Source organism: Streptomyces sp. NPDC029292 (genome assembly GCF_055569295.1).
On record NZ_JBVHXR010000013.1, the window covers coordinates 55,124 to 138,743 of the forward strand.

Below are 83,620 nucleotides of genomic sequence, written 5' to 3' on the forward strand. Positions count from 1 at the left end.
TTGTCGAAGATCGTCTTGGCCATGTCGATGGCCGGCTGCTTCCAGGCCGTCTGCCAGTTCAGGTCGACGTTGCCCGTGGAGGCGTTCCAGGAGAACTGGGCGCGGTTCGGGTTCTTGGTGATCGACAGATAGAACGAGGCGTAGGTCTCGATTCCGGTGGGCAGCGGCGCGACCTCGGCGAACGCGCCACCGGCGGCCCAGTTGTCGATGCCACCGCAGGGGATGCTGGACTGGAGTGCGCCGGTCGGGTCCCACAGGTGGTTGGCGCGACCGCACATGACGTTGCCGTTGTCGCCCCAGCTCTGGCCGATCTCGCTGTTCAGGTTGGGCAGCGCGCCGGTGGCCTTCAGCTTGACCAGCAGCTTGCTGGTGCCGACGCTGCCGGCCGCGAAGAACACCCGGTCCGCGGTCACGGTCTTGGTGGCCGTGGTGTCACCGTTGGTGTTGATCTGGTCGATGAGGACCGTGTAGCCGCCGCCGGTCGCCGGGGAGACCGAAGTGACCTTGTGCAGGGGGGAGATGGTGACCTTGCCGGTGGCCGCGGCCTGGGCCAGGTAGGTCTTCTGGAGTGATTTCTTGCCGTAGTTGTTGCCGTAGAGGATCTCGCCCGCCAGCGCGGACTTGGGCACGGTTCCGGCGGCCTCCCGCTTCATGTAGTCCCAGTCGTAGACGTCGGGGACGAAGACGAAGGGGAAGCCGGAACGCTGGGCCTGCTTGCGGCCGACCCGCGCGTACTGGTAGTAGTCGGTGGTCTCGAACCAGGTCGGGTCGACGGTGGCGACCCCGAGCCCGGCGTTGGCGCGCGGGTAGTAAGTCCCGTACATCTCATCGGCGTTCACCGACGGCAGGATGGCGCCGAAGTTCTCGCGCTTGGGTGTGACCGCCATGCCGCCGTTGACCAGCGAGCCGCCACCGACGCCGCGGCCCTGGTACACGATGATGCCGCCCATCTCCTCGGCGTCCAGGATCCCGGTGTAGCGGGGGACGTCCTTGTCGATCGGGAAGCCGAGGAAGTTGCTGAGGGGCTGCTTGGTCCTGGTACGCAGCCAGTAGGACCGGTAGTCCGGACTGGTCGTGTTGGCGAAGATCTTGCCGTCCGAGCCGGGGGTGTCCCAGGCCATCCCCATTTCGATCATCTGTACGTCGATACCGGCCTGGGCGAGGCGCAGCGCGGCGACGGAACCCCCGTACCCCGTGCCGATCACCAGGACGGGGACGTGCACTCCGGAAGGGATCGACGCGGCCGCGGCAGCGATCGGCGCCTCGGCCGCGGCGGCGTGTCCCGCCAGGGTCACGGCACCAAGAATAGAACCAGTTCCAGCGATGAATCTTCGACGCGAAACACCCCTGGAGGCCTTGTATTGCTGGGTAGTGTCACTCATGTGACGCTCCTCACTCTCGATGAGTGGGAACACGTTCTACTGTTGCTTGCTTGTTAAGTCACTACATACCTCTAGGTAACTTGTGTCCGATCTTGGGGTGGTGTGGAGGGGTGGTGCGCTCGCCTCTTGACTTCACAAGACCCCCGCGCCACATTTCCTGACGCCGCATCAGAAAAGGCACGGCGGGCGCCTGTTGGTACCCGAAGCCAGAGCACGCACCTCCCATTCCTTCGCCCCGCTGGAGCGCCCTGCCATGTCCCCGAGCGCGGACCCCGCCAGACGTACCGAATCTTCGTCGGCCCACGGGCCGTCACGGCGCCATGTGCTGGGAGCCGCGACGGGAGCGGGGTTCGCCCTCGCGGCGGGTCTCCCGGGCATCGCCGGGGCGGCCGACCTGCCGCTGCTCGGCACGTACGACGTCGTGGTGATCGGATCCGGAGCGGCGGGGATGACCGCCGCGCTGACCGCGGCGAAACAGGGCCTGAGCTGCGTCGTCGTGGAGAAGGCGCCGACCTTCGGCGGCTCGGCGGCACGCTCCGGGGCGGGCATCTGGATACCGAACAATCCGGTGATCCTCGCCGCGGGCGTCCCCGACACCCCGGCGAAGGCCGCCACCTATCTCGCGGCCGTGGTCGGCCCCGACGTCTCCGCCGAACGGCAGCAGGCCTTCCTCGGCCACGGACCCGCCATGATCTCCTTCGTCATGGCGAACAGTCCGCTGCGCTTCCGCTGGATGGAGGGATACAGCGACTACTACCCGGAGCTTGCCGGTGGACTGCCCGGCGGCCGCTCCATGGAACCCGACCAGCTCGACGGGAACATCCTGGGCACCGAACTCGCGCATCTGAACCCCTCGTACATGACGGTCCCGAGCGGCATGGTCGTCTTCAGCGCCGACTACAAATGGCTCACCCTCTCCGCGGTCAGCACGAAGGGCGCCGCCATCGCCACCGAATGCCTGGCGCGCGGCACCAAGGCGGCGCTGCTCGGCCAGAAGCCGCTGACCATGGGGCAGTCGCTGGCGGCAGGCCTGCGCGCGGGGCTGCTGGCGGCCCAGGTGCCGGTGTGGCTGAACACTCCGCTGTCCGACCTGTACGTGGAGAACGGAGCCGCCGCGGGGGCCGTGGTGACCCGCGACGGCACGCCGGGCCTCATCAGGGCCCGGCGCGGAGTGATCGTCGGCTCCGGCGGCTTCGAGCACAACGCGGCGATGCGCGCCCAGTACCAGCGGCAACCCATCGGCACCGCCTGGACGGTGGGCGCGAAGGAGAACACCGGCGACGGCATCCAGGCCGGTCAGCGGGCGGGCGCCGCGCTCGACCTGATGGACGACGCCTGGTGGGGCCCGGCGATCCCGCTGCCCGACCAGCCCTACTTCTGCCTGGCCGAACGCACCCTGCCCGGAGGCCTGTTGGTCAACGAGGCGGGAGCGCGTTTCGTCAATGAGGCGGCCCCCTACAGCGATGTCGTGCACATCATGTACGACCGTGACGCGGCCGCGCCGGACATCCCCGCCTGGCTGATCGTCGACCAGAACTACCGCAACCGCTACCTCTTCAAGGATGTCGCGCCGACGTTCACGTTCCCCGACGCGTGGTACACCTCAGGCGCCGCCCACAAGGCCTGGACCCTCGACGCCCTCGCCGGCCAGATCGGCGTACCCGCGGCAGCCCTGCGTGCCACCGTCGCCCGCTTCAACGGCCTGGCCCAGTCCGGCAAGGACAGCGACTTCCACCGCGGCGACAGCGCCTACGACCACTACTACACCGACCCCGCGATCCTCCCGAACTCCTGCCTCGCCCCCCTGTGGCTCGCCCCGTTCTACGCCTTCAAGATCGTCCCCGGCGACCTGGGCACCAAGGGCGGCCTGCGCACCGACGCCCGGGCACGCGTACTGCGTCCGGACGGCTCCGTGATCCCTGGCCTGTACGCGGCGGGCAACGCGAGCGCGGCGGTCATGGGACACAGCTACGCGGGCGCCGGTTCGACGATCGGTCCCGCGATGACCTTCGGCTACATCGCGGCCCTGGACATCGCGGCCGGGACGGCTGCCTGAAACCGTGGGACGGGGACAACGTCCTACCAGGGGACCGGGCCGGCGGCGTCGAAGTAACCCCCGGTGGGTCCGTCCGGTCCGACCTGCGCCATGCGGACGATGATCTCGGCACCCTCCTCGACGGTCTGCGTACCCGTGTTGCCGTTCAGGTCGGTTGCGGTGTAGCCCGGCTCGACGCAGTTGATCCGCATGCCCGGGAACGCCTTCGCGTACTGCGCGGTGATCATGTTGACCGTGGTCTTCGACGCCGGGTAGGCGACGCCCGGGTAGCCGTACGTCGGGGTGTCGGGGGAGGTGACGAGGGCCATCGAGCCCAGGCTGCTGCTCACGTTCACCACGACCGGGGCGGCGGACCGTTGCAGCAGCGGCAGGAAGGCGTGGGTGACGCGCACCACGCCGAAAACGTTTGTCTCGAACAGATGCCGCATCATGTCCGCGGTCACGTCCGCGGCGCCGATCACGCCTCCGTCCGGCGCCCGCCCCTCGATGCCCGCGTTGTTGATCAGCACATCCAGTCCGCCGTCGGCCTCGACGGTCTTCGCCGCGGCCGCCACGGACGCGTCGTCGGTGACGTCGATGACGAGCGTCCGCGCCCCCAGCTGTTCGGCGGCCCGTCGCCCGCGCTCCGGGTCCCGGCTGCCGATGTACACGGTGTGGCCCGCCGCGACGAGCCGACGGGCGGTCTCGAAGCCGAGACCCTTGTTCGCTCCGGTGATCAGTGTCGTAGTCATGCCTCCAGGTTCCGCCCGGGCGGTGCGATCAGCCAGGAGTCCCGTCTTCCTGGGACTGCCAGTACCAGGCAGGTCCGCGCGGGGCGGTGCACAGTGGAGGCATGGCGAGGACGGAGTTCGGGCAGACGGTGCGGCGCTGGCGCGACCGAGTCCCCCCGGAGGCGGCCGGGCTGCCCGCCGGAGGCCACCGGCGCGCGGCGGGACTGCGCCGCGAGGAGCTGGCCCTGCTGGCCGGGATCTCGGTCGACTATGTCACGCGCCTCGAACAGGGCCGGGCGGCCAACCCGTCGGAGCAAGTCGTCGAAGCTCTGGGCCGCGCGCTACGGCTGTCCGGAGCCGAGCGCGAACACCTGTTCAATGTCGCCGGACTCGTGCCGCCGGGTCGCGGCACGGTGCCCGCCTACATCACGCCGAGCGTTCAGCGGCTGCTGGACAGGCTGACCGGGACGCCCGTCGCGGTCTACGACGCGGCGTGGACTCTGCTGCTGGCCAACCCGCTGTACGCCGCGTTGATGGGTGATCCGACCGGGTGGCGCGGCCACGAGCGCAACGGGGTGTGGCGCAACTTCCTCGGCCCGGGCACCCGCGTCCGCCACACCCCCGAGGCCCGGCGCGCTTTCGAGACCGCGCTGGTCGCCGACCTGCGCACGACCGCGAGCCGCTATCCGGCGGACCAGCGACTGCGGCGCCTGGTCGCGGAGCTGCGCGCGAACAGCGACCGGTTCGCCGAGCTGTGGGACTCCGGAGCCGTGGGCCGCAACGAGGCGTCGCGCAAAACCGTCGATCACCCGCAGCTGGGCCCGCTGACGCTGGACTGCGACGTCCTCAGCGTCGCCGGCAGCGACCTGCGCATCATGATCTACACGGCCGAGCCCGACACGGAGGACGCCGAACGGATCGCGCTCCTCGCCGTGCTCGGCACCCAGACACTCACGGAACAGCCGGACACGCAGGGCACCTCGACGTGACCGAGCAGGACCGGCTGCGCACCTACCGCGGCAAACGCGACTTCGGCCGGACCCAGGAACCCCGCGGCCGCGAGGCATCGACCGAGGAAGAGCCCCGCTTCGTGGTCCAGATCCACGATGCGCGCAGGATGCACTTCGACTTCCGTCTCCAGGTCGGTGACGTGCTGAAGTCCTGGTCGGTACCCAAGGGCCCGTCCACGGACCCGCGCGACAAGCGGCTCGCCGTGCCCACCGAGGACCATCCGCTGGAGTACGAGGAGTTCGAGGGCGTGATCCCCAAGGGGGAGTACGGCGGCGGAACCGTCATCGTCTGGGACCACGGCACCTACCGGCCCCTGAGCCATGACCGGCGCGGCGGGCCCGTTCCCTTCGACGAGTCGATCGAGCGCGGGCACGCCACCTTCTGGCTGAACGGCTCGAAACTGCACGGCGAGTACGCGCTGACACGGTTCCGCGACGGAAAGGACACCTCTGAGGGCGAGGCCTGGCTGCTGGTGAAGACCAAGGACGAGCGGGCCCGCACCGGCGGCCACGGGACACCGGATCCCCGCCGGGCCCGCTCGGTGCGCACCGGACGCACCCTCCGCCAGGTCGCCGCGGACGTAGGAGGAGGGGCGGAAGGGCTGAGGAGCGGTGACTGATCTGCTCGGCACGCTGCCCCCGTACAGGCCGGACTGCTGCGCGACGCGGCTCCCGGCACGGAGCGCTGGCACGCCCGCATCCCATCCTCGCCCGCCTGTTGGCCGAGCAGGAAGGCTGCCTGAACGACGCGGCCTACGACGAGAACCTGCTCTTCGCCGCCTGCGTGATGCACGATCTGGGCCTGGTCACCCTCGCGGCCGGCCAGGCCCGGTTCGAAGTGGAAGGCGTCGATCTGGCCGCATCCGTGCTGACCGAGCACGGCATCGCCGCGGCGGACGTCGACCGGGTGTGGGAAGCGATTGCCCTGCACTCCTCCCTGGGCATCGCCGATCGGCGCGGACTGCTGACCTACCTGCCCCACAAAGGTGTCTTCACCGACGCTGGCCGCTTCACCGACCTCGGCGCCCGCTGTGTGCGGCGCCCGCCGCCGGGCCCGATCGTCAGCCCGAGCGCGTGCGCGAAGTCCCGGTGCATGTCCGGCAGCGGCAGATTGCCCAGTGCCTGCAGATGCCCCCGCCACAACAGCTCCAGCGTGGCCACCGCGTACGCATGCCTTGTGTCCGCAGAGGCCGTGTGCGGTGACCCCGTGTGGCGATTGGGCAGGCGGGTCGTTGCGGACCACTTGCGCGACACAGACAGCCGGAGGTGTTGCATTCCGAGACCGTCGATGTGATGCGTATCACCTTCTGGGTGCTTCGGGTCGGGCAGGCACGATCATGATCGGAATGGACGCTCGTTTCCTTGGCATCGCTGAGTTGGTCGAAGCCCCGTCCGTGGCGGTCGTGGTCGACGTCATGCGTGCTTTCACCGTGGCTGCCTGGGCCTTTGCCCAGGGGGCGGAAAAGATCGTTCTTGCTGAGTCGCTGGACGAAGCCCTGGCGCTCAAGGCCCGCCACCCGGATTGGGTGGCGCTCAAAGACGGTCCGCCCGCGCCCGGGTTCGACACCGTCAACTCGCCGGGCCTGCTGCGGTCTATTGACCTTGGCGGACGGACCGTTGTGCAGAAAACCACGGCGGGGACAGTCGGCGCCCATGCGGTCAAGGAGGCGCCGCTGGTGCTGTGCGCCAGCTTCGTGGTGGCGGGGGCAACGGCTCAGCTCTTGCGGACATGCAAGAGCGACAGTGTCACGTTCGTAGTCACTGGCGACGATGGACAGGCTGATGAAGATCTTGCGTGCGCTCAATACATCGCGCGGAGAGCTGCCGAGGCTGGGACGGATGCAGCTGAGTTCCTCCGCCGCGCTGCCGAGTCGCGCGCCGCCGCCGAACTGGCGGAGGGGGTGCGCCAAGGAGTCCATCCCGATGATGTCGCACTCTGTCTTGAGCTCGACCGGTTCCCCTTTGCCATGGTGGCGACCTTGGAAGACTCGCTCATGGTCCTCCGTCCGTGCGCCGTGCCTTCGCTGACCGACGAGGCTTCGATCTGATCGCTGGTGAGGTCCAACTCTCGCCATGCGAGAGCCGGCATCCGGTCGGGTATGCGGCATCAGCTGCATGTCCCGACTGGACAAGTCCTCCATGACCGGCCTGGTCACCCGCGCCGAGAAACGCGGCCTGGTGCAGCGCCTGCCCTCGCCCGACGACGGCCGTGCCGTCCTGGTCGGCCTCACCCCGCTCGGCCGGGAACTCACCGACCGGTGCACCGCCGAGATGGACCAGCAGATCGCCGCCCTGACCGCGTCACTGACCACCACCGAACACGCCCAGATCCGCGCCCTGACCGCAAAACTCCTGCACGCCGCACCGACCGGCGATGGCGTTCGGTGAGCAGCGGAGTGTCTCGGCGGTGGCGCGCGAGGCCGCGGTCAGTGTGGTGCGGGTGGTGACGGTTGACTGGGGTGATGACGGTGGTGGCCGTTGAGGGGGTGGGTCGGGAGGTGCGGTAGGTGGGGGTGGTGGGAGGTGGCGCGTTGGATGGCGAGGAGGGCGGCGTCGTCGGTGGGGTGGTCGCCGATGTGGGCGATCAGGTCGTCGTGGATGCGGCGGAGCAGGGTGTCGGGGTTGGTGGTGCGGAAGGCGGCGACTCGCTCGGCGAGTGGGTAGAAGACCCCTGCCGGTGAGCGGGCTTCGATGACGCCGTCGGTGTAGAGCAGGAGGATGTCGCCGGGCTCGAGGGTGAAGGTGTCGGGGCGGTGGCTTGGGCCGGGCAGTTCGCACATGCCCAGCGGGGGCATGGGGTGGCGGGCGTGCAGGACCGAGACCTCGTGCTGGTGCAGCAGCAGGGGCGGGGGATGGCCGTAGGTGATCATCTCGGCTTGTCCGGTGTGGTCGGGGATGTCGAGCACGAGTGCGGTGATGAAGTGTTCGCCGGGATCGTCTTTGGTGTCGGCGGCCTCATCGAGGTCGCGGCACACGCTCACCTCGAGCGCCGCGGTGAGATCGGGCAGGGTGGTGTCCCGGTGGGCACCTTCACGGAATGCGCCGAGCACCATGGATGCCTCGCCGATGGAGGCCAGGCCTTTGCCGCGGACGTCGCCGATGATGACCCGGGTGGAGGGATGGGCGGCGCGGGCGACCGCGAAGAGGTCGCCTCCGATCTGGGTCTCGTCCTCGGCGGCGAGATACAGCCAGGCGACGCGCAGGGGCCCGATCCGGCGGGGCGGGGGCCGCAGCAGAACCCGCTGGGCCGTCTCGGCCACCGATCGTGCCCGGCTCAGCTCCCGGGCACGCCGCTCCCGTACATGGCAGACGAAAACGACGAGTGCGGAGAGCACGAACAGGGCGATGATCTGCGAGATGTGGTTGGTCGTCGTCAGCCCGCCGTGGAACAGGGCGATGAATACCTGGGCTGCCACAGCCAGGGCCCCGACCAGTGCGGTCGCCCGCGGCCCGGCCAAGGAGGCGGTGAGGGCGGGTGCGATAACCAGCAACGGACCGAGATGGACAGTGTCGGGGGAGCGGATGTCCGCGACGGTGATCACGACGATCAGCGCGAGCGGGATCGCCACCAGCCCGCGGCCCGACGGCTGCTCCACGAGGCGGTCCACTGTCACACGCCGGACACCCACGTATCCCATTTTGCGCCTGGTCCGCGGGTACCTGCTCCCCGGGACACCAGCCACCGACGAGGCGGGGACACGACCGTCGCGATCGCACTCGCAACGGGTTCTCGCCGTCCCCTCCGACCAGCCGCGTCTCCGCACGGCCCTGCCGCCTGACCGAAGACCTCGTGCGTGACGCGCCGGAGCCCAAGAGAAGTCATTTCGGCTGTCCGTTCCGCCACGCCGTGCCAGCTACCTTTGCGACATGACGATGTGCAAGACCGCCCACGTGAGTGTTGACGCGATGATTGAGGACCTCAGGACACTCGTCGAAGTCGAGTCTCCATCGCGCGATCTCGACGCGTTGACGGCATCGGCCAAAACTGTCGCCGCTGTCATCGAGAGCCGCCTTGGCGGGCAGGCCATCCTCGTCGAGAGTGAAGCCGGGCCGCACGTCCACTGGTCATCCGGCGGCGATCCCAAAGTACTCATCCTCGGTCACCATGACACGGTGTTTCCGCTCGGCACCCTGGAACGCCGCCCGTTCATGGTCGAAGACGGGCGGGCAACCGGCCCCGGGGTCTTTGACATGCTTGGCGGTTTGGTGCAGGCCGTTCATGGGCTGGCGACACTCGATGACCGGTCGGGCGTCGGGATCCTGGTGACCGCCGACGAGGAGGTCGGCTCCCGCTCCTCTCGAGCTCTCATCGAAGAACGAGCCCTTGCCTGCGGCGCTGTACTTGTGTTCGAGGGCGCCGCTGATGGCGGAGCCCTGAAGACCGGCCGGAAAGGCTGCGGCACGTTCCAAGTCTCCATCTCGGGCCGGGCGTCGCACGCAGGCCTTGAGCCCGCAGCCGGGGTCAACGCCCTGATTGAAGCAGCACACCAGGTACTGGATATCGCAGCGCTTGGTCGCCCCGATATCGGCACGACTGTTACCCCGACCGTCGCGTCGGCAGGAACCCTGGACAACGTCGTTCCCGCAGAAGCGACCGTCATCGTCGACGTCCGGGTCGAGTCGGCCGGCGAGAAGGAACGAATCGAATCTGCGTTCGCGGCGCTGGCTCCGCATCTCGACGAGGCGGAGATCGCGGTTCAGGGAGCCATCGGCCGACCCCCGATGCCCGAGTCGGCGTCGGCCGAGCTCTTTGCGGTGGCAAAGCAGCTGCTTCCTGACCTCGAAGGCAGGGCGGTCGGCGGCGGAAGCGACGGCAACTTCACGGCCGCACTGGGGGTGCCGACACTCGATGGCCTTGGAGCAGTGGGGGGCGGTGCCCACGCCGACCACGAGTACCTGGTGATCGAAGCCATGGCTGAGCGGGCGCACCTGGTTGCTGGACTGGTGAACAAGCTCGGCAGGGGCCGGCTCGCATCCCTCTTGTCGAAGCGCTCCGGGCGCCGCGTACAGCCAGACGTCCCGACCCGCCCCCTGCCAGGACCGACCCAACCGGCCGGCCCACGCGCCTATTAGGCGTACTCCTCACGCGCCATGAGCCATCCGCCAGCACCTGCGCAAGCACGGAATCCGCGCGGTGATCCCCGTTCCGGCGGATCAGCGGGGCCACCGGCTGTGTCTGGGCACCCGGGGCTGCGGCTGGTGCGCGACAGCACCAGCCCCCCGGGCCAGCTACTCCCGGCTATCCGAACTGGCCGGGCTGGTAGTCGCCGGCGGGCTGCTGGACGATGACGTTCAGCCGGTTGAAGGCGTTGATGAGGGCGATCACGGACACCAGGGCCATGAGCTGCTCCTCGTCGTAGTGCTTGGCGGCATTCGCCCAGGCCTCGTCCGTGACCCCACCGGCCGCATCCGCGATGCGGGTGCCCTGCTCCGCCAGCTCCAGCGCAGCGCGCTCGGCCTCGGTGAAGACCGTGGCCTCCCGCCACGCCGCGACCAGATTGAGGCGCACCGACGACTCACCGGCGGCCTCGGCGTCCTTGGTGTGCATGTCGGTGCAGAAACCGCACCCGTTGATCTGACTCGCGCGGAGCCTGACCAGCTCCTGCGTCGCGGCAGGCAGCGGCGAGTTCGCGACCACCTGACCCGCCGAAATGATGTGCTTCAGGAACTTGCCTGCGGTCGGGCTGTCGAAGACGTTCAAACGGGCACCCATGGTGAACTCCTCTGCCGTTGTCGGTGGCTACACGCCTATGACGGAACGGCGCGGGCACGATGTGACATGACCGAATGTGACGTGCGTCTCCCCTGTCCGCGCTGCGGGAGCGACCACCTACGACGAGGTTCAGGACCGCTGCCAAGACGCCGCCCCCGCGCACCACGCGCAACAGTCGCAGGCGCCTGTTGGCTCGACTCCCCACCGCGGGAATCCTCCTCTGGTCCGCCCGGTGATCCGAAAAGACACGCCCTAACCGCGGCCTAACCGGCGTCCAACGGCCGTTCGAAGAAGGTCTCCAGAACCACCGTTGCCTGCGTCCCGCTGACCCCGTCGATCGCGTACAGCCGGCGCAACACGTCCTGGAGCCGCTCGGTGGTCGCGGTGCGCACCTTCACCAGGACGGCCGCGCTGCCCGCGATGACGTGCGCCTCCTGGATCTCCGGCACGGCGGCGAAGTCCTCGGCCTGGTCGCCCATCCACGCCGTCGAGTCGACCAGTACGAAGGCGAGGACCCCGCGGTCGAGTGCCGCGGGGTCGACGTCGACCGTCGTGGCCCGGATGACCCCCTGTTCGCGCAGCTTGCGCACGCGCTCGTGCGCGGCACCCGCCGACAGGCCGACCGCCTTGCCCAGTGCGGCGTACGACTGGGTGGCGTCCCGCTGGAGCAGCGCGATCAGCTGACGGTCGATGTCATCTACTGGTTTCATGTAAAGACCATATCTGGTTCGGTCATCTGCGTGTTACGTTGAATCACATTCTTGTTCATCCCTCTGAGAGGACGCCATGTCCACCGACGGCCTGTACGAGATCCTGGACGACCGCTTCCGCACCGGACGCTGCGCGAACGGCGACAGCAGGCTGGAGGTCCTGCACGACGACTGCCGCTGGGCCGAGGGCCCGCTGTACCTCCCCGCCTGGCGCCAGCTGATCTGGAGCGACATCCCGAACGACCGCATCCTGCGCTGGGACGAGGCCACCGGCACGGTCGGCGTCTTCCGTACCCCGGCCGGCCACAGCAACGGCAACACCCTCGACCGGCAGGGCCGCCTGGTCACCTGCGAGCAGGGAAACCGCCGCGTCACCCGCACCGAGCCCGACGGGACCGTGACCGTCCTCGCCGACCGTTACGCCGGCAAGCGGCTCAACAGCCCGAACGACTCCGTCGTACGCTCCGACGGCACGATCTGGTTCTCCGACCCGGACTTCGGCATCACCAGCGACTACGAGGGCCACCGAGCCGAGTCCGAGATCGGCGCGTGCAACGTGTACCGGATCGACCCCGCGACGGGGGACGTGCACCTCGCCGCCGACGGGTTCGCGGGACCCAACGGCGTCATCCTCACCCCTGACGAGAAGCGGCTGTACGTCTCCGACACGCGGGCCGCCCGGATCCACGTCTTCGACGTCCGCGAGGACGGCACGCTCTCGGACGGGAAGGTCTTCGCCGAGGCCCGCGGCGACGTCCACTTCGACAACATCCGCTTCGACGACGAGGGCCGCCTGTGGGCCGCCGCCCTGGACGACGGCGTCCACTGCTACGACCCCGACGGCACCCTCATCGGCCGGCTGCGTGTGCCCGAGCCCGTCTCCAACATCGCCTTCGGCGGCCCGAAGAACAACCGCCTGTTCATCACGGCCACCACCTCCCTGTACTCGCTGGTGATGTCGGTGACCGGGGCGCCGCGCCTCTAGGCCGTTTCTTTTTGATCACCTGGACCAGATGAAGAGGACCGGGTCGTCTTCTGCCTCCGCAACGGCTTCACGGCCGACTCCGTGTCGTCAAGAGTGAGGCAGAGCGGCCCTGTTCACCGGTGCTACCGCTACCGCTACGGTGCGGCATCGGATCCTCGGACCGGCGCCGCGTGACGTCACGCCGGCTGGCGCGCCACGTAGGCGTCGAGCTCGAACGACAGCAGTTGCTCGGCACCGTCGTAGAAGAAACCGCGGCTCGTGCACAGGGCGCGATCCGGTCGGCTGAGGTCGACCTTCAGCGCCACGACGACGGCATGGACCGTCGCCCCGGGATGCAGCGGACTCGGACAGCGGGTCGAGGTCGCTCACGGTGCTGTCACCTGCTCTTCGTCGGTCGGGGCCGCTTCCACGATGAACCCGACGCTCTCCAGGCCCGGTTGTGGCGCGGATGTCGGAAGGTCAGGTTCCCGTTGCCGGACGTGTGGCGCGGTTCCGTGGTCGCGTCCTCGCCAGCCCGGTTTCCACGGCGGTGAGCAGGGTGAGGGCCGCGTCGAGGTGGGTGGCGTCGTGGTCGGCGGCAACGGAGACGGCTGCGGCCCATTCCCGGCGGACGAGGGCGTAGTTGGCGCGCCCGCGTTCGGTGGTGTGGACGGTCACGCCGCGGCCGTCGCCCGGGTCGGCGCGTCGCTCGACAAGGCCCTTGCGCTCCAGCCCGCCCAGGACGGTGGAGAGGTTGGTGCGCTGCAGTCCGGTCGCGGTGGCGATGCGGCTGGGCGGGGCGGCGGGCTCGCGCTGCAGGTAGCGCATCACCATGCCCTCGGACGGGGACAGCGGAACGGCCCGCTCGTCGGTGTAGCCGCGGAACTGGATCTCGCGGCTGATGATCAGCGCGAGGTCGGCCAGCTCGGCCCACCGCTGCTCGTGGTCCGGTCCTGCTGTCGGGCCTGTCTGGTGCGCTTGGTCCTCCATCACGGCTCCAGGGTACGGGGTTGCCAGGAAGTAGTTATGAGCACATACTCCTTATGTGCTCATAGTTATGAGCACATAACTTCCGCTCTCTGGGAGCTGTCATGACGACAACCACCTCCTCCCCGCATGCCAGGGCGACCGCGCTCTCGCCCCGTGCCACGGCCCGTGCGGGCGGGCTGCACCCGGTCGGGGTGTTCATCCTGCTGGCCGGCGCATTCCTGCCGATCATGGACTTCTTCATCACCAACGTGGCCCTGCCCAGCATCGACGCTTCACTGCACGCCTCGGCGTCCTCGCTGGAACTGGTGATCGCCGGGTACGGCGTCGCGTACGCGACCCTGCTGGTCCTCGGAGGCCGGCTGGGCGACCGCTACGGCCGCCGCCGCATCTTCCTCGGGGCGCTGGTGGGCTTCGTCCTGGCCTCGCTGGCCTGCGGTGTCGCCCCGAGCGTGGGTGCGCTGATCGCGGCCCGCATAGTCCAGGGCGCCACCGCCGCCCTGCTCATCCCGCAGGTGCTGGCGACCTTCCACCACGTCCTCGAAGGAGAGCGCAAGGCTCGTGCTGTGGCTCTTTACGGGGCGACCTCCGGCATCGCCGCCGTGGTCGGGCAGTTGGTGGGCGGCCTGCTGGTCAGCGCCGACATCGCCGGCACCTCCTGGCGGCCGATCTTCTTGGTCAACGTGCCCATCGGCGTGGTCGTGCTCCTGGTGGCGGCCCGCATCGTGCCGGACACCCGCTCGCACCACCCGGTCGGTATCGACCTGCCCGGCACCGTCCTGTTCGCCGCCACCCTGACCGCCCTGCTCGTCCCGCTGACCGAGGGGCACTCCCTGGGCTGGCCGTGGTGGACCTGGCTGCTTCTCGCCGTCGCGGTCGTCCTGGGCGCTGCCACCCTCGCCGTGGAGAAGCGCGCCGAGCGGCGCGGCGAGGTCCCGCTGCTGCCGCCGTCCTTGCTGCGCCTGGCGTCGATGTCCCGCGGACTGGCCATGGTGTTCGCCTTCAGCATCGGCTTCGGCGCGTTCATGTTCGTCTTCGCCCTCACCGTCCAGAACGGCCTGCACGCCGACGCCCTGCACAGTGGGCTGGCGATCCTGCCGATGGCTCTGCTCTTCTTCGCAGGTTCACTGGTCGCGCCCCGCGTGATCACGCGGTTCGGCCGGGCGGCGCTGTCCGCCGGCGCCGTCGTCCAACTCGCCGGACTGGTCTCACTGGTGACGGTCCTGCTCGGGAACTGGCCGCACGTCAGCCTGTGGGCGATGGCCGTACCACTGGCCCTGGTCGGTGCCGGACAGTCGATGCTGTTCGCCGGCCTGTTCCGCAGCGTGCTCGCCGACGTCCCCACCCACTTGGCCGGTATCGGCAGCGGCGTGCTGATCACCTTGCAGCAGAGCGGTCTCGCTCTCGGTGTGGCCACTCTTGGCACCCTCTATCTGGCCCTGGCGCCGCACAACGTCGCCCACGCGTTCGCCGGAGTCGAGTACGTGCAGATGGGCATCGTCGCCCTGCTCGCGGCCGGCGCTGCCGCCCTGCCGCGCTTCACCAAGGCCGCGTCGGCCGCCACTCCGGTCGTCGACGCCTGAACCCGCGGCCCCGCGGGGCGCGGACGCGGAAGCACTCATGCCCAACACCGCACATGCGTGCCGACCTCGGCGCCGACGTGGTCAAGGTCGAACGGCAGGGCATCGGGGACGACACCCGGGCCTGGCGCCCTCCGGCGGCACGGCGACCTATTTCCTCAGCGTCAACCGGAACAAGAGGTCCGTCGTCCTGGACCTCACGACCGAGGCCGGCCTCGAACAGGCCCGTGCCCTGGTTGCCGAGTCCGACGCCTGGTGGAGAACTTCCGTCCCGGCACGATGGAACGGCTGGGGCTCGGCCATCGCGAACTCCGTGCCCGGCACTCTGGGTTGATCTACTGCTCGATCAGCGGTTTCGGCAGCGGTGCGGGCTGTGATGCGGCCCGCAGGCAGCCGACCCCGAACGGGGCGCCGAGCGGAGAACCGGGCGGGCTCGATGCCGCAGGCACAAGCCGTGGGCTGCCAATCGGTGAGGATTGTGAGCGGTCACATCGCCGCCGTCAAGAGATGGAAACCGGAGATTTACGCGGCGATCACACCGGGCACGTCACGGGTCGTCCGGTGCTGCACCGGACGGCGGCCGACAGAAGGCCCGCGAAAGGTCGTACACCACAGAAGGGGAACCGCGTTGACTACTGCTGTCGAAGCAGCCGAGAGATCTCTTCTCTGGTCCCATGAGGCCCTTGGGCTGCACGCCATCGCGGATGCCGCGGGGTCGGTCAGGCTGGGAGCGCCGGGCCAGGTCTGGAACTCCCTGCTTCCCCTGGTCGAGGTCACCGCCACCGGTCACGGCCGTACCTGGTCGGGGGAGCGTTTCATCGACACCGCGATCGGCGACCGCCTGACCTACCGCGGCCACGAGACGGGCCAGGACGGGGCCTGGCAGTGCACAACCATCAGGCTGGCGGACCCGGCGACCGGCCTCGCCGCCGACATCACCCTGCGGACATGCCCCGGCGCTGGCTTCCTCCGCTCGCAGGTGCGCCTGGTCAATGAGGGGAGTGCCACGCTCCAGCTGGAGAGCGTGTCGAGCCTGGCCCTCGGCGGCATCGTGGACGCCATGGGCGCTCTGGACGGCCTGACCCTCCACTGGGCCGACAACGACTGGCTCGCCGAGTGCCGTTGGCAGCACGCCGCCTTCCGTGACCACATCGTCCCCCTGAACCGGTCTGCCCATGGCCACGAAGGGCGCGGCTGCTTCGAGCGGTACTCGCAGGGCAGTTGGTCCACGGGACGGCACCTGCCGATCGCCGCGCTCACCGATCGGACGGGTCGCGCCCGGCTCTGGCAGATCGAGTCCAGCGCCGGTTGGCGCTACGAGACCGGCGAACGAGAAGGCGCCGCCTACCTCGCCCTGTTCGGACCGGACGACGCCCATCACCAGTGGCGCCAACTCCTGGCGCCCGGCCAGGAGTTCACCACCGTCCCGGCCGTCCTCGTCGGGGCCGAGACCGGCGGCCTGGACGCCGCGTTCGGCGAACTCACCGCCTACCGCCGCCGTATCCGCCGCAGCCACCCGGACCATACGACACTCCCGGTGATCTACAACGACTACATGAACACCCTGATGGGAGACCCCACCACCGACAAACTCCTGCCGCTCATCGAAGCGGCGGCGACCGCCGGCGCCGAGGTCTTCGTCATCGACGCCGGCTGGTACGACGACGACGCCCAGGGCTGGTGGGACGCCGTCGGCGCCTGGGACGCCTCCGGCAGCCGCTTTCCGGGCGGCATCCAGCAGGTCCTGGACGCCATCAGGAAGCACGGAATGACCCCCGGACTCTGGCTGGAGCCCGAAGTGGTCGGCGTCCGCAGCCCGCTGGCCCGTACCCTGCCACCAGAGGCGTTCTTCCGCCGGGGCGGAATCCGCGTCACCGAACACGGCCGCCACCACCTGGACCTGCGCCACCCCGCCGCCCGCGCCCACCTCGACCAGGTCGTCGACCGGATCGTGGGCGACTGGGGGGTGGGCTATCTGAAGCTCGACTACAACATCAACATCGGTCCCGGTACCGAGCACGGCGCCGAAAGTGCAGGCGCCGGCCTGCTCGGGCACCACCGCGCGCACCTCGACTGGCTCGGCTCCCTCCTCGACCGGCACCCCGGCCTCGTCCTGGAGAACTGCGCGTCGGGCGGGCTGCGCATGGACTACGCCCAACTCGCGGTCACCCAGCTGCAGTCCACCAGCGACCAACAGGACCCCCTGCGCTATCCGCCCATCGCAGCCGCCGCCGCCACCGCGGCGACCCCCGAGCAGACCGCTGTGTGGGCCTACCCCCAGCCGCACTTCAGCCCCGACGAGATCGCCTTCACCCTCAACGGCACGATGCTGGGCCGTATCCACCTGTCCGGGTTCCTCGACCGTATGAGCCCGCAGCAGTTCGAACTCGTCCGCTCGGGCATCTCCGTCTACAAGGCCATCCGATCGGAATTCCCCGACAGCCTCCCCTTCTGGCCCCTCGGACTGCCCTCGTGGCAGGACACCTGGATCGCCTCCGGCCTGCGCGGCCCTGTCGGCACCTGGCTCACACTGTGGCGACGGGAGCCAGCCTCCGACGAGCAAGGGAGAGGGACACGCCCACGCGGCGAGTACGGAGCCGACGACAGCGCCCGCACCGTCACGATCCCTCACCTGCGCGGTGCCCGCCTCCAGCCCACACTGCTCTACCCGGCCACCGCCGACGCCACCGCGGCCTGGGACGCCACCCACGGGCAGCTCACCGTCTCCCTGCCCCGCCCCAACACCGCCGTGCTCGTCAGCCTCAGCGCGACGCCGTCGGCCCCGGGCCGTGAGCCGTGACGGGGCGGGCCTGACCCGTGCTCGTCAAGTGGAGGGCACCTGGCTGCGGGCGGCCGAGCTGCCGGCGACCAGCGACGGAGGCCAGGAGGCCGTCCCGCCCAGGGCCGGCTGTGGCCCCCGGCCGTGGGTACGCAGGGCCCGGGGCCACCCGCGCCTTCGGCGTGACCGGTGCGGTGGCGGTCCTGGCTTCGCTGACCGCTTTGGCCATCCCGGGCCGTCGGGGTCGGACCGTCGGCGAAAAGGTTCCGCGGGCCGAACCGGCTGCCGAAGGAGACATGGAAGACCTCGCGCGACCCCGACTACGCCGCCAAGAAGGCCAGGGTCGAGCACCTCTACGCGATCGCCGACAGAGAGGTCATACCCGACGACGGCGAGCCTGAAGTCGTCTTCTGCCTGGACGAGTTCGGGCCGCTCAACCTCCAGCCCCACCCGGGGCGGCAGTGGGCTGAGCGCGGAGGGCAGCACAAGGACCCCGGCCGGGAGCCGAGGCCCCGCCGACGGGCGACCTACACCCGCCCGCACGGGGTCCGGCACCTGTTCGCCGCCTACGACCTGGGCAAGGACAGGCTCTACGGCCATATCAAGCCGAGAAAGCACCGCACGAGGTTCCTGGAGTTCTGCCGCTACCTGCGCAGCCTCTACCCGCCTCAGGTCCGGATCGCGGTCGTGCTCGACAACTTCTCCCCGCACCTGGCCACGAAGAAGGACAGCCGGGTCGGCGACTGGGCCGCGGCGCACAACGTCGAGCTCGCCTACACGCCGACTCACAGCTCCTGGCTGAACCGCATCGAGGCCCAGTTCACCGCCCTGCGCTACTTCGCGCTGGACGGCACCGACCACACCAGCCACAAGGAGCAGGGCAGCATGATCCGCCGCTACATCATCTGGCGGAACAAGCACGCTGCCGACGAACGCCTCCGCGCGGTCGTCACCCGCGTGAACGTGGCCTGAGCCAGCGCAGCACCCGGTGGTTCACACTCGCGGCAGACAGGCTCCCGGGACTGCGGCTCCCAGATGACCAGGCGGTACTCCGCCGCGAGCTCCTTCCTGTTGCGGCACTGGCTGACCTGATGCTGTTCGATCGCGTGAAAAGGCTCCCCGTCGGCGGCATCCGCGCCGCTGGGACGGGCACAGCACTGCCCCGAGGCGGCTGATCACCTAGGCGGACACATATGTGAGTGCCGGATACACCTCCGGGTCGCCCTCGACACCTGCCTCACGGAGGATCGGAATGAGGATCTCGGCGAAGCGGTTGAGGGCCTCCTCGGACTCCCAGACGTCGACGACGCGGAAGGTGCTCTCGCCCTGTCCCGCGATGTGTGCGAGCAAACCTTCTACGGGCCAGTCGGCTGGAGATTCCATCCGGTTCTTGCCCCCCGTCAACTTGCGGTTGGTCTCCTCGTACTGCTCCTGTGTGAACTCGGGGGAGATGAGGACGATCGGCATTTGGGTCCTTCCAGATCGCGGAGACGCGGCATGGGGCTGCCACGTCTGGGCCGGAATCAGGCGACGGCGACGTCCGCCTGTTCACATAGCGATCCTGGGCCGCGTCGCATCATCGCGCATGACTTGCTGCTCCACACGAGACGGAGTCACGCCCGTCGAGAGGGCGAACCTTGCCTGATGCGGCACTTGCAGGCCGAAGCGACGCCCGCCCACGCCGCCGCCGGCCCGCCCAACGCCTGCGTCCCGCCGTGCGGCGTCTGCTCGACCAGCTCACCGAAACCCCCGCGCTCGTCCTTGGCAAACGCCTGGACATCCTGGCCTGGAACCCCGCATCCGCAGCCCTCTACACCGACTTCGCTGCCCTCCCGGCCCACCGGCGCAACTACCTGCGGCTGCTGTTCATGAACCCGGTGGTCCGCCAACTGCACCAGGACTGGGCCCACGACGCCCGGGAAGCCGTCGCCGCGCTGCGCATGGAGGCCGCGGCCGACCCCGACGATCCCGACCTCGCCCAGCTCATCGGCGAACTGTCCCTCCAGGACCTCGACTTCCGCACCTGGTGGGCCGAACACCGCGTCAACAGCGCCAGTTACGGCACCAAGCACTACCGCCACCACCTGGTGGGCGACCTCACCCTCGACTGCGACACCTGGACCAGCCCCGACGGCTCCGGACAGCGCCTGATGATCCTGTCCGCCGAACCCGGCAGCCCCTCCCACGACGCCCTGCGCATCCTCACCTCATGGACTACCCGGCAACCGAGCACCGACCGGACGGAGGACCTGACGCGATGACCACCTGGACACCCGAAGATCTCGCCCTTCTCACCGGGTCTGAATCCCTCGTCCTGACCGCCGGGGACGACGGACACTCCGGCGTGGAGATCGGTATGGTCCTGGTCCGCGGCGAGCTGTATGTCCGCGCCTACCGAGGGGTCCGCTCCCGCTGGTACCAGGCGGCGCAGAAGGACAGCCACGGCCAGATCCGGGTGGGGGCCGCCACCCGCGACGTCCTCCTGGAAACCCGGGATACCAGGCCCGCCTCCGAGATCGACGCCGCCTACCGGAGCAAGTACGGACAGGCGGCCGGCGCCCTCGCCGCGAGCCCCGCGGCACACGCCGCGACGATACGGATCGACCCGGCACCCTCATCGAACGGCGCCACGGGCATGGTTCGCTGACGGAACGGGGCCCTGGGCAACGTCAGCGCGCAGCAGGGCACGCTCACCGCCGAGCAGTCCGGCGAGACTGCTCGCCAGGGTGAGAGCGCCAAGTCGTGTGTGCAGCATGCTCGACGTGGCCGTTCCGGGACCGGTCTACGCCGGCCGGCTGCGTGAGCAAGGCCAGGAAGTGTACCGATGGCGTCAAGAACGCCTCTCTCGACCCGTTAGGGGAATTGGTAGGGGCCGGGCGATCTTCCCCGGGGTCAACTGCGAAGAAGCCGGAACCGGCGACCTCGCGTAATCAGCCAGTGGGCCGCCCCCAGCCGACCTGCTGCCGGGGCAGGGTGGGCATGCCCAGAGGTCCACCCTGCCCATCCTGGCGGTTCGGTGGCCCGGGGCTCGCTTGCTGCGCAGGAACCTCAGGGTGAGGTCGAGTCCTTCGACCTCACCACGCCAGCCCTCGTCGATCGCGCGTTGGCGGCGGGCCAGCAGGTCTGCCTCCAGTTCGTCGAGGCGGGGGCAGCATCTTAGGGTTGATCGACAGCATCGGGCAGCGGATGCAGGCGTGCTCGTGCGCGCAGGGCGTGCCGTAGGGGCGTCCGCAGGAGCCGAGCTCGACCTTGCGCTTGTCGAAGTGGTCCTGGAAGTCGCTCCACTCCTCGTCGGTCGGCCGGCGGTACTCCGTCGGCGGCCGCCTGGCCCGGCGGCGGTCGAGGAACTCCGCTGGATCCCTACGGTCTCGCACTGATGGAGCGCGCGCTCTGGCGCATGACCAGGTGTGTGCCGAGCAGGACGCTCTGGTCGGAGTACAACGGGTCGTCGCGGTGCAGCGCCATCCGCACCGCGGTGCGGCCCAGTTCGTCGAAGGGCACGTGCACGGAATTCAGCGGTGGGCAGAGGTCGGCGCAGATCGGCTCGTCGTTGTAGCCGATGAGCGACAGGTCGTCCGGAATGGACAGGCCGGCCTCGCGGGCGGCAGTCATCGCGCCGGCCGCGAGGTAGTCGTCGAAGCAGAACGCCGCGGTGTACGGCAGTGGCCCGGCGGCCAGGTGGGCGCGCACGGTCTCGTAACCGAACGGCCGGTCGGCCCGTCCGATGTAGAGGAGTCCCGGATCCGGGGTGATGCCGTAGTCCTCGTGCGCGCGGCGGTATCCGGCGATGCGCAGGTCGGTCGTGGTGTGGTCACGGAGGCCGCCGAGGAGGGCGATGCGCCGGTGGCCGAGGGACAGCAGGTGGCTGACGGCCGCGTGGGCGCCGCCTTCGTTGTCGTAGTCCACGACCGTGATCGGCAGGTCGGGCGCGGGGGCGGGGCGACCGCAGAGCACCAGCCGTGAGCCGTTGGCGTCGAGGACTCGGGCGAAGCGGGAGATGCGCTCGGCGTAGTGCGGCGTGACCAACGTTCCGCCGATGAGTACGACCGCCTCGGTGTTGTGCTGGCGCAGTGTCTCCAGCAGCGCCATCTCCCGGTCCGGGTCGTTCCTGGTGGAACAGACGATACAGAGCCGATTCTCGTTGATGGCCTGCTCTTCGATGCCGCCGGCGACCCGGTTGTGGAACTGCCAGGACAGTGTCGGCAACAGGACCGCCACGGTGCGTGAGTGCGGTGCCGACAAGGCGCGCGCCTGGGCGTTGACCACGTAGTCGAGATCTTTGATGGCCCGCTGCACGCGGGCCTGAGCCGTGGGGGAGACCGGGCGGTTGCCGGTCAGAACCCGGGAGACGGTCGCCGGGGAGACGCCGGCTCGAGTGGCGACATCGCGGATTGTGGCGGCACGCGGAGCCGCGTCCTGGCTGTCGTGCATATCTGAAGTATACGGTTGCCTGTCTGTTTCCTCTGGAGACAACGGGCTCACTTGAGCATCCCCACGGTGAGGCCGGCCTGGATGCGCCGCTGGAGCATCAGATAGAGGGCGATCACGGGGACGGCCGCGATGACGAGTCCGGCGAACAGGGCGCTCCAGTCCGCCTCGTAGCCCTGCTGGCTGGACAGGCTCGCCAGGCCCTGGGACAGGACGTACTTGTCACGGTCGGTGTTGAGCGCGACCGGCAACAGGTACTGGTTCCACATGCCGAGGAAGTTGAAGATGCCGACCGACAGCAGACCGGGCTTGGCCATGGGCAGCATGATTCGGAAGAATATGGCCTCCTGCGAGGCGCCGTCGATGAGGGCGGCCTCGGCGACGGCCGTGGGCAGGGTGCGGAAGAAACTGGTCAGGAAGAAGACCGTGAACGGCAGCGCGTACGCCGTGTAGACCAGGATCATTCCCTGGTAACTGCCGAGCAGGCCGAGGTTCTTGACGATGAAGAAGAGCGGGACGAGGGCGAGGACGACGGGGAAGGCCATGCCGGCGACGAACGTGTAGTAGATCAGCCGGGATCCGGGGAAGGTGAACCGGGCCAGCACGTAGGCGACCATCGAACCCAGGATCATCGTGAGGGCCAGCGCGCCGAACACGACGACGAGGGTGTTGACGAAGAAGTCGCCGATGCTCGCCTTGGACCAGGCCCGGGCGAAGTTGTCGGCGTGCCAAGTGCTGGGGAGCCGCCACGGGTTGCCGAACAGCTCGCGGTTGTCCTTGAACGCGCTGATCAAGGCCCACAGCAGAGGCACGGTGGACAGCAGGGCCCAGACGGCGAGCAGAGCGTGGGTCACGCCGGTGGCCACGGGAGCGGTGGGGCGTGTGCGGTGGGGTGAAGTCGTCTTCGGGTTGGCCTCAGAACTCGATCGTTTGGCCAGGGGGGCAGTGGGGCGGGTGCGGTGGGGCGAAGTCGTCATCGGGCCGGCCTCAGAACTCGATCGTGGTCTTCTTGCGGGAGGTGCCGAAGGTGAGCGCCGTCATCAGCAGGCTCAGCAGGCTCAGCAGCACACCGATCGCGGTGGCGTAGCCGAAGTTGCCTTTCTGGAACGCGGACAGGTAGAGGTACTGGGACAGCACCATGGTGGAGTTGTCCGGTCCGCCGGAGGGGGCGAGAACCATGAACAGCGCGAACGCGTCGAGCGCGTGGATGCCCAGATATATCCAGGCGACCTGGACGGTCTCCCGCAGCAGCGGCAGGGTGATGCGGGTCAGCGTCTGGAACCGTCCGGCGCCGTCCAGTTCGGCGGCCTCGAAGATGTCCTTCGGAATGGACTGCATCGCGGCGCTGAACAGCACTACGTAGAACCCGACGCCGGCCCAGACCAGCACGCCGATCAGCGCCCACAGCGCGACGGTCGGGTCGCCGAGCCAGGAATGCGCCAGCCCGCCCAGCCCGATCGCCTCCAGCCCTCCGTTGAGCAGCCCGATCTGAGGGTTGTAGATGAACTGCCAGAGCACCGCCGTGATCACCACGGGGAGGATGTGCGGAAGGAAGTAGACGCGGCGGTAGAAGGCCGAGCCGCGGACTCCCGCCACCTTGCCCCCCGAGCCGCCGACGTTGAGCATGGCGGCGAAGAACAGTCCGAGCGCGATCGTGACCAGCGGCACCACCAGCAGAAGCAGCCCGTTGTGAGCCAAGGCCCGCCAGAATTCCGGGTCCTGAAGCAGGCGCTGGAAGTTGTCGAACCCGACGAAGGGCTTGTCTGCGGTGAACCCCGACCAGCTGGTCAGCGAGATCTGGAACGCCTGCGCGTAGGGGGAGACCACCAGCACCGCGTACAGGGTGAGCGGCAGTGCCAGGAAGAGAAGGATGATGCGGGTTTTTCCGTGGTTCACGAACGACTCCGGAAGTAGGGAGACGGGATCTGCCGCCCCAACCTCGTGGGGGCGGCAGATCGGATCCGGCTAGCGCTTGAACTTCGTGATGGAGGAGTCGGCGGCGACGGCGTCGGCCTTGGCCTGCATCTTGGAGAGGAAGCCGGCCGCGTCGGTGCGCCCGGCGAGCAGGTTGGCTATCTCGGTCTTCAACGTGGTGGACAGGTCGGCGTACCAGCTGGTGAACAGGTGGGAGAACAGGTCGTCCCCGGCCGCGTCGATGGCCTTCGTCACCGATCCCAGCGCGGTGGAGCCGAAGTCCTCGTCCCCCGTCGCCCCCTTGACGACGGTGAGGGCATGGGTCGTCTTCGTGAAGTTGACCGCCGCCTTCTTGGAGAGCATCGTCCGCAGGTACTCCTTGCCGCCACGGACGTTCTTGGCCTTGGCGGGGATGACGTAGATCTCCCCGGCGATGGCGTACAGCGCGGTCTGCGGCAGGCTGCCGGTCGCCGAGAGCGGGGGGACCGTGCCGAAGACCATGTCGAACCCGTCCGGGGTGATCGACTTCATCTCGTTCTCGATGAACGATCCGGAGTGGTACATCGCGGCCTTGCCCTGCACCCACGCGGTCTGCGCCTGGGTGTGGTCGAGCCCCTCGCTGCCCTTGAGGAAGTACCCGGACGAGGCCAGTGAGGCGATCGCCTCGGCGGCGGCCTTCACCGGCTCGGCCTGCCACGCCTTGGCTTCCAGATTGTCGATCGCCTTGATGACGTCGGCCCCGCCCTGCTTCGCCGCGAGCGCGATCAGCGCCTGGAGGTAGTAGTCGGGCGCCGTCGTGCCGCCGTATGCGAACGGTGCGATGCCCGCCTTCTTGATCTTGGCGGCCAGCGCGGTCAGACCGTCCCAGGTGGTCGGCCAGGTCCACCCGTGCTTGTCGAACAGCGTCTTGGAGTACCAGAAGCCGTGCACGGTGAAGACGTACGGAAGACCCATCACCTTGCCGTCGAACGTGGCGGGGTCCAGCGCGCCCGGCAGCAGGGTGTCCTCGACCGTGGTGTCCGGGTCGTCGGCCGAGGGGGCCTTCAGCAGGTCGGACAGGTTGGCCAGCTGGCCGTCGGCGACCAGAGTGCCCAACACCATCTTCTTGGCACCGCTGTTGTCGACGACGTCCGGCGGGTCGCCGGCGACGAACCGCGGCTGCAGTTCGGTCCCGATCTCGGTGATGCCGGAGTGGCTGACCTTCGCCTTCGGGAACTTCTTGGCGTACAGCTTCTCGTCGAACTTGGCGTAGTCGTCGCTGTAGCCGCCCTTGAAGACGACGACGTCCAGCGTGGCGTCTTCCGCGACACCGAACGGGTTGTCGGCGGTGACCTTGCCTTCAGCCGCGGTGCCGCTGTCGCCGCTGGAGCCGGCGCACGCGGTCAGCAGGCCGGCGCCGGACACGGCGAAAGCGGCGACTGCTGTGGATCTCAGCAGGGCCCGCCGTGAGAAGGACGGGGGGAGGGTGTTCATTGGTGCCTCTCCTTGATTGCGATGGGGACGGTGCTGCGATGGGTCGGCTCCGGACAAGCCAGGTCAGGCCAGCAGCGCGAGTTGGTCGCCGCGGATGCGCCCGTGCAGGGGCTGGTCGGCGGCGAGGCGTTCGATCTCGGCGACGGCGAACTCGCCGAGCCGACGTATCTCGGTGCCCATCGCGCCGGCCACATGTGGCGTGACCGTGACGTTGGGCAGTGCCAGCAGCGGGTGGCCGGCGGGCAGGGGTTCGGGGTCGGTGACATCCAGGACGGCGTCGATCCGGCCGGTGGCGCAGTGCTGTAGCAGTGCCTCGGTGTCGATCAGCTGTCCGCGCGCGGTATTGATCAGGACGGCGCCGTCACGCAGCAGCGCGAGACGGCGGTCGTCGAGCAGGTGGTGGGTCTCGGGCAGGGCCGGTGCGTGCAGGCTGACCACGTCGCTGCGGCGCAGCAGGTCGTCCGGCTCGACCAGTTGCACCTGTCCGGCCGGAAGCAGCTCGGCCGCCGCGCGCGCGTCCAGGGTCGGGTCGCTGACCAGCAGTTGGAAGCCGTGCGGGGCGAGCAGCTCCAGAACCAGACGACCGGTCCGGGAGGCGCCGACGACCCCGACGACCCGTTCGTGGTTGCCGGTGTCGTCGGCGAGCTTGTTCTTGTAGTGGCCCCGCGAGTACGCGTCGGCCAGTCGGAAGGCGCGCTTGCCCGCGAGCAGGATCGCGCTGACGGTGTATTGCGCGACCGGGAAGGCGTTGGCGGAAACCGCCGAGGAAACGAGGATTCCTCGCTTCCAGACCTCGGGCGTGAGGTGGTGCTTGACCGACCCCGCGGCGTGCACGATCGCGCGCAGCCGGGGTGCGGCGTCGAGGACGTCGCGGTCGACGAGGGGACAGCCCCAGCCGGTGAGGAGCACGTCGATGTTCGCCAGGCGCTCGCCGGCGGCCGGATCGGTGAAGTCGGTGATGACGTCGGGCTGTACGGCCGTGCTCTCTTCCAGCCGGGCGACGAGCGCTTCGGTGAGGGCGAGTGCGGCGACCTCAGGCTGCATCGCGATCGCGACGGTCATGCGGCGGCTCACCGGTTCACTGCTCCTTGGGAAAGGCGGTTGCTCCTGTGCGTGCAACCGGTTTCATGTTTGGGCGTCGTCAAGGTAGAGGCCATCGAGACGCTGCGTCAAGAGACGGCAGTGAGGAGAAGATTTCGCCATGAAAATCGGCTAAGAGTTGAGAACGGTGATGGTCGGAGAGATTGCCTCTCATGATGAAACCGGTTTACCGTCCCCGCCAACTGACCTGCCCCAGCTACCGGGGGGAGCTGGACAGCCGTCCACCGCGGACGCCTGCGTCCGCCTGACCCACCCCGCACGGGGTGCGGAGGGGATCCCCGATGCTCACTCGCCGACAGTTGCTGCAAGTCGCCACCGCCACGGCCGGCATCACCCTGGGCCTGGCCGCGACCGGTGCGCCGCCGGCCTTCGCCGCCGACGAGTACGACACCCTGCGCCTGCGCTGGATCGACAAGACCCTGCTGGGTACCGGCTACGACTCCTCGGACGAGCCGTTCGCCACCCTCCTCGCCCTCATCGGCAGCACCGCGACCGGCTTCCTGACTGACATGAACCCGACCAGTGGGTCGCTCTGGGACGACCTGCCGGTCGGCAGCGTCAGTGGCAACGTCACCTCCAGCTATGTGCGTCTGAAGTGGATGGCCCAGGCGTGGGCCTTCGACGGCACCGGGCTGACCGGGGACGCCGATCTCCTCTCCGACGTCCTGACCGGCCTGGACTGGATGTACGCCAACGCCTACACCCCGACGACCACCACCTACGACAACTGGTGGGACTGGCAGATCGGCGCACCGCGCCTCTCGCTGGACATCGCCTGCCTGTTGTACGCCGAGCTCAGCAGCGGCCAACTCGCCGACTACTACGAGGCGATCGACGCCTTCGTGCCGGATTCGGCGGTCTCCTCCTACAGCGGGGTCAGCACCGGAGCGAACCGGGTCGACCTGTGCCGCGTGCTCATCCTGCGCGGCGTCCTCGCCAAGAGCTCGGCGAAGATCACCACAGGGGTCGCCGGACTCTCACCGGTGTTCCCGCTGGTCAACAGTGGCGACGGGTTCTACGCCGACGGCTCGTTCATCCAGCACACCACCGTGCCCTACACCGGGTCCTACGGCTCCGTTCTGATCAGCGGACTGGCCGGCCTGCTGTCGCTGCTGGCGGGATCGAGCTGGGAGGTGACCGACGACAACCGGCAGCTCCTCTTCGATGCCGTCACTGACGCCTTCGCCCCGTTCCTGTTCAACGGGCTGATGATGGACGGCGTGTCCGGGCGGGCGATCAGCCGCGGCGTCAAGGTCGTCGACAATCCGCTGGGGAATCAGCAGGACGACCACGTTCGCGGCCATCTCATCATCGGAAGCATCCTGATGCTGGCGGACGCCGCCTCGGCCACCGAGGCCGCCACGTGGAACGCGATGGCCAGAGGCTGGCTGGAGCGCGACTACTGGGCACCGCTGCTCGAGGACTCGTACCAGACGCTTCCCGTCCTGGCACTCGGCAAGTCCGTTCTCGAGGACACCTCGATCACCCCGACCGCCGAACCGGTCGCCGCCCGGGTCTTCGGCAGCATGGACCGCGCCACCCACCGCCGCGGCTCCTGGGCCCTCGCAGTCTCCATGTGCTCAGGTCGGACCGCGTTCTACGAGTGCATCAACGGCGAGAACCTGCACGGCTGGCACACCAGCTCCGGAATGACCTACTGGTGGGGCGGCACCTACGGCAACGGCCAGTACTCCGACGCATACTGGCCGACCGTCGACCCCTACCGCCTGCCCGGCACGACCGTGTCCCGCATCCCGCTGTCGGACGGCCAAGGCGGTTCCCGTCCGGCGCCGTCCTCGGGCGTCGTCTGGGTCGGCGGCGCCACCGACGGCACCTACAGCGCGCTCGGCCAGGACACCCGCGGCCTCGGCTCCACACTCGTCGCCAAGAAGTCCTGGTTCTGCCTCGACGATCAGGTCGTCTGCCTGGGCGCCGGGATAACGGCCACCGACGGATACACCGTCGAGACCACTGCCGACAACCGCAACCTCGGCGCCACCGCCTCCAACGCGCTGGTTGTCGACGGGGTCAGCCAGTCGACCACACAAGGCTGGTCCGCCACCTTCACCGGCGCCTCCTGGGCGTCGATCAACGGGGTCGGCGGCTACGTCTTCCTCGGCGGGGCCACCGTGAAGGCACTGCGCGAGGCCCGCACCGGCGCCTGGAGCGACATCAACACCGAGAGCTCGACCACCTCTCTGACCCGCCGTTACCTGACCCTGTGGTTCGACCACGGCACCGATCCCACCGCCGCCGCCTACAGCTACATCCTCCTGCCCGGCGCCACGTCCACGGTCACCGCCGCCCGCGCCGCCTCCCCGACGGTGAGCGTCCTGGCCAACACCAGCTCCAGCCAGGCGGTCACGGACACCGCCACCGGTGTGACCGCCGCCAACTTCTTCGCCGCCGGCACCGCGGGCCCGATCACCGTCTCGGCCCCCTGCTCCGTCCTCATCCGGGAGTCCGGCGGCACGCTGGCGGTCAGCGTCGCCGACCCCACCCGCGCCGCCGCCACCGTCACCGTCACCATCGACCGCAGCGGATACACCAAGGCCACCGCGGACGACGGCGTCAGCGTCGTCGGCCTGTCCCCCATCACGCTGATCGTGGAGGTCGGCGGCGCGCAGGGCGCCTCCCGCACCATCACGTTCGGCACCGGCACGACCGTCACCGCCGGCGGATACACCAAGCTCACCCCGACCGCGGACGCGTACGTCCGCGACGGCTCCTACGCCACCACCAACTACGGCAGCACCACCGACCTGGACCTCAAGACCGCCAGCGGCACCGGCTACAACCGCCGGTCCTTCCTCAAGTTCGACCTGTCCGGCCTGACGGCCACACCCAGGCGCGCGGTGCTGTGGGTCCAGGGGGCCACCTCCGATTCCGCCGGCACCCAGGCCACCGTCACCGGGTACGCGGTGAGCAGCGACAGCTGGACGGAGACCGGCCTGACCTGGAACACCCAGCCGGCCCTGGGCAGCGCGCTCTCGTCCGGCTCGATCGGCAGCGCCAAGGACTGGATCCCGATCGACGTCACCAGCCACATCCAGACCCAGTACGCCGGCGACCGGACCGCGACGGTCGCCCTCGCCGAGGCCTCGGCCGGGCTCCTCGTCCTCCTGGCCAGCCGGACCAACTCCACGAATCCGCCGTTCTTGCAGGTCATCACGGGATGATCCGGCTGATGGAAACGTAGGAAACCGGTTGCACATCGCGGGCTTGATCCATACGATGGCGGCCATGCCCACCCCGTCACAGCTGTTCGGCCCAGCCCCCACCACCCGGGAGGGCTGGGCCGACGCGCTGCTCGCCCTTGCCGCACCGGCCACGCGCACGGCTGCCGCCGGGCCCGAGCGCATGCCGGTCCACCCGAGCATGAGCGACCGTGGGGCGGTCTGGTTCGAACTCGTCGCCCGCCCGCTGTGGGGACTCGCCGGGCACGCCGCCGGCGGCCTGTCCGGCGCGGACCGGCAGTGGGACGAACTGCGCCGCGCATTGACCGCCGCCGTCGACCCCGAACATCCCTGGTACGTCGGCCGACCGGCCGACATGGACCAGCGCCTCGTCGAGTCCGCCGCCGTCGGCTACGCCCTCGCCGTCGCGAAGGACCAACTCTGGGATCCCCTCACCGAACGGCAGCGGGAACAGCTCGCCGACTGGCTGTCGGCGGCGGCGTCGGCAACACCCTTTGACAACAACTGGTGTTTCTTCCCTGTGCTCGCCGCCGTCGGACTGCGTTCGGTGGGCGTACCCGTGGACGAGGCGCGGGTGGCCGCGCACCTGGATCGCATCGAGGACTTCGCACTGCGCGACGGCTGGTATGCCGACGGGCCCGGCACGCCCGAGCGGCCCGGCTCCCGCGACTACTACGTCCCGTTCGGGTTCCATTTCTACGGGCTCCTGCTGGCGTCGTTGAAAGCGGTCGACGACGAGCGGCGCCGACGCTACGGGCAGCGGGCGACCGAGTTCGCGGCGCACTTCCAGCACTGGTTCGCCGCCGACGGAGCCGCCGTGCCCTTCGGCCGCAGCCTCGGCTACCGGTTCGCCCAGGGCTCCTTCTGGTCGGCACTGGCCGCGGCCGACCTGCCCGCCGTCGACTGGGCCACCGCGCGCACCCTGGCACAGCGCAACCTCGGCTGGTGGTGGCAGCAGCCGATCCTTGCCGAGGACGGCTCCCTCACTGTCGGCTACGCCTACCCGAACACCGGTGTCGTCGAGCAGTACATGGCCGGCGGGTCACCGTACTGGGGCATGAAGATCTTCGCGAGCCTCGCCGCGGCCGACGATCATCCGTTCTGGACGGCGACGCCCGCGTCGGACCTGCCTCCTCGCGTCAGCCCGCAACCGGCCGCGGCGATGATCGTCGCGCGGGACGCGGCGGGGGATGTCGTCACGCTCGCCGGGCAGAACGCGCCCGGCTGGAACCCCCGTGGCGGGAACGCCAAGTACGCGAAGTTCGCCTACTCCACCCTCGCCGGGGTCAGCGTGCCCACCGGTGAACCGTCCCTGGAGCAGGGCGGCTTCGACAGCGCGCTGGCCCTGTCCGACGACGGCGAATCCTGGCGTGCGCGTTCCGCCGGAGAGTCCCGGATCGAGGGCGAAACCCTCGTCGTGCGCTGGCAGCCGTGGCCGGACGTGGTCGTCGAAACGCGACTGTGGCACGACGGCGGCGGGCACGTCCGCGAGCACCGCATCACCACCGGGCGTCGGCTGTGCACGGCCGAAGGCGGGTTCTGCGTCCCGAAGACCGGCCTCGGGGCGACGCCCCACAACGTCACGGAGCGCCCCGGCCTGGCCCGGGCGACGGCCGACACGGCCGTCAGCGAGATCGTCTGCCTGACGGCCGACGAGCCGCCACGCGACGGCGTCGTCGTGCTGCAGATGCCGGGCTCCCATCTCCTGCACCCGCGCACGGTCCTTCCGGCTCTTCGAGGCGTCCTCGATCCCGGCGAGCACACCCTGCGCTGCCGTGTTTCCCTCACCCGCCGGTGATGACAGCGCCATCAGAAGGGTCAGCGGGTGGCGATAAAGATCGTTTTCCAGCACTGGAGCGTGCATGTCCACCAGACAGGTTCTCGTGTACACAGCGACCGCCGCATACCGGCACGAGTCCATTCCCGCCGCCGTCGCCGCCTTCGGCGAGCTGGGCGCCGAGCACGGTTTCAAGGTCCACGCCACCGAGGAGCCGCTGCGTTCCCTCGACGGGTACGACGCGGTCGTGTTCTTGTCGACCAGCGGTGAGGTCCTCGACGAACCGGGCCGGGTGGCACTGCTCGATCACCTCGCGGGAGGCGGGGGATTCCTGGGCGTTCACTCCGCCGCCTGCACCGAGTACGAGTGGCCCGCCTACGGCGAACTCCTCGGCGCCAGGTTCGCCGGACATCCCCCGGTGCAGCCGGCCGTACTCACCGTCGACCGCTCGCACCCGGCCACCGCACACCTTCCCCGGCAATGGCACTGGACCGACGAGTGGTACGACTTCAGGACACCACCCCGCGACGTCACTGTCCTGGCCACCGTCGACGAAGCGACCTACACCGGCGGCGGTATGGGCGTCTGCCATCCCCTCGTCTGGCACCGGCGCCACGGCCGCGGACGCAGCTTCTACACCGCGCTCGGCCATGCGACCGAGGCCTACGGCGACCCGGTCTTCCGGGCCCACCTGCTCGGCGCCCTGCGATGGGTCGCCTCCTGGCCGGAGGGAACGGAGCGTTTGTCGGGGCATTCTATGTGAAAGGCGTCGCCCGAGACGGCGCTCGGGCGACGTACAAGGGACAGCGCAGCACGCCTGACCCATCAGCGCGAAGGCATGCCTGAGTGCGTGCCACTCCCCGCAGGGGAAGGCGAACCGGCCACCCTGGCTGTCGAGTACGGCCGATCCGGAGCCAGGGGCGCGGGCCTTCTGCGCTGTCCCGTCGCTCCTGGTTCGGCGTTCTAGCGAGGCGCGTTCTGTACGGCGAGGATGCGCACCCCGAGGATGTCCTGATCCTCTGTCAGAACCCGCCAGCGGTGCGGGGTTCCGCCTGGGTAGAGCAGGCTGTCTCCGGCCGAGAGCCGGTGCAGCTCGCGGCCGCCGGGGCCCAGCAGGTCGACCTCGATCGCGCCGTGCACTACATAGAGGAACTCGTCGCCCGGGTGGTCGTAGTACTCCTCGAAGCCGGTGGGTCCTCCGGTGTACTCGACCGGGTGGACGGCGAATTGGGGTGCCCCGAGCATCCGGGCCGAGCCGCCGCTGTTGGCGACGGGGGTGCCGGTCCCTTCCCGTACGACATGGATGTCGGCGGGGGAGGTGGCCGAGTGCGCCAGCAGGGCCTGCTGGGTGGTGCCGAGCGCCTGGGCGATCCGGTGCAGCGAGGGCATGCTCGGGCGGGTCAGCCCGCGCTCCAGCTGGCTGAGGAAGGGGTGCGAAAGGCCCGCGCTGCCCGCGAGTTGGACAAGGGTGAGGCCGCGCTTCTTGCGCAGCTGACGGATCGCGTTACCGAGCTGCTGGTCCGGATCGGCGGGGGATTCGGTGGGGCGGTCTGCCATGGCGGAAATCCTAAGCGGTCACTTCAGGGTGGGATTTACTCCCGCGAAACACATGTCTCCTACGCTCAATGTTGATGTGACGAACATTTTAGGCGAGGAGCTCGAATGACCGCGACCACCGCTGACCGACCCGCCACGGCCGGATTCCTCGATGCCATGGCCGCCCTCGCCGGCGGCGTCTGCGTGGTCACCGCCACCGCAACCGATGGCACACCTGCCGGATTCACCAGCACCGCCGTGATGAGCCTCAGCCGCACGCCGCAGCTGATCGCGATCGGTGTCCAGCGCGGCAGCCGCACCCTGCCGCTGCTCCAGGGCGGCGGCAGGTTCGCCCTCAACATTCTTGCCGCGGACGGCGAATCCGTTTCGCGGCGGTTCGCCGATCCGGTCGCCGACCGGTTCGCCGGGCTGGAGTGGACGGCGGGGGAGGGAGACGTCCCGCTGCTGCTCGCGCAGAGCACGTACGCCGTGCTGTGCCGCGTACGGGAAGAGGTGGCGGCCGGGGACCACCTGTTGCTGATAGCCGACATCGAGGAGATCATCCCCGGGCAGGGCGGGGTCAGTGCTCTCGTCCACCACGCCCGCCGCTACCACGGCGTCGGCGCATGAGCGGGCGCGACTGGTTCTCCGTGCGGGAGACCGCACCCGGGACGTTCCTCATCGCCGAGCCCGGGCACGTCAACAGCTATCTCGTCGTGGGTGACGACCTCGCCCTGCTGTACGACACCGGGATGGGCATCGGGGACATCGGGCGCGAGGTGCGCGCACTGACCTCGCTGCCGCTGCTCGTCGTCAACTCCCACCACCACTACGACCACCGGGGCGGCAACGCCTCGCTTGTGGGCGAGGCCAAGGACTTCGCTGTCCACGAGGCGGGCGCGGACCTGCACGGCGAGCCCGCACCGCGCGAGTGGCTCGAGGCGTACGAGCACATCGCCCAGGACATGCGACAGCGCTACATCGAGCTGAGCGCACTCTCCGCCGAGGGCTTCTTCCTCACCGACTCGCGGATCGAGGTGCGGCCCGTCCCCGAGCTGGCCCAGTGGCGTATCGACGCGGTGCGCCCGACCCGGCTGCTCAGGGAGGGGGAGCAGCTCGACCTGGGCGGGCGGAGGCTGCACGTCCTGCACACCCCCGGGCACTCGCCCGACGGCATCTGCCTCTGGGAGCCGGAGAGCGGCCTGCTCCTCGCCGGCGACACCCTGATCAGCGGCACCTTCTTCGCCCATGTGCCGGGCGCCGATGTACCCGCCTTCGCCGAATCGACCCGGCGACTGGCCGAACTCCCGGTCAGAACAGCCCTGTTGGGGCACAACCTCCGCCACCGTGAGGACCACTGCTTCGTGGGACGGGTCGCCGAAGCCTTCGGCCGGGTGGCACGCGGACAAACCCGCCCGGTCCGCCGCCAGGACATGTTCGGCGCGCCCGCGATGTGGCACGCCTTCGACGGCTTCGCGGTACTCACCGCACCGGAGAACGAGGAGGCACGATGACGGCGACGGCACTGCTGCTGCGCGGCGCGCGGCTGCCCGAAGGTCAGGTCCGGGACGTACTGATCGAGGACGGGCGGGTGTCGGCCGTCGCGCCGACCGGTCAACTCCCCTCCCCGTGCGAGGAGATGGACCTCTCCGGCTTCCTGCTGCTGCCCGCCCCCGCCGAACCCCACGCCCACCTCGACAAGGCCCTCACCTGGGACCTGGCCGGTGCGCCGCCCTGCGACCTGCCGGGGGCGGTCGCTGCCTGGCACGGCTATGCCGAGCGGGTAACGGAGGAGGATGTGCTGGTCAGAGCCCGCCGCGCGCTGCACGAGCTGGTCGCCAACGGTGCCACCGCCGTCCGCACCCACGCCGACGTCCTGCCCGGCCCCGATCCGCTCCGGGGGCTGCGGGCGCTGCTGCGGCTGCGCGCGGAGCTGAGCGAGCGGGTCGCACTGCAGATCGCCGTACTGCACGTTGAGGCGCCCGACGAAGTCCTCGACGAGGCGCTGGAGTCGGGGGCCGACCTGCTCGGTGGCTGCCCGCACCTCTCCGACGACCCGCAGGCCGCTGTCGCCCGCGCCCTGGCCATCGCCGAGCGGCACGGCGTAGGCGTCGATCTGCATGCGGACGAGCATCTCCGTCCGGACCCGAAGGATCTGCTGCTGCTCGCCCAGGCGGTACGCGAGCGGGGCTTCGCCCACGGTGCGACCGCCAGCCACTGCGTGGGACTGGGCGGCCTGGACCCGGCCGAGGCCGCCCGGATCGCCAAGGAGGCGGCGGCATCCCGGATCGCGGTCGTCGCACTGCCGCTCACCAACCTCTACCTCCAGGGCCGCGACACCCCTGCCCGCACCCCGCGAGGTCTGACCGCCGTACGCGCCCTCCTGGACGCGGGCGTGCCCCTGGCCGGGGGCGGCGACAACATCCGCGACCCCTTCAACCCGGTGGGCAGGGCCGACCCCCTGGAGACCGCCGGACTCCTCGTCGCGGCAGGGCACTTGACGCTGCCCGAGGCCGTCCACGCGGTGACCACCGGCGCCCGCACGGTCCTCGGGCTACCCGCCGCAGGGCCGTACGAGGGTGCGATCGCCGACCTCCTCGCCGTACGGGCCGACTCCCTCTCCGGGGCCGTCGGAGCCTCGTACCCGGACCGGATCGTCTTCAAGGGCGGGCGAGCGGTGAGTCGCACCACGGTGATCCGCGAAGCGCTCTGACTGGTCCCGGGCGTAAACGCCTGGGACATCCCCCCGAAACAATGAATGTTGATGCTACGAACATCGGTGAATGCATCACAGTCCTGGAGGAAGGAGTTGACGTGGCGACAGCAGTGCAGGCGGCGCTGAGTTTCGCAGCCGTCGACAAGCGTTTCGACAGCGGGACCACCGCGCTCTCGGGTGTGGATCTCCGCGTCGGGGCGGGGGAGTTCGTGGCGGTCGTGGGCCCCTCCGGATGTGGCAAGTCCACACTGCTGCGGCTGGCCTCCGGGCTGGATGCCCCCAGCGCGGGGGAGATAGACACCCCGGGCGGGGACGTCGGTTACGTCTTCCAGGACGCCACCCTGCTGCCCTGGCGCAGCGTCCTCGCCAATGTGGCGCTGCCGGCTGAACTGGCCGGCCGCCCCAAGACCGAACGGCACGAGCACGCCATGGATGCCATCCGCCTCGTCGGCCTCGACGGCTTCGAGAAGCAGCTGCCGGGGCAGCTCTCGGGCGGGATGCGGATGCGGGTGTCGCTGGCTCGCGCGCTGATGATGCGCCCCGCGCTCTTCCTCTTCGACGAACCCTTCGGTGCGCTGGACGAGATGACCCGGCTTCGTATGCAGGAGGAGCTCCAGCGGATCTTCGCCGAGACGGGATTCGCGGGTCTCTTCATCACCCACTCGGTGACCGAGGCGGTCTTCCTGGCCAACCGGGTCGTGGTGATGTCGGCCCGACCTGGACGCATCACCGCCGAGTTCGAGGTCCCGTTCGCCCACCCCAGGCCCGCATCGCTCCGTTACGAACCGGAGTTCGCCGCGATCGCGGGCGCGGTCTCCGAGGCCCTGCGAGGAGACGCCCAGTGACCACGAACACCTCGGCCGCCGACGCGCCGACTGCCCACGCAACCACTGCCGCCCCGTCCCGCGAGGCGAAGACCCCCGCGCACCAGTCGGCTGCCGTCGACGCCACGGTCGCGACTTCCCCAGCCGTCGAGGCGCCCGCCCGCACCCGCCGGGGCCCCGTCGCCCTGCTCGCCCCCATCGGCTCGCTCGTCGTCGCCATCGGCCTCTGGTACGCGGTGAGTTACCTGCTCCTCGCCCCCGCCCGCCGCTTCCTCGTACCGCCCCCGCACCAGGTCCTCCAGGTCGCCGTCCTCGACCGGACCCACCTGCAGCCCATGCTCCAGGCCCTCGCCCTCACCGCGCAGGTCGCCCTCGCCGGACTCGCCATCGCTGCCGCCCTCGGGATCACCGGGGCCGTCGTGATGAGCCGTGCCCGCTGGCTGGAGCGCTCCCTCTATCCGTACGCCGTCATCCTGCAGACTGTTCCGATCCTCGCCATCGTCCCCCTCATCGGCCTCTGGTTCGGCTTCGGCTTCACCAGCCGGGTCGTCGTCTGCGTCCTCATCGCCCTCTTCCCGCTGATCGCCAACACCCTCTTCGGACTGCAGTCCGTAGACCGCGCCCACCACGACCTCTTCACTCTCCAGAAGGCGAGCGGCTGGGCCCGCCTGCGCAAGCTGGAACTGCCCGCGGCGCTCCCCGCCATCTTCACCGGGCTGCGCACCTCCTCCGGGCTCTCCGTCATCGGCGCGATCGTCGGCGACATGTTCTTCAAGCAGGGCGCGCCCGGTATCGGCACCCTCCTCGACGTCTACCGCTCACGCCTCCAGTCCGAGGACCTCTTCGCCGCGATCATCCTCGCCTCCCTCTTCGGGGTCGCCGTCTTCGCGCTCTTCACGTTCCTGTCCCGCCTCGCCGTCGGTTCCTGGCACGCGTCCGGCCGCAGCTGAGCCGGCCCCACCCCCTCTCCGCTTCCTCGTCAGAGCCCCTCCCGGGAGACAGCCATGCCAATTTCCGTCAGAAGAAGCCTTGTTGCGGGACTGAGTACCACGTTCCTCCTCGCCGCCACCGGCTGCGGCGCCGGCGCCACCACCGCCGCCGGTTCGTCCGCCGACCTCAAGCCCGCCCCCGCTGCCCAGCGTCTCGACAAGGTCTGTCCCGCCACCGTCGTCGTCCAGGCCGACTGGGAGCCCGAGGCCGAACACGGTCCGATCTACAACCTCGTCGGCCCCGGCTACACCGTCGACACCGACAAGAAGCGGGTCACCGGCCCCCTCGTCATCGGCGGCAAGGACACCGGCGTCAAGATCCAGGTACGGGCGGGCGGTTCGGCCGTCGGGTACCAGACGCCCGCCTCGGAGATGTACATCGACCAGTCCATCACCCTCGGCATGGTCACCACCGACAGCGCCATCCAGACAGCGGGCAAGCGGCCCGTCACCGCGGTCGCCGCGCTGATGAAGAAGAGTCCGCAGGTCCTGATGTGGGACCCCAAGACCCACCCGGGCTGGAAGACCGTCGCCGACATCGGCAAGAGCGGCGCCAAGGTCGTGTACCGCGACGGCGAGGTCTTCGCCCCGATGCTGGTGGCGAAGGGGCTCATCAAGAAGAGCCAGCTGGACGGGAGTTACGACAGTGCGCCGTCCCGTTTCGTCGCCGACCCCTCCATCGCGCAGCAGGGCTTCGCGACCGCGGAACCGTACATCTATGAGCACGAGGTCGCCGCCTGGAAGAAGCCGGTCAAGTTCCAGCTGCTGTCCGATGTCGGCTACACCGTCTACCCGGAGGCACTCTCCGTCCGCACCGGTGCGCTGAAGAAGCTCAGCCCCTGCCTGAAGAAGCTGGTCCCCGTCATCCAGCAGTCGGCCGCCGACTTCGCCGCCGCACCGGACACCGCGGTCACGCTCATCGACGACATCGTGAAGCAGTACGGCACGAGCTGGGTCTACTCCAAGGGCACCGGCCAGTACGCCGCCAAGGAGATGGTCAGGCTCGGCATCCTCGGCAACGAGGCCGACGGATCGATCGGGAGCTTCGACAAGAAGCGCGTCGCCGACTCCCTGAAGACCTTCGGGCCGATCCTCACCAAGGGCGGCGTCAAGATCCCGGCCGGGCTGAGCGCCGATGACCTGGCGACCAACGAATTCATCGACACCAAGATCGGAATGAAGTGATGGCCGTCGACCCCAAGAACACGACTCTCTCCGCTGCCGAACTGCGCCGGATGACCGAACTGGTCGTGGACGAGGCGGTATTGGACGCCGGAGCAGGTACCACGCACCGCACCCCCGGCATCGAGGAATTCTGCACGGAGGCCGCCGCACTCCTGGGCGAGGATGCCGTCGTACGCGAGGACTCCGCCCTCGACAAGGCGTCCCGCGACTGGGCGCACATGTCGCCGATCCTCGCCGCCAAGCTCCCCGCCGGTCGCGCCGAGGTGGTGCTGCGCCCGTCGTCGTACGAGCAGATCCAGCCCCTCGTCGCCCTCGCCCACCGCCTGCGCATCCCGCTCACCCCGCGCGGCAAAGGCACCGGCAACTACGGCCAGGCGATCCCGCTCCACGGCGGCGCCGTCCTCGACCTCACCGGATGCGGACGCATCCTGGGCGCGGGCGACGGGTGGATCAGGGCCGAGGCGGGTGCAAAGATGTCCGACCTGGAGGCGCATGCGCGCACGCTGGGCCAGGAGCTGTGGATGTTCCCCTCCACCTTCGGGACATCGCTCGGCGGCTTCCTCTGCGGTGGGAACGGCGGCACGGGATCGCTCGCCAACGGCACCAACGGGGACGGCTTTGTACGGGAGTTGACCGTCGTCCCGTGCACGGCGGAGGCCGAGCCCTTCACCGTACGCGGCGAGGAAGCCCTCCCGTACATCCACGCCTACGGCACCACCGGCATCACCACGACCGCGACCGTCGCACTTCAGCCGGCCCGCGTCTGGACCGGCCTCTTCACCTCCTTCGACACCTGGACCTCCGCCACGGCCGCGCTCTCCGACCTCGTACGCCTGGAGCCCGCCCCGCGCTTGGTCTCCCTCGACGAGCCCGGCCTCGTCGAGACCTTCGAGGCCGACCCGGCCCTCGACCCGGCCGCGCTGAGCGTCCGCGCGATCATCGAGGAGCGGGCCGAGGACGACGCCCGGGCGATCATCGAGAAGCACGGCGGCCGGGTGACCGAGGTACGTCCCGCACCGCGCGGCCCGGCTCTCATCTCCTCGCTCTCCTTCAACCACCCCACGTACCACCTGATGAAGGCCCAGGACGGCTACTTCCACCTGGAGATCGGCGGCGACGTACTGCTCGGCGACCCGGCAGCGGTCAAGGCAGTCTTCCCCGGGACGGTGCTGCACCTGGAGGGGATGCGCTCGGGGACCGTCGGCATGCTGATGGCGCACTACCAGGACGAAGCCACCGTGTACGAGGGGATCGCCGCCCTGGAGGCCCTGGGCGTCGGCGTCCACGACGTCCACAACTGGTACGTCGACCGGCGCCTCGACCTCGCCCGCGCCGCGGCCCGCACGGCCGACCCGCTGGGGCTGCTCAACCCCGGCCACCTCCTGGGAGCGCACTGACGATGACCTTCACCCGCTTCACCGACCTCAGCGGACCGTCGGTCACCGACCTGTCCGCCGACACCGTGGCCGTCCTCCCCGTCGGCGCGATCGAACAGCACGGGCCCCATCTGCCTGTCGCCACCGACTACTTCATGGCGGAGGCGATAGCCAAGGGCGCCGCCCTGGCCGCATCCGACAGCTGCGACATCACACTGCTGCCGGGCCTTGCGTACGCCAAGTCCGACGAACACGCCTGGTCGCCCGGGACGCTGTGGCTCAGCGCCTCGACGCTCTTCGCGGTACTGGACGACCTCGGACGGTCCCTCGCCAAGGGCCCCGTCCGGCGGCTCGCGTTCCTCAACGCACACGGCGGCAACAGCGCGCTGCTGGGAGTCGCCCTGCGTGAACTACGCACCAAGTACGGCCTGTTCACCTTTCTGCTGCACGCCGCGCTGCCCGCGGACCAGGGCGGCGCGTCATCCGCCGGCGAGCTGGGCCTTGGCGTGCACGGCGGGCTGAACGAGACCGCGGCGATGCTGCACCTCCACCCGGATACGGTGGACATGTCGCTGGCCGAGCGGAGTGTCCCCGAACACCTGACCGCCTACGAGCACATCGGCTTCGGCAAGTCCGTCTCCTTCGGCTGGACCAGCGACGACTTCGGTACGGGCAACGGCGTCATCGGCGACCCCACCGGAGCCACGCCCGAACTCGGCCGCAAGCTCGTCGACACCGCCATCGCCAACAACGCGGCCGCACTGCGCGAATGCGCCCGCTTCCTGCCTTCCGCCTGACCACCATCTGTCCGACCGCCTGACGTCGAGGACACCCGCCATGGCCATCCCCCCGCTCCACAAGCCGCTCAGCGAGATCACCGCCCACCACATCACCGCAGGCGACACGGTCAAGCTCGCCGTCCTCACCGGTCCGGCCGACGGCTCACCGACCACCGTCGTCTTCGAGGTGTGGGAGCCGGGCGGCGCCCAGCCGCTCAACTGGCACCCCGAGTCCGTGGAGACCTTCGTGGTGCTCGCGGGCGAGGGCCGCGCGGTCAGCGACGAGCACCAACGCGATCTCGCACCCGGCGATGTACTGGTCCTGCCCGTCGGATCCAAGCACCGGATCACCAACACCTCGGCCACCGAGCGGCTCTACACCCTCACGATCATGTCCCCCGACGAGGGCTTCGCCGACCTGATCCAGCGCGGCCCCTTCGCGGTGCTCGACGACGCGGACCTGGCCGTACTCGGAGCTGCCCGATGAGCACGGTGCCTTCCCGGGGGGCAACCCCCGGACCCCCGGCCGGACAAGCAGGCCGCCCCGCCACGCCCCACCGCACTGACGGGGCGAACCGCAGCGAACTGCTCGACGCCTTCTGGTCGTACGAACAGGCCCTCGGCGCCAATGACGTGGCGGGCCTCGACCACTGGTTCCTGGACGCCCCGGACACGGTGCGCGCCGAGGGTTCCACGGTGCTGAGCGGGCACGCGGCCATCTCGGACTTCCGTCGCGGCCGCAGCGGGGGAGCCCCGGCCCGTACGGTCGAGCGCGTCCATGAGGTGCGGATCGCCGAGGACGTCGCCGTACTGACCGCCGAAACGCTGCGGGCCGGCGGGGCGCGCGGGATGCAGACACAGGTGTGGCGGCTGACGGGGGAGGGCTGGCGGATCGCGGCCGCGCACGTCAGCGCGGTGCCGGAGCCGGTGGCGGACGAGGCTCCGGACTCCGCGGTGTGGCGGGTCGTGGGCGAGCCGCTGGTCGCCGGGGCGGAGGCGGGGCCGCTCGCCGGTGCACGTACCGCCGTCAAGGACCTCTTCGCCGTTGCCGGACAGCGGATCGGCGGGGGTAACCCGCAGTGGCTGGCCGAAGCGCTGGTGGAGCCCCAACACGCCGACGCTGTAAGGGAATTGCTCAGCGCAGGCGCTCAGCTGGCCGGGATCGCCCAAACCGACGAACTCGCCTTCAGCCTCGCCGGGACCAACATCCACTACGGCACCCCCGTCAACCCCGCTGCCCCCGGCCGGATCACCGGCGGCTCCAGCAGCGGCCCGGCGGCGGCGGTCGCCCGCGGCTGGGCGGACCTGGGGCTGGCCACGGACACCGCGGGCTCGATCCGGGTCCCCGCCTCCTACTGCGGCCTCTACGGCTGGCGCCCCACCCACGGAGCCGTCCCCACCGGCGGCCTGCTCCCGCTGGCCCCGTCGTTCGACACGGCGGGACTGCTTGCCCGGGACCCCTACCTGCTGCGTACAGCGGCGAAGGTGCTCCTGCCCCGGGACGACGAAGCCCCGATGACCACGCTTCTGGTCGACGACGCCCTCACCGCGCTCGCCGAACCCGAGGTCCAGGCATCCTTTGAGGCGGCATGCCGGGCGCTTTCCCTCCGCACCGGCCTGGAGCTCGTACGGACCGACACCGGCATGGCCCCACACCTGGAGGAGTGGCTGCCCGCCTTCCGTACCGTCCAGGCGGCCGAGGCGTGGGCCGCGCACGGGGAGTGGATCGAGAAGCACCCAGGCGCGCTGGGGGCCGACATCGAGGCCCGGTTCGCCGGGGGGAGCCAGGTCACGGAGGGTGAAGTGCGTGACGCCACCTCCGGGCTCCTGTCCGCCCGTTCGGTCATCGTCGAAGCCCTCCCGCCCGGCACCGCGCTCCTTCTCCCCGCCACGAGCAGCCCGGCCCCCCGCGACGATGCGACACCGGCCGAGGTCGAGACCGTACGAGCCGCAACCCTCCGCCTCACCTGCCTTGCCTCGCTCGCCGGGCTGCCCGCCGTCACCATGCCCCGGCTGCGGGTCCGCGACCTCCCGGTCGGCCTCTGCGCGATCGGCGCACCGGGCACGGACCACGCCCTCCTGGAGCTGACCCATGCATGAAATCGGCCCCAACTCCCGCAACTCCTGGCGCGCGGACGCCACACACGTCGACCTTCGCCGCCCGCAGCGCCCGGCCCGCCCCGTGACCGTGGAGGCTCAGCCCCAAATCCTGACGCTCGACCTGGCCTCAACGGCCATCGTCGTCATCGACATGCAGAACGACTTCTGCTCGCCCGACGGCTGGCTGGCCTCGATCGGCGTGGACGTGTCCCCGGCCCGCACCCCCATCCCCGTACTCCAGAGGCTCCTCCCCGCCCTCCGGGCGGCCGACGTCCCCGTCGTCTGGCTCAACTGGGGCAACCGCCCCGACCGCGCGAACCTCCCGCCCGGCGTCCTCCACGTCTACGACCAGGAGGGAACCGGAGGCGGCATCGGCTCCCAACTGCCCACCGGGGCAAGGGTCCTGGAACGCGACAGCGCGTCCGCCGACATCACCGCACCCCTCTTTGCGGCACCCGGCGACCTGCACATCGCCAAGTACCGCATGAGCGGCTTCCAGGACACCGAATTCGACAGCGTCCTGCGCAATCTCCGCGCCGACACGCTCCTGTTCGCCGGAGTCAACGCCGACCAGTGCGTCCTCGCCACCCTCATGGACGCGGCGAACCTCGGCTACGACGTGCTGATGCTGGAGGACGCGGTGGCCACCACCTCACCCGCGTACTGCATGGACGCCACCGTCTACAACGTCCGCCAGTGCTTCGGCTTCACCCTCACCGCCGCCGACCTCCAGGAAGCCCTGTGACCCTCCTCCAGCCCCACCGGGGCCCTGTCGACGGCGACCACTACCTCCCCGCCGACCCGGCCGCGGTCCACTGGGGCCTGCTTCCCAACGCCCTTTCCAAGCCGTCCCTTTCGGTGCCTTCAGGCGCGAGCGTCACTCTCGACACGATCAGCCACGAGGGCATCCTCGCCGACCAGGGCCGCGACCCGGCCGCCTTCTTCGCCGCCGCCGGAATCCACGGCATCCTCCACGACACGGCCGAACTCGCCTCCTCCACCCGCCTCCACGACGCCGCCGCCCACGGCCCGCATGTGGTCACCGGCCCTGTCCACATCCAGGGGGCCGAGCCGGGCGACGTACTGGAAGTCGAGGTCCTCCGCCTGCGCCGCCGCGCCCCCTACGGAGTGATCAGCAACCGCCACGGCAAGGGCGCGCTCCCCGGCGAATACCCCCAGGGCCCCGGCCCCGACCCGGTCAGCCTGGTCGCCACGGTCGGCGACGACGGCCGTGGCCGCCTCCCGGTCGGCGACGGTCGCGACATCCGCTTCCCCCTTCGCCCCTTCCTCGGCATCATGGGCACCGCTCCCGCCACCGAAGATCCGGTCCACTCGGTGCCTCCCGGCCCGCACGGAGGCAATCTCGACGTACGCCACCTGGGCGTCGGCGCCCGCCTCTTCCTCCCCGTTGCCGTCGAGGGCGCCCTCTTCTACGCAGGCGACCCGCACTTCTCCCAGGGCGACGGCGAAGTGGCCCTCACCGCCTTCGAAGCCCCTCTGCGCGCGACCCTCCGCCTCACCGTCCACCGCGACCCCGCCCTCCGCCGACTCGCATCCCGCCTGCGCGCCCCCTTCGCCGAGACCGACACCGAGCACATCGTCATGGGCCTGGACACCGACCTCGACGAGGCGATGCGCCATGCCGTACGCGACGCCCTCACCCTCCTCGACGAGCGCTTCTCCGTCCCCGGCCCGGTTGCCCTCGCCTACCTCAGCGCGGCCGCCGACTTCCAGGTCTCCCAGGTGGTCGACATCGTCAAGGGCGTCCACTGCCGCATTTCCAAGGCGGACCTGACCTTCTGACGCCACACTGCTCGCGCTCTGCCAGGGGAGCGAGCCTGGATCTCAGGTCTCGACTGCAGGCGACATCACGCCGGTGGCACCTTCGCGATCACGAGCCGTCCCACCCTGAGCGGCTCATCGAGCAGCACGCGATGCGTGACTGGATCCGGGACGCGGTGAAGGAGCTGCCGCAGCAGCTGCGGCTGGTGCTGATGCTGCGGCACTTCAGCGGCGTCACCTCCTACCAGGAGATCGCCGCAGCCTGCGAGGTACCGGTCGGTCAGTGCGCAGCCGGGCGCAGGTGCGGACGGTGGCGCTGGGCGCGCGTGGTGACGCTCCTGCGACGCTCATTCTGATGGGGCGTCGGACGGCTCACCCCTTGTCCTCCTTGCCCAGTGACGGCGTGCTGGGCGGTGCCGTCGGTCTCGCTCCCGGTGGGACAGCCCTTAGTGCGGGGGGCTCGGCCCGGGTGAACGCCGGTGCCCGTGCCCAGCGTGAAGCGCGGGGACCTGCCGTGTCCGGGAGCGCGGCAGGGCACCGGCCGTCGTGACCGGTGCCCTCCCGCTGCGCAGCTCCGCTCGGGGAGCCCTGCGGCCGGGCCGCCTACACGGTGGGGGCCGGTTCCGGCCTGCCGGCGCTTCCCGGAGGCAGCAGTGCGGATACCTCGTCCTCGGCAGAACGATGGGCGTGGACCCCGATCATGCCGAAGGCGGTCAGGGCCGCCGCGGCGGCGGCCGCCACGCCGCAGATCAGGTAGGCGGTGCTGAAGCCGCTGCCCAGGGCGTCCAGGGCCAGACCGTGCGCCGCGGATCCCGGGGCGCCGGACGGCAGGCTGTTCACGGCGACAGGCCCTCCGGCCTCGGCGATCTCGCGTGCCGCTGCCGTCTGACTGGCCGGCAGGTCCGCGCCGGCCAGGTTCGCCGCGAACGCCGACCCCGCGTTGCTGAGGGCGACCGCGCCGACGACGAAGGGGCCGAGGGCGAAGCCGAGGTCGCGCAGCATGTTGGTGGTGGCGCTGGCCATGCCCGCCAGGTTCGGGGGCACGCTGTTCAGCGCCACGGCCGTCACCGAGCTGACGGTCAGGGCGAAACCGATGCCGGTCAGCAGGGCGGGCGTGACGAACGCGCCGAGTCCCGGGTCGGTGACGTCCAGCCGGGTGCACAGCAGACAGCCGATCGCCATCAGGACGAACCCGGAGGTCAGCAGCCAGGACGCGGCGACCCGGTGGAGGAGCCGCGAGACGATCGGAATGAGCAGGAAGGCGGGCCCCTGGAGGAGCAGGAAGGGGATCGCGACGCGGATCGGGTCCTGCTGCTGCACGGGACCCAGCCACATGCTCGTCGCGAAGCAGGCGCCGAGGAAGGCGAACATGCCGATGACCGCGACGACGGACGACACGGTGAAGGCCCGGTTGCGGAACAGGGTCAGGTCGAAGATCGGGGATTCTCGGCCCCCAGCTCCACCACGACGAACCCGGCGAGGAAGCAGATGCCGAGGGCGAAGGCGAGCATGACGGGAAGGGTGGTCCAGCCCGGTGTCCGGGCGGCCCCCGCGGTTGGGCCCGGGGACGTCGTCGTCCCGTTGTTGAGCGTCATTGCTGTTCTCCCTGGCTGGGAAAGGCGGGCATCCCGAAAACGGGAGCCTTGAGAGCGTGGAAGCCTCGGCTCTGCGTGCGCGGTGGGGGGAGAAGGGCACGACGCGAGTCGGGTGCGATTCCGTGGAGAATGACACTCGATTTGCGAGTGGTCTCCATGTAAGGGAAACCGCCACGCCGTAGTGCGGTCAGGGGATCAGCGCTGCTCGGCCAGGTCCTTCTCCAGGGCGTGCGCCGTGGCGTCCAGGGCGGCGACCAGGGGCTGGAGGCGATGCGGGTCGTAGCGCACGCTGGGCATGGACACCGACAGACCGGCCAGCGCGGTGCCGTCCCGGTCGCGCACCGGCACGCCGACGGCGACGAGACCGCGTTCGGACCGCTCCTGGTTGACGGCGAACCCGTTGCGACGCAGACGCCTCAACTCGGTCCGCAGCCGGGAGAGATCGGGGCGGTCGCCAGGGCGGTCGCGGTAGCGCTCGGGGGCGTACACCTCGTCCAGTTCCTCGTCGGAGAGGTCGGCGAGCAGCAGCAGTCCCGCCGTCGTGCGGTGGGCCGGGAACACCATGCCCTCCCGGGAACCGACCCGTAGTGCCTGCCGGCACTCGACACTGGCGATGAACCGGGCCGTGTCCCCGGTGCGCACGATCAGGTTCGTGGTCTCACCCAGAAGATCGACGACCCGGTGCAGATGGGGCAGGGCCGCCGCGCGCAGCCGCGACACCAGGGACTGGGAGTGCGCGGCGAGTTCCAGCACCGGCCCCGCACGGTAGACGCGGTCCTCGCCCTGTACGGCGAAGTCCCGGTAGACGAGCATCGCCAGGACCCGGTGGGCCGTCGACCTGGCCACGCCCAGCCGCTCGGCGATCTGCGACACGGTCGCGCCGCCCTCCATCTGCAGGATGGTCGCCGCCCGCAGCGCGTGGTCCACGCTGGCGATGGGGTAGGGCGGCGGCGTCTTGAGCGGTTTGTCCATGGCATCCTCCGGATTCTGCTCTCCAGAATCTATATGTTCTTCTGGCGGACACGGCGCACGCTGTGGGGCGTGACTCAGTCCTCCATCGCCCAAGACATCCGCACGGGTTCCCCGGTCCGGCTCCAGGCCGTCTCCGCGGAGGGGCAGCCCGAGGTCACCCCGGCGCTCGAAGAGCTGTACCGGGGCTTCGAACAGGAGCTGCTCGTCCCGCTGTGGACCGAGATCGGCGACCTGATGCCGGCCCACCCGCGCTCGCGCGCCGTGCCGCACCTGTGGCGCTGGGAGCGCCTGCGGGAGCTGGCAGCCCAGGCCGGCGACGTGGTCCCCGTCGGCCGCGGCGGTGAGCGCCGGGCCATCGCGCTGGCCAACCCCTCCCTCGGTGGGCGGCCGTTCGCCACCCCGACCCTGTGGGCGGCCATCCAGTACCTCATGCCCGGCGAGGACGCCCCCGAGCACCGGCACACCCAGCACGCCTTCCGCTTCGTCGTCGAGGGCTCGGGTGTGTGGACGGTCGTCGGCGGCGACCCGGTGCCGATGAACCGCGGTGACTTCCTCCCGCAGGCGGGCTGGAACTGGCACGCCCACCACAACGCCACCTCCGAGCCGATGGCCTGGATCGACGGCCTGGACATCCCGTTCCAGTACGACACCGAGGCGCAGTTCTTCGAGTTCGGCCGCGACGAGATCAGCGACGCCGAGCGGATCACGCCGGAACGGTCGCGCTCCGAGCGCCTGTGGGGCCACCCGGGCCTGCGTCCGCTGTCGGCCGCCCCGGCCACGCCGGGCAGCCCGCTGCTGTCCTACAAGTGGGAGTACACCAACGCTGCCCTGGGCGACCAGCTCCTGCTGGAGAAGGAGGGCTTCGGCGGCACCGTCGAGCCCGGCCACGCCGCGGTGCGCTACTCCAACCCGCACGACGGCTCCGACGTCCTGCCGACCATCCGCGCCGAGTTCCACCGCATCGCCCGCGGCGCCGAGACCGCGCCGGTGCGCGAGACCGGTTCGTCGGTCTACCAGGTCTTCGACGGCTCCGGCGTGGTGACCGTCGGCAACGAGTCCTGGACGGTCAGCCGCGGCGACCTGTTCGTCGTCCCGTCCTGGGAGCCGTTCTCCGCCAAGTCCGAGGCCGGCGCGACCGACTCCGACGAGGGCGCCCTCGACCTGTTCCGCTTCTCCGACGCGCCCGTCTTCGAGGCGCTCAAGCTCAACCGCACCCAGAAGGACGCCTGAACATGAAGCTCGCCACCATCCGCACCGCCGACGGGACCCGGGCGGTCCGCCTCGACGGCGAGGTCCTCGTCGACCTCGGGTACGCCGACCTGGGCCGGCTGTTCGCCGAGGCCGACTGGCAGTCCAAGTCCGCCGCCGCCTCCGGCACCACCTACCCGGTCGAGGGCGCGGACTTCGCGCCGGTCGTCCCCAGCCCGTCCAAGGTTGTCTGCGTCGGCCACAACTACACCAACCACATCAAGGAGATGGGCCGGGAGCTGCCGAACTACCCGACCCTCTTCCCGAAGTTCGCCGAGACCCTGCTGGGCGCAGGCGACGACATCGTCAGGCCGGCCGAGACCGACGCGTTCGACTGGGAGGTCGAGCTGGCCGTCGTGATCGGCAAGGAGGTGCGCCGCGCCGACGAGCAGCAGGCCGCCGACGCCATCGCCGGCTTCACCGTCATGAACGACATCTCGGTGCGCGACTGGCAGTTCCGCACCATCGAGTGGACCCAGGGCAAGATCTGGGAGGCCTCCACCCCGGTCGGCCCCTACGTCGTCACCCCCGACGAGGTCGGCGGCGTCCGCCCCGCGCTCGAGGTCAAGACGGTCGTCGACGGCCAGGTCATGCAGCAGGACGACACCGGCACGCTGCTGTTCGACCCGGTCTTCCTGGTGCAGTACATCTCCACCGTCATCTCCCTGAAGCCCGGCGACATCATCGCCACTGGCACCCCGGCGGGCGTGGGCAACGCCCGCGACCCCAAGGTGTTCCTGCTTCCCGGCCAGACCGTGGTCACCGAGATCGCCGGCCTGGGCGCCTGCACCAACAAGGTCGAGGGATGACGGACGGTACGCGGACGTTCGCCGACGCGCGCGAGTGGGCCCGCACGGGCACCAAGCTGCTGCTCGACGCCGTCGCGGGACTCGACGAGGCCGGCTTCTCCGCCCCCAGCGTGTTGCCGGAGTGGACCCGCAAGCACCTCGCGGCGCACGTCGCCGCCAACGCCGATGCCCTGTGCAACCTGGTGCACTGGGCGGCCACCGGCGAAGAGACGCCGATGTACGCCTCCCCCGAGGAGCGCGCCGCCGGCATCGCCAAGGGTGAGGGCATGTCGGCCGAGGAGCTCAGCTCCTGGGTGACCGCCTCCGCGCAGGCGCTCGACGAGGGATGGGACCGGCTCACCGACGAGCAGTGGCAGCACGAGGTCGTCACCGCCCAGGGCCGCACCGTCCCCGCCACCGAGCTCCCGTGGATGCGCGCCCGCGAGGTATGCGTCCACGCCGTCGACTTCGGTACCGGCGCCGGCTTCGCCGACCTCCCGGCCGGCTTCCTGACCGCCCTGTGCGACGACGTCGTCACCAAGCGCGCCGCGGCCCCCGGCCCGGCCGTGACGCTGCGGGCACCGGCCACCGGCGCCGCCTGGGACCTGCCTGGCGACGGTGAAGCCGCCCTGGTCACGGGCGAGTTGCACGACATCGCGGCCTATCTGACCGGACGGGGTGCCGGCCCGCTTACCGCCGACGGCACGCCCGCCCCCGCGCTGGGCGCCTGGCTCTGACCCGGGGCCTGCCCCGCGACCGAAAGAACAGATCATGAATTCTGAATCCAGCCCCGCCGGGCGGCCCGACGTCCTCGTGGTCGGCGGCGGCATCGGCGGCCTCAGCTCCGCCTACGCCCTGGCCCGCCAGGGACTGCGCGTGCGTGTCCTCGAACGGGCCCCGGAGTTCGGCGAGGTGGGCGCCGGCCTGCAGATCGCCCCCAACTGCACCCGCATCCTTGCCGAGTACGGCCTGCTCGAGGAGGCCAAGACTCTTGGCGTCGTCCCCGAGAACATGGTGATGCGGGACGCGCTCGACTCCCGGCAACTGACCCGGCTGGACCTGCGCGACCTCGAACGCCGCTACGGCTTCCCGTACATGGTCATCCACCGCAGCGATCTGCACGGCATCTTCCTGCGTGCCTGCGAACGCGCCGGTGTCGAGCTGCTGAACGACCAGACCGTCGTCGGCTACGAGAACACCGAGGGCGGCGCTCGGGTCCTCCTCGAGGACGGGCGAGTCGAGTCCGCCCCGCTGGTGATCGCGGCCGACGGACTGCACTCCGTGGCCCGCCGCCAGCTGATCGACGACGACGTGGTCAGCTCCTCCTACGTCGCCTACCGCGCGGCCGTCCCGATCGAGCAGGTCCGGGACAACGGCATCGCGGAGCAGGACGTCACCGTCTACGTCGGCCCCCACTGCCACTTCGTCCAGTACGCCCTGCGCGGCGGCGACATGTTCAACCAGGTCGCCGTGTTCGAGTCGCCCAAGGCCATGGCCGGTCAGGAGGACTGGGGCACCCCCGACGAGCTGGACGCGGCCTTCGAGGCCACCTGCGACACCGTGCGCAAGGGCATTCCGCTGATGTGGCGGGACCGCTGGTGGCGGATGTACGACCGTGACCCCATCGAGACCTGGGTGCACGGGCGGATCGCCCTGCTGGGCGACGCCGCGCACCCGCCGCTCCAGTACATGGCGCAGGGCGCGATCATGGCGATCGAGGACGGCTGGGTGCTCGCCCGGCAGTACGCCCGGCTGGCCGAGGCCACTCCGGCGGGCACCGAACCGGACTGGGACGCCGCGCTGACGGCGTACGAGGCGGTACGGGTGGAGCACTGCCACCGGGTGCAGGCCACGGCCCGCGCCTGGGGCGAGCTGTGGCACCTCGACGGAGAGTCCCGGCTCCAGCGCAACGCGATCATGCGGGCGCGGGACACCTATGACTACTCCTTCACCGACTGGGTGTACGGCCCGACCGCGCTGACGCCGGACGAGGAACCCCCCATGTTCACGCCGATCCCGCTGTCCTCGGCGGTCGTCGAGGACGCGGAGGACGAAGCGCTGACGGTCGCCGGAAGCCGCAGATCATGAGCGACGCCTACCTCTACGCGGCGGCCCGCACCCCGTTCGGCCGTTTCAACGGAGCCCTGGCCGGCATGCGGCCCGACGATCTCGCCGCCACCGCACTGACCGGGCTGCTGGACCGGGCGCCGGACCTGGACCACACCGCGATCGGTGACGTGGTGTGGGGCAATGCGAACGGCGCCGGCGAAGACAACCGCAACGTCGGCCGGATGGCGGTGCTGCTGGCCGGACTGCCGGTGAGCGTTCCCGCCACCACCGTGAACCGGCTGTGCGGCTCCAGCCTGGACGCGGCGATCATCGCCTCGCGCACCCTGGAGTCCGGCGACGCGGACATCGTCGTCGCCGGCGGCGTGGAGTCCATGACCCGCGCGCCCTGGGTGCTGCCCAAGCCGGACCGCGCCTACCCCGTCGGCCATGTCACGGCCGTCTCCACGACCCTGGGCTGGCGGCTGGTCAACCCCACCATGCCGAAGGAATGGACGGTTTCCCTGGGGGAGTGCAACGAACTGCTCCGGGAGAAGTTCTCTATCTCCCGGGAGCGTCAGGACGCGTTCGCGGTGCGCTCCCACACGCTGGCCACCCGGGCCTGGGACGACGGTTTCTACGACGACCTGGTCCTCCCCATGGAGGGGCTTGCCCGCGACGAGGGCATCCGCCCCGAGACCGACCCCGGGAAACTGGCGGCCCTCAAGCCGTCGTTCTGCCCGGACGGGACGATCACGGCCGGCAACGCCTCCCCGCTGAGCGACGGGGCGTCCGCCGTGCTGCTGGGCACCGCGGCGGCGGCCGACCGCATCGGGCTCGCCCCCGTAGCCCGCATCGCCGGCCGCGGAGCGCACGCCGTCGAGCCGCAGATGTTCGGTTACGCCCCCGTGGAGGCCGCCGAGCAGGCACTGCGCCGGGCCGGGATCGGCTGGAGCGACGTGGGTGCGGTCGAGCTGAACGAAGCGTTCGCGGTGCAGTCGCTCGCCTGCGTGGACGCCTGGGGCATCGACCCGGAGATCGTCAACACCCGGGGCGGCGCCATCGCGATCGGGCACCCGCTGGGCGCCTCGGGCGGCCGGCTCCTTGCCACCCTGGCGAAGGTGCTGCGCGAGCGGCGACAGCGCTGGGGCGTCGCGGCCATCTGCATCGGCGTGGGCCAGGCCCTCGCCGTGGTCCTGGAGAACGTCACCGACGAAGTGAGCCAGGGATGAGAACGACCATCGCCGCGACGGCCGACGAGGCCGTGGCGGGCATCGAGGACGGCTCGACGGTCCTGGTGGGCGGATTCGGTCTGGCGGGCATGCCGTTCGATCTCATCGACGCGCTGATCCGCCAGGGCGCCGGCGAGCTGACCGTGGTGTCCAACAACGCCGGCAACGGGGACGTGGGCCTGGCCGCACTGCTCAAGGCCGGCCGGGTGCGCAAGGTGATCTGCTCCTTCCCCCGGCAGAGCGACTCCTATGTGTTCGACGAGCTGTACCGGGCCGGCCGGGTGGAGCTGGAGGTGGTGCCGCAGGGCACCCTCGCCGAGCGGATGCGGGCCGCCGGTGCGGGCATCGGCGGCTTCTACAGTCCCGTCGGCGTCGGCACCCCGCTGGCTCAGGGCAAGGAGACCCGGGAGATCGACGGACGCGCTCACGTTCTGGAGTACCCGATCAAGGGGGACGTGGCCCTGATCTCGGCGCACCGTGCGGACACCATGGGCAACCTCGTCTACCGCAAGACCGCCCGGAACTTCGGCCCCGTCATGGCCACCGCGGCTACCACGGTCGTCGCCCAGGTCACCGACATCGTGCCCGTCGGAGAGATCGACCCGGAGACCGTGGTCACCCCAGGTATCTACGTCGACCGCCTCGTACGGGCCGAGGCCCGCAGGCTCACCGTGCAAGGAGCCCGCTGATGACAGCCACGAACACCACGCCCCGCACGGGCCCCCTGGAGCACACCGACCGGGGCCCGCTCACCACCGACGAACTCGCGGCCCGCATCGCCCGCGACATCGCGCCCGGTTCCTACGTCAACCTCGGCATCGGGCAGCCGACCCGGATCGCCGAGCACCTGGCGCCGGACGCGGGGATCGTGCTGCACACCGAGAACGGCATGCTCGGCATGGGTCCGGCCGCGGTGGGCGACGAGGTGGACCCCGACCTCACGAACGCCGGAAAGGTACCGGTCACCGAGCTGCCCGGGGCGGCGTACTTCCACCACGCCGACTCCTTCGCGATGATGCGCGGCGGTCACCTGGACGTGTGCGTCCTCGGGGCGTTCGAGGTATCGGCCCACGGTGACCTGGCCAACTGGCACACCGGTGATCCCGACGCCATCCCCGCCGTGGGCGGCGCGATGGATCTCGCCGTCGGAGCGCGGCAGGTCCTGGTGATGATGAAGCTGTTCACCCGGGACGGCACCCCCAAGCTCGTCCCCGCCTGCACCTGCCCGCTCACCGGCACCGCCTGCGTCAGCCTCGTCTACACCGATCATGGCATCTTCGCCCCCGGCCCGGACGGGGTCCGGGTCCTGGAGACGTACGGCATCACGGTCGCGCAGCTACGGGAACGACTCTCCGTCGACCTGCTCCCGTGAGCCGCCGGCACCAAGGACCGCGGCATTCGATACACGCCCCGTAAATATTTCATGCACCACGTACCGTATGAAGCCAACATGTGTGTTCGACGTGCAGCGGGGCGTTAAGATCCGGTCATGGCGAACCTTCGTGAGGCACAGAAGCAGATGACGCGTCGTCTGCTGCTGGAGTCAGGACTCGAGCTGTTCAAGACGAAGGGGTACGCCGCCACCACGGTCGACGACATCGCGACCGCGGCGGGCACCACACGGGTGACCTTCTACGCCTACTTCCCTTCCCGCAGCGAACTGATGAAGGCGCTCATCGACGAGCAGCTCAACGAGGCGCTGCAGCGCGTCCGCTCCCCCGAGCACGGCTCCACGGCGCAGGACCTCGTCGCCACCGTCGCGGACGGGACGCCGGAGGTGATCATGGCGTGGCTGCGGCGAACCGCCGACAACTGGCCGGCCATCCGACCGATCATCCGCATCGGCCGCGATGCCGCGGTGGTCGACCCGGAGCTCACCGACCTGGTCGAGCGATGGCTGGAGGAGGCCATCAGCGACATCGAGGACGGACTGGCGACGGCTGGGCGCTTCGAGCCCCATCAACGCCACTTCCGGGGCGTCCTTGCGATGGCCCAGCTCGACTTCGTCGCCCAGAACTGGGATGGCGCCGACTGGAAGCTCACGCGTGACCAGATGCTCGACGAGCTCAGCGCCAGTTGGGTACGGCTGCTGACCTGACCTGACCTGACCTGACCTGACCTGACCTGACCAGGCCCGCGGGACCGGGCGCGCCACGGATGGCAGGGTCGCCGCTGGTCAAGCGGTTCGCGACCATCCGACGCGTGGTCGATTGTTCTGGGCGGCTCCACATCCGCGCAGGCCGACCCCCTGGCCCGGTCCGGCGCTGTGAGCGTAGTCGGCATCAGAGATGCGTTGCGACGTCTGGTGGATCCGGGGATACATGCGGCTTCCACGGCCGCGGACGCGGCCTGGTCGGCGTGGCCGTGCAGGTCACCGTGCCGTGGCACGTGCTGCTCGGAGCCTCGGACGCGCCCGGTGAGCCGGCCGGCTACGGGCCGATCACGGCATCCCAGGCCCGCGCCCTGGCGTGCTCTGGCGACGTGGTCCGGCGGCGACTGCTGACCGAGCTCGGCGCCGGCCGCGTCCTCAGACCGACCCCGCCCGCTACCGCCCCCTGTCGAGCTCGAACGCCACATCATCGTCTGCGACCCGCACTGTCGCTGCCTCGGTTACGCACGCCGCTCCCACCGCGTCGACCTCCACCGCATCCGCAGCTTCCGCGACGGCGGACCTGTCCGGTTCCGTGCAAAAGGTTCCGCGACGACCGTCGAGGAGATGCTCCTGGGCGCCTGCTGGGCGGTCGACGAGGTCGTCGCCCCGGTCGGCTTCGTTGCGCCGGACCTGCGCCGCAAGCGTGCCCGTCTGGTATCAGCCCTTGAGGGGACGGCTCAGGGCATCGCGCGGAGTCTCGGCCGCACGGCCTGACAACAGCCGCCAGGCAGCCCGGCTTGTCGACCCTACCCTCAGTGAAATGTTTTTTCTAAGCGTTCATTTCATTGACGTCATGTAAACCGAATGGCTACCGTGACAGCAGCCACGGGGTGCTGTGCACCCCACCCCGGACATGTGAGGGCAGGCATGAGCCTCAAGAGCAACACCGTGAACACCGTCCTGGGCCCGGTGCCGACTGAGGAACTGGGCGTCGTCTCGGTCCACGAGGCACTGCTGTCGGTGGTTCCGGGCGCGGAGTACGCCTTCGACATCACCATCGACCGCGCCGAGATCTTCGAGACACTCGCCGCGAAGCTGAAGGACTTCCGCGCCCGGGGCGGCGGCACGATCGTCGACAGCACCGGCATGTTCCACGGCCGGGATGTCCGGCTGTACGAGAGCCTCTCCCGCGCGACCGGCGTGCACATCGTCGCCTCGACGGGTCAGGGCCCGGAGGAGCTGCTCGGTGGCTACTTCCTCACGCCCCAGACCAACCCGCCGACGCCCTGGCCGGCCGAGAAGTTCGCCGATCTCTTCACCAAGGAGGTCACCGAGGGCATGGTGGTCCCCCGTGTGGAGCGACGCGGCGTCGCCGGCCTGGTGGCCACCACCGCGACCACCGAGGGCATGACCGCGACCGACGAGAGCCTGTTCCGCGGTGCGGCCCAGACCGCCCTGAGCACCGGCGTCGCGGTCTCCATCCGCTACGGGGGCGACGCTGTCCACGACCTCGACGTCGTCCTGGACGAGAAGCTGCCGGCCGACCGCGTGGTCGTCGGCGGACTCGACCGCAAGGACGCCGTCGCCGCCGGTGCGCCCCTCGAGATCGCCCGCCGCGGCGCCTACGTCGCACTCGACCACGTCGGCGTGGAGGACGCGGCCCACATCACGGATGCCGAGCGTGTCGCCCTGGTCGCCGACCTCGTGCAGGCCGGCTTCGGCGACCGGATCCTGCTGTCGAGCAACGCGACCGGGGTGGCGAAGGGCCACCCCGCCAACGACCTGCCGTACAGCTACGTCCTGACCACCTTCGTCCCGCTCCTGAAGGCACAGGGCCTCAGCGACGAGGACGTGCAGCGGATTCTCGTGGAGAACCCGCGCGACCTGCTGTCGGTGCGCTGAGCGCGCCGACGCGAACGCCCATCAAGTTTCTTTTCTCAAAGGTGAGTTCTGTGTCGCGAGTGAATACCGTCCTGGGGCCGATCCCGACCGAGGAGCTGGGTCTCGTGGCCATCCACGAGCACATCGGCTACGGCATGCCCGGCTCCGAGCTGGACACGAAGTGGTGGAAGGCCCCCGAGCAGCGGTACGAGGAGACCGTCCCGAAGCTGCGCACGTTCCACGAGCACGGCGGCGGCACCTTCGTCGACGCGACCGGGATCTGCAACGGCCGTGACGTCGACTACTACAAGTCGCTGTCCGCGAAGACGGGCGTCCACATCGTCGCCTGCACCGGCTTCGTCGGCGGCGACACCGCCCTGGCGCACTTCGCCCAGGCCGGCGTGGACTACCTGACCCAGCAGTTCGTCCACGAGATCACCGTCGGCATCGGCAACACCGGCAGCCTCGCCGGTGTCATCAAGGTCGGCGTGAGCCGCGGTGGCCGTATGACGGACCTGGACAAGCGCATCTACCGCGCCGCGGCCCGAGCCTCGCTCACCACGGGCGTGCCGATCCTGACCCACCTCGCGATCGACGCCGAGAACGCGATCGCGATCTTCAACGAAGAGGGCCTTCCCCTGGACCGCGTTCTGTTCGGGCACGTCGACGACGGCGTGAACGCCGACAAAACGCACGATGTCTGGATCGCGGAGCAGGGCGGTCGCATCGGCTTCGACACCTTCGGCTACGAGACGGAGCTGCCGGACCCGCCGTTCTGGGCCCGCCCCCGCAAGGAACGGCTGGACCACTTCCTCCGCTTCATCGGCGAAGGCCGGCTCAAGCAGGTCCTCGCCTCCGCCGACGCCAACTGCAGCCCGCTGGGCTGGCCGGGCGTGAAGGGCCACACCGTCAACTACATCTTCGACGACCTCATCCCGGACCTCCGCGCCGCCGGCCTCGACGAGGCCGCGATCAAGACGATCTTCGTCGACAACCCCGCCGACTTCCTGACCATCCAGAAGTAGAGAGAACCACCATGCAGCTCTCAGACCTGAAGAACCTCAAGATCGCCATCGTCGGCGCGGGGTACGGCGGCGCTGCGGCGGCCAAGGCCCTCAGCCTGCTCGGCGCCGACGTCAACGTGTACGAGCAGGCGAGCCAGATCGGCGAGGTCGGCGCCGGCATCGGCCTGCGTCCCTCCACCATGAACCGGTTCCGCCAGTGGGGAATCTTCGACGCGATCGCGAAAGTGAGCTCGCCCAGCGACTACTTCGAGATCCTCACGGCCACCGGTGAACAGATGATGAAGGAGGCGTGGCCGGCCGCCGGCGAGCAGACCCACACCCACCTCATCCACCGCGGTGACTTCATCGACGCGCTCCTGGGCGTACTCCCCGATGGCATGGTGCACCTCGGTCACAAGCTGGAGACCGTCCAGGACAAGGGCGACAGCGCCGTCCTCACCTTCGCGGGCGGCAAGACCGTCGAGGCCGACCTGGTCGTCGGTGGTGACGGCATCAAGTCGGTGGTGCGCCGAGAGCTGTTCAGCGCCAAGGGCCCGGTGTTCTCCGGTGAGCACGCCTACCGCACGGTGATCTCCGTCGACGACGCCTACGGGATGGTCACCGACGACCAGCTGCGGATGTACATCGGCCGGGGCACGAAGATCTACCTGCTGCCGCTGCGCCACCGGGGCCAGGTGTCGTTCGACATCACCGCCCTGTGCCCGGACAGCACCTGGGCACCGCAGGTCACCAAGGACGACCTCCTGGCGACGGTCGAGGGCTTCGACGAGCGCCTCGTGAACATCACGCGCGACCTCGACATGGACACCGTGAACATCCGCGCGGTCTACGACATCGACCCGATCGACACGTGGCACACGGACTCCGTCGTCCTCGTGGGCGACGCGGCCCACTCGATGCTGCACCACCAGGGCCAGGGCGCGAACTCGGCCATCGAGGACGCCGGAGCGCTCGCAGACGCCCTGCAGCAGGCGGACTCCGTGAAGGAGGCGCTGGCCCTGTTCCAGGCCACCCGCAAGCCGGTGACCGACGAGCTGCAGCGCATCTCCCGTCAGGGGTGGACCGAGGAAGAGATTCACGAGGTCTTCCCCGGTCAGAAGCCCGCAACCGCTGCCCCGCAGGAGTAACGCCATGCCACTGCATCCTGAAATCGCCAAGGTCCTCGCCAGCCTGCCTGCCCAGCCCGAAGGCCCGCTCGACCCGGTCGCCATGCGCGCCGGGGACGAGGCGCATGTCGCTCCCCTCGAAGAGCGCCTGCCGCTCCACGCCGTCCAGGACGTGACCGCGCGGACGGCGTCGGGCGAGGTACCGGTGCGGATCTACACGCCGGTCGAGGCCGACACCTACGGCGTCCTGGTCTACTTCCACGGCGGCGCCTTCTTCCTCGGCAGCCTGGAGACGCACGACCACGTCGCGCGCTCGCTGGCCAAGGAAACGGGTCTCAAGGTCGTCTCCGTCGGCTACCGCCTGGCGCCCGAGGCCGCCTTCCCGGCCGGTCTCGACGACTGCTACGCGGTCGTGCGCTGGGCTGCCGAGGAAGGCGAGAGCCTTGCCTGGGACGGCACGACCCTCGCCGTCGCCGGTGACAGCTCCGGCGGCACCTTCGTCGCCGCGGTCGCAGCCAAGGCGCACGACGACGGCTTCGACCGGATCACCCACCAGGTCCTCTACTACCCCTCGCTCGACCTGGACTTCGACGTCGACCGCTATGCCTCGCTGCGGGAGAACGCCGTGGGCTACGGCCTGGAGACGGCGGGGCTGAAGCCCTTCAACGCCTTCTACATCGACAGCGGCGCCGATCCCGCGGACCCGCTCGTCTCGCCGATCAAGCGGGCGGACCTCACCGGGCTGCCGCCGGCCCTCATCGTCACCGGCGAGCTCGACCCGCTGCGCGACGAGGGCGAGCTCTACGGCCGGAAGCTGCAGGAGGCCGGCGTGGAGACGACGGTGAGCCGGTACGAGGGCGCGGGCCACGGATTCGTCCAGCACTTCTCCTGGATCCCGGAGTACCACAAGGTCTTCGCCCAGACGCGCGACTTCCTCAACCGGCGCTGAACCGCCCGACCCCGCGTACGAGTTCGGAAAGAGAGCCATGACGCACGCAGTCAACGTCCATCCCCTGGTCTCGCCGTGGGGTCGATTCGGTCTCTACAGCTTCTTCATCGACGCACCCGAGCCGGCCATCGTCGACACCGGGATCGCCTCCTCGCCCGCCGAAGGGATGGCTCCCGCGCTCGAGGCGATCGGACGCCGCATCGAGGACGTGCGCTGGATCCTGCTGACCCACGGTCACATCGACCACCTCGGCGGGGCGCACGCCCTGTGGGAGCTCACCGGCCGGCGCGCCAAGGTCGTGATCCACGAGGCCGACGCGCCGATGCTCCGCTCGCGGCGGGCCCACGTGGAGGAGTACCTCGCGGGACGGGGCCAGTACCTGGGCGACCCCGAGGGCGAGGCGAAGGTGACGGCCGCCACGCATGCCGTCATCTCCGGTGAGATGGAGCCCTCCCTACTCGTCAAGGGCGGCGAGACCCTCTCCCTCGGCGGCGACGTCACCGTCTCGGTGCACTCGATCCCGGGCCACACGCCCGGATCGGTCGCCTACGCCATCGACGGTCAGCGCTCCGTGTTCGTCGGCGACGCGGTGCAGGTGCACGGGGCCGCCAACGGCTTCCCCGGCTACGTGGATCCGGTCGCCTACCGCACCAGCCTGGAGTACGTGCGTGACGAGATCCGTCCGCGGCACCTGTACCTCGGGCACCCGTACCGCCGCGCCGACGGCACGCCGTACGGCGTCGAGCTCGACGCCGCGCAGGCCCAGGAGGCACTCGACCAGAGTCTCGCTGCAGAGGGCCGTGTCGGCGCGGCCGCCTGCGGCTGCCTGGGGGCCGGCCTGCAGGAGACGGACTCGCCGTACTCCCCGTTCGCCCCGGCCGCAGAGGAGCTCGGCTACACAGGCGACCCCGCACTCGAGCCCTCGCCGTTCTTCACCTCGATGCACGGCTACCGCACCCACCTCGACCAGAACTCGTACTGCACTGTCCTGGGGGATGACCCCCAGGCCCCCGGAGGAGCTTCGCACTCATGACTGACTTTCAGACGATCCAGGCGGGCGAGCAGAAGATCGCCGTCCGCAAGGATCTCCGGGTGCCGATGCGCGACGGTGTCACGCTGGCAGCCGACACCTACAGCGGCGTCGACGACAAGCCGCGTCCGGCGCTCGTGGCGCTCAGCCCGTACGGCAAGGAGCTGCAGGCCCTCGCGCTCACCACGCCGCCGCAGCGGCGCCCCAGCCCGATGTGGGACGGCTGCATCGAGGCCGGTGACATCGCGCGCGTCGTCGCGGAGGACTACGTCCACGTCATCGGCGACCTGCGTGGCTCCGGCGCCTCCGAGGGCGAGCACATCGGCAACTACAACGCCGGTGGAGTCTCGCTCGGCCAGGACGCGTACGACTTCATCGAGTGGGTCGCGGCGCAGCCGTGGTGCGACGGGAACGTCGGCATGATCGGCATCTCCTACTTCGGCTCGATGCAGGTGCTGGCGGCAGCCGAGCGGCCGCCGAGCCTCAAGGCGATCTTCGTCAGCGGCGGCCACTACGACTTCTACGAGACCACCTACCACGGCGGCGTCATGTGGTTCATGCCGCGCGCCGCCCGCGAGGGCCGCGGTGGCGACTCCGGCTGGGCCTTCACCGACGGCGTCAAGTCCCGCATGCTCGAGACCTTCTCCCCCGAGGAGATCAAGGAGCGCGTCGCCAAGCGCCTGCAGGACCCGGACGTGGCCGCCTGGCCCAACCTGGTCCACGTGCTGAACTACCCGAAGAACCACGAGGCCTGGTTCGACATCGTGATGAACGAGGTCGACGGCGACTGGTACGAGGAGCGCAACCCGGTCACGCTCGCGCCCGACATCGACATCCCCGTCTGGCTCCAGATCGACCAGGGCCGTGGCTGGACGATGGACGGCACCATCGAGCTCTACAACTCGCTGAAGGGCCCGAAGAAGCTCGACATCGGCCCCTACCCGCCGATGCAGTCGCGCCCCTTCATCGAGGAGCACGACAAGATGTTCCGCTGGTACGAGTACTGGATCAAGGGCATCGGCAACGGGGTCATGGACGAGCCCGCCGTCACCGTCCACGTCGAGGGTTCGCGCGAGACCCTCACCGGTGCGCAGTGGCCGCCGAAGGACGTGGAGTACAAGTCGCTCTACCTCCGCCCGCGCCGCAAGCTCTCCTTCGAGCCCGAGCTCATGGGCGCCGAGTACGCCGCCCCCGACGGCTTCTACCAGGCGCCGCTGACGGTGACCGACAAGGTGGAGATCCTCAACTGGAGCACCGCCCCGTTCACCGAGCCCACCGAGATGATCGGCCAGGGCGCGGCGCACCTCTTCGCGGAGATCGACCAGCCCGACACCAACTTCATCCTGCGTATGTGGGACGAGGCCCCGAACGGCAAGCGTCAGCTCATCACGACGGCCTATCTCAAGGCATCGCACCGCGAGCTCGACGAGGAGCGCACCACGGAGGGCGACCCCCACCACCCGCACACCCGCGCGGTGCCGGTCGAGCCGGGGAAGATCGAGGAGTACGTGCTGCGCGTCTACCCGTTCGCGGCGACGTTCCTGCCGGGCCACAAGCTGGTCGTGGAGCTCTCCAACGACGAGCCGCTGGCCGACGAGCACAACGCCCTGTTGCCGCCGGACGCCTTCCACCTGCCGGTGGGCCGCCCCGTCACCCACAAGATCTACCGTGACGCCGCCCACCGGTCGAGGCTCGTGCTGCCGTTCACGACGGTCACGGCGACGGACGCGGCGCGGTAGGGCTCCGCGCGTAACCACGAAGGAGACCAGCGCAGCGGTTCCTGATACGGCCATCACAACGCCGACCGGGGGGACCGCGGTACCCCCGGCGGCTGGCCGCGCCTCTTCGCTTGAGTGTCGCGCGGATCATGTGCGGGAGCGCAAAAGTGCCTTCTGAACTGGGGCGACAGGGCTGGTCGAAAGCTTCTGTCGTTCCAGTTCAGGAGGCACTTTCTGGGTGCACGCCACGGCCTCGCACCCCCAGCTCGTCGTCTCGGCCGACGGCCACGGAGTGGTCAGCCACGCCGGATCCCGCCTGCTGGCCGATCCGGCCGATGCCACCGGCCTGACCACCGCCTTCACCAACGCGCTGCGTCGCCCGCGGTCATGCACCTGGTGCTCATCCTGGTGTCCAACACGGCCGGGATGTACATGGTCGGACTCGATGGGCGGGTTCGTGATGCGGTACCGGTGTACCTCTTCGCGCGAACCATGACCCTCAACGGGGCTGGACTGGCAGTAGCAGAGGGCCTCGGTTTCACCCTCGGTGGCACAACCGCTCAGTTCTTTGGGCCGGCCGCCGCTGTCTTCGCCGCCGGTGCCTGCGGTGTCGCCATGACGGTTCTGCTCGTTGGACGCGAGCTTCGTCCCCAACCAGGAAGATGATGGCGACCAGCAGGGTCATGGAGTCGAGGGCGGCGTTTGCGGCCTGACATCAAGCCTGAGTACGTGCAGGAGACCGACCGGGGGGCAGCGGCCTCACTGTTCACGCCCTCAACGCTCCCGGCGGTGGCGTAGCGTGACCAGTAGTGACGCCCTCGCTCCGAAGAGCCGGGGGCCGACCGCCGGATCAGATCCAGGTCACTTGGCGAACGTATACGCATTCATGCCGAGGAACGATGAGGTAGACGAAGAATCCGCTGTCGATATGTGCGGTATCTCCCTTCGGATCCAGCCCTTCGTACTGTGTTCCGAGAAGGCCGCGGCAGCCCGTACCAGCTCGTCAGCTTTTTTCTCGACCTCGGCAACGAACGCCGGCGGTGCTCCGCCGATGACGTACGCCTCGCTGGGGTCGTACTACCACCCCTACGTCACTCGGACACCGCCTGTGTCGCCACGTCCTCGATGGCACGCAGCTCGTCCATGGCGGATCGGAATGCGGGGTCGTCCTTGCTGGTCGTGCCGTGGATCGCGGCGAGAGCACGGCTACGGCGTGCGGAGAGATCGGGCCGACGCTCGATCTCCACCTGAGCGGCCCAGTGGGTCAGCCAGTGCTGAAGGTGCCCGATCTTGCTGGTCCGAATGGCGGCGGCGAGTGCTTCTTCCTTGTGCTTTTCCATCTCGTCCAGGCGGTGAGGGGCGATCCGGGCGAGCGCCACGCGGACGGCGTCGGGGGTACGTTCGGGGCGCGATACCAGCTCCGTGCCGTGGTCCGGCTGTGTGCTCACGATGTCCTCCCAAGGGTGCCCCGGCCAGCATATCCAGCCGGGGCGTATGAATCAGACGTCGTCGTCCAGGCACTCCTCGCGGCGGATCATCCGCCAGGCAGCCTTGCGGGCGCTGCGGTCCAGGCTGGACTTGAAGTCCGGTCGCCTTCACCCCGACCGCCTGGCGCTGCCCGTCGCCTACAGGGTGACGGCGACGGTGCCCGTGCTGCCGCCTGTGCGCCGGGCCTCGATGGCGTCGGCGAGCCTGTCGAAGGGGAACGCCGTCGCGTTGAGTCTGAGGCGGCCCTCGGTCAGGTCGGTGAGCAGGGCCGCGAACGTGGCGTCGGGGACGGGCTGGCGGACCATGTTGACGGGCAGGAGGCGAACGTCGGCCGCGAAGAGGCTGGGCAGATCGACGGTGAGGCTCTTGCCGCGTACGTAACCGATGAGGACGGCGCGGGCGCCCGGGTTGAGCGCGGGCAGGAACAGGGGGACGGTGTCACCGCCGACCGGGTCGAGGAGCGCGTCGGCTCCTCCGGCCTCTTTGATACGGGTCACGGTGTCCTCGTCCCAGCCGACCAGGATCTCGTCAGCGGCTTCGGGGACTGCCGCGGTACGGGCTTCCCGGCTGACGACGGCCGTGACATGTGCTCCGGCCCGCGCGGCCAGCTGGACGCACAGGGAGCCGACGGCCCCGGAGGCGCCGGTGACCACGACGCGTTCTCCCTTGCGAATCTGCCCGACGACCTCGACGGCGGCCCACCCGGTGGTGAGCGGCGAGTAGCAGGTTGCGGTCAGCGGTGCGTCCGCCTCCGTGGGGACCTCCCGCAACGCGGTGACGGGGACGGCCACCTGCTGCGCCCAGGTGCCGTCGCGCTCCAGGCCGATGCCGCCGCCGCGGACCAGGACCCGGCGTCCGCGCCAGGTGTCGTCGCCCGCGACGACGGTGCCCACGCCGGAGGTACCAGGGGTGAAGGGGAGAGTGGGCCGGTAGGCGAAGGTCCCTGACATCACCGTCAGGTCGAGGTGGGTGACCGCGGCCGCCTCCACCTCCACCACGACCTCGCCGTGCACGGGAAGTACCGGGTCCGGCACGTCCTCGATCCTGGCCCCGACACCCCACTCACCAAGCCGGGCTGCCCTCATCGGACGTCACCTCGTCTTCCCGATCTTTCAGAATGCGAACGATGGCAACCGTACAACTGGCCATCGCCCTGGTCCTGCGGGGGCTGTGTCGGCCTCGGCATAGCCGTTGCGCCCGGGGTTACGTCCCGCGCACGCGTCACACCAGCTCCCTCCCGCCTACTCTGGAGTGACGTGCGACGAGGATCACCGCCGTCAAGGGAGATGTGCATGCTCAGCAAGCAGGAAGCCGCCGAAGCCGTACGTCAGGCCAAGATGAAGACCGGGGTCACATGGGCCCAACTGGCCGAAGCGGTCGGCAAGCCGCTGGCCTGGACCACGGCGGCCCTGCTCGGCCAGCACCCGATGGGCAAGGACGAGGCGGCCACCGCGGCGGCCCTGCTCGAACTCGGAGATGACGCCGCCCTCGCTTTCCAGCTCCAGCCGACCCGCGGAGCCCTGGACGCCGCCGTCCCGGTGGATCCCACGATCTACCGGCTCTACGAGGTCGTCCAGGTCTACGGGCCGACCATCAAGGAGCTGATCCACGAGCAGTGCGGTGACGGCATCATGAGCGCGATCAACTTCCGGCTCGACGTCCAGCGTGTCCCCGACCCTGCGGGCGACCGGGTCGTCATCACCCTCGACGGGAAGTACCTGCCCTACCAGTGGTAGCGAGCGCCCCCTCCGGGCTTCGAAGCAGGCGCTGAGGAAGGTGCTAGTTCTCTATCGCGCCGATGTCCGGTGCGTCGTGGTAGAGGGCGGCGCCCCGGTAGTCGGCTCCGCCGTTGTCGGTGATGGCCGCGCCGCTGTCGATGAGCGCGGAGCCGTCCGTCGGGGCGTAGCCGAGAGCCGTGGCCAGTTGCGGGCCGCTGGTGGCGTCTCCGTAGGGGCCGGACACGGCCGGGTTGGCGAACAGTGCGTCACCAAAGACGGCGTGGGTGTCTTCGGACGGGACGGGCAGCGTGGCGCCGCCGTAGTAGTTGTTGTCGTACGTGATGGTCGAGCTGGTGGTCAGGCTGGCTCCGTCCACCGTCGAGAAGAAGGCGTTGTCGCGCAGGGTGTAGTGGCTGGCCAGGGACGAGCCGTAGCCGTAGACCAGGTAGTTGCTGCTGTTGTCGTTGTAGACGGTGTTGTTGTAGATGTCCGCGGCCGCCTTGTCGGAGTGCAGGTACAACGGGTAGCGGCTGCTGTTGGCGACGATGTTGTACCGGGCGGTGACGCTTCCGAAGGAGAACTGGCAGAAGAGGATGCCGTCACCGTTGTCGTGCACGTAGTTGTACTGCACGGTGGCGGCGGTGGTGCCCTTGTCCGGGTCGATGGCGTTGAAGTCGGCCCCTCCGGCCTTCTTCGTGGTGCCGTACACCTCGTTGTGCTGGATGGTGACCTGGTCGGACTAGTAGGTTTCGATGCCGGACGTGCCCGAGTGGGCGATCACGTTGTGGTCCACCAGCGCGTTGCGGACGTCGGTCAGGTAGATGCCGTTGCAGCCGTAGGCGGTGTCGGCCTGGGAGATGTAGTTGTTCCTCAGCGTGACGTTGGTGTGCGGCAGCCGGAGGCCGGCGACGCGGTGATGACCTTCCCGCCCGAGTACCTCACCCCCGCCCGCTACCCGGACACCGCCTCCGTCCTCGACGCGCAGGGCACCCCCAGCCAGGAACGCGCCCGCGCCCGAAGGGACCTGGCGGTCGAAGGGTTCACCGAGCTCACGCGTCAGTGGGGGCTCGGCAATCGGGCCCCCTTCGAGGACTTCTGCCGGGCGGCGGCCGAGATCGTCCGTCCACGACTGGCCGCCTGGGAGGAGACCGTGCACGCCGGCGCCCTGACGGCCGCACAGACGGCGCTGCGGCACATCGGCGTCCTGGAGAAGGGCGATTGGAGCCACCTGCTGAACGCCGAGGTCATACGCATCGCGCAGCCCCCGGAGCAGTCGCTGGGCATGTGCGGATTCCTCCGCGCCTACGATCCCGTACGCCGAGCCGGTGGTGCCGCCACCCAAGACTGACGTGACGCGAGCCGGACGGGCCTGGCCCGGGGGCCCGGCATGCCGAGCTCCCGGGGGACAGGCCCGGCCGAGTTTCCTTCGGGCAGGCCCGCGCCGCGTGAGGACCGACTCCGCTGCCCGGGGCCTTTGACCGGAGGAGGTGGCAGCGAACGTCAGCCGGGCCATGTGGGACGGCCGCCGCCTGGTGAATTCGCTCGTGTCGACCATCAGATCCGCACCCGGGGGCCGCCGACACCATCGCCGCGGCCCGGTGACGCGTTTCCAGCTACCCCCGGCGGATGTGGCCGCGCCGTACCGGTACGTGCATCAGGTCCGCGCCCAGGAGCATGCGGCCGCCGTAGCCGGACCGGTGTGCGCTGTCGCGGAGCAGCCGTCGCCACGTCGCGTCGGAGACGGCGGCCGTCCGGCCCGGGCTGAGGTGCGTGGCGACCAGAGTGCCGACACCGGCCTCGGACGCGATCCTGCCGAGCTCTGCGACGTCGGTGTGCGTGGCCAGGATGTGGTCGATGAGGGACTGGGTCAGGCCCAAGCTCGCCAGCCCGTCGGGGTAGAGGGCCTCGTGGACCAGGACGTCCGCGTCTTTGGCGAGCGTGATGATGTTGGGGGTGGGGGCGGTGTCGCCGGAGAAGACGACGCTGCCGTGGTCGGTGTCAAAGCGGTAGGCGTAGGCGGGGTACACCGCGCCGTGCGGGACGAGGATGGCGCTGACCTTGACGTCGTCGTTCTCCATGACGGTGAAGGGCCGCATGGTGGGCGCGGTGTTCGTCGCGGAGGCGCCGATTGCGGCCGGTGGCAGGACGTCGTGGACGTTCAGCAGGGTGGCCGGGTCGATGCCGGAGTGTTCGGTCATGAAGAAGGTGGGGGAGGCGGCGTATGCCTGCCCGGCCAGCCGGGTCATCTCGACGGTGCCCGGCACGGGGCCGGGTGCGCCGGCGACCGTCGAGGCGATACCGGCGGAGCCGGGGCCGTACACGTCGATCGCTTTCTGGAAGCCCTGTGCGCCCGAGGCGCCCGCCGACAGCAGCGGGAACGAGTAGTAGTCGACGATGTGGTCGGCGTGGAGGTGGGTGAGGAAGATCCCGGTCAGCGAGGGCATCGACAGCCCTGCGCGCAGGTACTGGGTCACCGCTCCGCGGCCGCAGTCGACGACGTAGGTCTTGCCGTTGACGACCAGGGCGGACGCAATGCCGTAGCGGTTCGCCAGTGGCGGTGGTCCGCCGTTGGTTCCGAGCAGGACGAGCGACAGGGTCTGGTCGGGGGCGCTCGCGGATGTCGCGGCCGCGGCCTGCGCCGCTCCGAGCAGCGGTGCGCCGACGGCTGCGGCAGCCATGGTGCCCAGTACCGCTCTGCGGGACGTGTGCCACCCCTCTTCCTGCGGCGGGCTCGCCTCCAGGTCGTGGATCGCTTGGCAGTTCTCGGCGGCTAGGCACATGTCGGGGCGGCTCCTCTTCGGCGCGCAGGATGTGATGAGCGCGGGCCGGGTGCGATACGGCGGGGCCGACCCGCTCTTCGTCCTCGCACCGCACATTGCAACCGCGATCACTCGGCGGAATACTGCCCGCCGCCACGCACGAGAGAGGAGAGCGCGTCACGCAACCTAAGATGACGATTCTTCGCCGTGCGAGCCGGCGATACCTCCAATTCGGCGGCGTCCGTGTTCTCGCGAAGATATGCGACGGACGCGGCACCGGGATTCAGTGCGATGGCTGGTCGGCGCTGCAACAGCCGGGAGGCACGGAGCCGGTCGGCCAGGTTGCAGCGTCCCTCCGGCCGTGTGGGACATGGGGTGCGAGGTGCGCGAGCACCTACGCCGCGTCGCCGTCCGGCGTCGTCGCGCCCGTTGAGGGGTGACGCGGGGTCGCGCCGTGCAGGAACACCCGGACCGCGACGGCGATGCTCTCCTGGACCTCGTCCTCGTCGGGCCTGTGCGGCGAGTTGGTCAGGAGCCGCATCTGGGCGTCGCCCAGCATCGCCTGATACAGCTGCGCTGCAGCGCGTACCGGGTCGGCCACTTCGATCTCGCCGGCGTCGCGGGCCTGGCGCAGGTACATGGCCAGAACGCCCTGGCCGGCGGAGGGGCCGTGTTCGAAGAAGGCGCGGCCGACCTCCGGCATGCGTTCGGCCTCCGCGGTGACCAGCCGGTGCAGGGCGATGGCCTGGGGGGTGAGGAGCAGGGTGGCGAAGTGCCCGCCGAGGGCCGTGAGCGTCGCGGTGAGATCGGCGTCGGACGGGGCGGTGAAGGAGTGCAACGGCTTCGACCATTCGTCGCACAGGTCCTCCACCGCGGCCTGGAACAGCTCGGCCTTGTCGGTGAAGTGGCGGTACAGCGTGGCCTTCGAGCCGCCGACCTTCACCAGGACGTCTTCCATGGTGACGCCTGAGTAGCCCCGGGCGATGAACAGCTCGCCTGCCGCCCGCAGGATCAGCTTCCGCCGGTCCTCCGCCCTCATCCTCTGCACGGTCGACATCGTATAGGCCGCTTCCTGAGCAGGTGAGCACGCTTGTTCCCGTCTCACATCAGCTGTCCGCGCAATGTCTCTTGTGTATCCGCGCGACCGAACAGTACTGTACGGTACAGTACCGCTGCGGGCCCGGGGTACCCCCGCCCGTGCCGCATGCGTACGTCGAGCCGAAGACATTCACCTGACGGACACCCACCCAGTCGTGCCGACCGACCGGCAGTAGCCGCCCGAGCGCCGGCCAGGGTGCCCGTGCACTCCCTTCCCACCCGCTGTTGAAGCACCCGCAGCCGCGTCGGCATGACATGTCGGCATGACATGGAGGAAGCAATGGCACATCTTGAGGATCAGATACGCGAGGCCGGCGGCCCGCTGGCGCTCATGCGCGGCGGCCGGTCGGGCGCGTACCCCTTCCCGATCCGGGCCGAGTTCACCAACTGGCGTGACGAGCAGGAGAGCTGGCGCACGACCGCCGCGCTGATGGACCTCTCCCACCACATGACCGACGTCACGGTGGAGGGCCCCGACTGCTACCGTCTCCTCTCGGAGCTCGGCGCGAACAGCTTCGCGGGCTTCGGGCCGATGCAGGCCAAGCAGTTCATCGCGGTCAACCACGACGGCTACATGATCGGCGACTGCATCCTGTTCTGCCTCGCCGACAACCTGGTCCGCCTCGTCGGACGCCCGCCGGCCCTCAACTGGGTCCAGTTCCACGCCGAGACCGGCGGCTACGACGTCACCCTCCGCCGCGACGAGCGCACCGCCCAGAACCCGAACGGCCGCGAGTTCTTCCGCCTCCAGCTGCAAGGCCCCCACGCCGCCCGCATCTTCGAGGAGGTCAACGGCGGCCCCATGCCGGACATCCCCTTCTTCAGCATGGGCCGGTTCCACGTCGGCAAGTACGAGGTCACCGCCCTCAACCACCGTATGTCAGGCTTCCCCGGCCTGGAGTTCTTCGGTCCGTACGGTGACATCGACGGCATCCGCGACACGCTCCTGGAAGCAGGCGAGCCCTACGGGATACGCCAGGTCGGCAGCCGCGCCTACGCCTCGGTCGCCACGGAGCCAGGCTGGATCGCCTCCACCGTGCCCGCGGTCTACTCGGGCGAGAGCATGCGGCCGTACCGCGAGTGGCTCGGCGCGCGCACCTTCGAGGCGAACCTCTCGGTCGGCGGTCTTCCGCATGGTGATCGACTCCGGCGACGACATGCAGGTGGTAGGGGAGGCATCCGACGGCAAGGAAGCCGTCACCCTGACCCGCACCCTCCGCCCCGACCTCGTCCTCATGGACATCCGCATGCCCGGCACCGACGGCCTCGCCGCGACCGCCGCGATCTGCGCCGACCCGGACCTGGCCGCGACCCGGGTGCTGATCCTCACCACCTTCGAAACCGACGAGTACGTCGCCCAGGCGCTGCGCGTGGGAGCAAGTGGCTTTCTCGGCAAGGATGTCGGGCCCGACACCCTCCTCGACGGCATCCGCACCGTCGCCGTCGGCGAGGCGCTGCTGTCGCCCGCGGCCACCCGTATGCTCGTCACCCGCTTCCTCGCCACTCCGGAGCCTGCCTCCGCCGACGCGCAGCCGGAGCGACTGGCCGAGCTGACCGCACGCGAACGTGAGACGACGGCCCTGGCAGCCGAGGGCAAGTCCAAGACCACCTCCGCGCCGTAGCGGCCAGGCTCAGGGCCGCCGTGGACTTTCCGATTCCCCCCATGCCTGTGAGGACCCACACCCCAGGCTTCCCCACTCGGCGTTTTCGGCTCATTGCCGACTGCAACTCGGCCAAAAGGGCGTCACGGCTGAGGATTTGGGCGGGAAGACGTCCAAGCGGCGGTGTCACCGGCATTCCCTCGAAGACATCCGCTGTCGGGTCAGAACCGGAACCCCGAACCAACCGCCGGCTGTCGCGGCGCTCCAAGACCGCGATCCGCAACTGCCATATGCCGACGCCGAATCCCGCGATTCCCGCTACCAGGCTCACCGTCTCCAGCACAGTCACGCCATCGACCATAGAGCTCAGGAGCCATGATCGAACAGCGATCGCCTCGGGTCACGGCCGCTTGCTCCTGTGTCAAGCGGCCGTTGCAAGGTGGACCGGTTACTGCGGCGGGATGAGCATCACGGTGCAGGGCACGGTAGGCGACGTCAGAGACCCTGCGCTTGAGGGCGCATGTGGCTGGTGATCTCGGCTTCCAGCCTCCGACGGCCGTGGTCGGTTCTTGGCAGCGGGCCGGCTGACCGGGAGACGCGTGCGGAGCTTTCGGCGTGGGAGGGCCGACCGGTGCGGTGGGCGGCTCGTCTGCGCAGGCAGAACCGCCCCGTTCAGGGTGGGTCCGGAGGGGGCGCTCGTGTGCGCGAAAGGTTCAGGCCTGGGCCGCGTACGAGAGGAAGCGGGCCCAAGTCGCCGGGGCGAGGGCGAGTTGTGGTTCCTGTCGCACCTTGGAGTCCCGGACGTGGATGGTGTCGGGGCAGGAGGCCACCTCGACGCGGTCACCATGCGCCGACGTCCGTGTCCACGCATACGCTCCGCATCGATGTCTCGGACACGCGCGGGGAGCGCCGGCCTCCCCGGCCTGACGAGATCACCGTCCCGGCGGCCGGTTCCGAGGACGGGCGCGGGTTGCTGCTGGTCGTGGAACTGGCCGACCGCTGGGCCGTCCTGGACCGCGTACCGGTCGGCAAGACCGCCCTGCGCCTGAAAGGTCGTCCCCACGCCAGCCTCAGCCGCAGCCCACTCAGCTCAGCACCAGCGCTGTCCGAACCCGTTGTGTCGGCCTGGGCGCGCAGTCGGCGGATGCCCCTGGCGGCGGTGGGCGCTGCTGCCAGGGGCATGCCTCACAGCACCTTGGACAAACCTCACAGCACCTTGGACAGGAACGAGCGGGTGCGCTCGTGCGTCGGGTGTGCCAGCACCTCGCGCGGTACACCCGCCTCGACGACCGCGCCGTCGTCCATGAAGACCAGTGAGTCGCCGACCTCGCGGGCGAAGGCGATCTCGTGGGTGACCACCAGCATCGTCATGCCGGACGTCGCCAGGTCCCGCATCACGTCCAGGACTTCACCCACCAGCTCGGGGTCGAGCGCGGAGGTCGGCTCGTCGAAGAGCATCAGTTTCGGCTCCATCGCCAGCGCCCGCGCGATGGCGACCCGCTGCTGTTGGCCGCCCGAGAGCTGTGCGGGGTATGCGTCACCGCGGGTGCCGAGTCCTACCCGGTCCAGCAGCGCGCTCGCACGCTCCTGCACGACGGCCCTGGCCTCGCCCCGGACACGGACCGGTGCCTCCATGATGTTCTGCAGCGCCGTCATGTGCGGGAAGAGGTTGAAGCGCTGGAAGACCATGCCGATGTCACGGCGTCGGGCGGCGACCTCCTTGTCGCGCAGTTCGTACAGCCGCCCGCCGTGCTCGCGGTAGCCGACGAGCCGTCCGTGCACCTCGAGCCGGCCCGCGTCGACCTTCTCCAGATGGTTGACGCAGCGCAGGAACGTGGACTTTCCCGACCCGGACGGGCCGATCACGCATGCCACTTCGCCGGGCGCGACCTCCAGGTCGATGCCGCGCAGCACCTCGGTGTGACCGAAACTCTTGCGCACACCACGCGCTGACACGGCTGCCGTCGTCGCGGTCATCGGCGCACTCCCTTCGAGTAGCGCCGCTCCAGGAACCGCTGGAGGACGGTGGCGACGGTCGTGAGGACCACGTACCAGATCGTGACGGTGAGCAGCAGCTCCACGATCTTGAGGTTGTTGGAGTAGATCTTCACGGCGGACTGGAGGAGTTCGCCGTACTGGATCGCGTACGCCAGCGAGCTGGTCTTGAGCATGCTGACGAACTCGTTGCCGGTCGGCGGCACGATGACCCGCATGGCCTGGGGCAGGACGATCCGGCGCAGGGTCAGTGAGCGGCGCATGCCGAGTGCGTGGGCGGCCTCGGTCTGGCCCTCGTCGACGGAGTCGATGCCGGCGCGGACGATCTCCGCCATATAGGCGCCCTCGTTGATGCCGAGGCCCAGCAGCGCGGCGACGAACGGGGTCATCAGATCGTTCGTCTGCCAGCTGCCGATGCCGGGGAGCGTCACCTCCGGGACGACCAGGGCCAGGTTGTACCAGAGCAGCAGCTGGACGATGACCGGAGTGCCGCGGAAGAGCCAGACGTACGCCGCCGACACCGCCCGGATCTCGCGGTGGCGGGAACGCCCGAGGATGGCGAAGAGCACGCCGAGCGCGATGCCGAGTGCCTGGGCCAGGACGCTGATGACGACCGTGTTGCCGAGACCGGTCAGGACGTTGCTCGCGGTGAGGAACTCCCTGGTGACCGAGTAGTCGATGTCCGCGCCGGCGAAGGCCCAGACCACGAGTGCCAGCGCCGCCACGATGATGACGAGGAACGCCCACCGTCCGTACTCGCGGACCGGGACCGCTTTGACGGTGTCGGACGGTGTCTTGCTGATCGTGGTGGTCATGTGCCCGCGTTCACCTTCGCCTCGGTGACCGCACCCTCCGGAATCTCGTACTTCTCGATCAGCTTGGTGTAGGCACCGTTGTCGATGATCGCGGCGAGCGCCTTGCGCAGTGCTTCGCGCAGGGCGGTGTCCTGCTTGCCGACGGCGATGCCGAGCGGGCCCGCCTCGATCTGCTCGCCCACGACCTCGAAGTCCTTGCCGCCGTTGGAGGTGCGGGCGTTGTAGCTGGCGACCGGGTAGTCCTCCAGGCCGGCCACCGCGCGGCCCTGCTTGACCTGGAGCAGTGCCTCGGTCTCGCGGTCGAACTCAAGGATCTGGATCTTCTTCTTGCCGTCCGTGACGCAGGTCTTGCTCTGCTCCGCCGCGTATCCGGCCTGGGTGGTGGAGCGCTGGACGGCGACGGTCTTGCCGCACAGGTCGGCCAGCGACTTCAGGCCTTCCGGGTTGCCCTTCTTCACCAGGAGCATCGCGCCGGCGGTGTAGTAGTCGACGAAGTCGACGCTGGCCTGGCGTTCCTTGGTGTCGGACATACCAGACATCACGACGTCAAGGCGCTGGGACTTGAGCGAGGTGATCAGGCCGTCGAAGGACGCGTTCTTGAACTCGAACGGCACCCCGAGCTGCTTGCTCAGCGCGTCGGCGAGCTCCTTGTCGAAGCCCAGGACAGTGGTGCCGTCGGTGTCGTAGTACTCCATCGGCGCGTACGAGATGTCGGAACCGACGACGATCTTGCCCGCGTCGCGGATCTCCTTGGGGAGGTCCTTGTACAGGGGTGCCGAGGTCGTCGCGGCCTTCGGCTCCGAGGAATCGCTGGAGGTGCCGCAGGCGGCCGTGGAGGCGGCGACGAGGGTGACGAGCACGGCGGAGGCGAGCAGGGTTCTGGGCATTCGGGTCATGTCCTCGGTCTCGTTCTGGGTCGTGTCACGGGAAGTGGCGTGCGGGGACGGGGCGTGCGGGGACGGGGCGTGGCCCTGGCCTCTCGGGCGGCAGGCAGGGTGGGTGGTGCGGGAACAGGCAGGGTGAGTGGTGCGGGGACAGGCAGGGTGGGGCGTGCGGGGGCGGTCATGCGCGGTACAGGTCGCGACGGGCCACCGTGACGCGGCGCAGCGCGTCGGGCAGGATGGTCGCGCCGCTGCCAGGACCGGTGGGGACGGTGAGGTGGCCGTCGTCCAGGACGAACGGCTCGGTGAGGTCCTCGGCGTAGTAGCGCGAGGAGGCCGAGGTGTCGCCGGGCAGAACGAAGCCGGGCAGGGCCGCGAGCGCCAGGTTGGCGGAGCGGCCGACTCCGGTCTCCAGCATGCCGCCGCACCACACCGGCACTCCCTGCGCGCGGGCCACGTCGTGGATGCGGCGCGCCTCCAGGTAGCCGCCGACGCGGGCCGGCTTGATGTTGATGACGCGGCAGGCGCCGAGTGCGAGGGCGGCCGCGGCGTCGCGGGCCGAGGTGATCGACTCGTCCAGGCACAGGGGCGTACGGACCACCTTGGCGAGCTCCGCGTGGCCGCGCAGGTCGTCCTCGTCGAGCGGCTGCTCGATGAGGGCCAGCGCGAACTCGTCGAGACGGCGCAGGTGTTCGGCGTCCGAGAGGCGGTAGGCGGTGTTGGCGTCGACCTGGAGGATCACCTTGTCGCCGAACGCGTCGCGTACGGCACGCACCGGCTCGACGTCCCAGCCCGGCTCGATCTTGAGCTTGATCCGCAGATAGCCCTCGGCGAGGTACCCCTCGACGGCGGACAGGAGCTCGCCGATGCTGTCCATGATGCCGACGGACACGCCCGACGGCACGCGGTCCTTCACGGCACCCAGGTGGGTGCCGAAGGACATGCCGTAGGACCGCAGTTCGGCGTCCAGGACGGCGGTCTCCAGAACGGCCTTGGCCAGGGGATGCCCCTTGACGGCTTCGACGGCGGGACCGATCCGCGCCGCGGTGACCTCGCCGAGCGCGGTGACGCGCGGGATCAGATGGTCACGCAGCACCAGTTCGGCGGAGGCCGCGAACTCCGGGCAGTACAACGGGTCGGGGTCTCCCGCGAATTCGCCCCAGCCCTCGCCCGTGTCGGTGACGACACGCAGGAGGAAGGTGTCGCGGACGGTGTCCGTGCCGAAGGACGTGCGGAAGGCACCCACCAACGGCAGCCGGATGTGGACGAGTTCGATGTGTTCGATCTTCAACGGGTCTCCGCAAGGTGCGTCGGGGCGGCGCCACGGGGGTCGGTCGGGATGTCAGGGACTCAGGGACGGGTGAGGTGATACCAGCCGTCGTCAGGGACGGGTGAGGCGATACCAGCCGTCGCGTGTCATGGAGGTCGCCGCGTAGCCGTCGGCCAGGGCGGGAGCGAGGACGTCTTGTACCGCCGTGCGCCATGCCACCGCACGTGCGGGATCCGCGCCGCGTACGGCCACGATGTCCTCCGGGACGCGGCACCACAGGGAGCGCTCGTCGCGAGCGGTGAACGGCAGCCCGTCCGGACCGGGGGCGGCGTCGGGGGCGGGGCGGTCCGCGATGTCGGCTGCCGGGGTGCCGAGCCGGTCCAGATGCCAGACGGCGGTGAGCCGGTCGGTCTTGTCGCCGGTGTTGAAGCCGTCGTCGAGCGGGCCGTAGAAGTCCGGGGTGTACTCGGCCGCGTGCGCGCCCAGTTTGACCAGGTTGAACCAGGCGTTGCGGCGCACCAGCGGATCGAACGTCCAGCTGATGGTGGCGACGCCACGCTCAAGTGCCCAGGAGCGCTGGGCCAGTTTGAGCGCGTAACCCACGCCTCGGCCGCCCTGCTTGGCGCCGGCGATCAGGCTGTAGAGGTCGTGACCCCGGGGCGGTCCGAAGACCGCCGCGGTCGCCCCCGTCATGCCGCCGGGCCCGAACGCCGCATGGACGGCACCGCCCGCATGGGCCAGCGAGCGCAGCACATCGGAGGCGAGCGGGTCGTGACCGGGGGGCGTCGCCCACACCTCGGCGAGGAGACGAGAGACGGCGAGCAGCCGCTCGGGGTCCTCGATGGTCTCGATCCGCACGCCCGCCGCGCCCGCCGCGGCCTGGGCCTGCTGGGCCGCCGAGGCAAGTGAGGCGGCGAAGGACACGCGGTCGCCCGCAGGACCGACCGCAGGGTCCGCAGGCAGCGGCCGTCCGCATTCCCTGCATGTCGTTGAGCGATGAATTTCGGTGAGCACGGAGCAAGACTCGGGCAAGCACCCGGCGCCGCTCTTCGGATGACCGCCACAGGAAACGGAATTGACCTTGGGCGATCAGACAAAAACGATCTACCATGCGGCGTGCCCACGACACTGCGTCAACTCTGCGACGCTCTCGGCCCCTCACCGCTGCAACTGGTGACGGCTCCTCGCGGTGCTCAGGCGCCGGTCACCGCGACGGTGATCTACGAACCGAGGGTCGATCTGCCGAACCTCGACGACGTACTGCTGCTCGCCGTCGGCGTCACGCCCTCGCAGGCGGTGCAGTTGGTCGGCCCCGTTGCGGCAGCGGGCCTCGCGGGCATCGTCGTCAAGCGGTACGGCGAGGCGATCGGCGAACTGGCCGACGCGGCGCAGCAAGCAGGCGTCGCGCTCCTCACCGCGGACGACGACCTGGCCTGGCAGCAACTCGACGCCCTGCTCGGCTCGGCGCTGATAGCCACCGCACCCCCCGACCGCGGCGGCGGATCCATACCGGGGCGCTCCTCAGTGGGAGCGGACATCGGCGACCTGTTCGCCCTGGCCAACGCGATCGCCGCGGCAGTCGGCGGGGCCACCGCGATCGAGGACCCGCACCAGCGGATCCTGGCCTACTCCACGCTACGCGGCCAGGAAATCGACGAGGAGCGCAGACAGGGCATCCTCGGTCTGCATGTGCCGTACCTGGCGGACAACGTCCCGCAGTACCGAGACCTCGCCCGCACCGCCGACGTGCTGCGCTTTCCCGCGTCGCCGAACGGACTGCCCCGGATCGCCGTCGCGGTGCGCGCCGGCAGCGAACTGCTCGGCACGATCTGGGTGGTGGACGCCCATGACGACCTGGGCGAGGACGCGACGCGAGCGCTCGCCGACGCCGCCCGCATCGCCGCCCTGCACCTCCTGCGCGCCCGCACCTCCCACGACCTGGCCCGCCGCCAGCGCGGGGACCTGCTGCGCCGCCTCTTCGACGATCCGGCGAGCGCCCCGCTCATCGCCCCTCAACTGGGTCTGCGCCTCGACGCCCCGGCCGTGGTGGCGGCGTTCCACTTCACGCGCCCCGACCTCACCGACCCCGACGATGTGGCCAACGCACGCGCCGCGCTCCAGCTGACCGACCTGATCAGCCTGCACTGCGAGGCCCACTACAGCCACCACGGCTGCGCCCTGATCGACGGCACGGTCTACGCACTGCTGCCCGCCGGGGCCCACCGCGACTTCGTCGCCGACCTCGCCCAGCGCGCCGACCGCGCCCTGCACCTCCCCGTACGGGCGGCCCTCGGCCCTGTCGTCCCCACCCTGCGGGACGCGCCCTCCTCGCGCCGCGACGCCGACACAGTGCTGCGCACCCTGGCGCCGACCGAGACGGCCGTGGCGGCGTTCGAGGACGTACGCCCCACGGTCACCCTCGCCGACCTGGCCGAGCACGCCCCTCACATTCCACGTCTCGCCGAGGGCGCAGGCCCCGCCATCCACGCACACGACCTCGCACACCGCACGGCCTACGCCGAAACACTGCTCGCCTACTTCACCGCCGACAGCGACGTCTCCGCGGCGGCCCGCGCCCTGTCCATCCACCCCAACACCTGCCGCTACCGCCTGGCCCGCGCCCAGGAGCTGTTCCGCTTCACACTCGCCGATCCCGATAGTCGGCTTGTGCTGTGGCTGCAACTGCGGCTGGGGTGAACGGCGGTGGCTGCAACTGCGGCTGAGGGTCCGATGCAGGGCGCGTTTGCGCCAATGATCAGGGCCGAATCGCGTACGAAAGGAAGTGGGTCCAAGTCGCTGGGGCGAGGGCGAGTTGGGGCCCTTGTCGCACTTTGGAGTCCCGGATGTGGACCGTGTCGGGGCAGGAGGCCACCTCGACGCAGTCTCCGTCGCTACCGCTGCTGTGGCTGGACTTGCGCCAGAACAGTGCCACCTCGACGCAGTCTCCCGAACCACCGCTGCTGTAACTGCTCTTGAACCAGGCCAGTTCTGTGGTGCTCATAGCGCTCCTCGCATCCGCTGCAACAGGCCCAGGGAGTCATCCAAGGAGAGGGCCTGTGAGCGCATCCTGGCATATCGCATCTGGAGCGTGCTGACCACTTTGGGGTCGGTGATGAACTGGCTGCTCTCCTGCCCCTCGCAATAGCCGAACCACTTGTTCTCCGGCGTCTCCAGCAGCTGCATGGGGCCATCCAACCCCGCGTGATGCTCCCGTACCTGCGGCATCACCTGAACCTCAACATTCCGCAGCTCAGCAAGCCCCAGTACATGCTCGATGAGCCCCCGAGTGACCTCCACCCCACCCGTGCGCCGCAAGAACAAGTGCTCCTCCAGGATGAAGCTGAACGCCGTGTTCGGCCGCTCCCTCAGCAACCGTTGCCGTTCGGCCCGCGCCACCCACTGGGCCTCGATCTGCTCGTCACCCAGTGGCGGCAGTTGCTCAACGAACAGCGTGCGCGCGTACGCCTCAGTCTGCAACAGGCCCGGAATCAGGCGGCACTCGTACGTATAGAGATTCACCGCCTCCGCCTCCAGCCGAGCCCACTGCCGAAACCAACTCGCCAACCCCGGCCGCCGCGACAGATGCCGTGCCGCACCCCGAATCACGCCGAACGCGTCCAGTACCTCCTCCGCCCGCTCCACGAAATCCGGCGGCGGAAAGCGGCGGCCCTGCTCGATGGACGCCACCGTCGGCACCGAGTAGCGCACCAGTGGTGCGAACTCCTCCTGCGTCAGGCCGGCCCGTTTGCGGAACCCCTTGACGACCTCGCCGAACGCCTTGAGGCTGTCCGACACCTCCGGCTCGCCACCACAGCCAGGAGCGCCCGTTCCACCCGTACCGTCCGCCATGCCAGGACACCTCCCGCACGCCCACCCCGCCACTCACGCCCAACCCGTCAATGGTCACGTTCAGTTACCCCTACTGTCCACCCCTCGTACCCGTACGCCGACTCTGCGTACGGGTCGCTGAGCTGGTGAACGTCCCCGCGACCACGCCACATTGGGACCATGACGCCCACCCCCACCCCCCAAACACCGGTTACCGTACGTGTGTTCACCCGGTCACGTCCGCTGGAGTGGTGTATTGACGGCCACTCGGTGATCTCGTTTTGAGCTATGCGGTGAGTTCGGTGGGCAGGACGGTCTCGTCGTTTTCTGACTCGATCGGGTGGAGGCGGGTTTTGGCCAGCAGGTCGAGTCCCGTGTAGCGGCGGGCCTCGGTCCACTCGTCGTTCTGCTCGGCCAGCACCGCCCCGACGAGCCGGATCACGGCGGTGCGGTCGGGGAAGATGCCGACCACGTCGGTGCGACGGCGGATCTCTTTGTTCAACCTCTCCTGCGGATTGTTCGACCAGATCTGCCGCCAGATCTCCCGCGGGAACGCGGTGAACGCCAGCAAGTCGTGCTGGGCGGTGTCCAAGTGGGCTGCTGCCTTGGGGAACTTGGCCTCCAGCGCGTCCAGAACGTGCCGCATCTGGGCCTGGACCGCGTCGCTGTCGGGCTGTTCGAAGACGGTCCGCAGCAAGGTGGCCACCCAGGGCTGGGCCGATTTCGGAACCTGGCTGAGCAGGTTGCGGGCGTAGTGGGTGCGGCACCTTTGCCACGAAGCTCCGGGCAGCACTGCACCGATCGCGTCGACGAGGCCGGCGTGGGCGTCGGAGTTGACCAGCTGGACGCCGGACAGGCCGCGGGCGATCAGTGAGCGCAGGCGAGCCAGCCGGCGCCGTCCTCGCTGGAGGCGACGTCGATGCCGAGGATCTCGCGGTGTCCGTCGGCGTTCACGCCGACCGCGATCAGTGCGTGGACGTTGATGATGCGGCCGCCCTCGCGGACCTTCTGGGTCAGTGCGTCCACCCAGACGAATGGGTAAGGGCCGGCGTCGAGCGGCCGATTGCGGAAGGCTGCGACCTGCTCGTCCAGGTGTTTGGCCATCGCGCTGACCTGGGACTTCGACAGTTGGGTGACGCCGAGGGAGGCGGCGAGCTTCTCGACCCGGCGCGTACTCACGCCGAGCAGGTAGGCGGTGGCGACCACCGAGATGAGGGCCTGTTCGGCCCGGCGGCGTCGCTCGAGGAGCCAGTGCGGGAAGTAACTGCCCTGGCGCAGCTTGGGAACGGCCAGTTCGACGGTGCCGGCCCTCGTGTCCCACTCGCGTGGGCGGTAGCCGTTGCGGTGGTTGACTCGGTCCTCGCTGACCTGCCCGTACTCGGCGTTGCAGAGGGCATCCGCCTCCGCGGACATGAGCGCGTCGGCGAACGTCTTGACCATCGCGCGCAGCAGATCCGGACTCGCCGCGGCGAGGGTGTCTTCCGCGAGGGCGTGCAGGGGCAGACTGTCAGGTGCGGTCATCGTGCTGATCTCCTTCGAGGCTTCGACACTTCGAAGATCAGCCGGTGGCCGTTCATCTATGCGGGCACCATCCCGATGCCGGGGCAACCCCCCGGATCAGGTCGAACCCGTACACCACTTCCCTGGACGCAACCTCCCCCGTCACCTCTCGTCATCTGCCCTGGCCACTCCCCTGACCTCGACTCTGGACATACGGCGGCATTGAGGCCGCTACGCAGCCGGACCGAGGTGGGATGACGTGCAGAGGATGACCAGAAGGGGCATCGAGTGGCTGTCCGCGGCTGCCGACGATCCGGTGATGTGCCGTGCAGTATGGGCGGACGACCCCCGTACGCCGTGCATGCTGCCCGCCGGCCGTCTCTTCGACGTGGTGACGATCGAGGAACGCATCGGGCTGGAGGCCTTCGACCAACTTGTGTGCCGAGGACTCCCATTGGGCCCCGCCATGTTGGATCACAAGGCCCAGCGCGTCGGCTTCTTCCTCAGCTCTCGGAGCCAAGAGACTTTCGCCCACTTCCTTGGACGAGAGACCCAGACCCCTCCACCGCATCGGTACCTGAGCCTTGGCTCCGCGGTAGTCGTTCCTGGCCCTATGCCTCTGTCCGGCGACCGCTACCAATGGCTCCGCGCTCCGGTCCGGCGCCCGGAGGCCAATCCACTTCGTCCGGTCGCCCTGGCAACCATGCTCGTTGCGGCTGCCGAACTGGTGGCGCGCGTCGACCGGTACGGCGAGCAGTATCCCTCTCCCGCCGCCGTGGGCATGGCCCTTCCCAAGAGGACGGCCACCGATGTCGGATGACGCCTCCCAACGTCACGACGCTGCCCAGTGGTCACCGCTCGACAGCGACGGTTGGTACGCGGCCCGCAACGCGACCAGTGCTCTCCGAGACGCCTTCATCAACGCGGGTATGGAGAAGGACTTTCCCTATCTGCGCGCAGACCTCAACGCCTTCGGGCACGGGCTGGTCGAACTCGGGCGCGTTTCGCCAGAAACCGCGGAGCGCCTGGCCGAACTACTGCGGCGTGCATTGACCTCCGGGCTGACCGTCGGTGATGAGTGCAGCCGGGCACCTGAGCAGCCGATACGAAAGGACTGACCGCATGACCGACAGACGAGGAGTCGTCGCCAAGCGTGCCGAGAATCTGATGCCGGACGTCCCCTACGTCCGCGGCTGGACACAGGCCCGACACAGCGCCAGCACCTTGGCCTCACTGCTCACCGACTTGGGCCTGGAGTCAGACTTCCCCGGCCTTGCAGCCGACGTGAACGTCTTGGGCGACGGCCTGGTGCGCCTCGGAACGATCCGCCCAGAGGCCGCTTTGTTGCTGGCCGAACTGATCACGTCGGGCCTCGCGGCCGAGATGCTCGACTCTACGGCTCAAGTGCCGACAGACGCTCTCAAGAGTCGGGCTTCTGCTGCCTGACTGACACTGAAGAACCCCGGCTCGTCGCGGTCCGAGCATGCTCCCGCGACCAGTCGGCTCCGGCCCCGTGCGACCTCGTCTCCCCCCTGGCGATCGTCGTACGGGGCCTTCTCCTGTGCACGGCCTCCGCTTGCCGGTCGGCTCTGCCGCCCGGCCGGGACCGGCGCCCCAGCGCCGCAGCCCGGACGAGCGGCAGAACCGACCGGGCTGGGTGATGACCGGCAATGAGCGAGAACCTTCGTGTGACCTGGCACGGTTCTGGCACACGCGTAGCGATGATTTTCCACGGATCGTCCGCGCCCCAACGGCCGGCCTCGGGGTCCCTGACAGGTAGACGGAAGTTCAGGGACAAAGCCATCAGATGGGTCTGCTGGGGGGAAGGGGGGGACCACCCCGTCGTGTCGCAAGCCCCCACCCCCCCCCCTTTTTGGGACTGTTGTGTTTCTTTTTCTCCCTTCCCAAACAAGAGAA

General features: G+C 69.7%; 77 protein-coding genes and 8 pseudogenes (1 of these 85 only partly in view). 54 read left to right on the forward strand and 31 right to left on the reverse strand.

Features of this window, described 5'->3' with window-relative positions; all coding sequences use genetic code 11:
- Positions 1-1,382: the 5' portion of a GMC oxidoreductase gene (locus ACZ4WS_RS26735; protein ID WP_467984125.1), read on the reverse strand. The gene continues 262 nt to the left of window position 1, outside the view; the window shows 1,382 of its 1,644 coding nt (coding positions 1-1,382); the start codon lies at positions 1,380-1,382; the stop codon falls past the left edge of the window.
- A gap of 253 nt (positions 1,383-1,635) precedes the next feature.
- Between ACZ4WS_RS26735 and kstD the strand changes: the two genes are divergently transcribed.
- The gene (gene kstD / locus ACZ4WS_RS26740; protein WP_467984127.1) at positions 1,636-3,438 is read left to right on the forward strand and encodes a 3-oxosteroid 1-dehydrogenase; all 1,803 of its coding nucleotides are present in this window, start codon (positions 1,636-1,638) and stop codon (positions 3,436-3,438) included.
- Positions 3,439-3,461: 23 nt separating this feature from the next.
- Here kstD and ACZ4WS_RS26745 read toward each other — a convergent pair whose 3' ends face one another.
- Positions 3,462-4,169, reverse strand: coding sequence for an SDR family NAD(P)-dependent oxidoreductase (locus tag ACZ4WS_RS26745; protein ID WP_467984130.1), 708 nt, complete (start codon positions 4,167-4,169; stop codon positions 3,462-3,464).
- 101 nt (positions 4,170-4,270) lie between these two features.
- On the opposite strand from ACZ4WS_RS26745, the gene ACZ4WS_RS26750 reads away from it, so the two are divergent.
- The 5 genes from ACZ4WS_RS26750 to ACZ4WS_RS26770 all read left to right on the forward strand — a co-directional run bounded on the left by ACZ4WS_RS26750 (position 4,271) and on the right by ACZ4WS_RS26770 (position 7,546).
- Positions 4,271-5,137 carry a helix-turn-helix transcriptional regulator gene (locus ACZ4WS_RS26750; protein ID WP_467984133.1) on the forward strand — a complete coding sequence of 289 codons (867 nt, stop codon included), beginning with the start codon at positions 4,271-4,273 and terminating at the stop codon, positions 5,135-5,137.
- Entirely contained in the window at positions 5,134-5,778 is a 645-nt protein-coding gene (locus ACZ4WS_RS26755; RefSeq protein WP_467984135.1) for a DNA polymerase ligase N-terminal domain-containing protein, read from the forward strand. Before ACZ4WS_RS26750 ends, ACZ4WS_RS26755 begins: the two co-directional genes overlap by 4 nt.
- Before the next feature lie 98 nt (positions 5,779-5,876).
- On the forward strand, positions 5,877-6,452 hold the full coding sequence (locus ACZ4WS_RS26760; RefSeq protein WP_467984137.1) for a hypothetical protein: 576 nt from the start codon (positions 5,877-5,879) through the stop codon (positions 6,450-6,452).
- A gap of 52 nt (positions 6,453-6,504) precedes the next feature.
- Positions 6,505-7,206 (forward strand): 2-phosphosulfolactate phosphatase, encoded by a 702-nt coding sequence (locus ACZ4WS_RS26765; RefSeq protein WP_467984509.1) that lies wholly within the window; start codon positions 6,505-6,507, stop codon positions 7,204-7,206.
- 67 nt (positions 7,207-7,273) lie between these two features.
- The gene (locus tag ACZ4WS_RS26770; protein WP_467984139.1) at positions 7,274-7,546 is read left to right on the forward strand and encodes a MarR family winged helix-turn-helix transcriptional regulator; all 273 of its coding nucleotides are present in this window, start codon (positions 7,274-7,276) and stop codon (positions 7,544-7,546) included.
- Positions 7,547-7,584: 38 nt separating this feature from the next.
- Here the strand turns inward: ACZ4WS_RS26770 and ACZ4WS_RS26775 are convergent, their stop codons facing one another.
- Positions 7,585-8,772, reverse strand: coding sequence for a PP2C family protein-serine/threonine phosphatase (locus tag ACZ4WS_RS26775; protein ID WP_467984141.1), 1,188 nt, complete (start codon positions 8,770-8,772; stop codon positions 7,585-7,587).
- A gap of 253 nt (positions 8,773-9,025) precedes the next feature.
- Between ACZ4WS_RS26775 and ACZ4WS_RS26780 the strand changes: the two genes are divergently transcribed.
- Positions 9,026-10,231, forward strand: a complete 1,206-nt coding sequence (locus tag ACZ4WS_RS26780; RefSeq protein WP_467984143.1) for a M20 family metallopeptidase — start codon at positions 9,026-9,028, stop codon at positions 10,229-10,231.
- A 166-nt stretch (positions 10,232-10,397) separates the two neighbouring features.
- On the opposite strand, the gene ACZ4WS_RS26785 is transcribed toward ACZ4WS_RS26780, so the two are convergent.
- A complete protein-coding gene (locus ACZ4WS_RS26785) occupies positions 10,398-10,871 on the reverse strand; it encodes a carboxymuconolactone decarboxylase family protein (RefSeq protein WP_467984145.1) in 474 nt (157 codons plus the stop codon).
- Positions 10,872-11,134: 263 nt separating this feature from the next.
- Positions 11,135-11,581 carry an Lrp/AsnC family transcriptional regulator gene (locus tag ACZ4WS_RS26790; RefSeq protein WP_467984147.1) on the reverse strand — a complete coding sequence of 149 codons (447 nt, stop codon included), beginning with the start codon at positions 11,579-11,581 and terminating at the stop codon, positions 11,135-11,137.
- Between the two features lie 76 nt (positions 11,582-11,657).
- Here ACZ4WS_RS26790 and ACZ4WS_RS26795 point away from each other — a divergent pair, with 76 nt between their 5' ends.
- Complete coding sequence (locus ACZ4WS_RS26795; protein ID WP_467984149.1) at positions 11,658-12,566, forward strand: SMP-30/gluconolactonase/LRE family protein; 909 nt, start codon at positions 11,658-11,660, stop codon at positions 12,564-12,566.
- A 176-nt stretch (positions 12,567-12,742) separates the two neighbouring features.
- On the opposite strand, the gene ACZ4WS_RS26800 is transcribed toward ACZ4WS_RS26795, so the two are convergent.
- Entirely contained in the window at positions 12,743-12,871 is a 129-nt protein-coding gene (locus tag ACZ4WS_RS26800) for a hypothetical protein (protein ID WP_467984151.1), read from the reverse strand.
- 154 nt (positions 12,872-13,025) lie between these two features.
- A complete protein-coding gene (locus tag ACZ4WS_RS26805) occupies positions 13,026-13,535 on the reverse strand; it encodes a MarR family winged helix-turn-helix transcriptional regulator (RefSeq protein WP_467984511.1) in 510 nt (169 codons plus the stop codon).
- Between the two features lie 101 nt (positions 13,536-13,636).
- Between ACZ4WS_RS26805 and ACZ4WS_RS26810 the strand changes: the two genes are divergently transcribed.
- The 4 genes and pseudogenes from ACZ4WS_RS26810 to ACZ4WS_RS26825 all read left to right on the forward strand — a co-directional run.
- Positions 13,637-15,115: an MFS transporter gene (locus tag ACZ4WS_RS26810; protein ID WP_467984153.1), complete on the forward strand. Its 1,479-nt coding sequence runs from the start codon at positions 13,637-13,639 to the stop codon at positions 15,113-15,115.
- A gap of 37 nt (positions 15,116-15,152) precedes the next feature.
- Positions 15,153-15,790 (forward strand): annotated as a pseudogene (locus ACZ4WS_RS26815) (CoA transferase).
- A complete protein-coding gene (locus ACZ4WS_RS26820; RefSeq protein WP_467984154.1) occupies positions 15,741-17,912 on the forward strand; it encodes a glycoside hydrolase family 36 protein in 2,172 nt (723 codons plus the stop codon). Before ACZ4WS_RS26815 ends, ACZ4WS_RS26820 begins: the two are co-directional and overlap by 50 nt.
- 270 nt (positions 17,913-18,182) lie before the next feature.
- Positions 18,183-18,863: pseudogene (locus ACZ4WS_RS26825) on the forward strand (transposase); the annotation flags it as partial.
- Positions 18,864-19,070: 207 nt separating this feature from the next.
- Here the strand turns inward: ACZ4WS_RS26825 and ACZ4WS_RS26830 are convergent.
- Complete coding sequence (locus tag ACZ4WS_RS26830; RefSeq protein WP_067010458.1) at positions 19,071-19,358, reverse strand: hypothetical protein; 288 nt, start codon at positions 19,356-19,358, stop codon at positions 19,071-19,073.
- Positions 19,359-19,543: 185 nt separating this feature from the next.
- Between ACZ4WS_RS26830 and ACZ4WS_RS26835 the strand changes: the two are divergent.
- Together ACZ4WS_RS26835 and ACZ4WS_RS26840 are read left to right on the forward strand one after the other, a co-directional pair.
- A pseudogene (locus ACZ4WS_RS26835) lies at positions 19,544-20,152 on the forward strand (MmyB family transcriptional regulator); the annotation flags it as partial.
- Positions 20,149-20,538, forward strand: a complete 390-nt coding sequence (locus ACZ4WS_RS26840) for a DUF2255 family protein (RefSeq protein WP_467984156.1) — start codon at positions 20,149-20,151, stop codon at positions 20,536-20,538. The pseudogene ACZ4WS_RS26835 and the gene ACZ4WS_RS26840, both read left to right, overlap by 4 nt.
- A gap of 713 nt (positions 20,539-21,251) precedes the next feature.
- Here the strand turns inward: ACZ4WS_RS26840 and ACZ4WS_RS26845 are convergent.
- The 5 genes from ACZ4WS_RS26845 to ACZ4WS_RS26865 all read right to left on the reverse strand — a co-directional run bounded on the left by ACZ4WS_RS26845 (position 21,252) and on the right by ACZ4WS_RS26865 (position 26,780).
- Positions 21,252-22,322, reverse strand: a complete 1,071-nt coding sequence (locus tag ACZ4WS_RS26845) for a LacI family DNA-binding transcriptional regulator (protein WP_467984158.1) — start codon at positions 22,320-22,322, stop codon at positions 21,252-21,254.
- A gap of 47 nt (positions 22,323-22,369) precedes the next feature.
- Positions 22,370-23,296 carry a carbohydrate ABC transporter permease gene (locus tag ACZ4WS_RS26850; RefSeq protein WP_467984160.1) on the reverse strand — a complete coding sequence of 309 codons (927 nt, stop codon included), beginning with the start codon at positions 23,294-23,296 and terminating at the stop codon, positions 22,370-22,372.
- Positions 23,297-23,306: 10 nt separating this feature from the next.
- Positions 23,307-24,215, reverse strand: coding sequence for a carbohydrate ABC transporter permease (locus ACZ4WS_RS26855; protein ID WP_351705221.1), 909 nt, complete (start codon positions 24,213-24,215; stop codon positions 23,307-23,309).
- 69 nt (positions 24,216-24,284) lie between these two features.
- Complete coding sequence (gene ngcE / locus ACZ4WS_RS26860; RefSeq protein ID WP_467984161.1) at positions 24,285-25,706, reverse strand: N-acetylglucosamine/diacetylchitobiose ABC transporter substrate-binding protein; 1,422 nt, start codon at positions 25,704-25,706, stop codon at positions 24,285-24,287.
- A 63-nt stretch (positions 25,707-25,769) separates the two neighbouring features.
- Positions 25,770-26,780, reverse strand: a complete 1,011-nt coding sequence (locus ACZ4WS_RS26865; RefSeq protein ID WP_467984162.1) for a hydroxyacid dehydrogenase — start codon at positions 26,778-26,780, stop codon at positions 25,770-25,772.
- A 308-nt stretch (positions 26,781-27,088) separates the two neighbouring features.
- Here ACZ4WS_RS26865 and ACZ4WS_RS26870 point away from each other — a divergent pair, with 308 nt between their 5' ends.
- The 3 genes from ACZ4WS_RS26870 to ACZ4WS_RS26880 all read left to right on the forward strand — a co-directional run bounded on the left by ACZ4WS_RS26870 (position 27,089) and on the right by ACZ4WS_RS26880 (position 32,544).
- A complete protein-coding gene (locus tag ACZ4WS_RS26870) occupies positions 27,089-29,986 on the forward strand; it encodes a polysaccharide lyase family 8 super-sandwich domain-containing protein (RefSeq protein WP_467984164.1) in 2,898 nt (965 codons plus the stop codon).
- A gap of 64 nt (positions 29,987-30,050) precedes the next feature.
- Entirely contained in the window at positions 30,051-31,802 is a 1,752-nt protein-coding gene (locus ACZ4WS_RS26875) for a DUF2264 domain-containing protein (RefSeq protein ID WP_467984165.1), read from the forward strand.
- Between the two features lie 64 nt (positions 31,803-31,866).
- Positions 31,867-32,544, forward strand: a complete 678-nt coding sequence (locus ACZ4WS_RS26880) for a ThuA domain-containing protein (RefSeq protein ID WP_467984167.1) — start codon at positions 31,867-31,869, stop codon at positions 32,542-32,544.
- Between the two features lie 200 nt (positions 32,545-32,744).
- Here the strand turns inward: ACZ4WS_RS26880 and ACZ4WS_RS26885 are convergent, their stop codons facing one another.
- The gene (locus tag ACZ4WS_RS26885; RefSeq protein WP_467984170.1) at positions 32,745-33,338 is read right to left on the reverse strand and encodes a helix-turn-helix domain-containing protein; all 594 of its coding nucleotides are present in this window, start codon (positions 33,336-33,338) and stop codon (positions 32,745-32,747) included.
- 105 nt (positions 33,339-33,443) lie between these two features.
- On the opposite strand from ACZ4WS_RS26885, the gene ACZ4WS_RS26890 reads away from it, so the two are divergent.
- From ACZ4WS_RS26890 to ACZ4WS_RS26950, 13 genes are all read left to right on the forward strand, one after another.
- Positions 33,444-33,947, forward strand: a complete 504-nt coding sequence (locus ACZ4WS_RS26890) for a flavin reductase family protein (protein WP_467984172.1) — start codon at positions 33,444-33,446, stop codon at positions 33,945-33,947.
- The gene (locus ACZ4WS_RS26895) at positions 33,944-34,831 is read left to right on the forward strand and encodes an MBL fold metallo-hydrolase (RefSeq protein ID WP_467984174.1); all 888 of its coding nucleotides are present in this window, start codon (positions 33,944-33,946) and stop codon (positions 34,829-34,831) included. The genes ACZ4WS_RS26890 and ACZ4WS_RS26895 overlap by 4 nt, the downstream gene beginning before the upstream one ends.
- Positions 34,828-36,030, forward strand: coding sequence for an amidohydrolase family protein (locus ACZ4WS_RS26900; RefSeq protein WP_467984176.1), 1,203 nt, complete (start codon positions 34,828-34,830; stop codon positions 36,028-36,030). Before ACZ4WS_RS26895 ends, ACZ4WS_RS26900 begins: the two co-directional genes overlap by 4 nt.
- A gap of 101 nt (positions 36,031-36,131) precedes the next feature.
- A complete protein-coding gene (locus tag ACZ4WS_RS26905; RefSeq protein ID WP_467984178.1) occupies positions 36,132-36,878 on the forward strand; it encodes an ABC transporter ATP-binding protein in 747 nt (248 codons plus the stop codon).
- Positions 36,875-37,807: an ABC transporter permease gene (locus ACZ4WS_RS26910; RefSeq protein ID WP_467984180.1), complete on the forward strand. Its 933-nt coding sequence runs from the start codon at positions 36,875-36,877 to the stop codon at positions 37,805-37,807. The genes ACZ4WS_RS26905 and ACZ4WS_RS26910 overlap by 4 nt, the downstream gene beginning before the upstream one ends.
- 54 nt (positions 37,808-37,861) lie before the next feature.
- Positions 37,862-39,031: a substrate-binding domain-containing protein gene (locus ACZ4WS_RS26915; RefSeq protein WP_467984182.1), complete on the forward strand. Its 1,170-nt coding sequence runs from the start codon at positions 37,862-37,864 to the stop codon at positions 39,029-39,031.
- Positions 39,031-40,428 (forward strand): FAD-binding oxidoreductase, encoded by a 1,398-nt coding sequence (locus ACZ4WS_RS26920; protein WP_467984184.1) that lies wholly within the window; start codon positions 39,031-39,033, stop codon positions 40,426-40,428. Before ACZ4WS_RS26915 ends, ACZ4WS_RS26920 begins: the two co-directional genes overlap by 1 nt.
- Before the next feature lie 2 nt (positions 40,429-40,430).
- A complete protein-coding gene (locus tag ACZ4WS_RS26925; protein ID WP_467984186.1) occupies positions 40,431-41,204 on the forward strand; it encodes a creatininase family protein in 774 nt (257 codons plus the stop codon).
- Positions 41,205-41,244: 40 nt separating this feature from the next.
- The gene (locus tag ACZ4WS_RS26930; protein WP_467984187.1) at positions 41,245-41,673 is read left to right on the forward strand and encodes a cupin domain-containing protein; all 429 of its coding nucleotides are present in this window, start codon (positions 41,245-41,247) and stop codon (positions 41,671-41,673) included.
- Positions 41,670-43,286 (forward strand): amidase, encoded by a 1,617-nt coding sequence (locus ACZ4WS_RS26935; protein ID WP_467984189.1) that lies wholly within the window; start codon positions 41,670-41,672, stop codon positions 43,284-43,286. Before ACZ4WS_RS26930 ends, ACZ4WS_RS26935 begins: the two co-directional genes overlap by 4 nt.
- The gene (locus ACZ4WS_RS26940) at positions 43,279-44,031 is read left to right on the forward strand and encodes a cysteine hydrolase family protein (protein WP_467984191.1); all 753 of its coding nucleotides are present in this window, start codon (positions 43,279-43,281) and stop codon (positions 44,029-44,031) included. Before ACZ4WS_RS26935 ends, ACZ4WS_RS26940 begins: the two co-directional genes overlap by 8 nt.
- A complete protein-coding gene (locus ACZ4WS_RS26945; protein WP_467984193.1) occupies positions 44,028-45,089 on the forward strand; it encodes an acetamidase/formamidase family protein in 1,062 nt (353 codons plus the stop codon). Before ACZ4WS_RS26940 ends, ACZ4WS_RS26945 begins: the two co-directional genes overlap by 4 nt.
- A gap of 131 nt (positions 45,090-45,220) precedes the next feature.
- Positions 45,221-45,424 carry a sigma factor-like helix-turn-helix DNA-binding protein gene (locus tag ACZ4WS_RS26950; protein ID WP_467984195.1) on the forward strand — a complete coding sequence of 68 codons (204 nt, stop codon included), beginning with the start codon at positions 45,221-45,223 and terminating at the stop codon, positions 45,422-45,424.
- Between the two features lie 247 nt (positions 45,425-45,671).
- On the opposite strand, the gene ACZ4WS_RS26955 is transcribed toward ACZ4WS_RS26950, so the two are convergent.
- From ACZ4WS_RS26955 to ACZ4WS_RS26965, 3 genes are all read right to left on the reverse strand, one after another.
- Entirely contained in the window at positions 45,672-46,556 is an 885-nt protein-coding gene (locus ACZ4WS_RS26955; protein WP_467984513.1) for an MFS transporter, read from the reverse strand.
- Positions 46,493-46,663 (reverse strand): hypothetical protein, encoded by a 171-nt coding sequence (locus tag ACZ4WS_RS26960; protein WP_467984534.1) that lies wholly within the window; start codon positions 46,661-46,663, stop codon positions 46,493-46,495. Before ACZ4WS_RS26960 ends, ACZ4WS_RS26955 begins: the two co-directional genes overlap by 64 nt.
- A 195-nt stretch (positions 46,664-46,858) precedes the next feature.
- The gene (locus ACZ4WS_RS26965) at positions 46,859-47,635 is read right to left on the reverse strand and encodes an IclR family transcriptional regulator (protein ID WP_467984197.1); all 777 of its coding nucleotides are present in this window, start codon (positions 47,633-47,635) and stop codon (positions 46,859-46,861) included.
- A 69-nt stretch (positions 47,636-47,704) separates the two neighbouring features.
- On the opposite strand from ACZ4WS_RS26965, the gene ACZ4WS_RS26970 reads away from it, so the two are divergent.
- The 16 genes and pseudogenes from ACZ4WS_RS26970 to ACZ4WS_RS27045 form a co-directional block, all read left to right on the forward strand.
- A complete protein-coding gene (locus tag ACZ4WS_RS26970; protein WP_467984199.1) occupies positions 47,705-48,865 on the forward strand; it encodes a cupin domain-containing protein in 1,161 nt (386 codons plus the stop codon).
- A 2-nt stretch (positions 48,866-48,867) separates the two neighbouring features.
- Positions 48,868-49,692 (forward strand): fumarylacetoacetate hydrolase family protein, encoded by an 825-nt coding sequence (locus tag ACZ4WS_RS26975; protein ID WP_467984200.1) that lies wholly within the window; start codon positions 48,868-48,870, stop codon positions 49,690-49,692.
- Positions 49,689-50,408, forward strand: coding sequence for a maleylpyruvate isomerase family mycothiol-dependent enzyme (locus ACZ4WS_RS26980; RefSeq protein WP_467984201.1), 720 nt, complete (start codon positions 49,689-49,691; stop codon positions 50,406-50,408). The genes ACZ4WS_RS26975 and ACZ4WS_RS26980 overlap by 4 nt, the downstream gene beginning before the upstream one ends.
- A gap of 34 nt (positions 50,409-50,442) precedes the next feature.
- Positions 50,443-51,759, forward strand: coding sequence for an FAD-dependent oxidoreductase (locus tag ACZ4WS_RS26985; protein WP_467984203.1), 1,317 nt, complete (start codon positions 50,443-50,445; stop codon positions 51,757-51,759).
- The gene (locus ACZ4WS_RS26990; RefSeq protein ID WP_467984205.1) at positions 51,756-52,949 is read left to right on the forward strand and encodes a thiolase family protein; all 1,194 of its coding nucleotides are present in this window, start codon (positions 51,756-51,758) and stop codon (positions 52,947-52,949) included. Before ACZ4WS_RS26985 ends, ACZ4WS_RS26990 begins: the two co-directional genes overlap by 4 nt.
- Positions 52,946-53,638: a 3-oxoacid CoA-transferase subunit A gene (locus tag ACZ4WS_RS26995; RefSeq protein WP_467984207.1), complete on the forward strand. Its 693-nt coding sequence runs from the start codon at positions 52,946-52,948 to the stop codon at positions 53,636-53,638. The genes ACZ4WS_RS26990 and ACZ4WS_RS26995 overlap by 4 nt, the downstream gene beginning before the upstream one ends.
- The gene (locus ACZ4WS_RS27000) at positions 53,638-54,321 is read left to right on the forward strand and encodes a 3-oxoacid CoA-transferase subunit B (RefSeq protein ID WP_467984209.1); all 684 of its coding nucleotides are present in this window, start codon (positions 53,638-53,640) and stop codon (positions 54,319-54,321) included. Before ACZ4WS_RS26995 ends, ACZ4WS_RS27000 begins: the two co-directional genes overlap by 1 nt.
- 117 nt (positions 54,322-54,438) lie before the next feature.
- On the forward strand, positions 54,439-55,047 hold the full coding sequence (locus tag ACZ4WS_RS27005) for a TetR/AcrR family transcriptional regulator (RefSeq protein ID WP_467984211.1): 609 nt from the start codon (positions 54,439-54,441) through the stop codon (positions 55,045-55,047).
- A gap of 618 nt (positions 55,048-55,665) precedes the next feature.
- Positions 55,666-55,815: a hypothetical protein gene (locus ACZ4WS_RS27010; RefSeq protein ID WP_467984213.1), complete on the forward strand. Its 150-nt coding sequence runs from the start codon at positions 55,666-55,668 to the stop codon at positions 55,813-55,815.
- A 153-nt stretch (positions 55,816-55,968) separates the two neighbouring features.
- Positions 55,969-56,943, forward strand: coding sequence for a phosphotriesterase family protein (locus ACZ4WS_RS27015; protein ID WP_467984214.1), 975 nt, complete (start codon positions 55,969-55,971; stop codon positions 56,941-56,943).
- Positions 56,944-56,993: 50 nt separating this feature from the next.
- Positions 56,994-57,947: a phosphotriesterase family protein gene (locus ACZ4WS_RS27020; RefSeq protein WP_467984216.1), complete on the forward strand. Its 954-nt coding sequence runs from the start codon at positions 56,994-56,996 to the stop codon at positions 57,945-57,947.
- Positions 57,948-57,958: 11 nt separating this feature from the next.
- Positions 57,959-59,074, forward strand: coding sequence for an FAD-dependent oxidoreductase (locus ACZ4WS_RS27025; RefSeq protein WP_467984218.1), 1,116 nt, complete (start codon positions 57,959-57,961; stop codon positions 59,072-59,074).
- A 4-nt stretch (positions 59,075-59,078) separates the two neighbouring features.
- Positions 59,079-60,002: an alpha/beta hydrolase gene (locus ACZ4WS_RS27030; protein ID WP_467984220.1), complete on the forward strand. Its 924-nt coding sequence runs from the start codon at positions 59,079-59,081 to the stop codon at positions 60,000-60,002.
- Positions 60,003-60,039: 37 nt separating this feature from the next.
- On the forward strand, positions 60,040-61,035 hold the full coding sequence (locus ACZ4WS_RS27035) for an MBL fold metallo-hydrolase (RefSeq protein ID WP_467984222.1): 996 nt from the start codon (positions 60,040-60,042) through the stop codon (positions 61,033-61,035).
- Positions 61,032-62,771: a CocE/NonD family hydrolase gene (locus ACZ4WS_RS27040; RefSeq protein ID WP_467984224.1), complete on the forward strand. Its 1,740-nt coding sequence runs from the start codon at positions 61,032-61,034 to the stop codon at positions 62,769-62,771. The genes ACZ4WS_RS27035 and ACZ4WS_RS27040 overlap by 4 nt, the downstream gene beginning before the upstream one ends.
- Positions 62,772-62,943: 172 nt before the next feature.
- A pseudogene (locus ACZ4WS_RS27045) lies at positions 62,944-63,123 on the forward strand (hypothetical protein); the annotation flags it as partial.
- 718 nt (positions 63,124-63,841) lie between these two features.
- Here the strand turns inward: ACZ4WS_RS27045 and ACZ4WS_RS27050 are convergent.
- Together ACZ4WS_RS27050 and ACZ4WS_RS27055 are read right to left on the reverse strand one after the other, a co-directional pair.
- Positions 63,842-64,198, reverse strand: coding sequence for a hypothetical protein (locus ACZ4WS_RS27050; protein ID WP_467984226.1), 357 nt, complete (start codon positions 64,196-64,198; stop codon positions 63,842-63,844).
- 177 nt (positions 64,199-64,375) lie between these two features.
- Positions 64,376-65,323 (reverse strand): quinone oxidoreductase family protein, encoded by a 948-nt coding sequence (locus ACZ4WS_RS27055; protein WP_467984229.1) that lies wholly within the window; start codon positions 65,321-65,323, stop codon positions 64,376-64,378.
- Between the two features lie 207 nt (positions 65,324-65,530).
- Here ACZ4WS_RS27055 and cynS point away from each other — a divergent pair, with 207 nt between their 5' ends.
- Positions 65,531-65,974, forward strand: coding sequence for a cyanase (gene cynS / locus ACZ4WS_RS27060; protein ID WP_467984231.1), 444 nt, complete (start codon positions 65,531-65,533; stop codon positions 65,972-65,974).
- Positions 65,975-66,017: 43 nt separating this feature from the next.
- Here the strand turns inward: cynS and ACZ4WS_RS27065 are convergent, their stop codons facing one another.
- Positions 66,018-66,680 (reverse strand): hypothetical protein, encoded by a 663-nt coding sequence (locus tag ACZ4WS_RS27065; protein ID WP_467984515.1) that lies wholly within the window; start codon positions 66,678-66,680, stop codon positions 66,018-66,020.
- A 162-nt stretch (positions 66,681-66,842) separates the two neighbouring features.
- Between ACZ4WS_RS27065 and ACZ4WS_RS27070 the strand changes: the two genes are divergently transcribed.
- Positions 66,843-67,304 (forward strand): hypothetical protein, encoded by a 462-nt coding sequence (locus ACZ4WS_RS27070; protein WP_467984234.1) that lies wholly within the window; start codon positions 66,843-66,845, stop codon positions 67,302-67,304.
- A gap of 265 nt (positions 67,305-67,569) precedes the next feature.
- Here the strand turns inward: ACZ4WS_RS27070 and ACZ4WS_RS27075 are convergent, their stop codons facing one another.
- Both ACZ4WS_RS27075 and ACZ4WS_RS27080 read right to left on the reverse strand, forming a co-directional pair.
- Positions 67,570-68,736 (reverse strand): MBL fold metallo-hydrolase, encoded by a 1,167-nt coding sequence (locus ACZ4WS_RS27075; RefSeq protein WP_467984236.1) that lies wholly within the window; start codon positions 68,734-68,736, stop codon positions 67,570-67,572.
- A 373-nt stretch (positions 68,737-69,109) separates the two neighbouring features.
- The gene (locus ACZ4WS_RS27080) at positions 69,110-69,754 is read right to left on the reverse strand and encodes a TetR/AcrR family transcriptional regulator (protein WP_467984517.1); all 645 of its coding nucleotides are present in this window, start codon (positions 69,752-69,754) and stop codon (positions 69,110-69,112) included.
- Between the two features lie 489 nt (positions 69,755-70,243).
- Between ACZ4WS_RS27080 and ACZ4WS_RS27085 the strand changes: the two are divergent.
- Both ACZ4WS_RS27085 and ACZ4WS_RS27090 read left to right on the forward strand, forming a co-directional pair.
- Positions 70,244-70,780, forward strand: a pseudogene (locus tag ACZ4WS_RS27085) (aminomethyl transferase family protein); the annotation flags it as partial.
- A 166-nt stretch (positions 70,781-70,946) separates the two neighbouring features.
- Positions 70,947-71,429 (forward strand): annotated as a pseudogene (locus ACZ4WS_RS27090) (response regulator); the annotation flags it as partial.
- A 698-nt stretch (positions 71,430-72,127) separates the two neighbouring features.
- Here ACZ4WS_RS27090 and ACZ4WS_RS27095 read toward each other — a convergent pair.
- The 6 genes from ACZ4WS_RS27095 to ACZ4WS_RS27120 all read right to left on the reverse strand — a co-directional run bounded on the left by ACZ4WS_RS27095 (position 72,128) and on the right by ACZ4WS_RS27120 (position 77,299).
- Complete coding sequence (locus ACZ4WS_RS27095; RefSeq protein WP_467984238.1) at positions 72,128-72,244, reverse strand: DUF397 domain-containing protein; 117 nt, start codon at positions 72,242-72,244, stop codon at positions 72,128-72,130.
- Between the two features lie 376 nt (positions 72,245-72,620).
- Entirely contained in the window at positions 72,621-73,391 is a 771-nt protein-coding gene (locus ACZ4WS_RS27100) for an amino acid ABC transporter ATP-binding protein (RefSeq protein ID WP_467984240.1), read from the reverse strand.
- Positions 73,388-74,224 carry an amino acid ABC transporter permease gene (locus ACZ4WS_RS27105; protein ID WP_467984242.1) on the reverse strand — a complete coding sequence of 279 codons (837 nt, stop codon included), beginning with the start codon at positions 74,222-74,224 and terminating at the stop codon, positions 73,388-73,390. The genes ACZ4WS_RS27100 and ACZ4WS_RS27105 overlap by 4 nt, the downstream gene beginning before the upstream one ends.
- A complete protein-coding gene (locus ACZ4WS_RS27110) occupies positions 74,221-75,111 on the reverse strand; it encodes an ABC transporter substrate-binding protein (protein ID WP_467984244.1) in 891 nt (296 codons plus the stop codon). The genes ACZ4WS_RS27105 and ACZ4WS_RS27110 overlap by 4 nt, the downstream gene beginning before the upstream one ends.
- Positions 75,112-75,286: 175 nt before the next feature.
- Positions 75,287-76,396 carry an o-succinylbenzoate synthase gene (gene menC / locus ACZ4WS_RS27115; RefSeq protein ID WP_467984246.1) on the reverse strand — a complete coding sequence of 370 codons (1,110 nt, stop codon included), beginning with the start codon at positions 76,394-76,396 and terminating at the stop codon, positions 75,287-75,289.
- A gap of 90 nt (positions 76,397-76,486) precedes the next feature.
- Positions 76,487-77,299, reverse strand: a complete 813-nt coding sequence (locus ACZ4WS_RS27120) for a chorismate synthase (RefSeq protein ID WP_467984248.1) — start codon at positions 77,297-77,299, stop codon at positions 76,487-76,489.
- A 192-nt stretch (positions 77,300-77,491) separates the two neighbouring features.
- Between ACZ4WS_RS27120 and ACZ4WS_RS27125 the strand changes: the two genes are divergently transcribed.
- Positions 77,492-79,072, forward strand: coding sequence for a PucR family transcriptional regulator (locus ACZ4WS_RS27125; RefSeq protein WP_467984250.1), 1,581 nt, complete (start codon positions 77,492-77,494; stop codon positions 79,070-79,072).
- 58 nt (positions 79,073-79,130) lie between these two features.
- On the opposite strand, the gene ACZ4WS_RS27130 is transcribed toward ACZ4WS_RS27125, so the two are convergent.
- The 3 genes and pseudogenes from ACZ4WS_RS27130 to ACZ4WS_RS27140 form a co-directional block, all read right to left on the reverse strand.
- Complete coding sequence (locus tag ACZ4WS_RS27130; RefSeq protein ID WP_467984252.1) at positions 79,131-79,376, reverse strand: DUF397 domain-containing protein; 246 nt, start codon at positions 79,374-79,376, stop codon at positions 79,131-79,133.
- Positions 79,373-80,224 carry a helix-turn-helix domain-containing protein gene (locus tag ACZ4WS_RS27135; RefSeq protein ID WP_467984254.1) on the reverse strand — a complete coding sequence of 284 codons (852 nt, stop codon included), beginning with the start codon at positions 80,222-80,224 and terminating at the stop codon, positions 79,373-79,375. The genes ACZ4WS_RS27130 and ACZ4WS_RS27135 overlap by 4 nt, the downstream gene beginning before the upstream one ends.
- 265 nt (positions 80,225-80,489) lie before the next feature.
- Positions 80,490-81,724, reverse strand: a pseudogene (locus ACZ4WS_RS27140) (IS256 family transposase).
- Positions 81,725-81,971: 247 nt separating this feature from the next.
- On the opposite strand from ACZ4WS_RS27140, the pseudogene ACZ4WS_RS27145 reads away from it, so the two are divergent.
- The 3 genes and pseudogenes from ACZ4WS_RS27145 to ACZ4WS_RS27155 form a co-directional block, all read left to right on the forward strand.
- A pseudogene (locus ACZ4WS_RS27145) lies at positions 81,972-82,364 on the forward strand (bifunctional DNA primase/polymerase); the annotation flags it as partial.
- Between the two features lie 148 nt (positions 82,365-82,512).
- Positions 82,513-82,821, forward strand: coding sequence for a hypothetical protein (locus ACZ4WS_RS27150; protein WP_467984256.1), 309 nt, complete (start codon positions 82,513-82,515; stop codon positions 82,819-82,821).
- A gap of 4 nt (positions 82,822-82,825) precedes the next feature.
- Positions 82,826-83,149 (forward strand): hypothetical protein, encoded by a 324-nt coding sequence (locus tag ACZ4WS_RS27155; protein ID WP_467984258.1) that lies wholly within the window; start codon positions 82,826-82,828, stop codon positions 83,147-83,149.
- Positions 83,150-83,620 lie beyond the last annotated feature (471 nt).

Excerpts from the sequence above, each read along its gene's own strand:
- ACZ4WS_RS26890 (WP_467984172.1), top strand. The coding sequence starts at position 33,444 with ATGACCGCGACCACCGCTGACCGACCCGCCACGGCCGGATTCCTCGAT.
- ACZ4WS_RS26920 (WP_467984184.1), top strand. The coding sequence starts at position 39,031 with ATGGCCGTCGACCCCAAGAACACGACTCTCTCCGCTGCCGAACTGCGC.
- ACZ4WS_RS26810 (WP_467984153.1), top strand. The coding sequence starts at position 13,637 with ATGACGACAACCACCTCCTCCCCGCATGCCAGGGCGACCGCGCTCTCG.
- ngcE (WP_467984161.1), bottom strand. The coding sequence starts at position 25,706 with ATGAACACCCTCCCCCCGTCCTTCTCACGGCGGGCCCTGCTGAGATCC.
- ACZ4WS_RS27035 (WP_467984222.1), top strand. The coding sequence starts at position 60,040 with ATGACGCACGCAGTCAACGTCCATCCCCTGGTCTCGCCGTGGGGTCGA.
- ACZ4WS_RS26850 (WP_467984160.1), bottom strand. The coding sequence starts at position 23,296 with ATGACGACTTCGCCCCACCGCACCCGCCCCACTGCCCCCCTGGCCAAA.
- ACZ4WS_RS27130 (WP_467984252.1), bottom strand. The coding sequence starts at position 79,376 with ATGAGCACCACAGAACTGGCCTGGTTCAAGAGCAGTTACAGCAGCGGT.
- ACZ4WS_RS26935 (WP_467984189.1), top strand. The coding sequence starts at position 41,670 with ATGAGCACGGTGCCTTCCCGGGGGGCAACCCCCGGACCCCCGGCCGGA.
- ACZ4WS_RS26995 (WP_467984207.1), top strand. The coding sequence starts at position 52,946 with ATGAGAACGACCATCGCCGCGACGGCCGACGAGGCCGTGGCGGGCATC.
- ACZ4WS_RS26780 (WP_467984143.1), top strand. The coding sequence starts at position 9,026 with ATGACGATGTGCAAGACCGCCCACGTGAGTGTTGACGCGATGATTGAG.
- ACZ4WS_RS27075 (WP_467984236.1), bottom strand. The coding sequence starts at position 68,736 with ATGTGCCTAGCCGCCGAGAACTGCCAAGCGATCCACGACCTGGAGGCG.
- ACZ4WS_RS26980 (WP_467984201.1), top strand. The coding sequence starts at position 49,689 with ATGACGGACGGTACGCGGACGTTCGCCGACGCGCGCGAGTGGGCCCGC.
- ACZ4WS_RS26975 (WP_467984200.1), top strand. The coding sequence starts at position 48,868 with ATGAAGCTCGCCACCATCCGCACCGCCGACGGGACCCGGGCGGTCCGC.
- ACZ4WS_RS26940 (WP_467984191.1), top strand. The coding sequence starts at position 43,279 with ATGCATGAAATCGGCCCCAACTCCCGCAACTCCTGGCGCGCGGACGCC.
- ACZ4WS_RS26915 (WP_467984182.1), top strand. The coding sequence starts at position 37,862 with ATGCCAATTTCCGTCAGAAGAAGCCTTGTTGCGGGACTGAGTACCACG.
- ACZ4WS_RS26870 (WP_467984164.1), top strand. The coding sequence starts at position 27,089 with ATGCTCACTCGCCGACAGTTGCTGCAAGTCGCCACCGCCACGGCCGGC.
- ACZ4WS_RS26900 (WP_467984176.1), top strand. The coding sequence starts at position 34,828 with ATGACGGCGACGGCACTGCTGCTGCGCGGCGCGCGGCTGCCCGAAGGT.
- ACZ4WS_RS27010 (WP_467984213.1), top strand. The coding sequence starts at position 55,666 with ATGCTCCTGGGCGCCTGCTGGGCGGTCGACGAGGTCGTCGCCCCGGTC.
- ACZ4WS_RS26765 (WP_467984509.1), top strand. The coding sequence starts at position 6,505 with ATGGACGCTCGTTTCCTTGGCATCGCTGAGTTGGTCGAAGCCCCGTCC.
- ACZ4WS_RS26750 (WP_467984133.1), top strand. The coding sequence starts at position 4,271 with ATGGCGAGGACGGAGTTCGGGCAGACGGTGCGGCGCTGGCGCGACCGA.
- ACZ4WS_RS26840 (WP_467984156.1), top strand. The coding sequence starts at position 20,149 with ATGACCACCTGGACACCCGAAGATCTCGCCCTTCTCACCGGGTCTGAA.
- ACZ4WS_RS26925 (WP_467984186.1), top strand. The coding sequence starts at position 40,431 with ATGACCTTCACCCGCTTCACCGACCTCAGCGGACCGTCGGTCACCGAC.
- ACZ4WS_RS27155 (WP_467984258.1), top strand. The coding sequence starts at position 82,826 with ATGACCGACAGACGAGGAGTCGTCGCCAAGCGTGCCGAGAATCTGATG.
- ACZ4WS_RS27110 (WP_467984244.1), bottom strand. The coding sequence starts at position 75,111 with ATGCCCAGAACCCTGCTCGCCTCCGCCGTGCTCGTCACCCTCGTCGCC.
- ACZ4WS_RS26845 (WP_467984158.1), bottom strand. The coding sequence starts at position 22,322 with ATGCACGACAGCCAGGACGCGGCTCCGCGTGCCGCCACAATCCGCGAT.
- ACZ4WS_RS27135 (WP_467984254.1), bottom strand. The coding sequence starts at position 80,224 with ATGGCGGACGGTACGGGTGGAACGGGCGCTCCTGGCTGTGGTGGCGAG.
- ACZ4WS_RS26795 (WP_467984149.1), top strand. The coding sequence starts at position 11,658 with ATGTCCACCGACGGCCTGTACGAGATCCTGGACGACCGCTTCCGCACC.
- ACZ4WS_RS27080 (WP_467984517.1), bottom strand. The coding sequence starts at position 69,754 with ATGAGGGCGGAGGACCGGCGGAAGCTGATCCTGCGGGCGGCAGGCGAG.
- ACZ4WS_RS26785 (WP_467984145.1), bottom strand. The coding sequence starts at position 10,871 with ATGGGTGCCCGTTTGAACGTCTTCGACAGCCCGACCGCAGGCAAGTTC.
- ACZ4WS_RS27005 (WP_467984211.1), top strand. The coding sequence starts at position 54,439 with ATGGCGAACCTTCGTGAGGCACAGAAGCAGATGACGCGTCGTCTGCTG.
- ACZ4WS_RS26930 (WP_467984187.1), top strand. The coding sequence starts at position 41,245 with ATGGCCATCCCCCCGCTCCACAAGCCGCTCAGCGAGATCACCGCCCAC.
- ACZ4WS_RS26990 (WP_467984205.1), top strand. The coding sequence starts at position 51,756 with ATGAGCGACGCCTACCTCTACGCGGCGGCCCGCACCCCGTTCGGCCGT.
- ACZ4WS_RS26985 (WP_467984203.1), top strand. The coding sequence starts at position 50,443 with ATGAATTCTGAATCCAGCCCCGCCGGGCGGCCCGACGTCCTCGTGGTC.
- ACZ4WS_RS26790 (WP_467984147.1), bottom strand. The coding sequence starts at position 11,581 with ATGAAACCAGTAGATGACATCGACCGTCAGCTGATCGCGCTGCTCCAG.
- ACZ4WS_RS26880 (WP_467984167.1), top strand. The coding sequence starts at position 31,867 with ATGTCCACCAGACAGGTTCTCGTGTACACAGCGACCGCCGCATACCGG.
- ACZ4WS_RS27055 (WP_467984229.1), bottom strand. The coding sequence starts at position 65,323 with ATGAGGGCAGCCCGGCTTGGTGAGTGGGGTGTCGGGGCCAGGATCGAG.
- kstD (WP_467984127.1), top strand. The coding sequence starts at position 1,636 with ATGTCCCCGAGCGCGGACCCCGCCAGACGTACCGAATCTTCGTCGGCC.
- ACZ4WS_RS26745 (WP_467984130.1), bottom strand. The coding sequence starts at position 4,169 with ATGACTACGACACTGATCACCGGAGCGAACAAGGGTCTCGGCTTCGAG.
- ACZ4WS_RS26965 (WP_467984197.1), bottom strand. The coding sequence starts at position 47,635 with ATGGACAAACCGCTCAAGACGCCGCCGCCCTACCCCATCGCCAGCGTG.
- ACZ4WS_RS26885 (WP_467984170.1), bottom strand. The coding sequence starts at position 33,338 with ATGGCAGACCGCCCCACCGAATCCCCCGCCGATCCGGACCAGCAGCTC.
- ACZ4WS_RS27015 (WP_467984214.1), top strand. The coding sequence starts at position 55,969 with ATGAGCCTCAAGAGCAACACCGTGAACACCGTCCTGGGCCCGGTGCCG.
- ACZ4WS_RS27040 (WP_467984224.1), top strand. The coding sequence starts at position 61,032 with ATGACTGACTTTCAGACGATCCAGGCGGGCGAGCAGAAGATCGCCGTC.
- ACZ4WS_RS26875 (WP_467984165.1), top strand. The coding sequence starts at position 30,051 with ATGCCCACCCCGTCACAGCTGTTCGGCCCAGCCCCCACCACCCGGGAG.
- ACZ4WS_RS27100 (WP_467984240.1), bottom strand. The coding sequence starts at position 73,391 with ATGACCGCGACGACGGCAGCCGTGTCAGCGCGTGGTGTGCGCAAGAGT.
- ACZ4WS_RS26960 (WP_467984534.1), bottom strand. The coding sequence starts at position 46,663 with ATGACGCTCAACAACGGGACGACGACGTCCCCGGGCCCAACCGCGGGG.
- cynS (WP_467984231.1), top strand. The coding sequence starts at position 65,531 with ATGCTCAGCAAGCAGGAAGCCGCCGAAGCCGTACGTCAGGCCAAGATG.
- ACZ4WS_RS26830 (WP_067010458.1), bottom strand. The coding sequence starts at position 19,358 with ATGCCGATCGTCCTCATCTCCCCCGAGTTCACACAGGAGCAGTACGAG.
- ACZ4WS_RS27030 (WP_467984220.1), top strand. The coding sequence starts at position 59,079 with ATGCCACTGCATCCTGAAATCGCCAAGGTCCTCGCCAGCCTGCCTGCC.
- ACZ4WS_RS26805 (WP_467984511.1), bottom strand. The coding sequence starts at position 13,535 with ATGGAGGACCAAGCGCACCAGACAGGCCCGACAGCAGGACCGGACCAC.
- ACZ4WS_RS27000 (WP_467984209.1), top strand. The coding sequence starts at position 53,638 with ATGACAGCCACGAACACCACGCCCCGCACGGGCCCCCTGGAGCACACC.
- ACZ4WS_RS26895 (WP_467984174.1), top strand. The coding sequence starts at position 33,944 with ATGAGCGGGCGCGACTGGTTCTCCGTGCGGGAGACCGCACCCGGGACG.
- ACZ4WS_RS26770 (WP_467984139.1), top strand. The coding sequence starts at position 7,274 with ATGTCCCGACTGGACAAGTCCTCCATGACCGGCCTGGTCACCCGCGCC.
- ACZ4WS_RS26950 (WP_467984195.1), top strand. The coding sequence starts at position 45,221 with ATGCGTGACTGGATCCGGGACGCGGTGAAGGAGCTGCCGCAGCAGCTG.
- ACZ4WS_RS27150 (WP_467984256.1), top strand. The coding sequence starts at position 82,513 with ATGTCGGATGACGCCTCCCAACGTCACGACGCTGCCCAGTGGTCACCG.
- ACZ4WS_RS27025 (WP_467984218.1), top strand. The coding sequence starts at position 57,959 with ATGCAGCTCTCAGACCTGAAGAACCTCAAGATCGCCATCGTCGGCGCG.
- ACZ4WS_RS27105 (WP_467984242.1), bottom strand. The coding sequence starts at position 74,224 with ATGACCACCACGATCAGCAAGACACCGTCCGACACCGTCAAAGCGGTC.